General features: G+C 62.0%; 103 protein-coding genes, 2 tRNA genes and 1 pseudogene (2 of these 106 running past the window's edge). 55 read left to right on the top strand and 51 right to left on the bottom strand.

What is annotated here, in order from left to right:
* A protein-coding gene (locus tag I5S59_RS07230) for a DUF2333 family protein (protein ID WP_197876029.1) crosses the window boundary here: on the bottom strand, positions 1-68 show its start. 1,006 nt of this gene lie to the left of the window's left edge; only the first 68 of its 1,074 coding nucleotides appear in the window; it begins with the start codon at positions 66-68; its stop codon lies off the left edge, out of view.
* Positions 69-348: 280 nt separating this feature from the next.
* On the opposite strand from I5S59_RS07230, the gene I5S59_RS07235 reads away from it, so the two are divergent.
* The 14 genes from I5S59_RS07235 to I5S59_RS07300 all read left to right on the top strand — a co-directional run bounded on the left by I5S59_RS07235 (position 349) and on the right by I5S59_RS07300 (position 19,114).
* The gene (locus tag I5S59_RS07235; protein ID WP_197876030.1) at positions 349-1,962 is read left to right on the top strand and encodes a response regulator; all 1,614 of its coding nucleotides are present in this window, start codon (positions 349-351) and stop codon (positions 1,960-1,962) included.
* Positions 1,963-3,254: 1,292 nt separating this feature from the next.
* Positions 3,255-4,034: a methyl-accepting chemotaxis protein gene (locus tag I5S59_RS26700; RefSeq protein WP_420066445.1), complete on the top strand. Its 780-nt coding sequence runs from the start codon at positions 3,255-3,257 to the stop codon at positions 4,032-4,034.
* A gap of 140 nt (positions 4,035-4,174) precedes the next feature.
* Positions 4,175-5,986, top strand: coding sequence for a protein-disulfide reductase DsbD (locus I5S59_RS07245; RefSeq protein WP_197876032.1), 1,812 nt, complete (start codon positions 4,175-4,177; stop codon positions 5,984-5,986).
* 173 nt (positions 5,987-6,159) lie between these two features.
* A complete protein-coding gene (gene aroQ / locus I5S59_RS07250) occupies positions 6,160-6,612 on the top strand; it encodes a type II 3-dehydroquinate dehydratase (protein ID WP_028945755.1) in 453 nt (150 codons plus the stop codon).
* A 98-nt stretch (positions 6,613-6,710) separates the two neighbouring features.
* Positions 6,711-7,166: an acetyl-CoA carboxylase biotin carboxyl carrier protein gene (accB, locus tag I5S59_RS07255; protein WP_197876033.1), complete on the top strand. Its 456-nt coding sequence runs from the start codon at positions 6,711-6,713 to the stop codon at positions 7,164-7,166.
* A gap of 17 nt (positions 7,167-7,183) precedes the next feature.
* Positions 7,184-8,539 carry an acetyl-CoA carboxylase biotin carboxylase subunit gene (gene accC, locus I5S59_RS07260; RefSeq protein ID WP_197876034.1) on the top strand — a complete coding sequence of 452 codons (1,356 nt, stop codon included), beginning with the start codon at positions 7,184-7,186 and terminating at the stop codon, positions 8,537-8,539.
* Positions 8,540-8,713: 174 nt separating this feature from the next.
* Positions 8,714-9,592: a 50S ribosomal protein L11 methyltransferase gene (gene prmA / locus I5S59_RS07265; protein WP_197876035.1), complete on the top strand. Its 879-nt coding sequence runs from the start codon at positions 8,714-8,716 to the stop codon at positions 9,590-9,592.
* Positions 9,593-9,632: 40 nt separating this feature from the next.
* Entirely contained in the window at positions 9,633-10,907 is a 1,275-nt protein-coding gene (locus tag I5S59_RS07270; protein ID WP_197876036.1) for a DUF3426 domain-containing protein, read from the top strand.
* 212 nt (positions 10,908-11,119) lie between these two features.
* Positions 11,120-12,133: a tRNA dihydrouridine synthase DusB gene (dusB, locus tag I5S59_RS07275; RefSeq protein WP_197876037.1), complete on the top strand. Its 1,014-nt coding sequence runs from the start codon at positions 11,120-11,122 to the stop codon at positions 12,131-12,133.
* Entirely contained in the window at positions 12,130-12,450 is a 321-nt protein-coding gene (gene fis, locus I5S59_RS07280; protein ID WP_003186237.1) for a DNA-binding transcriptional regulator Fis, read from the top strand. Before dusB ends, fis begins: the two co-directional genes overlap by 4 nt.
* Before the next feature lie 82 nt (positions 12,451-12,532).
* Entirely contained in the window at positions 12,533-14,140 is a 1,608-nt protein-coding gene (purH, locus tag I5S59_RS07285) for a bifunctional phosphoribosylaminoimidazolecarboxamide formyltransferase/IMP cyclohydrolase (RefSeq protein WP_197876038.1), read from the top strand.
* Between the two features lie 120 nt (positions 14,141-14,260).
* Positions 14,261-15,556, top strand: coding sequence for a phosphoribosylamine--glycine ligase (purD, locus tag I5S59_RS07290; RefSeq protein WP_197876039.1), 1,296 nt, complete (start codon positions 14,261-14,263; stop codon positions 15,554-15,556).
* A gap of 135 nt (positions 15,557-15,691) precedes the next feature.
* Positions 15,692-18,463, top strand: a complete 2,772-nt coding sequence (locus tag I5S59_RS07295; RefSeq protein WP_197876040.1) for a hybrid sensor histidine kinase/response regulator — start codon at positions 15,692-15,694, stop codon at positions 18,461-18,463.
* A 54-nt stretch (positions 18,464-18,517) separates the two neighbouring features.
* Positions 18,518-19,114: a MarC family protein gene (locus tag I5S59_RS07300; protein ID WP_128321484.1), complete on the top strand. Its 597-nt coding sequence runs from the start codon at positions 18,518-18,520 to the stop codon at positions 19,112-19,114.
* On the opposite strand, the gene I5S59_RS07305 is transcribed toward I5S59_RS07300, so the two are convergent.
* The 7 genes from I5S59_RS07305 to cobG all read right to left on the bottom strand — a co-directional run bounded on the left by I5S59_RS07305 (position 19,092) and on the right by cobG (position 25,711).
* Entirely contained in the window at positions 19,092-19,763 is a 672-nt protein-coding gene (locus I5S59_RS07305; RefSeq protein WP_197876041.1) for a hypothetical protein, read from the bottom strand. The two genes, I5S59_RS07300 and I5S59_RS07305, sit on opposite strands and share 23 nt — an antisense overlap.
* Positions 19,760-20,404 (bottom strand): hypothetical protein, encoded by a 645-nt coding sequence (locus tag I5S59_RS07310; RefSeq protein ID WP_197876042.1) that lies wholly within the window; start codon positions 20,402-20,404, stop codon positions 19,760-19,762. Before I5S59_RS07310 ends, I5S59_RS07305 begins: the two co-directional genes overlap by 4 nt.
* 109 nt (positions 20,405-20,513) lie before the next feature.
* Positions 20,514-21,218 carry a hypothetical protein gene (locus tag I5S59_RS07315; RefSeq protein ID WP_197876043.1) on the bottom strand — a complete coding sequence of 235 codons (705 nt, stop codon included), beginning with the start codon at positions 21,216-21,218 and terminating at the stop codon, positions 20,514-20,516.
* 105 nt (positions 21,219-21,323) lie between these two features.
* A complete protein-coding gene (cobJ, locus tag I5S59_RS07320) occupies positions 21,324-23,024 on the bottom strand; it encodes a precorrin-3B C(17)-methyltransferase (RefSeq protein ID WP_197876044.1) in 1,701 nt (566 codons plus the stop codon).
* Entirely contained in the window at positions 23,024-23,758 is a 735-nt protein-coding gene (locus tag I5S59_RS07325; protein WP_420066443.1) for a precorrin-2 C(20)-methyltransferase, read from the bottom strand. The genes cobJ and I5S59_RS07325 overlap by 1 nt, the downstream gene beginning before the upstream one ends.
* Positions 23,755-24,381 carry a precorrin-8X methylmutase gene (locus I5S59_RS07330; protein WP_123565000.1) on the bottom strand — a complete coding sequence of 209 codons (627 nt, stop codon included), beginning with the start codon at positions 24,379-24,381 and terminating at the stop codon, positions 23,755-23,757. The genes I5S59_RS07325 and I5S59_RS07330 overlap by 4 nt, the downstream gene beginning before the upstream one ends.
* Positions 24,374-25,711, bottom strand: a complete 1,338-nt coding sequence (cobG, locus tag I5S59_RS07335) for a precorrin-3B synthase (RefSeq protein WP_269670190.1) — start codon at positions 25,709-25,711, stop codon at positions 24,374-24,376. The genes I5S59_RS07330 and cobG overlap by 8 nt, the downstream gene beginning before the upstream one ends.
* Before the next feature lie 117 nt (positions 25,712-25,828).
* Here cobG and cbiE point away from each other — a divergent pair, with 117 nt between their 5' ends.
* From cbiE to cycA, 14 genes are all read left to right on the top strand, one after another.
* Entirely contained in the window at positions 25,829-27,040 is a 1,212-nt protein-coding gene (cbiE, locus tag I5S59_RS07340; RefSeq protein WP_197876046.1) for a precorrin-6y C5,15-methyltransferase (decarboxylating) subunit CbiE, read from the top strand.
* On the top strand, positions 27,033-28,130 hold the full coding sequence (locus I5S59_RS07345) for a cobalt-precorrin-5B (C(1))-methyltransferase (protein ID WP_197876047.1): 1,098 nt from the start codon (positions 27,033-27,035) through the stop codon (positions 28,128-28,130). Before cbiE ends, I5S59_RS07345 begins: the two co-directional genes overlap by 8 nt.
* The gene (locus I5S59_RS07350) at positions 28,127-28,843 is read left to right on the top strand and encodes a cobalt-precorrin-6A reductase (RefSeq protein ID WP_197876048.1); all 717 of its coding nucleotides are present in this window, start codon (positions 28,127-28,129) and stop codon (positions 28,841-28,843) included. Before I5S59_RS07345 ends, I5S59_RS07350 begins: the two co-directional genes overlap by 4 nt.
* A 91-nt stretch (positions 28,844-28,934) precedes the next feature.
* A complete protein-coding gene (locus I5S59_RS07355) occupies positions 28,935-29,372 on the top strand; it encodes an NfeD family protein (protein WP_197876049.1) in 438 nt (145 codons plus the stop codon).
* Between the two features lie 22 nt (positions 29,373-29,394).
* On the top strand, positions 29,395-30,252 hold the full coding sequence (locus I5S59_RS07360; protein WP_197876050.1) for an SPFH domain-containing protein: 858 nt from the start codon (positions 29,395-29,397) through the stop codon (positions 30,250-30,252).
* 99 nt (positions 30,253-30,351) lie between these two features.
* Positions 30,352-30,744: a DUF2946 domain-containing protein gene (locus I5S59_RS07365; protein WP_197876051.1), complete on the top strand. Its 393-nt coding sequence runs from the start codon at positions 30,352-30,354 to the stop codon at positions 30,742-30,744.
* Between the two features lie 46 nt (positions 30,745-30,790).
* Positions 30,791-31,270 carry a copper chaperone PCu(A)C gene (locus I5S59_RS07370; protein WP_197876052.1) on the top strand — a complete coding sequence of 160 codons (480 nt, stop codon included), beginning with the start codon at positions 30,791-30,793 and terminating at the stop codon, positions 31,268-31,270.
* A 19-nt stretch (positions 31,271-31,289) separates the two neighbouring features.
* Positions 31,290-31,724 (top strand): DUF2946 domain-containing protein, encoded by a 435-nt coding sequence (locus tag I5S59_RS07375; RefSeq protein WP_197876053.1) that lies wholly within the window; start codon positions 31,290-31,292, stop codon positions 31,722-31,724.
* Positions 31,725-31,804: 80 nt separating this feature from the next.
* Positions 31,805-33,871, top strand: coding sequence for a TonB-dependent copper receptor (locus I5S59_RS07380; RefSeq protein ID WP_197876054.1), 2,067 nt, complete (start codon positions 31,805-31,807; stop codon positions 33,869-33,871).
* Between the two features lie 61 nt (positions 33,872-33,932).
* Positions 33,933-35,300, top strand: a complete 1,368-nt coding sequence (locus I5S59_RS07385) for a PepSY-associated TM helix domain-containing protein (protein WP_197876055.1) — start codon at positions 33,933-33,935, stop codon at positions 35,298-35,300.
* 58 nt (positions 35,301-35,358) lie between these two features.
* Positions 35,359-36,147 (top strand): ABC transporter ATP-binding protein, encoded by a 789-nt coding sequence (locus I5S59_RS07390; RefSeq protein WP_197876056.1) that lies wholly within the window; start codon positions 35,359-35,361, stop codon positions 36,145-36,147.
* Entirely contained in the window at positions 36,144-37,091 is a 948-nt protein-coding gene (locus tag I5S59_RS07395; protein ID WP_197876057.1) for an ABC transporter substrate-binding protein, read from the top strand. Before I5S59_RS07390 ends, I5S59_RS07395 begins: the two co-directional genes overlap by 4 nt.
* Positions 37,088-38,098 carry a FecCD family ABC transporter permease gene (locus I5S59_RS07400; protein ID WP_197876058.1) on the top strand — a complete coding sequence of 337 codons (1,011 nt, stop codon included), beginning with the start codon at positions 37,088-37,090 and terminating at the stop codon, positions 38,096-38,098. Before I5S59_RS07395 ends, I5S59_RS07400 begins: the two co-directional genes overlap by 4 nt.
* Positions 38,099-38,209: 111 nt before the next feature.
* Positions 38,210-39,637 carry a D-serine/D-alanine/glycine transporter gene (cycA, locus tag I5S59_RS07405; protein ID WP_197876059.1) on the top strand — a complete coding sequence of 476 codons (1,428 nt, stop codon included), beginning with the start codon at positions 38,210-38,212 and terminating at the stop codon, positions 39,635-39,637.
* A 54-nt stretch (positions 39,638-39,691) separates the two neighbouring features.
* Here cycA and I5S59_RS07410 read toward each other — a convergent pair whose 3' ends face one another.
* Entirely contained in the window at positions 39,692-41,128 is a 1,437-nt protein-coding gene (locus tag I5S59_RS07410) for a hypothetical protein (RefSeq protein ID WP_197876060.1), read from the bottom strand.
* 277 nt (positions 41,129-41,405) lie between these two features.
* Between I5S59_RS07410 and urtA the strand changes: the two genes are divergently transcribed.
* From urtA to I5S59_RS07445, 7 genes are all read left to right on the top strand, one after another.
* On the top strand, positions 41,406-42,671 hold the full coding sequence (gene urtA / locus I5S59_RS07415) for an urea ABC transporter substrate-binding protein (RefSeq protein ID WP_197876061.1): 1,266 nt from the start codon (positions 41,406-41,408) through the stop codon (positions 42,669-42,671).
* Positions 42,672-42,792: 121 nt separating this feature from the next.
* Positions 42,793-44,280 (top strand): urea ABC transporter permease subunit UrtB, encoded by a 1,488-nt coding sequence (urtB, locus tag I5S59_RS07420; RefSeq protein ID WP_197876062.1) that lies wholly within the window; start codon positions 42,793-42,795, stop codon positions 44,278-44,280.
* On the top strand, positions 44,280-45,359 hold the full coding sequence (gene urtC, locus I5S59_RS07425; protein ID WP_197876063.1) for an urea ABC transporter permease subunit UrtC: 1,080 nt from the start codon (positions 44,280-44,282) through the stop codon (positions 45,357-45,359). Before urtB ends, urtC begins: the two co-directional genes overlap by 1 nt.
* Positions 45,356-46,216, top strand: a complete 861-nt coding sequence (urtD, locus tag I5S59_RS07430; RefSeq protein ID WP_420066444.1) for an urea ABC transporter ATP-binding protein UrtD — start codon at positions 45,356-45,358, stop codon at positions 46,214-46,216. The genes urtC and urtD overlap by 4 nt, the downstream gene beginning before the upstream one ends.
* A gap of 31 nt (positions 46,217-46,247) precedes the next feature.
* Entirely contained in the window at positions 46,248-46,946 is a 699-nt protein-coding gene (gene urtE, locus I5S59_RS07435; protein WP_197876064.1) for an urea ABC transporter ATP-binding subunit UrtE, read from the top strand.
* Between the two features lie 36 nt (positions 46,947-46,982).
* Complete coding sequence (locus I5S59_RS07440; RefSeq protein WP_197876065.1) at positions 46,983-47,516, top strand: GNAT family N-acetyltransferase; 534 nt, start codon at positions 46,983-46,985, stop codon at positions 47,514-47,516.
* A 6-nt stretch (positions 47,517-47,522) separates the two neighbouring features.
* The gene (locus tag I5S59_RS07445; protein WP_197876066.1) at positions 47,523-48,044 is read left to right on the top strand and encodes a GNAT family N-acetyltransferase; all 522 of its coding nucleotides are present in this window, start codon (positions 47,523-47,525) and stop codon (positions 48,042-48,044) included.
* An 81-nt stretch (positions 48,045-48,125) separates the two neighbouring features.
* On the opposite strand, the gene I5S59_RS07450 is transcribed toward I5S59_RS07445, so the two are convergent.
* Together I5S59_RS07450 and cbpA are read right to left on the bottom strand one after the other, a co-directional pair.
* A complete protein-coding gene (locus I5S59_RS07450; protein ID WP_197876067.1) occupies positions 48,126-48,431 on the bottom strand; it encodes a chaperone modulator CbpM in 306 nt (101 codons plus the stop codon).
* Between the two features lie 2 nt (positions 48,432-48,433).
* Positions 48,434-49,384 carry a curved DNA-binding protein gene (gene cbpA / locus I5S59_RS07455; RefSeq protein WP_197876068.1) on the bottom strand — a complete coding sequence of 317 codons (951 nt, stop codon included), beginning with the start codon at positions 49,382-49,384 and terminating at the stop codon, positions 48,434-48,436.
* Between the two features lie 159 nt (positions 49,385-49,543).
* Between cbpA and I5S59_RS07460 the strand changes: the two genes are divergently transcribed.
* Positions 49,544-50,809, top strand: coding sequence for an Hsp70 family protein (locus tag I5S59_RS07460; protein WP_197876069.1), 1,266 nt, complete (start codon positions 49,544-49,546; stop codon positions 50,807-50,809).
* A 96-nt stretch (positions 50,810-50,905) separates the two neighbouring features.
* Here the strand turns inward: I5S59_RS07460 and I5S59_RS07465 are convergent, their stop codons facing one another.
* Together I5S59_RS07465 and I5S59_RS07470 are read right to left on the bottom strand one after the other, a co-directional pair.
* Positions 50,906-51,913, bottom strand: a complete 1,008-nt coding sequence (locus I5S59_RS07465; RefSeq protein WP_197876070.1) for an AI-2E family transporter — start codon at positions 51,911-51,913, stop codon at positions 50,906-50,908.
* 114 nt (positions 51,914-52,027) lie between these two features.
* Positions 52,028-52,312 (bottom strand): PsiF family protein, encoded by a 285-nt coding sequence (locus I5S59_RS07470; protein WP_197876071.1) that lies wholly within the window; start codon positions 52,310-52,312, stop codon positions 52,028-52,030.
* 198 nt (positions 52,313-52,510) lie between these two features.
* Between I5S59_RS07470 and I5S59_RS07475 the strand changes: the two genes are divergently transcribed.
* Positions 52,511-53,407: a DMT family transporter gene (locus I5S59_RS07475; RefSeq protein ID WP_197876072.1), complete on the top strand. Its 897-nt coding sequence runs from the start codon at positions 52,511-52,513 to the stop codon at positions 53,405-53,407.
* Here I5S59_RS07475 and I5S59_RS07480 read toward each other — a convergent pair.
* Positions 53,388-54,278 (bottom strand): esterase/lipase family protein, encoded by an 891-nt coding sequence (locus I5S59_RS07480; protein ID WP_197876073.1) that lies wholly within the window; start codon positions 54,276-54,278, stop codon positions 53,388-53,390. The two genes, I5S59_RS07475 and I5S59_RS07480, sit on opposite strands and share 20 nt — an antisense overlap.
* 124 nt (positions 54,279-54,402) lie before the next feature.
* Between I5S59_RS07480 and osmE the strand changes: the two genes are divergently transcribed.
* Complete coding sequence (gene osmE / locus I5S59_RS07485) at positions 54,403-54,756, top strand: osmotically-inducible lipoprotein OsmE (protein WP_197876074.1); 354 nt, start codon at positions 54,403-54,405, stop codon at positions 54,754-54,756.
* A 14-nt stretch (positions 54,757-54,770) separates the two neighbouring features.
* Complete coding sequence (locus tag I5S59_RS07490) at positions 54,771-55,301, top strand: ferritin-like domain-containing protein (RefSeq protein ID WP_197876075.1); 531 nt, start codon at positions 54,771-54,773, stop codon at positions 55,299-55,301.
* A 53-nt stretch (positions 55,302-55,354) separates the two neighbouring features.
* Here I5S59_RS07490 and I5S59_RS07495 read toward each other — a convergent pair whose 3' ends face one another.
* Positions 55,355-57,415, bottom strand: coding sequence for an AsmA family protein (locus tag I5S59_RS07495; RefSeq protein WP_197876076.1), 2,061 nt, complete (start codon positions 57,413-57,415; stop codon positions 55,355-55,357).
* A gap of 327 nt (positions 57,416-57,742) precedes the next feature.
* Here I5S59_RS07495 and I5S59_RS07500 point away from each other — a divergent pair, with 327 nt between their 5' ends.
* The 3 genes from I5S59_RS07500 (at position 57,743) to I5S59_RS07510 (ending at position 60,149) form a co-directional block, all read left to right on the top strand.
* Positions 57,743-58,198 carry a phage infection protein gene (locus tag I5S59_RS07500; protein WP_197876077.1) on the top strand — a complete coding sequence of 152 codons (456 nt, stop codon included), beginning with the start codon at positions 57,743-57,745 and terminating at the stop codon, positions 58,196-58,198.
* Positions 58,199-58,332: 134 nt separating this feature from the next.
* The gene (locus I5S59_RS07505; RefSeq protein WP_197876078.1) at positions 58,333-58,962 is read left to right on the top strand and encodes a TetR family transcriptional regulator; all 630 of its coding nucleotides are present in this window, start codon (positions 58,333-58,335) and stop codon (positions 58,960-58,962) included.
* Between the two features lie 77 nt (positions 58,963-59,039).
* Complete coding sequence (locus I5S59_RS07510; protein ID WP_197876079.1) at positions 59,040-60,149, top strand: AGE family epimerase/isomerase; 1,110 nt, start codon at positions 59,040-59,042, stop codon at positions 60,147-60,149.
* A gap of 30 nt (positions 60,150-60,179) precedes the next feature.
* On the opposite strand, the gene I5S59_RS07515 is transcribed toward I5S59_RS07510, so the two are convergent.
* The 6 genes from I5S59_RS07515 to I5S59_RS07540 all read right to left on the bottom strand — a co-directional run bounded on the left by I5S59_RS07515 (position 60,180) and on the right by I5S59_RS07540 (position 66,703).
* Positions 60,180-60,947, bottom strand: a complete 768-nt coding sequence (locus I5S59_RS07515; RefSeq protein WP_197876080.1) for an SDR family oxidoreductase — start codon at positions 60,945-60,947, stop codon at positions 60,180-60,182.
* Between the two features lie 674 nt (positions 60,948-61,621).
* Entirely contained in the window at positions 61,622-62,338 is a 717-nt protein-coding gene (locus tag I5S59_RS07520) for an ABC transporter ATP-binding protein (protein ID WP_128321525.1), read from the bottom strand.
* Positions 62,335-63,210 (bottom strand): ABC transporter ATP-binding protein, encoded by an 876-nt coding sequence (locus tag I5S59_RS07525; protein ID WP_128321526.1) that lies wholly within the window; start codon positions 63,208-63,210, stop codon positions 62,335-62,337. The genes I5S59_RS07520 and I5S59_RS07525 overlap by 4 nt, the downstream gene beginning before the upstream one ends.
* Positions 63,207-64,490 (bottom strand): high-affinity branched-chain amino acid ABC transporter permease LivM, encoded by a 1,284-nt coding sequence (gene livM / locus I5S59_RS07530; protein ID WP_197876081.1) that lies wholly within the window; start codon positions 64,488-64,490, stop codon positions 63,207-63,209. The genes I5S59_RS07525 and livM overlap by 4 nt, the downstream gene beginning before the upstream one ends.
* Positions 64,491-64,492: 2 nt before the next feature.
* Positions 64,493-65,407, bottom strand: coding sequence for an ABC transporter permease subunit (locus I5S59_RS07535; protein WP_128321528.1), 915 nt, complete (start codon positions 65,405-65,407; stop codon positions 64,493-64,495).
* Between the two features lie 159 nt (positions 65,408-65,566).
* Entirely contained in the window at positions 65,567-66,703 is a 1,137-nt protein-coding gene (locus I5S59_RS07540; RefSeq protein WP_197876082.1) for a branched-chain amino acid ABC transporter substrate-binding protein, read from the bottom strand.
* A 468-nt stretch (positions 66,704-67,171) separates the two neighbouring features.
* Between I5S59_RS07540 and pncB the strand changes: the two genes are divergently transcribed.
* Together pncB and nadE are read left to right on the top strand one after the other, a co-directional pair.
* Positions 67,172-68,374, top strand: coding sequence for a nicotinate phosphoribosyltransferase (pncB, locus tag I5S59_RS07545; protein WP_197876083.1), 1,203 nt, complete (start codon positions 67,172-67,174; stop codon positions 68,372-68,374).
* 3 nt (positions 68,375-68,377) lie between these two features.
* Positions 68,378-69,205 (top strand): ammonia-dependent NAD(+) synthetase, encoded by an 828-nt coding sequence (gene nadE / locus I5S59_RS07550; RefSeq protein WP_197876084.1) that lies wholly within the window; start codon positions 68,378-68,380, stop codon positions 69,203-69,205.
* 68 nt (positions 69,206-69,273) lie between these two features.
* Here nadE and azu read toward each other — a convergent pair whose 3' ends face one another.
* Positions 69,274-69,720 (bottom strand): azurin, encoded by a 447-nt coding sequence (gene azu / locus I5S59_RS07555; RefSeq protein ID WP_128321532.1) that lies wholly within the window; start codon positions 69,718-69,720, stop codon positions 69,274-69,276.
* 366 nt (positions 69,721-70,086) lie between these two features.
* Here azu and I5S59_RS07560 point away from each other — a divergent pair, with 366 nt between their 5' ends.
* Positions 70,087-70,674, top strand: coding sequence for a TIGR00730 family Rossman fold protein (locus I5S59_RS07560; protein ID WP_128321533.1), 588 nt, complete (start codon positions 70,087-70,089; stop codon positions 70,672-70,674).
* Here I5S59_RS07560 and I5S59_RS07565 read toward each other — a convergent pair.
* From I5S59_RS07565 to rnr, 11 genes are all read right to left on the bottom strand, one after another.
* The gene (locus tag I5S59_RS07565) at positions 70,671-71,573 is read right to left on the bottom strand and encodes a transglutaminase family protein (RefSeq protein WP_197876085.1); all 903 of its coding nucleotides are present in this window, start codon (positions 71,571-71,573) and stop codon (positions 70,671-70,673) included. The genes I5S59_RS07560 and I5S59_RS07565 overlap by 4 nt on opposite strands.
* The gene (locus tag I5S59_RS07570) at positions 71,573-74,059 is read right to left on the bottom strand and encodes a circularly permuted type 2 ATP-grasp protein (RefSeq protein WP_197876086.1); all 2,487 of its coding nucleotides are present in this window, start codon (positions 74,057-74,059) and stop codon (positions 71,573-71,575) included. Before I5S59_RS07570 ends, I5S59_RS07565 begins: the two co-directional genes overlap by 1 nt.
* Before the next feature lie 39 nt (positions 74,060-74,098).
* The gene (locus I5S59_RS07575) at positions 74,099-77,386 is read right to left on the bottom strand and encodes a DUF2126 domain-containing protein (RefSeq protein WP_197876087.1); all 3,288 of its coding nucleotides are present in this window, start codon (positions 77,384-77,386) and stop codon (positions 74,099-74,101) included.
* A gap of 226 nt (positions 77,387-77,612) precedes the next feature.
* On the bottom strand, positions 77,613-79,916 hold the full coding sequence (locus tag I5S59_RS07580; RefSeq protein WP_197876088.1) for a YgiQ family radical SAM protein: 2,304 nt from the start codon (positions 79,914-79,916) through the stop codon (positions 77,613-77,615).
* 101 nt (positions 79,917-80,017) lie between these two features.
* Entirely contained in the window at positions 80,018-81,415 is a 1,398-nt protein-coding gene (gene dnaB, locus I5S59_RS07585; RefSeq protein WP_045182180.1) for a replicative DNA helicase, read from the bottom strand.
* Between the two features lie 110 nt (positions 81,416-81,525).
* Positions 81,526-81,972 carry a 50S ribosomal protein L9 gene (rplI, locus tag I5S59_RS07590; RefSeq protein WP_128321538.1) on the bottom strand — a complete coding sequence of 149 codons (447 nt, stop codon included), beginning with the start codon at positions 81,970-81,972 and terminating at the stop codon, positions 81,526-81,528.
* Positions 81,973-81,993: 21 nt separating this feature from the next.
* Positions 81,994-82,893: a hypothetical protein gene (locus I5S59_RS07595; RefSeq protein ID WP_197876089.1), complete on the bottom strand. Its 900-nt coding sequence runs from the start codon at positions 82,891-82,893 to the stop codon at positions 81,994-81,996.
* A 36-nt stretch (positions 82,894-82,929) separates the two neighbouring features.
* Positions 82,930-83,160 (bottom strand): 30S ribosomal protein S18, encoded by a 231-nt coding sequence (gene rpsR / locus I5S59_RS07600; RefSeq protein WP_009403887.1) that lies wholly within the window; start codon positions 83,158-83,160, stop codon positions 82,930-82,932.
* Between the two features lie 28 nt (positions 83,161-83,188).
* Positions 83,189-83,614 carry a 30S ribosomal protein S6 gene (gene rpsF, locus I5S59_RS07605; RefSeq protein WP_010221605.1) on the bottom strand — a complete coding sequence of 142 codons (426 nt, stop codon included), beginning with the start codon at positions 83,612-83,614 and terminating at the stop codon, positions 83,189-83,191.
* 284 nt (positions 83,615-83,898) lie between these two features.
* Positions 83,899-84,651, bottom strand: coding sequence for a 23S rRNA (guanosine(2251)-2'-O)-methyltransferase RlmB (gene rlmB / locus I5S59_RS07610; protein ID WP_197876090.1), 753 nt, complete (start codon positions 84,649-84,651; stop codon positions 83,899-83,901).
* On the bottom strand, positions 84,648-87,236 hold the full coding sequence (gene rnr / locus I5S59_RS07615; RefSeq protein WP_197876091.1) for a ribonuclease R: 2,589 nt from the start codon (positions 87,234-87,236) through the stop codon (positions 84,648-84,650). The genes rlmB and rnr overlap by 4 nt, the downstream gene beginning before the upstream one ends.
* 268 nt (positions 87,237-87,504) lie before the next feature.
* On the opposite strand from rnr, the gene I5S59_RS07620 reads away from it, so the two are divergent.
* From I5S59_RS07620 to I5S59_RS07635, 4 genes are all read left to right on the top strand, one after another.
* A tRNA-Leu gene (locus tag I5S59_RS07620) sits at positions 87,505-87,591 on the top strand.
* 87 nt (positions 87,592-87,678) lie between these two features.
* Positions 87,679-87,765, top strand: a tRNA-Leu gene (locus tag I5S59_RS07625).
* 179 nt (positions 87,766-87,944) lie between these two features.
* The gene (locus tag I5S59_RS07630) at positions 87,945-88,958 is read left to right on the top strand and encodes an extracellular solute-binding protein (RefSeq protein ID WP_197876092.1); all 1,014 of its coding nucleotides are present in this window, start codon (positions 87,945-87,947) and stop codon (positions 88,956-88,958) included.
* Positions 88,958-90,520: an ABC transporter permease gene (locus I5S59_RS07635; RefSeq protein ID WP_197876093.1), complete on the top strand. Its 1,563-nt coding sequence runs from the start codon at positions 88,958-88,960 to the stop codon at positions 90,518-90,520. Before I5S59_RS07630 ends, I5S59_RS07635 begins: the two co-directional genes overlap by 1 nt.
* Before the next feature lie 74 nt (positions 90,521-90,594).
* Here I5S59_RS07635 and I5S59_RS26705 read toward each other — a convergent pair whose 3' ends face one another.
* The 13 genes and pseudogenes from I5S59_RS26705 to I5S59_RS07695 all read right to left on the bottom strand — a co-directional run bounded on the left by I5S59_RS26705 (position 90,595) and on the right by I5S59_RS07695 (position 104,897).
* Complete coding sequence (locus I5S59_RS26705; RefSeq protein ID WP_420066446.1) at positions 90,595-91,479, bottom strand: methyl-accepting chemotaxis protein; 885 nt, start codon at positions 91,477-91,479, stop codon at positions 90,595-90,597.
* 21 nt (positions 91,480-91,500) lie between these two features.
* A pseudogene (locus tag I5S59_RS26710) lies at positions 91,501-92,556 on the bottom strand (methyl-accepting chemotaxis protein); the annotation flags it as partial.
* Positions 92,557-92,667: 111 nt separating this feature from the next.
* Positions 92,668-93,957 carry an adenylosuccinate synthase gene (locus tag I5S59_RS07645; RefSeq protein ID WP_128321545.1) on the bottom strand — a complete coding sequence of 430 codons (1,290 nt, stop codon included), beginning with the start codon at positions 93,955-93,957 and terminating at the stop codon, positions 92,668-92,670.
* Between the two features lie 54 nt (positions 93,958-94,011).
* Positions 94,012-95,199 (bottom strand): ATP phosphoribosyltransferase regulatory subunit, encoded by a 1,188-nt coding sequence (locus tag I5S59_RS07650; RefSeq protein ID WP_197876095.1) that lies wholly within the window; start codon positions 95,197-95,199, stop codon positions 94,012-94,014.
* Positions 95,200-95,477: 278 nt separating this feature from the next.
* Complete coding sequence (gene hflC, locus I5S59_RS07655) at positions 95,478-96,344, bottom strand: protease modulator HflC (protein ID WP_128321547.1); 867 nt, start codon at positions 96,342-96,344, stop codon at positions 95,478-95,480.
* Positions 96,344-97,507, bottom strand: coding sequence for an FtsH protease activity modulator HflK (gene hflK, locus I5S59_RS07660; RefSeq protein ID WP_128321548.1), 1,164 nt, complete (start codon positions 97,505-97,507; stop codon positions 96,344-96,346). Before hflK ends, hflC begins: the two co-directional genes overlap by 1 nt.
* Positions 97,508-97,603: 96 nt before the next feature.
* The gene (gene hflX, locus I5S59_RS07665; protein WP_128321549.1) at positions 97,604-98,905 is read right to left on the bottom strand and encodes a ribosome rescue GTPase HflX; all 1,302 of its coding nucleotides are present in this window, start codon (positions 98,903-98,905) and stop codon (positions 97,604-97,606) included.
* 12 nt (positions 98,906-98,917) lie between these two features.
* Positions 98,918-99,178, bottom strand: coding sequence for an RNA chaperone Hfq (gene hfq, locus I5S59_RS07670; protein WP_028945676.1), 261 nt, complete (start codon positions 99,176-99,178; stop codon positions 98,918-98,920).
* A 95-nt stretch (positions 99,179-99,273) separates the two neighbouring features.
* Positions 99,274-100,245 carry a tRNA (adenosine(37)-N6)-dimethylallyltransferase MiaA gene (miaA, locus tag I5S59_RS07675; protein WP_197876096.1) on the bottom strand — a complete coding sequence of 324 codons (972 nt, stop codon included), beginning with the start codon at positions 100,243-100,245 and terminating at the stop codon, positions 99,274-99,276.
* 1 nt (position 100,246) lies between these two features.
* Positions 100,247-102,154, bottom strand: coding sequence for a DNA mismatch repair endonuclease MutL (gene mutL / locus I5S59_RS07680; RefSeq protein WP_197876097.1), 1,908 nt, complete (start codon positions 102,152-102,154; stop codon positions 100,247-100,249).
* Positions 102,151-103,575, bottom strand: coding sequence for an N-acetylmuramoyl-L-alanine amidase (locus tag I5S59_RS07685; protein ID WP_197876098.1), 1,425 nt, complete (start codon positions 103,573-103,575; stop codon positions 102,151-102,153). The genes mutL and I5S59_RS07685 overlap by 4 nt, the downstream gene beginning before the upstream one ends.
* Positions 103,576-103,578: 3 nt before the next feature.
* Complete coding sequence (gene tsaE / locus I5S59_RS07690; protein WP_197876099.1) at positions 103,579-104,049, bottom strand: tRNA (adenosine(37)-N6)-threonylcarbamoyltransferase complex ATPase subunit type 1 TsaE; 471 nt, start codon at positions 104,047-104,049, stop codon at positions 103,579-103,581.
* Complete coding sequence (locus I5S59_RS07695; RefSeq protein ID WP_197876100.1) at positions 104,037-104,897, bottom strand: NAD(P)H-hydrate dehydratase; 861 nt, start codon at positions 104,895-104,897, stop codon at positions 104,037-104,039. Before I5S59_RS07695 ends, tsaE begins: the two co-directional genes overlap by 13 nt.
* A 63-nt stretch (positions 104,898-104,960) precedes the next feature.
* On the opposite strand from I5S59_RS07695, the gene queG reads away from it, so the two are divergent.
* Positions 104,961-106,031, top strand: coding sequence for a tRNA epoxyqueuosine(34) reductase QueG (gene queG, locus I5S59_RS07700; protein ID WP_197876101.1), 1,071 nt, complete (start codon positions 104,961-104,963; stop codon positions 106,029-106,031).
* Positions 106,032-106,105: 74 nt separating this feature from the next.
* Here the strand turns inward: queG and I5S59_RS07705 are convergent, their stop codons facing one another.
* Both I5S59_RS07705 and orn read right to left on the bottom strand, forming a co-directional pair.
* Entirely contained in the window at positions 106,106-106,717 is a 612-nt protein-coding gene (locus tag I5S59_RS07705) for a trimeric intracellular cation channel family protein (protein ID WP_028945669.1), read from the bottom strand.
* 100 nt (positions 106,718-106,817) lie between these two features.
* Positions 106,818-107,360, bottom strand: coding sequence for an oligoribonuclease (orn, locus tag I5S59_RS07710; protein WP_197876102.1), 543 nt, complete (start codon positions 107,358-107,360; stop codon positions 106,818-106,820).
* A gap of 91 nt (positions 107,361-107,451) precedes the next feature.
* On the opposite strand from orn, the gene rsgA reads away from it, so the two are divergent.
* The gene (gene rsgA / locus I5S59_RS07715; RefSeq protein WP_128321557.1) at positions 107,452-108,483 is read left to right on the top strand and encodes a small ribosomal subunit biogenesis GTPase RsgA; all 1,032 of its coding nucleotides are present in this window, start codon (positions 107,452-107,454) and stop codon (positions 108,481-108,483) included.
* Between the two features lie 203 nt (positions 108,484-108,686).
* Positions 108,687-109,229, top strand: coding sequence for a toll/interleukin-1 receptor domain-containing protein (locus tag I5S59_RS07720; protein WP_232239627.1), 543 nt, complete (start codon positions 108,687-108,689; stop codon positions 109,227-109,229).
* Positions 109,230-109,295: 66 nt separating this feature from the next.
* Here the strand turns inward: I5S59_RS07720 and motB are convergent, their stop codons facing one another.
* Both motB and motA read right to left on the bottom strand, forming a co-directional pair.
* Positions 109,296-110,309 (bottom strand): flagellar motor protein MotB, encoded by a 1,014-nt coding sequence (motB, locus tag I5S59_RS07725; protein WP_197876103.1) that lies wholly within the window; start codon positions 110,307-110,309, stop codon positions 109,296-109,298.
* A 3-nt stretch (positions 110,310-110,312) separates the two neighbouring features.
* Positions 110,313-111,164, bottom strand: coding sequence for a flagellar motor stator protein MotA (motA, locus tag I5S59_RS07730; protein WP_128321559.1), 852 nt, complete (start codon positions 111,162-111,164; stop codon positions 110,313-110,315).
* 129 nt (positions 111,165-111,293) lie between these two features.
* On the opposite strand from motA, the gene I5S59_RS07735 reads away from it, so the two are divergent.
* Genes I5S59_RS07735 through asd form a run of 3 tightly spaced genes read left to right on the top strand, consistent with a single transcriptional unit; the run spans position 111,294 to position 114,566 of the window.
* Entirely contained in the window at positions 111,294-112,829 is a 1,536-nt protein-coding gene (locus tag I5S59_RS07735) for an HDOD domain-containing protein (protein ID WP_197876104.1), read from the top strand.
* Between the two features lie 46 nt (positions 112,830-112,875).
* The gene (locus tag I5S59_RS07740) at positions 112,876-113,685 is read left to right on the top strand and encodes a rhodanese-like domain-containing protein (protein WP_197876105.1); all 810 of its coding nucleotides are present in this window, start codon (positions 112,876-112,878) and stop codon (positions 113,683-113,685) included.
* Between the two features lie 17 nt (positions 113,686-113,702).
* Positions 113,703-114,566 carry an archaetidylserine decarboxylase gene (gene asd / locus I5S59_RS07745; protein WP_197876106.1) on the top strand — a complete coding sequence of 288 codons (864 nt, stop codon included), beginning with the start codon at positions 113,703-113,705 and terminating at the stop codon, positions 114,564-114,566.
* A gap of 60 nt (positions 114,567-114,626) precedes the next feature.
* Here asd and serB read toward each other — a convergent pair whose 3' ends face one another.
* Positions 114,627-114,650, bottom strand: partial view of a phosphoserine phosphatase SerB gene (gene serB, locus I5S59_RS07750; RefSeq protein ID WP_128321563.1) — the 3' portion only. Its footprint extends 1,191 nt past the window's final position; the window shows 24 of its 1,215 coding nt (coding positions 1,192-1,215); its start codon lies off the right edge, out of view; it ends in the stop codon at positions 114,627-114,629.

The following is a 114,650-nucleotide window of genomic DNA, read 5'->3' on the forward strand; positions in this document are numbered from 1 at the left end:
GCGGCACCGCGCGGTTCGACGCGCTCGCGCGCCTCGGCTTTGCCTGTACGGTTTTTCCAGTCCAGCATGGCGTTGTCCTTTCTGTCACGTCGGTTCAAGGGGTTCGACCGCAACCCCCGGGCTTCGTGCCAGCGCAGTGCGGTTTTTCCCGCCGCGCCGCTTGCCGGGGTCAGCAAGTATCGCAGCACTATAAATCAAGCACGCCCGTTCGCATAAGTGACTATAGAGTCAGTTAATGAATGGGAGGAGTTGTACAGTAAATTGATACAAGACACTCGATTGTCCAGAAAGTGGTGCTAGCATAGAGCCATTACTCGAACTGCCTCACCCTTAATAAGTAGTCAGGACATGACCGAGCCAGAAGACCCCAATCGTGAGCGCCTCAAGCAACACTTTGCCCAGCGGGTCATTCACCAGGCTCGGCAGATACTCGAGATCTGGCAGCGCTTGCAACGCAGCGAATGGTCCACCGGCGACCTTGGGGAACTGCGCGAAGCCACCCTGCGCCTGCAACGCTATGCAGAACGCTTCGAACAGCCTGAACACAGCGAACTGGCTGAAGCTATCGGTCAGACGCTGGGCGCCATCGAGGCCAACAGCGCGCGCCTGAGCAGCCCGCTGATCAGCGAGCTCAACCGCCTCATGCAGCGCCTGTCGCGCACTGGCTTGCGCCAGGGCGACCAGCTTGAACATGTACCGTTACCGCCATTGCGCAAACCGGTCTACATCATGCTCCAGGACCACGACCGGGCCGAGCGTCTGGCACAGCAGCTGGAGTTCTTCGGCCTGGGTGTACAAGCCTTGTACAGTGCCGAGGCGTTTCGCGCGTCGATGAGCGAACGGCTGCCCTCGGCCATCGTCATGGATGTCGACTTCACCGGCGCAGGCGTCGGCCTGCAGCTGGCCGCCCAAGCCCAGCAAGGTCTTGAGCAACCCGTCCCCCTGCTGTTCTTCAGCCTGCATGAAACCGACACGCCCACACGCCTGGCTGCGGTTCGCGCCGGTGGCCTGGAGTTCCTCACCGGTACGCTGGAAGCATCAAGCCTGCTGGAGAAAGTCGAACTGCTGACCAGCGTTACCCAGTACGAGCCCTTCAAGGTGCTGATCATCGACGACTCCCGGGCCCAGGCAATGCACACCGAGCGTCTGCTCAACAGTGCCGGCATCGTCACCCGTGCCCTCACCGACCCGATCCGCACCATGGCCGAGCTGGCCGATTTCCAGCCCGACCTGATCATCCTCGACATGTACATGCCCGACTGCACGGGCGTAGAGCTGGCCAAAGTGATTCGCCACAACGACCGTTACGTCAGCGTGCCGATCATCTACCTGTCGGCCGAAGATGACCTCGACAAGCAACTGGATGCCATGAGCGAAGGCGGCGATGACTTCCTGACCAAGCCGATCCGCTCGCGCCACCTGATCACTACGGTGCGCAACCGCGCAGCCCGCGCGCGCAACCTCAAGGCGCGGATGGTGCGCGACAGCCTGACCGGCCTGTACAACCACACCCACATCCTGCAACTGCTCGAAGACTGCAGCTTTCGCGCCCGCCGCGAAGACAAGCCGTTGAGCTTCGCCATGCTCGACATCGACCATTTCAAGAAGGTCAACGACAGCCATGGCCACCCCATGGGCGACCGTGTGATCAAGAGCCTGGCGCTGTTTCTCAAGCAGCGGCTGCGCAAGACCGATTTCATCGGCCGCTATGGCGGTGAAGAGTTCGCCATTGTCATGCCCAGCACCGACCTTGCCGCCGCCCACAAAGTGCTGGATGAAATTCGCTGCCGCTTCGCCGAGATCCATTACCCGGCCCAGCCCCGGGACCTGTCCTGCACGTTCAGTGCCGGCGTGGTGCAACTGAGCGACGGGCTGGATGCCCTGAGCATGGCCACCCATGCCGACGAGGCGCTGTATCGGGCCAAGGGCGCCGGGCGCAACCGGGTGCAGTGCGTCGACTGATCAAGGCAAAATGCCACTTTTTTGGCCAGATGCTCGACGTCGTCATAACCCGGTCATAAAAACGCAATAACTTCAGGGGCTTACCATTCGGCCGTTGGTAGATCCCGGACATGCGCCTGAAGCTGCTCACCAATTTCAACACCCTGTTGCTGGTCACCGTGTGTATCGCCCTGGGCGCCACTTTGTGGTGGTCGCAGCGTGCCCTGGAGCGCCCCTACCAGATCATGGAGCGTTACCTGTCGCTGTCGCAGCAATTCCAGAACCAGGCGGCGCGCAACATCGAGGACTACCTGAGCAGCGGCGACGCCCTGCGCCACGCCACGGCCGTGCAGGCAACCGCGGCACTGCAGGAATCGCTCAAACAACTGCCCGATACGCTGTCGGCCACCCTGACTCCGAGCCTGGACAGCCTGCAGCGCTTCACCGCCAATGAACTGTTGGCGGCGGGCAAACTGGCCGGTGACCCGCAAGCGCTGCTGCTGCAGGCCGAACGCGAACTGGGGGCAAACCTCGAGCAGCTGGCCAGCTACACCCAAGGCAGCAACAGCGCCGAGGCAGCAGGCTATACGCCGCTGCTGCTACGCGCCACATTGCACTTGTCGCGCCTGTCGCTGGCCCGCGACAAACTGGTCAGCAGCGGCCGCAGCGAGCTGGCCGCTGAAGTGGAGCGAGAGCTGGCACAGATCAGTGCCCAGGCCGAGGCCCTTGAAGCACTGCCTTTGCTCGGCGTTACCGCCGCCCGCGAATCCGGCGCCGACGACTTTGCCACGTTGATGGGGCTGGAGTCGCAAGGAAGCAGCGAGGCCGAAGACACCGGCATCGCCCTCAAGCGTGAATTGAACAGCCTGCTCAAACGCTACCCGGGCGAACTGCAACGCACCCGCGAGCAAATCCAGCGCCGCAGCGAACTGGCCACCAGCACCCATCAACAGATTGCCGCGGTACAACAGGCCATTGCCGCCCTGGAACCTCTGGTACGCAGCCAGCACGCCACCATCCAGAATGAAGTACGGGTGATCCAGGGCTTGATGATCGGCCTGATTCTGTTGATCGCCCTGCTTATCGATACTTTGCAGCGGCGCCTGGCCAGGGTCCTGACCAACCTTGCCCCGGCCTTGTCACGCTGGACCGAGGGCGACTTCAGCCAGCCGATTGCGCTGGGCAAGAGTAATCGCGAGATTCACGATATTCAGGATTCCCTGAACCGCCTGCGTCTTTACCTGGTGGAGCTCGTCGGCACCATCCGCAGCAACGCCGAACAGGTGGCGGGCAGTAGCCACGCCCTGGCCGGCATGAGCAGCGCCCTGCACGAAGGCGCCGAGCGCCAGGCCGGTGACACCGCGCAGATACGCGACGCTCTGGGTGAACTGGAAGCGACCATCGTCCAGGTAGCTGGCGACGCCAGCCAGGCTGCCGATGCCAGCCGCGACGCCGGTCGCGCCGTGGAACAAGGCCAGGCAGTGATCGGCCAGAGCCTTGCCGGGCTACGCGCGCTGGTGGATGAAGTGCAGGGAAATGCGCAGATGATCGAGCAACTGGCAGAAGAGTCGGGCACCATCGGCGGCGTGCTCACGGTGATTCGCTCGATTGCCGAGCAAACCAACCTGCTGGCCCTGAACGCCGCGATCGAGGCTGCACGTGCCGGAGAAATGGGCCGCGGCTTTGCCGTGGTCGCCGAAGAGGTGCGCTCTCTGGCCCAGCGCACCACAGGTGCCACTGGCGAGATTCAGACCTTGATCGGTCGCCTCCAGCAGGCTGCCCGCGAATCGGTCGAGGGCATGCGCGCCCAGCTTGAGCACGCCGAGGCGACTGCCAACCAGGCGCAGGCGGCCGACGGAGCGCTGGATGAAATCGTCGCGGCGATCCAGACCATTGCCGATACAGCCGTACGCATTGCTGACGTTACCGCCCAGCAAAGTGGTGCCGTGAGCGAGATACGCGATCACAGCGAGCGCATCCATGACCTGGGCGAAGACAACCTGCAGCGTATCGGCGAAGGCCGGGAGCAGGGCGAACAGCTGCTCAGGCTGGGCGGCGAGCTGAACACCGCAGTACGTACCTTTCGGGTCTGATCCAACCCCGAATGCTGTGGGCGCTGGCGAAGCCTGCGATCGAGCGCGCAGCGGTCGCCGTCGTTTACAGACACATCAGGTTGCGGCGGGGCGTGGCGCAGTCCGTTATCATGCAGGCACTTTTGTACTGCGAGACCGCCATGCGCCGCCTGCTTTTACTCCTGACTCTGCTCCTGGCCTTGCCCGCCGTCGGCGCCGGCCTGCTCGACAACCGCCCCAGCGCCACCCTGGGCGCCTCATCGCTGAACAACAGCGCCGACTTCCTGCCGGTACACGAAGCCTTCAAGCTCAGCCTGGTACAAAGCGATGCCCAAAGCATCAAGCTGCGCTTCGTCGCAACCGAAGGCTATTACCTGTATCGCCATCGCTTCCAGTTCCACACCGAACCCGCCGATATCGCCTTGGGCAAGGCGCAGATCCCCCCGGGCGAAGCCAAGCATGACGAGTTCTTCGGCAACGTCGAGGTCTACCACGGCATCGTCGATATCGACATCCCTCGCCCTGCCGGTGACAGCCGCGCCTTTACCCTGCTGGTTGGCTACCAGGGCTGCGCCGACAAGGGCCTGTGCTACCCGCCGGAAACCGCACGCCTGAACATCGACGGCAGCGGCGCCGCGCAGCCGGCCAGCGCCGGTGCCGGTGCCGGTGCCGGTGCCAGCACCAGCGTCAAGGCGTGGACCTGGAAAGAACTGCTGCTGTTCTTCCTCGCCGGTGTCGGCCTGACCTTCACGCCGTGCGTCCTGCCGATGCTGCCGATCCTGTCTGGCGTGGTACTGCGCGGCCAGGTCGGAGGCCTGCGCGGTTTCAGCCTGTCGCTGGCCTATGTGTTGCCGATGGCCGCCTGCTTTGCCTTGCTCGGCGCCCTGATGGGCTTGTTCGGCGCCAGCATGAACCTGCAGGCGCGCCTGCAATCGGCCTGGGTACTGGTGCCGTTCTCGCTGTTCTTTGTGCTGTTTGCGCTGGCCATGTTCGGCCTGTTTGAACTGAAGCTGCCCCATGCCATCAGCCATCGCCTGGAGCGTCTGGTTGGCCAGACCAAAGGCGGGTCGCTGCTCGGTGCCGCCATTCTCGGGGTGTTTTCCAGCCTGCTGGTGTCGCCTTGCGTATCCGCGCCCCTGGCCGGTGCGCTGCTGTATATCAGTGCCAGCGGTGATGCGCTGGGCGGCGCCCTGAAACTGTTTGCCCTCGGGCTGGGCATGGGCGCCCCGCTGCTGTTGGTGGCCACCGGCGGTGCCGCCTGGTTGCCGAAAAGCGGGCCTTGGCTGGTCACGGTAAAAAATGCCATTGCCGTACTGTTACTGGGCCTGGCCATCGCCCTGCTGAGCCGGGTATTGCCCGGTCAGATCACTTTGCTGCTGGTGGGCCTGTTGAGTGCCGGTGTCGCCCTGTTCCTCGGCACCCTGGAGTTCACGACGAAAACCACCCTGCAACGCCTGGCGCAATTGCTCGGCCTGGTGCTGCTGGCCTATGCCCTGGCCTGCTGGTACGGCGCCCTGAGTGGCCGGACCGATCCGCTGCGCCCGTTGCCCCAAGCCACCGCAATGCGCAGTGAAAGCAACGCGCCGGTGGCGACGCAGGCCGACTGGCAGACCATCACCACCCCTGCCGCCCTCGACAGTGCCCTGGCCCAGGCCAAGGCTGACGGAAAACCGGTGGTGCTGGACTGGTACGCCGACTGGTGCATCAGCTGCAAGGTCATCGAGCATGAGGTACTGACCGCACCGGCGGTCAAACAGCAGCTCCAGGGCTACACGCTGTTGCGCTTCGACATCACCGAAAGCAACGCCGAACAGCGCGCCCTGCTCGACCGCTACCAGCTGTTCGGGCCGCCAGCGCTGTTGTTCTTTGCTGCGAACGGCAGCGAAAAAAACGCTGATCGGGTAGTAGGTGAGACAAACGCCGTCGAATTTGCCGAGCATCTGACGCGCATTCGCAGCGATCTGGGTCTATAACTTCCTCTGGCCGTGCAAACGCCACCATCGATGACCGAAATTAATAAGCTAGTCACATATTTGCCGTGAATCTCGGTCATCGTGCTGGCTATTGCCGGCAACTGGACACTGCCCGGCGGTTTACGGCATAGTCGCCGCGCAACGTTTGTGCCTAACGACAAAAGGAAACACAGATGGCAACGCTACTGGTGCTGCACGGCCCCAACCTGAACCTGCTCGGTACCCGTGAACCGGGTGTCTACGGCGCCGTTACCCTGGCCCAGATCAACCAGGACCTGGAGCAGCGCGCCCGCGCCGCCGGCCATCACCTGCAGTACCTGCAAAGCAATGCCGAGTACGAACTGATCGACCGCATCCATGCTGCGCGCAGCGAAGGCGTCGACTTTATCCTGATCAATCCGGCGGCTTTCACACATACAAGTGTCGCATTACGTGACGCGTTGCTGGCGGTGAGCATCCCATTCATCGAAGTGCATCTGTCCAACGTGCACAAACGCGAACCTTTTCGCCATCACTCCTACTTTTCTGATGTCGCCGTAGGAGTGATTTGCGGCCTGGGCGCCAGCGGTTACCGGCTGGCCCTGGAGTCTGCCCTGGAACACCTGGCTGCTAACGCAAAGCCCTGATGACGAGAACCTGGCCACCAGGCTAGGGCTCACAAGAAACGTTTACTTACACGTTTTTGTATTTACGCCCCTGACCGAACCTTGGGAGTTGATGATTAATGGATATCCGTAAAGTCAAGAAACTGATCGAACTGCTGGAAGAGTCTGGCATCGACGAGCTGGAGATCAAGGAAGGCGAGGAATCCGTACGGATCAGCCGTCACAGCAAGACCCCGGCCCAACAGTACTACGCACCTGCGCCAGTTGCTGCTGCCCCGGTTGCCGCGCCTGCCGCCGCCGCACCAGCCGCCGCCGAAGCCCCGGCCACACCAAAACTGAACGGCACCGTTGCCCGTTCGCCAATGGTCGGTACTTTCTACCGCAAAGCTTCGCCTACCTCGCCAGCCTTCGTTGAAGTCGGCCAGACCGTGAAGAAAGGCGACACCCTGTGCATCGTCGAAGCCATGAAGATGATGAACCACATCGAAGCTGAAACCAGCGGTGTGATCGAATCCATCCTGGTAGAAGACGGTCAGCCGGTTGAGTTCGACCAGCCGCTGTTCACCATCGTTTGAACCGCGGAGAGCCAACGATGTCTGCGAAGCTGGAAAAAGTCCTGATTGCCAACCGCGGGGAAATTGCCCTGCGGATCCTGCGTGCCTGTAAAGAGCTGGGCATCAAGACCGTCGCCGTACACTCCACGGCTGACCGTGAACTGATGCACCTGGGCCTGGCCGACGAGTCGGTGTGCATTGGCCCCGCCTCCTCCAAGGACTCCTACCTGCACATTCCGGCGATCATCGCCGCCGCAGAAGTGACCGGTGCCACCGCTATCCACCCGGGCTACGGCTTCCTCGCCGAAAACGCCGACTTCGCCGAACAGGTGGAGAACTCCGGCTTCGCCTTCATCGGCCCGAAAGCCGACACCATTCGCCTGATGGGCGACAAGGTTTCGGCCAAGGACGCGATGATCAAGACCGGCGTTCCGACCGTTCCGGGTTCCGACGGCCCGCTGCCGGAAGACGAAGAAACCGCGCTGGCGATTGCCCGCGAGGTTGGCTACCCGGTGATCATCAAGGCCGCCGGTGGCGGTGGTGGTCGCGGCATGCGCGTCGTGCACAAGGAAGAGGACCTGATCTCCTCGGCCAAGCTGACCCGTACCGAAGCCGGTGCAGCGTTCGGCAACCCGATGGTGTACCTGGAGAAATTCCTGACCAACCCACGCCACGTGGAAGTGCAGGTACTCTCCGACGGTCAAGGCAACGCCGTGCACCTGGGTGACCGCGACTGCTCGCTGCAGCGCCGCCACCAGAAGGTTCTGGAAGAAGCGCCGGCACCGGGCATCGACGAAAAGGCCCGCCAGGAAGTGTTCAAGCGCTGTGTCGATGCCTGCATCGAGATCGGCTACCGTGGCGCCGGTACCTTCGAGTTCCTCTACGAGAACGGCCGTTTCTACTTCATCGAAATGAACACCCGTGTTCAGGTGGAGCACCCGGTTTCGGAGATGGTCACCGGTATCGACATCGTCAAGGAGATGCTCAGCATCGCCGCTGGCAACAAGCTGTCGTTCCGTCAGGAAGACGTGGTTATCCGTGGTCACTCGCTCGAGTGCCGGATCAACGCCGAAGACCCGCGCAAGTTCATCCCGAGCCCAGGCACGGTCAAGCACTTCCATGCCCCGGGCGGCAACGGCGTTCGCGTCGATTCGCACCTGTACAGCGGTTACTCGGTTCCGCCGAACTACGACTCGCTGATCGGCAAGCTGATCACCTACGGCAAAGACCGTGACGAAGCCATGGCACGCATGCGCAATGCCCTGGACGAAATCGTCGTCGACGGCATCAAGACCAACATCCCGCTGCACCGCGACCTGGTGCGCGATGAAGGTTTCTGCAAAGGTGGCGTCAACATTCACTATCTGGAACACAAACTGGCTAGCCAGGAGTGATCTTGACGTGATGTGAAAAAGACCCCGGCCCATTGGCCGGGGTCTTTTTTCATACGCGGGCCTTGTTGCCACCGCCGCTCATGCTCTTCATTACAAACCCTTCGCACTCAAGTAAACTGGCGGGCTTCTCGCAGCCTAGCGCTGCCCCTGTAGATTTTTCCAAAGGTGCCCGCCATGCCTTGGCTGCAAGTACGTCTGGCCATCAGCCCGGAACAAGCCGAAACCTATGAAGATGCCCTGCTCGAAGTAGGCGCGGTTTCGGTCACCTTCATGGACGCCGAAGACCAGCCCATCTTCGAACCGGACCTCAACACCACTCCGCTGTGGTCGCATACGCACCTGCTGGCCCTGTTCGAAGCCGATACCGATGCCAACGCAGTGTTCGCCCACCTGCAACTACTGACCGGCACTGAATTGCCGGAACACCAGGCCGAAGTGATCGAAGACCAGGACTGGGAGCGTAGCTGGATGGATAACTTCCAGCCCATGCGCTTCGGCCAGCGCCTGTGGATCGTGCCAAGCTGGCATGCCGCGCCAGAACCTGACGCCGTCAATCTGCTGCTCGATCCGGGCCTGGCGTTCGGTACCGGCACTCACCCGACCACCGCGCTGTGCCTGGAGTGGCTCGATGGCCAGGACCTGAACGGCACCCAGGTGCTCGACTTCGGTTGCGGTTCCGGGATTCTGGCCATCGCCGCCCTGCTGCTGGGTGCCCGTGAAGCCGTCGGCACCGACATCGACGTCCAGGCCCTGGAAGCCTCGCGCGACAATGCCGGGCGCAACGGTATCGCCGACGAGAAATTTGCCCTGTACCTGCCCGAGCACATGCCGGCAATGCAGGCCGATGTACTGGTCGCCAACATTCTCGCCGGTCCACTGGTTGCCCTCGCGCCGCAGCTCTCTGGCCTGGTACGCCCGGGCGGCCTGCTGGCCTTGTCCGGCATCCTTGCCGAGCAGGGCGACGAAGTGGCTGCTGCCTACGCCAAGGACTTCGATCTGGACCCGATCACCGTTCGCGACGGCTGGGTACGCATCAGTGGTCGCCGCCGCTAAGTGCGCCTAGAATAAACTTCTGCATAACCCGGACCGCCGCATGACCGACAGTTTCGTCACCCAGTGCCCGCATTGCCAGACCAGCTTTCGCGTCAGCCACAATCAGTTGAGTGTGGCCCGCGGCGTGGTGCGCTGCGGCGCCTGCATGCAGGTATTCAACGCGGCCAAGCAGCTGCTGGAGCAGAGCGCGGCGCAACAGCCCGCTGCCGACCCCGCCCCTGCCGAAGTGCAAGCCCCGCCGCCAGCACCTGCCCCGGAGCGGCACGACTGGAGCGCTGCCGAGCTTGATCTGGACCAGCTGGACCTGGATGAAGAACTGGCGCGCCTGGAGCAACGGGAAATCCAGCCGATTACCGAGCTCAAGGGCAACAGCCCTCGTGAAGAGAACCTCAGCGCCCATCGCGACGAGCCGGAAGGTGACGATCAGGTCTGGCCAGACAGCTTGTTCAGCACGCCCAACAATGAACGTGAAGAACCGCCAGAGGCACTCGATGAGCCGCAACCGCCGCTGATCGAACAGGAAACCCTCGATCTGGCACCCGCGCCAGGGGAGCGTACCGAACCCTCGCTGTCACTCGACCCGGATATCCTCAACGACGACCTCGAAACGGCGCCCAGGCACCCTCACGGGATCGCCGCCGAGCATCATGAGCCCGCGATCGAGCGCCTGTCGGCAAAAGAGCCGGATGACGACCTGGATTCACCTCAGGTCGATCCGCACGAGCGTCACGAACCCGGCCTGGGCCCAATCTCCAGCCGCCCTGCACGCAAGGAACCCCTGCTCGACCTGGTCGACGACCCGCTGCAGCTGGACTGGCAGAAGCCCAAGGCCCACTGGGGCAAGCGCCTGTTGTGGATCTTGCTGATTCTGGTGGCCGCTGCAGCCCTCGCCGGCCAGTACATCTGGTACCACTTCGACGAACTGGCCCGCCAGGACCAGTACCGCCCCTGGTTCCAGCAGATCTGCCCGCAGGTTGGTTGCCAGGTGCCTTCGCGAGTCGATATCGCCCGGATCAAAAGCAGCAACCTGGTGGTGCGTAGCCACCCGGACTTCAATGGCGCACTGATCGTCGATGCGATCATCTACAACCGCGCGCCCTTCACCCAGCCGTTTCCGCTGCTGGAGCTGCGTTTTGCCGACCTCAACGGCCAGTTGATCGCCAGCCGGCGCTTCAAACCCACCGAGTACCTCAGTGGCGAACTGGCCGGCAAAGGCGAAATGCCCAGCCAGGTGCCGATCCATATCGCCCTGGACATCCTCGACCCGGGCCCCAAGGCGGTCAATTACAGCCTGAGCTTCCGCTCACCGGAATAGGCGCAAAGCCGCAGGCAGCAAGGTTCAAGCCACAAGAATCAGCGGGCCGTGCGTCGGTCAGTTTTTACTTATGGCCTGAAGCTTGCCACTTGCAGCAGCACGCCAGTTGTTCAGATTTTATCCAAATCTATCTTTATCCGGTCACCGAGAGCGGGTATCATGCCAACCCTTTTTCGAACTCTAATGATCCGGCCCCACAACAGGGAACTCCTATGTCGGCGGTACGCATCGGCCCATACACACTGCAGAACAACCTGATTCTTGCCCCGATGGCCGGGGTCACGGACCAGCCATTCCGTCAGCTATGCCGACGAATGGGTGCAGGCCTGGTGGTGTCGGAGATGGTCAGCAGCGACATGAGCCTGTGGAACAGCCGCAAGTCGCGCCTGCGCATGATTCACGAAGGTGATCCCGAGCCACGCTCGGTACAGATCGCCGGTGGTGACGCGCAGATGCTCGCAGCCGCCGCCCTGGCCAACGTCGAGGCCGGCGCGCAGATCATCGACATCAACATGGGCTGTCCTGCAAAAAAAGTCTGCAACAAGGCTGCAGGCTCTGCTTTATTGAAAGATGAAGCCCTGGTCAGCGAGATCCTCCATGCGGTTGTTGCCGCCGTGGATGTACCGGTCACGCTGAAAATCCGCACGGGTTGGGACAGGGAGAACAAAAACGGGCTGACGGTAGCAAAAATTGCCGAGCAGGCCGGTATCCAGGCATTGGCGGTACACGGGCGAACCCGTGCCGACCTTTACACTGGCGACGCCGAGTACGACACCATCGCTGCGATCAAGCAGGCGGTGTCGATACCGGTGTTTGCCAACGGCGACATCACCTCGCCAGAAAAAGCCCAGGCCGTGCTACAGGCGACCGGGGCCGATGGTCTGCTGATCGGCAGGGCTGCCCAGGGGCGGCCATGGATCTTTCGCGAGATCGAGCATTACCTGCGCACCGGCGAGCAATTACCGGCGCCGCAGCTGGATGAAGTGGAACGTATTCTGCTGGAACACCTGGCCGCGCTACACGCCTTTTATGGCGATGTGATGGGCGTACGCATCGCCCGCAAGCATGTCGGCTGGTACCTGGCAACACTTCCGGGCGCCAAGGAGTTTCGCGCCCAGTTCAATCGTTTGGAAGATACGCAAGCGCAGTGCGCCGACGTTCGCGGTTTTTTCCGCGATCGTGAACAGAGCCTTGAGACAGAGGACGGACAAGGGGTGGCCGCATGACGATGATGACCGAGACTTTAGTGAGTGGAACAACGCCCGTGAGCGACAACGTCAACCTGAAACAGCACCTGAATACACCGAGCGAAGAAGGTCAGACCCTTCGCGGCAGTGTGGAAAAGGCGCTGCACAACTATTTCGCCCATCTCGAGGGCGCGGCCGTCACGGACGTGTACAACCTGGTGCTCTCGGAAGTCGAAGCGCCATTGCTCGAAAGCGTGATGAACTACGTCAAGGGCAACCAGACCAAAGCCAGCGAGCTGCTCGGGCTCAACCGCGGCACCTTGCGCAAAAAGCTCAAACAGTACGATTTGTTGTAAGCAAGCATCCAAACCAGAAAAGGCGGCTCCCATTCGATGAGGTCGCCTTTTTTGCTGACTCCACCGCGTTATGGAATCTGAAATGACCGACCAGACTACCCGCCTGCCGATCCGCCGCGCCTTGATCAGTGTTTCCGACAAGACCGGGATCCTTGAATTCGCCCGTGAGCTGCAACAGCTCGGCGTCGAGATCCTGTCCACCGGCGGCACCTTCAAGCTGCTCCAGGACAACGGCGTTGCCGCGGTGGAAGTTGCCGACTACACCGGTTTTGCCGAAATGATGGACGGCCGGGTCAAGACCCTGCACCCGAAAATCCACGGTGGCATCCTGGGCCGTCGCGGCACCGACGACGCCATCATGGCCGAGCACGGCATCAAGCCGATCGACCTGGTTGCCGTCAACCTCTACCCGTTCGAAGCCACCATCTCCAAGCCGGGTTGTGACCTGCCGACCGCGATCGAGAACATCGACATCGGCGGCCCGACCATGGTCCGCTCCGCGGCCAAGAACCACAAAGACGTCGCTATCGTGGTCAACGCCAGCGACTACGGTCAGGTTCTGGAAAGTCTCAAGGCTGGCGGTCTGACCTACGCCCAGCGCTTCGACCTGATGCTCAAGGCCTTTGAGCACACCGCCGCCTACGACGGCATGATCGCCAACTACATGGGCACTGTGAATCAGGCCGCCGAGACCCTGTCGACGTCCGGTCGCAGCGAGTTCCCGCGCACCTTCAACAGCCAATTCGTCAAAGCCCAGGAAATGCGTTACGGCGAGAACCCGCACCAGAGCGCGGCGTTCTATGTCGAAGCCAAGCCGACCGAAGCCGGTATCGCTACCGCAGTACAGCTGCAGGGCAAAGAGCTGTCGTACAACAACGTGGCTGACACCGACGCTGCCCTGGAGTGCGTGAAGAGCTTCGTCAAGCCAGCCTGCGTCATCGTCAAGCACGCCAACCCGTGCGGCGTGGCAGTCAGCCCGGACGCCGAAGGCGGCATCCGCCAGGCGTATGAGCTGGCCTATGCCACCGACACCGAGTCGGCATTCGGCGGCATCATCGCCTTCAACCGCGAACTGGACGCCGAAACGGCCAAGGCTATCGTCGAGCGCCAGTTCGTCGAAGTGATCATCGCCCCGAGCGTCAGCGAAGAAGCCCGCGCCGTGGTCGCAGCCAAAGCCAACGTTCGCCTGCTGGCCTGCGGCCAGTGGTCGGCTGAACGTGCTGCCGCCTGGGATTACAAGCGTGTAACCGGCGGCCTGCTGGTTCAGAGCCGTGACATCGGCATGATCACTGAAGGCGACCTGAAGGTTGTCACCAAACGTGCGCCGACCGAACAAGAAATCCACGACCTGATCTTTGCCTGGAAAGTGGCCAAGTACGTCAAGTCCAACGCTATCGTCTACGCCAAGAACCGTCAGACCATCGGTGTCGGCGCCGGCCAGATGAGCCGCGTCAACTCGGCACGTATTGCTGCAATCAAGGCTGAACACGCCGGCCTGCAGGTGCAGGGCGCGGTCATGGCCTCGGATGCGTTCTTCCCGTTCCGTGACGGCATCGATAACGCAGCTAAAGTGGGTATCACGGCAGTGATCCAGCCAGGTGGCTCGATGCGTGATGCCGAAGTGATTGCTGCCGCCGACGAAGCCGGCATTGCCATGGTCTTCACCGGCATGCGCCACTTCCGTCACTAATCGTCAAACGGCCGCACTGAAGCAGTCACCTGCTTCAGTGCGGCCTCGCAATGCATACACGGCAGAAGCGCAGAAAGCGTTGCTTTCTGATTGAAGAATTAGCGTCATCGAGGTTTTGACATGAATGTTTTGATTATCGGCAGCGGCGGTCGTGAACACGCCCTGGCCTGGAAAGTCGCTCAAGACCCACGGGTCGAGAAAGTCTTCGTTGCCCCGGGCAACGCCGGCACCGCCACCGAAGCCAAGTGCGAGAACGTCAACATCGACGTCACCGCCCTGGAACAGCTGGCCGACTTTGCCGAAAAGAACGTCGCCCTGACCATCGTCGGCCCCGAAGGCCCGCTGGTTGCCGGTGTTGTCGATCTGTTCCGCAGCCGCAACCTGGATTGCTTCGGCCCGACCGCCGGTGCGGCCCAGCTGGAAGGCTCCAAAGCCTTTACCAAGGACTTCCTGGCTCGCCACAAGATCCCGACTGCCGATTACCAGAACTTCACCGAGATCGAGCCGGCCCTGGCCTACCTGCGTGAAAAAGGCGCACCGATCGTGATCAAGGCCGACGGCCTGGCCGCCGGTAAAGGCGTGATCGTCGCCATGACCCTGGCCGAAGCCGAAGACGCCGTACGCGACATGCTCGCCGGCAACGCCTTCGGTGAAGCCGGTTCGCGCGTGGTGATCGAGGAGTTCCTTGATGGCGAGGAAGCCAGCTTCATCGTCATGGTCGATGGCAAGAATGTGCTGCCAATGGCCACCAGCCAGGACCACAAACGTGTCGGCGACGGCGATACCGGCCCGAACACCGGCGGCATGGGCGCTTACTCGCCAGCCCCGGTAGTAACTGCCGACGTCCACCAGCGCGTCATGGACCAGGTGATCTGGCCGACCGTGAACGGCATGGCCGAGGAAGGCAATGTCTACACCGGTTTCCTGTATGCCGGCCTGATGATCGACAAAGCCGGCAACCCGAAAGTCATCGAGTTCAACTGCCGCTTCGGCGACCCGGAAACCCAGCCAGTCATGCTGCGCCTGGAGTCGAGCCTGGTGCTGCTGATCGAAGCCGCCTTTGCCAAAGCCCTGGACAAGGTCGAGGCCCAATGGGACCCACGCCCGAGCCTGGGCGTGGTACTGGCCGCTGGCGGCTACCCGGGCGACTACGCCAAGGGTGCAGCCATCAACGGTCTGGACGCTGCCGCGAAAATCGAAGGCAAGGTGTTCCACGCCGGTACTGCACTCAAAGACGGCCAGGTTGTCTCGGCTGGCGGCCGCGTACTTTGCGCCACCGCCCTGGGCCACACGGTCGAGTCCGCTCAGCAGCAGGCCTACCGCCTGGCCGCCGAGATCAGCTGGGACGGCAGCTTCTACCGCAGCGACATTGGCTACCGTGCCATTGCCCGCGAACGCGGTGAGCATCAGGAGTAACGTAGCGCCCGCCAGCAGCGACGCCCCGGGCGTCCTGCTGACGGCTTGGCGGCGAGGCCCTCCCAGGGCCTTGCCTTCGCCTTGCTGCGCCGCGCATAGTTATCATCTGGCACGTTGCTAAAAAGGGATTTCATTGTGCGCTGGCTCAGGATCGCCATTCGCTTCACCGTCAGCTTGCTGACCCTGCTCTGCCTGATGCCGGCGTTTGCCGAGCAAGGCAGCGGGTGGTCCGTGCTGCTCGACGAACAGGCCAGCCTGCAGCTCAGCGACGTACGCTCCGAACGCTACCGCAATCAATTCAGCCCTATCCAGCTGAACCAGCTTGATGCCGCAACGCCCGACCAGGCGCTGTGGCTGCATTACCGCCTGGAACCCGGACAGCACGAACACTTGCTGCGGGTCTTTGCCCCCGATCTTTCTCGCCTTGATCTGTATGTGCTCGACGGCGACCAGTTGATCAAACAGCAACACAACGGCCAGCCAAGCGAAGAAGGCGAGCTGACCGTTCGCAGCAGCGATCACCAGCTGGCCCTGCCCAACAGCCCGCACACCCTGGATATCTACCTGCGGCTGGTCTCCGAGCATCAATTGCGCCCGACCATCAGCCTGGAACCGACCGCCCAGGTCGCTGCCGACCAGCGCCAGTCACTGCTGTTCGGCCTGCTGTTTGGCTGCCTGTTGATGCTGATGCTGCATAACCTGATCCGCTTTGCCTATTCGCGCTCCAGCACCAGCCTGAGCCTGGCCTTCTATCACGGGCTGATGCTTCTCAGCGCACTGATACTGCTCAACTACAGCGGCCCCTGGTGGAGCCTGTGGCATTCGGCACAAACCCCGGCGGCGTACCTGACCGGGCTGCTGGCCAGCCTCGCCGGCCTGACGTTCACCCTGCGTTTTTTCCGCCCGCAGGCCCGGCCTCCATTCAACCGGTTGCTGCAGGCCGAGATGATCCTGATCGGGCTGACGGGCCTGTTGCTGCTGTTCGTCGACACCCTGCCGCTGAACCTGATGACCTACGTGCTGTTTGCCCTGGGCAGCCTGAGCATGCTGCTGGTCGCCAGCTACCACTGGTACAAAGGCTATGCCCCTGCCCGCCTGTTCAGTGTGGCGATGCTGATTTTCAACATCGGCTGCCTGCTGGTGCTGCCGGCGTTGCTCGGTTTGACCCGCACCCCAACCCAATGGCTGCTGTTCATTCTTCTGGGCCTGGCCAGCGTCAGTGGCCTGCTGCTCAACCTGTCGGTCAGCGAACGCCTGCGCAGCATCAGTGAAGAGCGTTTCAGCGCCAGCCGCGCACTCGCCGCCAGCAACGCCGAAATCAACGCCAAGGCCGAATTCCTGGCGAAGATCAGCCACGAAATCCGCACCCCCATGAACGGTGTCCTGGGGATGACCGAACTGCTGCTGGGCACGCCGCTGTCGGTCAAGCAGCGCGACTACGTGCAAACCATCCACAGCGCCGGCAACGAACTGCTCACCTTGATCAACGAGATTCTCGACATTTCCAAACTTGAATCAGGGCAGATCGAGCTGGATGACGTGCAGTTCGACCTCAACGCCCTGATCGAAGACTGCCTGAGCATTTTTCGCGCCAAGGCCGAGCAACAGAACATCGAGTTGATCAGCTTCACCCAGCCACAAGTGCCACGGGTCATCAGCGGTGATCCGACGCGCCTGCGCCAGGCCTTGTTGAGCTTGCTGGAAAACGCCCTGAAAAAAACCGAGCAAGGCGAGATTCTCCTGGTAGTGGCCCTCGACCAACGCGGCGACACCCCGCGCCTGCGCATTGCCGTGCAGGACAGTGGCGAAGCCATGGCCCCGGGTGAGCGCGATGCGTTGTTGCAGGCCGAACTGCACAGCAAGCACTTCCTGTCCAGCAACAAGCTGGGCGGCCACCTTGGTCTGGTGATTGCCAAACAGCTGATCAACCTGATGCAGGGCGAATTTGGCATCAAGACCAGCCATGGCCTGGGCAATACCCTGTGGCTGACCTTGCCACTGGACCCTCAGCGCCTTGAGCAGCCGGCAGCCGACCTCGACGGCCCGTTGCGCGGCGCCCGCGTACTGGTGGTGGACGACAACGATACCTGCCGCAAGGTGCTGGTACAGCAGTGCAGCGCCTGGGGCATGAATGTCAGCGCGGTGCCTTCGGGCAAGGAAGCCCTGGCGTTGCTGCGCACCAAGGCGCACCTGCGTGATTATTTCGACGCGGTCCTGCTCGACCAGAACATGCCGGGCATGACCGGCATGCAACTGGCGGCCAAGATCAAGGAAGACCCGAGCCTGAACCACGACATTCTGCTGATCATGCTCACCGGGATCAGCAATGCCCCGAGCAAGGTCATTGCCCGCAATGCCGGGGTCAAACGGATCCTGGCCAAGCCGGTGGCAGGTTATACCCTCAAGACCACGCTCGCCGAAGAGCTGGCCCAGCGCAGCAAGGAACAGCCGGCTTTCAGCACCCCGGCCAACCTCGGTGCCCCGCTCAACCTGCCCAGCGATTTCCGCATCCTGGTTGCCGAAGACAACAGTATCTCGACCAAAGTGATTCGCGGCATGCTCGGCAAGCTCAGCCTCGAGCCCGATACCGCCAGCAACGGCGAAGAAGCCCTGCAGGCGATGAAAGCGCAGCACTACGACCTGGTACTGATGGACTGCGAAATGCCCGTTCTGGACGGTTTCTCGGCCACTCAGCAGCTGCGCATCTGGGAAGTCAGCAACCAGCGCAAGCGCACGCCGGTGGTTGCCCTGACCGCGCATATCCTCGCCGAACACAAAGAGCGCGCGCGCCTGGCCGGCATGGACGGTCACATGGCCAAGCCGGTCGAGCTGTCGCAACTGCGTGAATTGATTGAACACTGGGTGGCGCGCCGTGAAGCCGAACCCAACCAGGTATCCACCTCGTAAGCGCCGCAAGCGCTGATACACTTCTCTGACGCCTCCCTGCCGCGAGCTCCGATCATGCTCTATGCGTTGTTCAGCGTTTACCTGAAAATGCTCGTGCTCTACAGCCCGTTCTTCGTGCTCTCCTGCTTCATCAGCCTGACCCGCGGCCACTCCAGCAAAGAGCGCAAACAACTGGCCTGGCGCGTGGCCTTTGCCGCCTTCATCGCCAGCATCATCTTGTACCTGTTCGGCAAGCTGATTTTCGGTGTGTTCGGCATCACCGCCGACGCCTTTCGCATCGGCGCGGGCAGCGTGCTGTTCATCTCGGCGCTGAACATGGCCCAGGGCAAGTCGGCGGTGCAGACCGACAGCGTCCAGCAAGACGTGACCATCGTGCCGCTGACCATCCCCCTGACAGTCGGCCCGGGCACCATCGGCGCCCTGTTGGTCATGGGCGTCAGCCAGCCGGAGTGGGACGACAAACTGATGGTCATGGTCAGTATCGCGCTGGCCAGCTTCACCGTCGGCCTGGTGCTGTACCTGTCGCACCGGATTGAACGGATCCTCGGCGATCAGGGCCTGGAGATTGTCAGCCGGCTGATGGGCCTGTTCGTCTGCGCGCTGGCAGCACAGATTATCTTTACCGGGATCAAGGGTTACCTGACCTTGTAAGCGGAACATGGATGACATCGTTCTGGTGTTGCCGGCCCGTACTGATCAAGACTTTGCTGCGCCACTCCTGGCGGAACAGGCGAATATTGAAGCGCACCCGTTCCAGCGCCTGAGCCGCCACCTGCAGTTGGCTGTCACGCTGGGCGAACAGAAAGTGCGGGGCAAAGTGCCTGGCGTTGAGTTGCTGATGGTAGAGCACGATATCGATGTAGCTCCCTACCCTGTTGCAGAGCAACAACTGATAGATGGCGGTGTCCCGCTCCCGGCTCAACGCATGGGCGTCGAAGCATTCGAGGCCTTCATCATGTTCCGACAGCCCCTTCAGGGCCTGCTGACCCGCCAGGGTCATTTGCTGCGTCGCCAGCTGGGCAATATGCGCCACCGCCTCATCCGCCAATGGTCCGGGCCGCGGCCCAGGCACATAGCTGTCGGGAGCCGGCGTCGCATCCCAGCCCAAAAACTGCAGGCGTCGCTTGTAATTGGTCAACCAGTCCATGTTCAACCGGCTATCACGCTCGGCCCTGGCAATGCGCTGGGCAAACAGATTGGCCAGGATCACATCCTGCTGATCCTCCATGCTCATCGTCGGCAAAAATGCCGTCAAACTGCCAGACACCACCGATGCACCTGCAACCAACGGCTCGTTCATTGCGAATCCTCCCTGACATCCAAAGGCACGACATACATGGCTCGCAGAGCTTCAAGTCGTGTTTGAAGCAACGCCCTGACACCTGAAAACACCCCGGGAAACAACTCACCGGTAAAGCTTCTGGTCTCCTGGCGAATGACTGCCTCAATCGCCAACGGTTGCGTCAACCATTGCCGCTCAAGGCATTGCCGGGTTTCCAGAAAAATGCTGCTGGCCACTGCACGCAGGCCGGGTAGCACCACCCTGAGTTCAAACGCCAGACGGGTAACGGGCTTGACGTCTGGCGCCTTGACGCACTCCAGTGCCTCTGCGCTCAACAGTTGCAACGCCGGGTGCGTTTCCGGCAACGCTTGAAGCGCTCCCAGCGCCTCGTTCAGCGCCGGTAGCAGCGGCGCAGGTAACGTGCCCAATCCGTGCCAGACGCTTGCCAATGGCGTAAAGGGCACCGGCACCTGTTCGATCTTGATGGTTTCGCTGGAGGCACTGACAACCCACCCCAGCCCCGTGTGCCTGTCCCTGTAGGTGCCTTGCCATTGCTGGTGCTCACCCAGCAGCAAGAATTCGGACGACGCGTTGAGCCAGCAAAACAGTTGCGCATCGATCGCATCCTGCCGCTCGCCGTCATCAAGATCAGCGGACAAGAACAGCAGGCAGTTTCCGGACAGTACTAATGAAAAGCGCTTTGTTTGCACATCGAAGCTCCCTGTTCAAACCAGAAACACCGGCGGCCGTAGTCGCCGGTGCACGGGATCACGAACGCTTTTTTGGTTCGATGGACAGGGTGAGCACGTCCTTCTTGCTCTTGTCGCCAACGCGCTCGATCAAGGTGCTCTTGACCTGGTCATAAAGGCCACGATGGAAGGACAAGGCGGCAGAACCGGTATAGCTGTCGGAATGGCTGGAGCTCCACTCAAAGACCAGCAGGCTGGTTTTGCTCGGCGGGGATTCGGTGCTTTGCAGGCAGCCAACGCTGAGCATGACTTCACCGTTGGCGTGCTGGGTGCACACCGCCATACTCAGTGCCGTGCCCTCTTTATCGGCACTTACGCGGTCCAGGAGTGCGACAGCCTCCGGGCTTTGCGCCACGGTATCAACTGCGTCACTGGCGACGCTGACCAGCGAAGCGACCAGCGACGCACCGCCGGTGGCATACCCGAGACCCGCCTTGACCGCCTTGACCAGCAAGTTCTTGACCGACAGGTTCTGTGAGCTGGCAACTTCCTTCATGTACGAAAACTTGATCGGCAGCCAGCCACAGGTTTGCATGGTCTGCAGGTAAGCCTGGAACCATTGCTGGCCTTCAGTGGTGGCAAAGTACTGCGCCGAGGCGGCAAGCGAACTGAAAAGATGGCTGTACTTGAGTGCTTCGCTGTTTTCTTCAGACAGGCCGACAAACACCAGCAGGTCGCCGTTGTTCAACTGGACATTGTTTCCAGCGCTCTGAATTTCACTCATGGGTGCTCTTCCTTGATCATTGAGGGAGTGGCCTGTTACCAGGCCACGCCGCTACAGTGATCGGTCAGAGACACGATAGGCACCGTGAAAAAAAACCTCTCCAAATCAGGGTTTTTGACCGTACCAGCGCGGTGTATAGACCCATGGCTGCAGGCCTGGACGATCAAACGCCACCGTGGTCGAGGAGCCGATCAGCACCATGGTGCGCATGTCGACATCCTCCGGCGTCAGCGCCTGCAACTGAACAACGCGCAGTGTCTGCCCCGGCCGACCGATGTCGCGCCCGAGCACCACCGGCGTCGTACCGATACGATGCTGCCGGACAATTTCCAGCGCCCGCCCCAGTTGCCACGGACGTGATCGCGAAATCGGGTTGTAGAACGCCAGCGCCAGGTCGGCCTGGCATGCCAGTTCCAGGCGCGTCTCGATGATCGACCAGGGTTTGAGGTTGTCCGACAGCGACAACACGCAGAAGTCATGCCCCAGGGGTGCGCCCGCCTGAGCGGCTGTCGCCAGAGAGGCCGAAACGCCTGGCAGAATTTCAAGGTCGACGGCATGCCAGCACGGGTCGCTCGATTCGTGCAGGGCCTCAAGCACTGCTGCAGCCATGGCAAACACGCCCGGGTCACCGGAAGACACAACCACCACCGAACGGCCTTGCGCCGCCAGCTCGAAGGCATGCCGGGCACGCTGCATTTCTTCGCGGTTGTCGGTGCAATGCAGGACCTGGTCGGGGCGAAACGGGCCCGCCATCCGCACATAGGTTTCATATCCCAGCACATCATTGGCCCGCGCCAACTCGGCCTTGACCGCAGGCACCATCAGGTCGGCAGCGCCCGGCCCCAGGCCAATCACCGCCAGGCGGCCACGCGCCCGACCAATACCCTGCGGATCGATGGGCTGGTTCGACACCACCAGCGCCAGGCCGTCGGCCAGTGGCTGTGCCGGCAACAATTGCGGTAGCACCGAGGCAGCCAACGCACTGGCATCTTCAGCACCAGGGGCGAATCGCAAGGCAACGTTCAGCTCGTCCGCCGCCGCGCGCAAGGCCGGGTCGACCATGAGTTCGTCGGCTGCCACCAGGCAGGCCAGTGCCGGCTCGGCAATGCCAGCGCTGCGCAGCCCATCGCGGATAACCTGTGCCAACTGCGGCAGCACCTGGCTGACCGCAACCATGACGCAGCGTGGATAGATCACCAACTCGTTGGCCGACACCTCGCGGGCATCGCAGCCCACATGAATGGCCCGTTGCGCCTGTTCGCTCTGTGGCAGCTGCGCCTGTTCCAGCCAGGGTGCAGTGCCATTGATGCGTACACGTTCACCGGCCAGCAGATCGGAGACGAAGCGCTTGCCCAGTTCAAGATCCGCCAGGGCATAGCCGCTGGGTGGATTGAGCAGGCAGGTACCAAAGCGCAACTCGCCGCTGGTGGTGATGGCGGGCGCCACACCCAGCCCCGCGGCGATTTCACGGGCCATGACGTTGACCCCGCCCAGACCGCCAAGCAGCGGCACGACGGCGCTACCGTCCTCGGCCACGGCCAGCACTGGCGGCTCGGCGCCCTTCTCCAGCAGCTCGCTGGCCAGGGTGCGGATGACGATGCCGGCGGCGCACAGGGCAATGATCGGCGTGTCGTGCTGGTAAAGCTGGCGCAGGGTACTGCCAAACGACTGGTACAGGCTGTCGACGTCCTCGACCCGGCCCTCCAGGCCGTGGATCAAGGCATCCGGGTACAGCTGCTGGATCTTGCGGGCAGTGGCCAGGCTGCCTTTACCGAGAACGACGATGGCCGGTGCCTTGCGCATCATCAACCCTGCCACCTTTCACCCGGAACGATGATCAACGAGAAATACGGCGACGATTGAGGATCAACATCATCGAGGGCAACGATCTTCTGGTTGGCCATGGTTGCCCGCTCCACGTACAGGGCACGTTCAGCCAGGCCAAGCTCGGCCAGAACCTCGCGAACCTTGGGGAAGTTACGCCCCAGTTTCATGATCACCGCCGCATCGGCATCGGCCAGGCGCCGCTTGAGTTCGTCGTGCGGCAACACGCCGGAAAGCACCGACAGGCTCTGGTTGCGATAGACCAGCGGGGCGCCCAGTACCGACGCCCCCCCCAGCATCGAGCAGACACCCGGAATCACCTGGGCTTCGTAGCGATCGGCCAGGCGGTCATGCAGGTACATATAGGAGCCGTAGAAGAACGGATCGCCTTCGCAGATCACCGCCACATCGCGCCCGGCGTCCAGATGGGCGGCGACTTCCAGCGCGGCCTCATCGTAAAAGTCGCTGATCACCTGCTCGTACGACAGTGGTGCGGGCAGTGCCTCGGTGGTCACCGGATACACCAGCGGCAATAGCGTCTGGGCTTCCTGCAGGTGACCTTCGATGATGCCGAAGGCGTTGCCGCGCTTGCCCTTGGCAACGAAGTAAGCCACCACGGGCGACTCGCGCAGCAGGCGCAGGGCCTTGACGGTAATCAGTTCCGGATCGCCGGGGCCCACGCCCAGGCCAAGCAAACGTCCACGAGCCTGCATCATTCGACCTCCGTGGCCAGGGCATTGACCGCCGCAGCCGCCATGGCGCTACCGCCCAAGCGGCCCTGCATGATGACAAAAGGCACACCGCGACTGTCTGCAGCAAGCATCGCCTTGGATTCGGCGGCGCCGACAAAGCCCACCGGAAAACCGAGGATCAACGCGGGTTTCGGCGCGCCGGCATCAAGCATTTCCAGCAGGTAGAACAAGGCGGTCGGCGCATTGCCGATCACCACCACGCTGCCTTCCAGGTGCGGACGCCATAGCTCCAGGGCCACCGCCGAACGGGTGTTGCCCAGTTCACGGGCCAGCTCAGGCACTTGCTCGTCACGCAGCGTGCAGATCACCGGGTTGTTCGCCGGCAGGCGGGCACGGGTGATGCCCTCGGAGACCATGCGCGCATCGCAAAGGATCGGCGCACCTGCAGCCAAGGCATCGCGCCCGGCCTTGCCGGCGCCCGGCGAGAACTGCAGGCCATCAATGGCATCGACCATGCCGCAGGCATGGATCACCCGAACCGCGAGTTTTTCCAGATCGGCAGGAATACGATCGAGCCGCGCTTCCTCTCGAATGATCGCGAAGGAATTGCGATAGATCTCCTGACCATCGCGGATGTAATCAATCATCAAGGGTGCTCCGTGAGCGGGCGTCTAGCAGTGCGCCGGCTTCTTTCAGTGTGAGGTTGCGTGCGCGCAGGTTGCCCAAACCCGGTCGGGCTGCGTCACGCAGATACAAGTCATAGTGGCCCGGGCTTTGCGCCAGCAGGGTTGCCGGGGCGACGTGGGCCATGGCGCACGAGCGCGGGCAGCCGCTCAGGTGCACGCTTGCCGGAGCGCCGCAGGTGAGCAATGTGGCCAGCACCCGGGCGTCGCCCTTGGTCTCGGCCAGGGACTTGGCGCAACCGGCCGAGCCTGTGCAGGCCACCAGGCGGGTCAGCGCTTCATCGGCCGAACACAGCAAGCCCAGTTGCGTCAGACCGCTACTCACGGCCGACACATCGTGCCGGGCAATATTCGGCAATAGCAGGCCCTGCCACGGGGTCAGGCGCAGGCTGCCATCACCCAGTTCGCGGACCAGCCGCGCAGCGCCCCGCAACATCGAAGGGGTCAGGCGTCCTAACGGCGCCGCGGCACCGACAGCGCTCAAGCCCGGTTGCAGCTGTGGATAAGTCCCCAGGTAGCCGCTCCCTGCCGTTACCTGGCGACGCCATTGCTGTACGGTGCTGTCGCAACGGATCGACAGGCCCAACCCGGCGATGAAATCTTCCGGCGAACACTCCGCCAGCAACTGACGCATGCGCGTTTGCTCAGGCCGGGCCAGATCAAGAAAGCGATTGAGCACCGCCAGTACCAGCGCGTGTCCTTGCGCCAAGGGCACGGCGCCCAGCGGCGCATCGTGGGCCGGGCAACCTGCCAGGCCAAAAGCCAGCCACCGTTCACCGTCCAGCTGCAAGGCACTGAGCCACAGGTCGTGGGGGTGCTCGAGCATCGCCAGCCCTTCGCCGCCATCCACTTGCACGGCGAACTTGGCCGAGAGCTGATGCAAGCGTGGTGTGGTCTCCAGCGTCTTGAGCAGCTGCTCCGCCAGGGGGCGGGTATCGAACAGCATCTGTGGATCAACACCTGCCGTCGGGCTGAGCATCAGGTTGCGGACATCGTCACCTGCAGCATCGCGCGGGCCCAGCCCTGCGGCCAGCAACTGCTCGATCAACCCGGCCTGCTCGCTGCCAATGCCGCGGATCTGCAAGTTGCCCCGGTTGGTGGCCTCGATCTCGCCGCCGGCAAAACGCTCGGCGGCGGTGGCGACGGCGTCAGCCTGGTCAGCCGTGAGCGCACCACCGGCCAGCTTGATCCGGCAGATACCGCCGTCTTTGGCCTGGACAATACGCAGCAACCCCGGGCAAGCCGAGGGGCGTAGCGAAACCTGGGGCTGGCGGGCCGAAAGAGGCTCGTTCAAAAGGTCACCCGACAATCGTGAAAAGGCACTTCAGTGTAGAAGGCGCGGTATTATGCCTGCTTTGTCCGAAGGCATGAAAAGCCTGCCGGTCGGATTACCGGGTATTGAGGAAAACGCATGTCGCCGTGGCTGACGGTAGTAGGTATCGGTGAAGACGGTTTTAGTGGCCTGGGCAAGCAGGCCCGGCGCGCACTGCTGGGCGCATCGAAGGTGTTTGGCAGCCAGCGCCAGCTGGATCTGCTGCCGCATTGCATGCGGGGCGAACGCCTGTTGTGGCCCAGCCCGTTCTCCCTCGCGCCCGTGCTGGCCCTGCGTGGTGAACCCGTGTGCGTACTGGCCAGCGGTGATCCGATGTTCTTTGGCGTGGGTGCCAGCCTTGCCCGTCAGCTCGACACCGATGAGATGAACGTGTTGCCGATGCCGTCCTCCTGCACGCTGGCCGCCGCTCGCCTGGGCTGGCCGCTGCAGGAGGTGACGATTGTGTCGGTGGTGGCCCGCCCCCTCGCCGCGCTCAACGCCCATCTGTACAGCGGCGTACGCTTGCTGGTACTGAGTAACGATGGCAGCAGCCCTGCCGCCATTGCCGCCCTGTTGCGTGAGCGCGGCTTTGGCCCGAGCCGGGTGCAGGTCTTCGAGCGTCTTGGCGCAGCGGCCGAACGCTGCCTTGATGGCACGGCCGAGCACTGGCCGCACGAACACGTTGCCGACTTGAACCTGGTGGCCGTCGAGTGCCTGGCAGCCCCCGATGCGCCGCGCCTGTCGCCGCTGGCAGGCTTGCCGGACACCGCCTTCCGGCACGACGGCCAGCTGACCAAACGTGACGTTCGCGCCATCACCCTCGCCCGCCTCGCACCACAGCCGGGTGAGCTGCTTTGGGATGTCGGCGCCGGCAGCGGCTCGATCGGCAGCGAGTGGATGCGCGCACACCCCAGTTGCCGGGCACTGGCCATCGAGTCCGATGAAGGTCGCCAACAGCTGATCGAACACAACCGTGACGCCCTTGGCGTCCCCGGCCTGCAACTGGTCCGCGGCCGTGCACCGCAAGCGCTGGCTGGCCTGGAGCGCCCCGATGCAGTGTTCATCGGCGGTGGCGTCACCCGTGAAGGTGTACTGCATCACTGCTGGCAGCAACTGCGCCCGGGCGGGCGCCTGGTGGCCAATGCCGTGACCCTGCAGAGCGAGCTGGCGCTGGTCAGCTGGCGCGAGCAACATGGCGGCGAGCTGACCCGTATCCACATCGCCCACGCCCAACCACTGGGCGAGTTCGACACATGGCGTCAGGCCTTGCCGATCACCCTGTTAGAAGCGATCAAGCCCCTTGATGCGTGACGAGACCCAGGAACAACCGGCGCCGCGGCGCCGCGGCCTGACCACCGGCAGCTGTGCCACGGCCACCAGCCTTGCTGCGGCACGCCTGCTGCTGAGTGGTGTTGCCCATGACGCCGTGCAGATCACCCTGCCCAAGGGTAAGCACGTGCAGATGCGCCTGGAATTCTGCCGCCTGCATGAAGCCGGCGCCGAAGCCGGCACACTCAAAGATGCGGGCGACGACCCGGATGTCACTCACGGCGCGCTTATCTACAGCCGCGTACGCCTGCTCCCCGAACCCGGCCTGCGCTTTGTCGCCGGCCACGGCGTGGGCACCGTTACGCGGCCCGGTCTGGTCCTCGCCGTCGGCGAACCGGCAATTAATCCGGTACCACGACGGATGATGAGCGAACACCTGCAACAGCTGGCCAATGAGTCCGGTTACAGCGGCGGGTTTGAAGTGACAGTAAACGTGCAGGATGGCGAACAGCTCGCCCTGAAAACCATGAACCCGCGCCTGGGCATTCTTGGTGGCCTGTCGATTCTCGGCACCAGTGGCATCGTCCGGCCGTTCTCCTGCTCGGCCTACATAGCCTCGATCCACCAAGGCATCGATGTTGCCAAAACCAACGGCTACCTGCACATTGCGGCGTGCACCGGCAACGCCAGCGAAGACACCATGCGCCGGGTCTACAACCTGCCGGAGATCGCCCTGATCGAAATGGGCGACTTTGTCGGCGCGGTGCTCAAGCACCTGCGCAAAGTGCCGGTGGACAAGCTCAGCCTGTGCGGGGGCTTCGGCAAGATCAGCAAGCTCGCGGCCGGACACATGGACCTGCACAGTCGACACTCCAGCATCGACCTGCCGCAACTGGCCGAATGGGCCGCGGCAATCGGTGCCGACAATGACTTGCAAAGTGCGATCCGTCAGGCCAACACCAGCCAGCAAGCCCTGGCCCTGGCCAGTGCGGCAGGCATCGCCCTGGGTGATGCGGTATGTGGCCATGCACTGACGTTTGCCCGCAGTGTGGTGCCGCCGCAAGTGCAGGTAGAAGTCTTCGCCATCGACCGTCAGGGCGGCATCGTGGGCCATGCGGGAGCCTTTGAATGAAGCGTATCTTGTTGCTCGGTGGGGTCACCGAGGCACTGGCCATTGCCCGTACCCTGGGCCCTGAGCATGTCTACAGCCTGGCGGGCATCGGCCGGGTACCGAGTGACCTGAGCTGCCAGGTGCGGGTCGGCGGTTTTGGTGGCGCCGAGGGGTTGGCGACTTATCTGCATACCGAAAAAATCGACTTGCTGATCGACGCCACCCACCCCTATGCCGCCCAGATCAGCGCCAATGCTGCCCGCGCGGCACAGCTCAGCGGCCGTCCCTGCTGGGCCCTGCGGCGTCCGGCCTGGCAGGCACAACCCGGTGACGACTGGCGTGAAGTGGCCGGCTGGGCCGAACTGATCGAAGCCCTGCGCCCGTTCCGGCGCCCGCTGTTCACCCTCGGCCGTGAACCCTTGCAACACCTGGATGAAATCCCGCCCGAGCAGTTCTGGACCCTGCGCGCCCTGGAGGCCTGCCCCGGCAATGAGCGCTGCGAAGTGATCGGCGCGCGCGGGCCGTTTCACCTCGAAGACGAACGCGCCCTGTTCGAGCGTCGGCAGATCGACGTGTTGATCAGCAAGAACAGTGGCAGCACGGCGACCGAGCCCAAGCTCGACGTTGCACGAGAGCGGGGGGTGCCGGTACTGGTGCTGAAACGGCCTGAGTTGTCAGGGGTGGACAGGGAGTTCTTTGCGGTTGATGAGCTGGTTTCGGCACTCAACCTGTAACTTCAGGCCGTGTTTCAGAATATTCTGATTAGCTCACCCGCCACCCCTTGTCATAGACTGCCCGCTCCTCCCCCTGGAAGAATTCGCCCATATGGACATGCAATGGTGGATCTGGCTGGTGTTCGGGTTCGGCCTGATTGTGCTCGAGCTCGTGCTGCCGACCTTCTTCATCCTCTGGTTCGGCATTGGCGCCGTGCTGGTGTCGCTCATCGCCTTCCTGGCCCCGAGCCTGCAGCTCGACATGCAGGTGCTGCTGTGGGTAGCGCTCTCGTCTGTCACCACGTTCCTGTGGTTCAAGGTGTTTCGCAAGAAGAAGCCGGACACCCGCTGGACCGCCGATAACGTCATCGGCGAAGTCGGTCTGTTGACCGCCCCGGTCTCCGAATTCCAGAAAGGCCGCGTGCGCTTTCAAAAGCCCATCCTCGGCAACGAGGAGTGGGTGTGTGTGGCCGACAGTGCAATACCCTCCGGCGAGCGCGTGCGCATCGCTGCCATCGAAGGCAATACCGCCCGGGTCACCCGGGCCTGATCAGCAAAGGAAGCACTGACCCATGACCAGCCTCATCGTCGCCGCCACGATCGCCGCATTTGTCATCATCACCCTGTCCAAAGGGGTGCGCATCGTGCCCCAGGGCGAGGAGTGGATCGTCGAGCGCCTTGGCCGTTATCACAACACCCTCAAGCCCGGCCTGAACATCGTCATTCCGTACATGGACGTGGTGTCCTACCGCCTGCCGACCAAGGACATCATCCTCGACGTGCAGCAACAGGAAATCATCACCCGCGACAACGCCGTCATCGTCGCCAACGCCCTGTGCTTTGCCAAGGTCGTCGACCCGCAGAAAGCCGCCTACGGCGTACAGGACTTCTCGTTTGCGGTGACCAGCCTGACCATGACTTCGCTGCGCGCCATCGTCGGCGCCATGGACCTCGACGAAGCGCTCTCCAGCCGCGAGCAGATCAAGGCCCGTCTGCGTGAAGCCATGTCCGAACAAACCGAAGACTGGGGCGTGACGGTGCGTTCGGTAGAGATCCAGGACATCAAACCTTCGGAAAACATGCAGCGCGCCATGGAACGCCAGGCGGCCGCCGAGCGTGAACGAAAAGCCGACGTCACCCGCGCCGAAGGCAACAAGCAGGCGGCGATTCTCGAAGCTGAAGCACGCCTGCAATCGGCCCGGCTCGATGCCGAGGCACAAATCAGCCTGGCCGAGGCCTCGGCGCGCTCGATCACCCTGGTACGCGACGCTGTGGGCAGTGAAATCACCCCGGCGATGTACCTGCTGGGCGAGCGCTACATCGGCGCCATGGAAAACCTCGCCGGCAGCGACAACGCCAAGGTCGTGGTGCTCCCGGCCGACCTGCAGGAAACCGTGCGCGGGTTGATGGGCCGCAACAAGGCGAGCTGAAGTCTGCCAGTCGGGGTGTGGCACTTCACCGCACCCCCGATAATTTGTCCTACACTCAGCGTTACAATAACCACCACTTGATGCCTGACCGGATCCTCCATGCCCTCACATCGGCCCGCCATTGCCTGGATTGCCTGCTTCGCAGTGCTGTTCAACCTGCTGGCAATGCCATTGGCATCTGCGGCGGGGAAAGGGCCGGCCGACCAACGCTTGTGGGGCGCCTTCTGTTCGAGTGTCGGCACCAAGGCAACCCCCGCAGTCATGGCGCTGGGCAAGATCGATCTTGGCCAGCAGGGTGACGACCACGCCAGCATGCAACACTGCTGGTGCTGTTCCGGTACGACGCCGTTGCTGGCACTGCCCGGGCACCTGCCGCAACTGCTCCCGGCCCTGGCGTGGATGAGCGCACAGGCGCCACCGCTCACGGCTTACCAGCCTACGCCGCGCCAGCAATGGCCGGCGCTCAACCCGCGCGCCTCCCCTCTGGTCTGAGTTCACTCCGCTTACCGCTGCGAACTCAATCGACTGGAGTACACCCATGTTCAAGAACGCCCTGCTGCTGGCCGCCCTGTTGCTGCCCGCGACCTTTGCCAACGCCCACGAGTACACCAAAGGCGACCTGCACATCGCCCACCCGTGGTCGCAGGAGCTGCCGCCCAACGCCCCTAACGTGGCGGCCTACTTCATCATCCACAACAACGGCAGCACCGACGACACACTGACAGGTGTCGACAGCCCGATCAGCGCCGAGGCCCAGTTGCATGAACATGTGCACAAGGACGGTTTGATGAAAATGCAGCAGGTGCAGCGCGTTGACGTACCTGCCGGCAAAGACCTGGTGTTCGCCCCCAGCGCCTACCATGTGATGTTGTTGAACCCCACTGATCGCAGCCTGCTGACGGACGGCAAGCGTTTCCCGCTGACCCTGCACTTCGCCAAAGCCGGTGATGTCACCGTCGAAGTACTGGTGCAGAAGCAGGCCCCGGAAAACAACGATCACACTGAACACAGCCACTGATCGCTGAGCGCTGCTCACCATGAGCCTCGTGCAGAGCCGCCTCACCCGCCCCGCCCGCCCTGATCTGAAACGGGTGCGCGGCAGCTGGTTGAGCCTGTTCGCCATGTTGATGATCTTTATCGGCCCGCTGGTTTCCCAGTCGATGCCGATGGATCACCGTGCCATGCCGGCAGGCATGGACATGAACATGAGCATGCCCATGGAAAGCGGCGCTGATTGCCACAGCGACGGCCACCACGGCAGCAGTCCTTCACTGCAGGTGATCTGGGAGAAGTGTGGCTATTGCAGCCTGTTCTTCCACTGCCCTGCACTGCCCCAGGCCCTGAGCCTGCTCAATACCGAAGCCGCGCCAGCCTCCACCACACTGGCGGTACAGCCCCGTCAGGGTCACGCCCGGCAGACGGTGTTCCCCGGTGCCCGCACCCGCGCACCACCCGCCCTCATCGTCGTCTGAATTCACCTGTCGCGTTTTCCGGTCCGGCCTGTTGCCGACGACCGTGTGCGCCTTCATGACTGATCGATGTTGGAATCACTATGTCCAGCTGTACTGCTGTCTATCGTCCTGCCCTGCGTGGGACCTTTGCCGCGATTTGCGGCACCTTGCTCAGCCCCTTGGCCCTGGCCGCCAGCCAGGCTGCCGATGAGCAATTGCACGAGCACGCCGAACTGACCCCGACGGTGATCACCGCCGTGGCGCCCAGCTCGCCATTGACCATCGTTACCAACCCCAAAGACCCGCGCCAACCGGTACCGGCCAGCGACGGTGCCGACTACCTGAAGACCATCCCCGGCTTTTCCGCGATCCGCGCCGGCGGCACCAACGGTGACCCGGTGCTGCGCGGCATGTTCGGCTCGCGCCTGAACATCCTCACCAACGGCGGCGTTATGCTCGGCGCCTGCCCGAACCGCATGGACGCCCCCACGTCCTACATTTCACCGGAAACCTACGACCGCCTGACCGTGATCAAAGGCCCGCAAAGCGTGATCTGGGGCCCCGGCGCGTCCGCCGGCACCATTCTGTTTGACCGTGAACCCGAGCAGTTCGGCGCGCTGGGCAGCCGGGTCAATGCCAGCCTGCTCGCCGGTTCCAACGGCCGCTTCGACAAGGTGCTCGACACGGCGGCAGGCAATCAGTCTGGCTATGCACGCTTTGTCGGCAACCAGTCGCATTCGGACGATTACGACGATGGCAACGGCGACACCGTGCCGTCGCGCTGGGACAAATGGAACGGGGATGTCGCCCTCGGCTGGACCCCAGATGCCGACACGCTGGTGGAGCTCACCGCGGGCAAGGGCGACGGCGAAGCCCGATATGCCGGGCGCGGCATGGACGGCTCGCAGTTCAAGCGCGAAAGCCTTGGGCTGCGCTTCGAAAAGTCCAACCTCGGCGAGGTCTGGGACAAGCTCGAAGCCCAGGTGTATTACAACTATGCCGACCATGTGATGGACAACTACAGCCTGCGCACGCCGTCCGGCATGGGCATGATGGGCATGCCCATGGTCAGCAATGTCGACCGCCGCACGCTGGGCGGCCGGGTCAAAGGCACCTGGCGCTGGAGCGAATTGCAACTGGTCGCCGGTGTCGACGCGCAAACCAATGAGCATCGCCAGCGTGGCGGCATGGGCATCGATGTACACAAGCACATGCCGTGGACCAAGGACGCCGACTTTCACAATTACGGTATGTTCGGCGAACTGACCTGGTATGCCGCCGACCAGGACCGCCTGATCACCGGCGCACGCCTGGACCGCGCGTCAGCCAAGGACTACCGGGACACCAGCGCCACCCGCGACGACACCCGCGCAGACACTCTACCCAGCGGCTTCGTGCGCTACGAACACGACCTGGTGGAAATCCCCGCCACCACCTACGTAGGCCTGGGTCATGCCGAGCGTTTCCCCGACTACTGGGAGCTGTTCTCGCCCAAGTCCGGCCCGGCCGGCTCAGTGAATGCTTTCGACAGCATCAAGCCGGAAAAAACCACCCAGCTTGATTTCGGCATCCAGTACCAGACCGATGACCTGCAGGCCTGGGCATCGGGTTATGTCGGGCAGATCCGCGATTACATTCTGTTCGACTACCGCACCAACATGATGGGCATGAGCAGCAGCCGCGCGCAGAACGTGGATGCACGGATCATGGGCGGCGAACTCGGCGCCGCGTACCGGCTGACCTCCAACTGGAAAGCCGACGCGACCCTGGCCTACGCCTGGGGCAAGAACAGCAGCGACGGCAAGGCACTGCCACAAATGCCACCACTGGAGAGCCGCCTGGGCCTGACCTACAGCCGTGACGACTGGAGCGCCGGTGCCCTGTGGCGCGTCGTCGCCGCACAAAATCGCATTGCCGAGAACTACGGCAACGTGGTCGGCAAGGACTACGAGAAAAGCGCAGGTTTCGGCGTGTTCTCGTTCAACGGCAGCTACCGGGTCAGTCAAAACCTCAAGCTCAGTGCCGGCGTCGACAACCTGTTCGACAAGGCCTACGCCGAGCACCTCAACCTGGCCGGCAATGCCGGCTTCGGTTACCCGGCCACTGATCCACAGGCAATCAACGAACCGGGGCGCACGCTCTGGACCAAGGTCGACCTGAGTTTCTGATTCACCACCAAGGGCGCGATCAATGATCGCGCTTACCCCAGGCAACATGGGAGCGCTTCACATGAGCAAACCGTCGATGTCGTTTTACAACCTGGCCTGGCGCTGGCATTTCTATGCCGGGCTGTTCGTTGCGCCGTTCATGATCCTGCTGGCGGTTACCGGGATCATCTACCTGTTCAAGCCGCAGCTTGATCCCTTGCTGTACCGCGACTTGATGGTGGTCGAGGCCGGCCACCACGCGCAAAGTGCCGATACCTTGCTGCAACGTGTGCACGATACCTATCCCAAGGGCCAGGTCAGCCAGTACCTGCCGGCCATAGCCAGCGACCGCAGTGCACAGTTTGTGGTGAAGGATGCCGGACGTGAACTGAATGTGTTCATCAACCCGTATGACGGCACGCTGCTCGGCGAGCAGGACGCCACAAGCAACCTCCAGGCCGTGGCCCGCGCGCTGCATGGCGAACTGATGATCGGCACCGTCGGTGACCGATTGATCGAACTGGCCGCCGGCTGGGGCGTCGTGCTGGTGGTGTCCGGCCTTTATCTCTGGTGGCCCCGGGGCAAGCGCAGTGCCGGCGTGCTGTGGCCACGCCTGAATGCGCGCGGGCGTATCCTCTGGCGCGACCTGCACGCCGTGACCGGGTTCTGGGGATCGGCGCTGTTGCTGCTGATGCTGCTCAGCGGCATGACCTGGACCGGCTTCTGGGGCGCGAAATACGCCGATGTCTGGAACCGCTTTCCGGCAGCGATGTGGAACGACGTGCCGAAGTCCGACCAACAGGCCCGCGACCTCAATACTGCCTCCCGCCAGACCGTGCCGTGGGCGGTGGAAAATACACCGATGCCGCAGTCCGGCGCTCACGCCGGGCATCAAGGCCACGACATGGGTGCCATGGCACCGGCCGCTCCCCAGGTAAGCTTGCAGTACGTTCAGGACCTGGCCACTGCGCAGGCGGTTGCTCCCGGCTACAGTATCACCCTGCCCACCTCGGCCCAGGGCGTGTACACCATTGCCGTGTTTGCCGATGACCCGCGCAACGACGCCACACTGCATATCGACCAGTACACCGGCAAGGTGCTGGTGGATGTACGCTGGCAACACTACAACGGCGTTGCCCGTGCCACCGAACTCGGGGTGATGCTGCATGAAGGCAAGATGTTCGGCCCGCTCAACCAGGTCATCATTCTGCTGGTGTGCCTGATGATCCTGCTGGGCTCGGTCAGCGGCCTGGTGATGTGGTGGAAGCGGCGCCCCGAAGGTGGCCTGGGCGTACCGCCGATTCGCCACGACCTGCCGCGCTGGAAAACCGCGACCGTGATCATGCTGCTGTTGGGCGCTGCCTTTCCGCTGGTGGGCGGCTCGATGTTGCTGGTGTGGCTGCTTGACCGCTATGCGCCGCCGCTGCTGCGCACAAATCCGCTAACATAAGCGCCCGTTTTCGACACAGACCTGCCAGCAATGGCCCTGGCAGGTCTGCAGGACCTTCATGACTACCCTGAGTATCAGCGACCTGCACTGGTCGCCCCTGGGCCACGGCCATTGTCATCATCAGTTCCGGCTGCGCGAGATCAACCTGCAGGTCAGGGCCGGTGAATTCGTCGGCCTGATCGGCCCCAACGGCAGCGGCAAGACCAGCCTGCTGCGCTGTGCCTACCGGTTCAACAAGCCCGAGCGTGGCGTGGTGCGCCTGGATGAACAGGACCTGTGGCGCCAGTCACCGCGCTGGTGTGCCCAGCGCATCGCCGTGGTCTTGCAGGAGTTTCCCGATGCCTTCGGCCTGAATGTCGAGGAAGTGGTGGCGATGGGCCGCTCGCCACACAAAGGCCTGTTCGAGGGTGATACCGACGAAGACCGTCAACGGGTTGCTGCGGCGCTGCAGACTGTCGGCCTTGCCGGCTTCGACGACCATGCGTTCGCCAGCCTCTCGGGCGGCGAGAAGCAACGGGTGATCCTGGCCAGGGCGCTGGTGCAGCAACCGCACCTGCTGATTCTCGATGAGCCGACCAACCACCTTGACCCGCGCTACCAGCTGGAGCTGTTGCATCAGGTACGCCGCCTTGGCGTTGGCACCCTGGCCAGCATTCATGACCTGAACCTGGCGGCGGCATTCTGTGATCGTCTGTACGTGCTGGATCACGGGTGCATCGTCGCCAGCGGCACACCCACCGAGGTCCTCACCACCGACCTGCTGCACGACGTCTTCGGCGTGCAGGCACTGGTCGACCGCCATCCACTCGCCGACCACCCACGCCTTACCTGGATAACCCCGCAATGATCCGAACCACCCTGTTTGTGCTGCTGGGCCTGCTCGCCAGCAGCACTGCGTTTGCCCAGGCAACCCAGTACCCGTTGAGCGTGCAGAGCTGCAATCGCCAGGTGACGTTCAACAAAGCGCCCGAGCACGCCCTGAGCCATGACATCAACATGACCCAGATGATGCTCGCCCTCGGCTTGCGCCAGCGCATGGTCGGCTACAGCGGTGTCAGCGGCTGGAAGGCCGTCACTCCGGCACTACGCAAGGAGCTGGACGGCCTGCCGGAGCTGGCGGCCAAGTACCCTTCGGTCGAGACCCTGCTCAACGCCAACGTCGACTTTTTCTTTGCCGGCTGGGATTACGGCATGCGCGTCGGAGGCGACCTCACCCCGCAGACCCTGGCCCCGCTGGGCATCGCGGTGTACGAGCTCACCGAGTCGTGCGCCTTCGTCATGAAGCGCCCGCCTGCCAGCCTCGACGACACCTACACCGACCTGCGCAACCTGGGCAGGATTTTCGATGTGCAGGACCGCGCCGCAGCGTTGATCGGCCAGATGCAACAGCGCGTAGCCGCGGTGCAGCAACAACTGCCGGCCAAACGCCCACGGGTGTTTCTCTATGACAGCGGTGAAGACCGGGCCATGACCTCTGGCCGCCTGGGCATGCCGCAGGCCCTGATCGAAGCCGCCGGTGGGCGTAATGTGCTTGACGACATCGAGGCGAGCTGGACCCGGGTGAACTGGGAGAGCGTGGTCGAGCGCAACCCCGAAGTCATTGTCATTGTCGACTACGGCGAAGTCAGCGCCGCGCAGAAGCAAGCGTTCCTCGAACAGCACCCGGCGCTGCAATCGGTACAGGCCATCCGCAAAAAACGCTTCGTGGTGATTCCCTATGTGGCCGCCACACCGAGCCTGGAAAACGTCGACGCCATCGAAACCATCGCCGCGAGCCTGCACGGCGTATGAGTCGCTATCGCCTGTTGTTGCTCGGTTTGATCGGCCTGCTGTTGGTGTCCTGCGTGGTGTCTCTGGGTTTTGGCGCTGCGCCGGTGCCCGTCGAGGTGGTCTGGCGCGTGCTGCTGTTCAAGGTCGCCGGCATTGCCCCCGCGACACCCGCCTGGAGCACAGGCCAGGAACACATCGTCTGGCTCATCCGGGTGCCGCGCATGCTGCTGGCAGCGCTGGTCGGAGGCGGCCTGGCAATGATCGGGGCGGTGCTGCAGGCCGTGACCCGCAACCCGTTGGCCGACCCGCATCTGCTCGGCGTCACTTCTGGCGCGACCCTCGGTGCCGTGCTGGTAGTGCTGCACATCGGTGAGTTGCTCGGGGTACTGACCCTGCCGCTGGCCGCCTTTATCGGCGCGTTGTGCAGCATGCTGCTGGTGCTGGCCATTGCCAGTCGCCATGGCCGCCTGGACAGCGATCGCCTGCTGCTGTGCGGGGTGGCGGTGGCCTTTGTGATGATGGCGATCGCCAACCTGTTGCTGTTTCTTGGCGACCACCGTGCCAGCTCGGCGGTGATGTTCTGGATGCTCGGCGGCCTGGGCCTGGCGCGCTGGGAGTTACTGCCGATTCCGGCCATCAGCGTCCTGCTCGGGCTCGCCCTGTTGCTGGGCATGGCCCGCGCGCTGAATGCGCTGATGGCCGGCGAGCAGACGGCAGTCACCCTCGGTTTGAATGTGCGCTCGGTGCGCCTGCTGGCATTTTTGCTGTGTTCGCTGCTGACCGGCGTACTGGTAGCCATCAGCGGTTCGATCGGCTTCGTCGGCCTGATGGTGCCGCACATCGCCCGGCGTCTGGTCGGCGCCGAACACACCCGGCTGCTGCCGGTTTGCCTGCTGCTGGGCAGCCTGTTTCTGATCTGGGTCGACGTTGCCGCGCGGACCCTGATCTCCCCCGAGGACTTACCCATCGGAATTGCCACCGCCGCCATCGGTGGCTTGTTTTTTATCGGCCTGATGCGCAAACGCTGATGATGATCACGCCAGCTTCGGGCTTGAGACGTATTGTCACGTCTGCGCCGGGAACGCGCGTGTTAGCCTAGCCGCGCACTTGCGAACAGCACTAAACGGAATGCCACTCACATGACCGCGAATTCATCCCCGCAACACCCTTCGACGGACGAACACGATCACCTGCAACGCAGCCTGTCCAACCGTCATATCCAGTTGATTGCCATTGGTGGCGCCATCGGCACCGGCCTGTTCATGGGCTCGGGCAAAACCATCAGCCTGGCTGGCCCTTCGATCATCTTCGTCTACATGATCATCGGCTTCATGCTGTTCTTCGTCATGCGTGCCATGGGCGAACTGCTGCTGTCGAACCTCAACTACAAGTCGTTCATCGATTTCTCTGCCGACTTGCTCGGCCCCTGGGCCGGCTACTTCACCGGCTGGACGTACTGGTTCTGCTGGGTGGTCACCGGTATTGCCGACGTCGTAGCCATCGCCGCCTACACACAGTTCTGGTTCCCCGACCTGCCGCAGTGGATACCCGCGCTGACCTGCGTCGGCGTGCTGCTGTCGCTGAACCTGATCACTGTGAAGATGTTTGGCGAAGTCGAGTTCTGGTTTGCCATGATCAAGATCGTCGCCATCCTTGGCCTGGTCGTCACCGGCTTGTACATGGTCATCACCGGCTTCCAGTCGCCGTCCGGGCGTACTGCGGACCTGGCCAACCTGTGGAACGACGGCGGCATGTTCCCCAACGGAGTGCTGGGTTTCTTTGCCGGTTTCCAGATAGCCGTGTTCGCCTTCGTCGGCATCGAGCTGGTGGGTACTACCGCCGCTGAAGCGAAGAACCCGGAGCGCACCCTGCCCCGGGCGATCAACTCGATCCCGATCCGCATCATCGTGTTCTATGTGCTCGCTCTGATCGCGATCATGGCCGTGACCCCGTGGCGCGACGTGGTACCGGGCAAGAGCCCGTTCGTCGAGCTGTTCGTGCTGGCCGGCCTGCCGGCGGCGGCGAGCATCATCAACTTCGTAGTCCTCACCTCGGCAGCCTCGTCGGCCAACAGCGGGGTGTTTTCCACCAGCCGCATGCTGTTCGGCCTGTCGCAGGAAGGCGACGCGCCCAAAGCGTTCGAGAAACTCTCGTCGCGCAGCGTGCCGGCCAACGGTCTGTACTTCTCCTGCGCCTGCCTGCTGCTGGGTGCCGTGCTGATCTACCTGATCCCCGACGTGGTCGAGGCGTTCACCCTGGTCACCACGGTCTCCGCGGTGCTGTTCATGTTCGTCTGGACGCTGATCCTGCTGTCGTACCTGAGCTACCGCAAACAACGCGCTGCGCTGCACCAGGCGTCGAACTACAAAATGCCCGGCGGGCGCTTCATGTGCTACGTGTGCCTGGTGTTCTTCGCCGGCATCCTGGTGCTGCTGAGCCTGGAAGACGACACCCGTGCGGCGCTGCTGGTGACGCCCATCTGGTTCGTACTGCTGGCGGTGACCTACCAGTTCGTGCGCAGCAAGCGCCATCCGCGTAATGCCATAAACAGCACACAGAACGACTGAAAGCGCTAATGAACAGACAGGGGCGCACCCTATGGGCTCGCCCCTGCCGTCAACTTAACTGCGCACCGCCAGGCTTACCAGAATTGGAAGCGACCAGTTCTTATCATCGATATTCCGGGCCTCCAGCTCTACGGTACCGTTGTACCATCCAGATGGCAGCTCGGGATTATCGGATTTCTCGTAGCTCAGCATGAATTGCGCACCGCCATTAACGGGATGACAAACGACATAGCTGTTCATGGTCGTGGCCTGCCCCGGACAACCCGGTACTTGCCGCTGAGCCCTCAGTTTGACCGGACGCTCCACACCGCGGCTATCCGTCAGTTTGACAGTCAGGGTAGTAATGCCCGCTCCGCCGTATGTCAGTGACGTAGGCCCCACATCGCTTGAACGTGCCACCACCCCCACCCGCAGGCGCGCCTGGGCAGGCGCAACGGTCAGGCGCGCTTGATCCTGACTGGACACATAAATCAATCGGGCGCCTTCGAATGCAGGGCTGTACGAACTGAGTCGATGTGCTTGTTCACGCCACAGCCTGGCCATGTTGGCCGTCTTGGCGTTGCCGATGACGCTGCCATTGACCGTGACATCAGGTGTCGAATAGTAGGGTCTGCTATTGCCGCACAGATTGGTTGTGAAGCCACCACCCCCGTTGTAACCATGCTTGTAGTTATCACCTGCGTTCGGATAACAATGTCCACCTCCAACATTGTGTCCCATTTCATGCTTGAAAGGCGAAGTGCCATGGATGGAGTTGACGCTTGAATTCCCTGGCCTGTAAGCCCATCCGCCAGCATCGCCCCCCACCGAGAAGCCGACATTGATGTCATGCCGATAATGTGGACGCTGGGCATTCAATTGCCGCTGCCAGTTTGCTAACCCTGCTGTAGTCACCGGGATGTCTTCGTCGGTGATACGAATACCCGCGAGGCGTAACTCGATGTTGGCGACTTTGGAGTTGCGTAGGCTGAGATTGACCCACTCCATCTGCCCCAGGGCAAATGCCATCGGATCTACTTCTCTGGCTGCCAGTGCCTTGGCGGTGAAGCCGACAAGCGCATCAATGTAGTTCATGTTGTCAGGCGCATATGCGTCGACAGAGTTGCTGTTCTGGACTGGCTGATCGATTTCGTGGTTCCGTGGGAAAACCTGATCCACATCCTGGCTGAAAGTTCGTTTGCCTTCAGTATCGACCTGCAGGATTCCACGCCCGTCCTCCCGCTCGATAAACGCGGTAACAGCACCATCGGGCGACCTGACCACGACCATGCCGCCTGCGACGCCATCTTTCCCCATCAAGTTTCCACTCTCGACCGTATAGCCATTCGAGGTGGTTTCAAGGTGGCTTCCGGTGAATTGCAGACCACCCAGTGCTGTGCGGTACGTACCTGAAGGCGTTGCCTGGGACGGCGAAGACACATCGGCATGGGCATTGCCAATTAGAAGCATTGCGAGCGTCAGCGGCAACAGCCTGGAGTAAGCGCGATTCATAAGCGATCCCTCATGAGTAATTGAAGTAAGCGTGCAATTTCATACTCGGGGAATTCGCAATCTGGCTGCTACTCACGGAGCTACGAGGTCCTTGGCACCTTGCCTCAAGCACCAACATGAGGCATGTGCCGCACTGATCACACCCGACTCAGTGCAGTGCGCCCCTGCAAAATGTCGAGACGGCACCGAAACCGGGCTTCTTCGCCTGTCGGCACGACCTTTGCTGAAGCACTCCAGCAAGTCGCAAACAACAACGCCGACACAACGGAGAGAGCACATGAAGCGTCGCAGTCTGATCAAGGCTTTTACCCTCAGCGCATCGATCGCCGCGATGGGCCTGAGCTGGAGCATCCAGGCCGCCGAGACCATCAAGGTCGGCATCCTGCATTCGCTGTCGGGCACCATGGCGATCTCCGAGACGTCGCTCAAGGACATGGCCTTGATGACCATCGAGCAAATCAATGCCAAGGGCGGCGTGAACGGGAAGCTGCTCGAGCCGGTGGTGGTCGACCCGGCATCGAACTGGCCGCTGTTCGCCGAGAAGGGTCGCCAGTTGCTGACCCAGGACAAGGTTGCCGTGGTCTTCGGCTGCTGGACCTCGGTGTCGCGCAAGTCGGTCCTACCGGTATTCGAAGAGCTCAACGGCTTGCTGTTCTACCCCGTGCAGTACGAAGGCGAAGAAATGTCGCCCAACGTCTTCTACACCGGCGCCGCCCCCAACCAGCAAGCGATCCCGGCGGTGGAATACCTGATGAGCGAAGAAGGCGGCGGCGCCAAGCGCTACTTCCTGCTCGGCACCGACTACGTCTACCCGCGCACCACCAACAAGATCCTGCGCGCGTTCCTGCACAGCAAAGGCGTCGCCGACAAGGACATCGAAGAGGTCTACACACCGTTCGGGCATGCCGACTACCAGACCATCGTCGCCAACATCAAGAAGTTCTCTGCCGGGGGCAAGACGGCGGTGATCTCCACCGTCAACGGCGACTCCAACGTGCCGTTCTACAAAGAGCTGGCCAACCAGGGCCTGAAGGCCACCGACGTGCCCGTAGTGGCCTTCTCGGTGGGTGAAGAAGAACTGCGCGGGATCGACACCAAACCCCTGGTCGGCCACCTGGCCGCGTGGAACTACTTCGAGTCGGTCCAGAACCCGGTAAACACCCAGTTCGTCAACGACTGGAAGGCCTATGCCAAGGCCAAAAACCTGCCGGGCGCCGACAAGGCCGTGACCAACGACCCGATGGAGGCCACCTACGTCGGTATCCACATGTGGGCCCAGGCAGTGGAAAAAGCCGGCACCACCGATGTCGACAAGGTCCGTGAAGCGCTGGCCGGGCAATCCTTCAAGGCACCGTCGGGTTACACCCTGACCATGGACAAGACCAACCACCACCTGCACAAGCCGGTGATGATCGGCGAGATCCAGGATGACGGCCAGTTCAACGTGGTCTGGGAAACCGAACAGCCGCTGCGGGCACAGCCGTGGAGCCCGTTCATTCCCGGGAATGACAAGCGCCCGGATTATGCGGTGAAGGGTAACTGAGCCATTGGGGCCGCTGTGCGGCCCATTCGCGGGTGAACCCGCTCCCACAGTGAACCACACCGAATCTGTGGGAGCGGGTTCACCCGCGAAGCATCCACCGCCGACTTCCAGGATTGCCCGCATGCTCAGACTCCTGCTCACCCTCCTCCTGCTATTGCCGCTGGCAACCCAGGCCAGCGAAGGCGAATATTTCATCACGGCCAAGCCCGCCGAACAGGTCAGCCTGCTCGAAGGCTGGGCCGCACAACCCGACGCCGCGCGCCTGCCGTTGCTCGACAACCTGCGCCAGGGCCGCATTGCCGAAGGCGACACGCGCAAACTACGTCTTAATAACCGCCTTCGCGGGTTGCTGGAAAACGCTCTGGCCAGCCATCAACTGCTCAGCGATGTGGCCAAGGTGCGCCTGGCCGCCGCTCAACAGCTGCAGAAAAGTGCGCAACCGGCCCAGGTCGCGTTTCTCGACCGGCGCTACGCGATCGAAGCTGATGCCGCCGTGCGCGCGGCGCTCGGCCTGGCCCTGGCCAACCTGCAGCTGGCCGCCCCTGAGTCATCAGTACGTCTGGCAGCGGTGCGCTTGTTAGGCGAAACCGGCGACCCCATGGCGCGTACGCGCCTGGAAACCCTGCTCGAACCGGGCGTCGAAACCGATGCCAACGTGCGTACCGCCGCCGAAACCAGCCTGGCGCAGGTCAAACGCAAACTGCTGTTCGGCGAGTTGCTCGGCCAGGCCTTCAGCGGCCTGTCACTCGGCTCGATCCTGCTGCTGGCAGCCCTCGGCCTGGCGATCACCTTCGGCTTGCTCGGGGTCATCAACATGGCCCACGGCGAGATGCTGATGCTCGGGGCATACGCGACCTATGTCGTGCAGGTGCTGATAGCGCGCTATGCGCCAGGCGCCATCGAGTTCTATCCACTCATCGCCCTGCCGGTGGCATTCGCCGTCAGCGCCGGGGTCGGCATGCTCCTGGAGCGTACGGTGATTCGTCACCTGTACGGGCGCCCGCTGGAAACCCTGCTGGCAACCTGGGGTATCAGCCTGATCCTGATCCAGGCGATCCGCCTGCTGTTCGGCGCCCAGAACGTTGAAGTGGCCAACCCGGCCTGGCTCTCTGGCGGCCTGCAGGTGCTGCCCAACCTGGTGCTGCCTTACAGTCGCCTGGTGATCATTGGCTTTGCCCTGTTTGTGGTGCTGCTGACCTGGCTGCTGTTGAACCGCACACGCCTGGGCCTGAACGTACGGGCGGTCACCCAGAATCGCAACATGGCCGCCTGCTGCGGCGTGCCTACCGGGCGAGTGGACATGCTTGCCTTCGGCCTCGGTTCCGGCATCGCCGGGCTCGGTGGCGTGGCCTTGAGCCAGATTGGCAACGTCGGCCCGGACCTGGGCCAGAGCTACATCATCGACTCCTTCCTGGTGGTGGTGCTTGGCGGCGTCGGCCAGCTCGCCGGCAGCCTCTGGGCCGCCTTCGGTCTGGGCATTGCCAACAAGTTGCTGGAGCCGCAAATCGGTGCGGTGCTCGGCAAGATCCTCATCCTTGCACTGATCATTCTGTTCATACAGAAACGCCCGCAAGGCCTCTTCGCACTCAAGGGACGGGTAATCGACTGATGAACCAGCCACTGCTTGTTACCGCCAGCCAGAAAGCCGGCCCGCGCTGGACCCTGGCCACCGGCGCGGTCGTCCTGCTGGTGCTGCTGGCCCTGCCGCTGCTGTCGTTGCTGCCTGAAGGCCACAGCCTGCACGTCTCGGCCTACACCCTGACACTGGTCGGCAAGATCCTCTGCTACGCCATCGTCGCCCTGGCTCTGGACCTGGTCTGGGGCTATGCCGGGCTGCTGTCGCTGGGCCATGGGCTGTTCTTTGCGCTGGGCGGCTATGCCATGGGCATGTACCTGATGCGTGAAGCCGCCGGTGATGGCCTGCCCGCGTTCATGACCTTCCTGTCGTGGAGCGAGCTGCCCTGGTACTGGGCCGGCACCCAGCATTTCGCCTGGGCCCTGTGCCTGGTGGTACTGGCGCCGGGCCTGCTGGCCCTGGTGTTCGGCTTCTTCGCCTTCCGCTCGCGGATCAAGGGCGTGTATTTCTCGATCATGACCCAGGCGCTGACCTTCGCCGGCATGCTGCTGTTCTTTCGCAACGAGACCGGCTTTGGCGGCAACAACGGCTTCACCAACTTTCGCAGCATCCTCGGTTATGAGATCACCGCGCAAAGCACCCGGGCCGTGCTGTTCCTGCTCACGGTCAGTTTGCTGGTCGCCAGCCTGTACCTGGGCTGGCGCCTGGCCCGGAGCAAGTTCGGGCGGGTGCTGACTGCGCTGCGCGATGCCGAAAACCGCCTGATGTTCTGCGGCTACGACCCGCGGGGCTTCAAGCTCTTCGTCTGGGTGCTGAGCGCGGTGCTGTGTGGCCTGGCCGGTGCGCTGTATGTGCCGCAGGTGGGCATCATCAACCCCAGCGAAATGTCGCCGACCAACTCGATCGAAGCCGCCGTGTGGGTCGCTTTGGGCGGGCGCGGCACGCTGATCGGCCCGCTGCTGGGCGCCGGCCTGGTCAACGGCATGAAGAGCTGGTTCACCGTCGCCTTTCCCGAATACTGGCTGTTCTGCCTGGGTGCGCTGTTCATCCTGGTGACCTTGTACCTGCCCAAGGGCGTGGTCGGACTGCTGAAGAAGAGGGGTGAACAATGAGAGCCATTCCACTGCCACCGGCCCACCCCGAATTCATGCTCGAGCCGATCCTTGGCGCCGGCAGCGGCCGCGATGCCATCGGCCTCGGCCAGGCCCGCAGCCAGGGCCTGGATGCACGCCACGGCACGGTACTGACTCTGGAGGATATCAGCGTCAGCTTCGACGGCTTCAAAGCGCTCAACGCCCTGAACCTGTACATCGGTGTCGGCGAGCTGCGTTGCATCATCGGCCCCAACGGCGCCGGCAAAACCACGCTGATGGATGTGATCACCGGCAAGACCCGTCCTACCACAGGCAAGGCCTGGTTTGGCGACACCCTGGACCTGACCCGCATGAGCGAGGTGCAGATCGCCCAGGCCGGTATCGGGCGCAAGTTCCAGAAGCCCACGGTGTTCGAGGCCTTGAGTGTGTTCGAGAACCTGGAGCTTGCGCAAAAGGCCGACAAGTCGGTGCTGGCCAGCCTGGTTGCACACCTGAGCGGCGAGCAGCGCGACCGCATTGACGAGGTGCTGCAGACCATTCGCCTGAGCGCCTCGGCCCAACGCCCGGCCGGGCTGCTGTCTCACGGCCAGAAGCAGTTCCTGGAGATCGGCATGCTATTGATGCAAGACCCGCAACTGCTGCTGCTCGATGAGCCGGTGGCGGGTATGACCGATGCTGAAACCGAGTTCACCGCCGAATTGTTCAAGGGCCTGGCCGGCAAGCATTCGCTGATGGTGGTCGAGCATGACATGGGCTTTGTCGGCAGCATTGCCGACCATGTGACGGTATTGCACCAGGGCAGTGTGCTGGCCGAAGGGTCGCTTGAGCAGGTGCAGGCCGACGATCGGGTGATCGAGGTTTACCTCGGGCGATAAGGCCGGAACAGACAAACGACGGGTATCAGACATGCTGAAAATCGATGCACTTCATCAGTACTACGGCGGCAGTCACATATTGCGCGGCCTGTCATTCGAGGCAAAGGTCGGCGAGGTGACCTGCTTGCTGGGCCGCAACGGGGTAGGCAAAACCACCTTGCTGCGCTGTTTGATGGGCCTGTTGTCCACCCGCGAAGGCAGCGTGCAATGGGAAGGCCAGACCATCACCGGGTTCAAGCCCCACCAGCGGGTGCAGGCGGGAATCGCCTACGTTCCCCAGGGCCGTGAAATCTTCCCACGTCTGACAGTCGAGGAAAACCTGCTGATGGGCCTGTCACGGTTCAGTGCCAGCCAGGCGAAAAGCGTGCCGCCGTTCATTTACGAACTATTTCCGGTCCTGTTGCAAATGAAGCACCGCCGTGGCGGCGACCTCTCCGGGGGGCAGCAACAGCAACTGGCCATCGGCCGCGCCCTGGCCAGCCAGCCGCGACTGCTGATCCTCGATGAGCCTACTGAAGGCATCCAGCCCTCGGTCATCAAGGAAATCGGCTCAGTGATCAGCAAGCTGGCTGCCCGCGGCGACATGGCAATCCTTCTGGTCGAGCAGTTCTACGACTTTGCCGCCGAACTGGCCGACCAGTACCTGGTGATGTCACGGGGCGAGATTGTTCAGGCCGGGCGCGGCGAAAACATGGAGGCCGAAGGTGTGCGCGGGCTGGTAACCATTTAATCTGGGCGACAGTTCGTACACCTTCGAGAAAACGTCATGACTTACCTGATTCGTGATGCCGTACCTGCCGATCTGCCGGGTATTCGCGACATCTACAACGACGCCGTGCTCAACACCACGGCGATCTGGAACGAGCAACCTGTTGATCTGGCCAACCGCCAGGCCTGGTTCGACGCCCGCCAGGCCCAGCGCTACCCGATTCTGGTGGCCGTGGCGACTACGGACCCGGCGCAGGTGCTCGGCTATGCTTCATTCGGCGACTGGCGCCCCTTCGAAGGCTTTCGCCACACCGTCGAACACTCGGTGTATATCCGCAGCGACCAGCGCGGCAACGGTCTGGGGCCACTGCTGATGCAGGCACTTATCGAGCGTGCCCGCACCCGTGACAAGCACGTCATGGTTGCCGCCATCGAAAGCGGCAACGCCGCCTCGATCCGCCTGCACGAACGCCTGGGCTTTACCCTCAACGGGCAAATGCCGCAGGTGGGGGTGAAGTTTGGCCGCTGGCTGGACCTGACTTTCATGCAGTTGATCCTCAACCCAGGCGCGGACCCAAGCGCCAAGGAGTGATGCCGAATGAATGCTGCGCACCTTCATCGTGTCACCCATGAAAGCCTTGCCCACTTTCGCGACGGCCTGGTGACATTGTTGCTGGATGCGGTTCGCCACGGTGCATCGGTCGGTTTTCTGGAGGACATCGATGCGCAGCAGGCCAACAGCTACTTCGATGAAGTGAAACAGCGCCTGAGCAGCGGCGAATTGCTGCTGTGGGTGGTCAGCAAGGATCAGGAAGTGATTGGCAGTGTGCAGTTGGGGCTGTGCCAGAAACCCAATGGTCTGAACCGTGCCGAAGTGCAGAAGCTGTTGGTGCACAGCCAGGCGCAGCGCCACGGCCTGGGCCAGCAGTTGATGCAGGTGCTGGAAGCGACAGCCCGGCAGAAGCAGCGCGGCATGCTGTACCTGGACACCGAGGCCGGGTCCGGGGCCGAGGCGTTTTACCGGGCGCTGGGGTACACCAAGGCCGGTGAGATCCCGCAATATGCCTGCAGCCCCGAAGGCACCTACCGGGCGACGGCGCTGTACTACAAGCTTTTGTAAGGCCTTAAGGCGCCTATCGCCAGCAAGCCGGCTCCTACGGACCGTGTAGGAGCCGGCTTGCTGGCGATGAATCCCACGCAATCAACCCTGCAGAAACCGCCCCAGGCGCTGCTTGAGCATGCTGTTCTCGCTGCGCAGTTGCTGAACTTCCTCCAGCAACTCCAGGGCCAGCGCCACCCCTTCCCACTCCAGTTCAAGTTCGCGCTGCAGCTTCGCCGCGCGCTTGGCCAGCACCGGGGCCTGATCGTCAAACAGCCACTCTTCCGGCGTTCGCCCGGAAGGTTCGACAATGCCGTGCTCGACGATTTCGATCACGTAGGCAGCCGGCAGATCGGCTTCCTGACAAAGGGTCTGCATGTCCAGTTGAACGACCAGGGTACTGCTCATGCTCAGTTACTCCATTGTGTCCTCGGATTGAACGCCGCTTTTTCTGCCAGCTTGCCCCACAGTTCGCGGGTTGCGTCATCGCTCTGGCTCGGCATCACCACTTTCAGTTGCGCATACAGATCACCGCGCTGGCCCTGCTTGTTGGCCAGCCCCATGCCCTTGACCCGCAGACGCTGCCCGCTCTGGCTGTCCGGACGAATGGTCAGGTTGATCTTGCCGGTGAGGGTCGGCACCGCCACCTTGGTTCCCAGCGCCGCTTCCCACGGGGCCAGCGGGACGGTAATGATCAGGTCATGACCTTCGACATCGAACAGCGGATGCGGTGCCATCCGAATGGTCAGGAACAGGTCGCCATTGGCACCACCGCCAATACCTGCCGCGCCCTGGCCCTTGAGGCGAATTTTCTCGCCATCGGTAACGCCGGCCGGGATCTTCACGTTCAGGGTCTTGGTGGTGAAGCCGGTACGCTGGCCCGCAGCATTGTGTTGCGGCACCTGGAAGCTGATCTGCTTCGATTCCGCAGACAGGGTTTCTTCGAGGAAAATCGCCAGTTCCATTTCCACGTCCTGCCCTCGCCGACCGGCGCTGCGTTGTTGTTGGCCACGGCCAAATGGGCTGCCGTTGCCACCGCGCGAGCCGAAGATCGAGCTGAAAAAGTCGGAGAAGTCGCCACCTTCAAACCCGCCGGTGTTGCGGCTTTCCCACCCCGGAGGCCCCTGGAACGGCCGACCATGCTGACCGTACTTGCGCAACTCGTCGTATTCAGCGCGCTTTTCGGCGCTGCTGAGGACATCGTGGGCCTCGTTCACCTCTTTGAATTTTTCCTCGGCGTCACGCTCTTTGCTGACGTCAGGGTGATACTTGCGCGCGAGCTTGCGGTAGGCGGTCTTGATCGCCTTCTCGTCCGCAGTCGGCTCAACGCCAAGAATCTTGTAATAGTCTTTGAAGTCCATCTAAGGAATCACCATAAAGTTGTTCAATGCTTCTGAAGATTGGGGTCAAGCATAGCCTTTCAAGGTCGCCTTGGGTTTGCTGTAAAGCAGATAATCGGTCTTGATTCTGCTGGCCACTGGCATAAACTGCGCGGCCGTTTTTCCCCGGAAGTACATCCCATGAGTGACGCATCCCCGGCCCGTGCCTGTGGCATCGACTTCGGCACCTCCAACTCCACCGTCGGCTGGCATCGCCCGGGCGTGGAGTCGTTGATCGCCCTGGAGGACGGCAAGATCACCTTGCCGTCGGTCGTGTTCTTCAATATCGAAGAACGCCGCCCGGTCTACGGCCGCCTGGCCCTGCACGAATACCTCGAAGGGTACGAAGGCCGGCTGATGCGCTCGCTCAAGAGCCTGCTGGGCTCCAAGCTGATCAAGCACGACACCAGCGTGCTGGGCACCGCCCTGCCGTTCAAGGACCTGCTGGGCATGTTCATCGGCGAGCTCAAGGGCCGCGCCGAAACCAATGCCGGGCGCGCGTTCGATGAAGTGGTGCTGGGCCGCCCGGTGCATTTTGTCGATGACGACCAGGCCGCCGATCAGGAAGCCCAGGACACCCTGGAAGAAGTCGCGAAGAAAATCGGCTTCAAGGAAGTCTCCTTCCAGTTCGAACCGATCGCTGCCGCCTTCGACTACGAGTCAAACATCCAGCACGAAGAGCTGGTGCTGATCGTCGACATCGGCGGGGGTACCTCGGACTTCTCCCTGGTGCGCCTGGCGCCCGAGCGCCACATGCTCGACGACCGCCATGAAGACATCCTCGCCACCGGCGGTGTGCACATTGGCGGAACCGACTTCGACAAGCAATTGAGCCTGCAGGGCGTCATGCCGCTGTTCGGTTACGGCAGCCGGATGAAAAGCGGCGCCTTCATGCCGACCAGCCACCACATGAACCTGGCGACCTGGCACACCATCAACTCGGTGTACTCGCAAAAATCCCAGCTGGCGCTGGGCAGCATGCGCTATGACATCGAAGACACCAACGGCATCGACCGCCTGTTCAAGCTGATCGAACAGCGTGCCGGTCACTGGCTGGCGATGGAAGTGGAAGAAACCAAGATCGAGCTGACCCACGCCGACAGCCGCCTGGTCGACCTCAAGCGCGTCGAGCCGGGGCTCAATGTCGAGCTGAGCCGGGCCCTGTTCGAAGAGTCCATCGACAACCTGCTCGAACGCGTGCGCGGCAGCGTCAGCGAGCTGCTGGCCAAGGCGGGCGTGGGTGTCGAACAGGTTGATACGGTGTTCTTTACCGGGGGTTCCAGCGGTATCCCGGCCTTGCGCCAGAGTGTCGCGGCCATGTTGCCCAAGGCGCGTCATGTCGAAGGCAACATTTTCGGCAGCATCGGCAGCGGCCTGGCGATCGAGGCGCGCAAGCGTTACGGCTGATGGCCAAGGGGGCGCCTCGCGCCCCTATCGCAGGCTTCGCCAGCTCCCACAAGAACACAGCAAATCCTGTGGGAGCTGGCGAAGCCTGTGATTGCTTCACACCAACTCGGCCTGACGCAACTCGCTCTTCAAGTAAGCGTAATAAATCGGCCCCGCCACCACCCCCGGCAATCCAAACGCCGCCTCGCACACCAGCATCGCCAGCAGCAGCTCCCAAGATTTGGCGCTGATCTGCCCACCGACAATCCGCGCGTTGAGGAAGTACTCGACCTTGTGGATAACAATCAGATAGCCCAGCGCCGCCATGGCCACCCAGATCGACAGCGACAGGCCGACGATGGTGATCAGGGTGTTGGACATCAGGTTGCCGATCACCGGCAGCAGGCCGAGCAGGAAGGTCAGTACGATCAGCGTCTTGGTCAGCGGCAGGTGCACCCCGAACAGGGGTAACACCACTGCCAGGAAGATCCCGGTGAAGAAGGTGTTGAGCAGCGAAATCTTGATCTGCGCAAACACGATGTTGCGAAACGCCTGAACCAGCAGCGCCAGGCGGTTGAACAGCGCCGCAGCCAGCGGTTTGCGCCGGGAAATGTCAGGAATGCGCTGCAAGGCGACAATGGCCCCGAGAATCATGCCGATCAACAGGGTGACAAACATGTGCGCCGCGCCTTTGCCCACCAGTTGCAGCTCGCCCAGGTGCGTCTTCAGCCATTCACCGATGGCCACCTTGAACTCTGCGGCACTGGCCGGCAGGTAGGCGTCGACAAAGGGTGGCAGTTGCCCACGCGCCTGATCCACCAGCAGCATGAACTTGTCCAGCGAGGCACCGGGGTTTTCGGCCTCGTGCAGGAGGAAACTGATGGCGCCGGCAAACAGCAGCGTCAGGGTGCTGACCACCAGGGTGCCAAGCAATGCCACCGCCAGCCAGCGCGCGCGCTGCCCGGCAATCAGGTGCTGCAGCTTCGGGGTCAGCATGTTGACCAGTTCGAACACCAGGAGGCCCGCCAGCAGGCTCGGCAACAGCTTGAGCGGCAACGCCAGCAACAGGCCGGCGAAGACAATGATCCAACTGGCCAGCTTGATCTGGCGCGGAGTAAAGGTCATACAACCTCAAAGGGGCAACTGCAGGAAAAGGCGCAGTCTGCCAGCCTTCGCCGGGCAGGCATAGGGGCTCGGCCGCTGCATCGACAGCGGCTGCGCCAGGTCAGGTTCGGCGGGTCATTTTTTCTTCAGGCAATTGCTCATGAACGCGTTGCGCTCATCGCCCTTGAGCGCCTTGGTCGCGGCGTCGGCACTGCAGGTTTTCATTTTTTCCTGCTGGGGTGTCAACGGCTTGGCCTTCAGGCAATTGCTCATGAACGCATTGCGCTCATCGCCCTTGAGGGCTTTGGCGCTGGCATCGGCGTTGCAGGTTCGCATTTTTTCCTGCTGCGGGGTGTCGGCAACGCTGTACGAACACATCAACAACCCCACCAGCAGCAGCGGCAAACGCAGGTGCGTCATGGTCTTCTCTCCTCGTCGCCGCACTCAGTGCGCGGCATCGACAAAAGTGTAGACAAGATTTTCTGCAGGCCCTCGGCCGGGGCAAGTCTCAAGTACGGTCCTGAAATGTGCCCGCGAAGCCGAATTATCGCCGTACGGTACAACCAACACGAAAAACCAAGGGATAATGGCCGGCTGTACCTTCAGAGCTTGTGTTTGATGAATTATGCGTTCCCCTTGCTGGCCATCCTGATCTGGGCTGGCAATACAGTGATCACCAAGATGTCGGCCGGTGCGATCTTTCCGGCCGAAATCGGCTTCTATCGCTGGCTGCTGGCCGGCGTGCTGTTCACGCCGTTCCTGCTACGCCCGATGCTGCGCCGCTGGAGCGATATCCGCCCCAACCTGGGCAAGATTTTCATCCTCGGCGTACTGGGCATGGCGGTGTACCAGAGCCTGGCCTACTTCGCCGCCGCCATCACCAGCGCCACCAACATGGGCATCATTCTGTCGCTGATGCCCTTGATGTCACTGGCCATGGCCATCATCAGCCTGGGGCTGCGCCTGACCTACGGCGCGCTGATCGGCGCGCTGGTGTCGTTCTGCGGTGTAATGGTGGTGGTCTCGGCCGGCGATCCGGCGATGTTGCTGCAACACGGCGTCAACGGTGGCGACGCCCTGATGCTGATTGCCACCCTCGCCTACGCGCTCTACAGCACCTTGCTGAAGAAATGGCAGCTGCGCCTGCCACCCCTGCTGCTGCTTTACCTGCAAGTGCTGGTGGCAATCATCGTGCTGTTCCCATTGTTCGTGTTTTCAGAGAAAACCGGCCTGGGTAGCGGCAATATCGGCCTGGTGCTGTATGCCTGCGTGCTGGCCTCGATGGTTGCGCCGCTGGTGTGGATGCAGGCGGTCAGCCGCTTGGGGCCAAGCCGCACCACGCTGTTCTTCAACCTGTTGCCGGCAGTCACCGCGGTTATTGCCGCACTGGTGCTCGACGAGCAACTGGCCCTGTACCACCTGGGTGGCGGCCTGCTGACCCTGGCCGGGGTGATTCTCGCCGAACGCTGGAAAACGCCGGTACGCCCTGCCAGTGCTACAGCCCCGCAGCCTTGAGGCGGGCGGCATGCTCGGTGAACAGGCGCACCGGCTCGGCCCCCTTGCCTACCGCACCCAGTGACTGATTGACGATGTCCAGGTGATCGAGCGGATAGTCATCGCCGATCACCTGGCCCAAATGCGAGCTGTAGCGCCCGACCATGCCGTCGCAATGACCGGCTTCATGGACGAAGGTTTTGGCAAACAATCGGCAAAAGCGGTTACTGCCGTCCAGACGGTTCAGGCCTTGGTCGGTCAACCCCGGCTGCAAGGTGCCGGACCACGAGTAGTAGCGCACACCGCCCACTTCGGCCGGTCCCTCGCCGCCCCAGGTGTTGGGCAGCCCCTGCGGGTACGCTTGGTTGAACAGCGCAACCCCGGCACGGGTCAGCGAATGGTGCGAGGCATGCACGTCAATCGGCAGCCTGGGCCCACGCCAACCGGTCTCCAGCCAGCCCAGCAGCACCCCCAGGCCATGTAACAGGGCCTTGAGCAGACGCCCCCGCGCAGAGTCGGCCGGGTATTTTTCGTGCAGGTAATCCGCCAGCTCCGAGCCATGGTTAGGCCCGGCAATCGAAGTGACCGAGGCCACCCACTCCGGCCGCTTGCCGGCCGCATAGCGCGCCGTCAGCGCGCCCTGGCTGTGGCCCAGCAGGTTGACCTTGTCGGCACCGGTCTGCTGGCGAATGTCAGCGATGATCTGCAGTAACTGCTCGCCACGTACTTCGGTGGAGTTGATCGGCGACACCTGAATGGCAAACACCCTGGCCCCACCCCGGCGCAATGCCGAAACAATGCCGAACCAGTAGGGGTAAAGCACCAGGCGGACGAAGCCAAGCATACCGGGCACCAGCACCAGTGGATAACGCGTGGCAAGTTCTTGAGCCATGGCTGCATTTCCCGTTCCGTGGACTGTCGGCCCCACCCTACAGGCAGTTTGATTGCAATCGCAATCGAACTCCCGGCGCTTGCTGCGGTTCCAACCCTGTAGACCCTCAGCAAGGAGCGGGACCATGTACAAGCAGACCCTGGCAATCCTCCTGACCACCACCGCCCTGGCGGCTTGCGGTAGCCGTCCGGAAAACCCGGTCGACTACGTCACCTACCGCGACCAACCGCTGGTCAAGCAGGTCGAGAACGGCATGACCATGCAGCGGGTGATCGCCATCGGCGGCAGCCCCTCCAGCGTGATCGACCTGCCGCATGGCGGTACCTGCAACAACTACATCCTCAATCAGGAAGGCCATCAGCAAGCCTACTACGTGCGCTTCGACGCCACCGGGCATGTGGATGCCAAGGGTTTCAAGACCTGTGAACAGCGCCAGACCGATGACCAAGCCGTAGAGAAAGCCAAAGCCGACATCTAGCCCCGGAGAACACCATGAGCACCGTTGAACTGACCGATGTGAAAACCCTGCGCAAACGTGCCCGCCAGCATGTCGAGCAAGGCGCCGTGACTGAAGGCTACAACGCCGACCGCGAGCAGATCCTGCGGCTGCTCAACGAGTCGCTGGCAACCGAATGGGTCTGCGCCCTGCGCTACAAACGCCACTACTTCATGGCCAGCGGCATCAAGGCCAGCGTGGCGGCCGAGGAGTTTCTCGAACATGCCACCCAGGAACTGGAGCATGCCGACAAACTGGCCGAGCGCATTGTGCAGCTCGGGGGCGAGCCGGACCTGAACCCGGATAACCTGAGCAAGCATTCCCATGCGCAATACGTGGAAGGCAAGAACCTTGAAGAAATGGTCCTTGAAGACCTGGTTGCCGAGCGTATCGCCATCGACAGTTACCGCGAGATCATCCAGTACATCGGTGAATCCGACCCCACCACACGGCGCATCTTCGAAGAGATCCTGGCCCAGGAAGAAGAGCATGCCGATGACATGGCCGACCTGCTCAAAGGCCTTTGAGAAACTTCGCGGCGGTCCAGCGTCCCGGACCGCCGCGAACAGCCGCACTTAACTTAACCGGCCTTCACCGTCCTCGGTGCCTTCCCCGACTTCATCTGCTCAAGCAACGGCGTGCACTGATTGGGCACATCGCCGCCCGGTGCCACCAGCGCCAGCAGGCCTGCCGCCGGACCGACCAGCACCCCCAGCGCAACCATTCCCGCACCGCGCAAGGCCAGCGGCACTGCCTGCACGCCGGCACTGGGCTTGGCAAACGGGCCGCGCACATACAACGGTGAGCGCAGCGAGAACAGACGTACGCCCTTGGACTCGGGATTGATCTTCAGGTCCAGCTGCTCGCTGGCGAAGTTGGCCGTGCCATTGATGTAGATGATCGCGTTCTCGGTGTCGAAGACAAACAGGCGCGTGGTCGCCAGGCCAATCTTGATACCGAAGTCGGCAGCCGCGCAGTTGATTTTCACCTCCTTGTCGCCAAACAACTGGCCGATGACGTAGTTACCCACATTCAGCCCGGCGATCTCCATAAGCCCACGGCTGATGGCACCATCGTTGATCAGCATCTTCAGGTTGCCATTGGCGGTGCCCAGCAGGGCGGCCACCGAATTTCCCCGGCCTTTCAGATCGGCATCGCCATTGAGTTCGCCAAAGCTGGTTTTCATCGGCTCGAAGGTGGGGAACAGCTGTTTGAGTTTGAAGCCCCGCGCACTCAGCTGAGCCTGTCCTTGCAACGGCACCGCGCGCCCGTCGAGGCGAATCTGTGCATCCAGTTTGCCGCCGGCAATGCCAAAGCGCAGCGGCTCAAGGCGCAACACCCCGTCGTCGAGGACAACGTGACTGGACAGGTCGGTGAACGGCAGCGACTCGCTGTGCACGATGCGCTTGCCACTGAAGGTCACGTCGGCATCCATCGCCCGCCAACGCTCGGTACGGAACTCCTCGACCGGCAGCACCTTGCCGGCCGGCTGCTTGCTGGCGCCACCACGAGCTTTCTGTTCAGCGTTGGAGTCGGCACCAATCAGCGGTGCCAGGTCCTTGAACAGCAGCTGGTTGGACACCAGGTTACCGCTGAGCTTGGGTCGCGGCTGGCTGGCGGCAAACGTCAGGTCGCCATGGATATCGCTGTTACCGATCTTGCCGTTGAAGCCTTCGTAGCGAAACAGCGCGCCTCCCGGCTCATGCAGCTTGGCCACCAGATGACCGTCGGTGGCGTACGGCGGGGAGTCCGGCAGCGTTACACCGGTCAAGGGATAGAGGTTGCCCAGGCTAGCACCCGACAGCCGCAGGCGCAGGTCGAGGGCACCCAGGTTACGCGGGTCGGTCAGGGTGCCGGCAAGGACAATGCGCGTATCGGCGATCTGCAGGTCAGCCTGCAACGGAAAGGGCTGACTCGCGTCCTGAAGTGCCAGCAAGCCGCCAATCTTGCCTTCGCCGGCAAGCGCCTGGCCCTTGTAACGCCCTTTGACCTTCAGGCCAAAGGCATAGTCCTGAGCCCCACCAGCCTTTGCTGCCGAAGCCTTGCCAACGATATCGCCGAACGGCACCGGTTTGCCCAGCGGGTCGATCAGCACGTCCAGACGGGTTTTCAGGGTCTGGTCATCCAGGCTTACCTGGCCTTTGTCGAAGCCAATGGCGCCGATGTCGAGCACCCAGGCCGAAGGCTCGGCGTGTTCATCCTTGGGGCCGAAGTCGAATGTCCAGTTGGCACGGCCGTCGGCCAGGCGCTTGAGGCTGGCAGTAGGCTGGTTCAGGTCGATACGCGGGATGACAATCTGTTGAAACAGCAACGGCAAGGGCGCAAGGCGGAACTCGACCTGCTTGAGGCTGACCATCTGCGGCTCTTTGAGCCAGTCAGGATTGCCCAGGGTCAGGTCCTGGGCGATAAAACGCGGCCAGGGTACCCACGCCCGCCAGCCCCCCTGCTCCGGCTCGCGCTGCCAGCGGACCTGCAGATCGCCGTTGATGGCGAAGGGACGGTGCAACGCCTCGGAGACTTTGGCGTTAAGCATCGGCTTGACCCGGTTCCAGTCAAAGGTGGCAATCACCACGACCAGTATCGTCAGCAGCAACAGCAGGCTGGCAAAGGTCCAGGTGAGGATTCTGGCGGGACGCGTCATTGCGGATTCTCCTTGCGATCACCGGGCCAAGGTGGGCGATTTGATAGCACGTATTCTTCGGACTGATGAAACGCCCAAGGGTTTAACCGACGTTGCATGATAGCGGCTGATAGCGCGGTTTTTTCTTGATTGTTCCTCGATACGACCTTGGTCTACACGCCCCCAAGACGGTTTTGAGACCGCCTGGAACACCCGGGCTAGAGCACCTGCGGCAAAACATCAATTCCGTTGATTGTTACCATTATCTTTATGAACTTTTATCTCCCGCCCCCCGGCGTAGCATTGGCTCCGTACCCACTTTCCAGCACCACCACGGAGCACCGAACAATGAAACGCCAATTACTCCTGAGCTTGTCCCTGTCGATCCTGGCCGCCAATGCCTTCGCCATTCCTGCCGCCGACCAAAGCCTGACGGCTGAATCGCGCTCCAGCTCGGCGGTGATCTCACAGCCATTGAACACCCTGGCCGAAGGCGGTTCTGATCGCCTGAAAGAGCGCAACGTCCGCGTTGCCGAAGGCGGTTCCGATCGTCTGCTGGAGCGCACCAATCGCGTCGCCGAAGGCGGTTCCGATCGCCTGCTGGAGCGTACCAATCGCGTCGCCGAAGGCGGTTCCGATCGCCTGTTGGAGCGTACCAATCGCGTCGCCGAAGGCGGTTCCGATCGCTTGCTGGAACGCACCAACCGCGTCGCCGAAGGTGGCTCCGATCGCTTGAACGCACGCTTTCAGGTTGCCGAAGGTGGCGCTGACCGCCTGATCGAACAGAACCACCGTGTGAGCTGACGCCTATGCCACACAATAAGAGATCCCAGCCTTGCAACGGTTCCCCTCCAAGCCCGGTCAATTGACCGGGCTTTGTTTTTCCCGGCGCAGGCTATTAGAGTGCAGGGCTGTTTGACTGCCAACCGATACTCGCCATGCTGCCGCGCGCCGAACAAAAACAACAGACCCGCCAAGCTTTGCTGGATGCCGCCCGCCACCTGATGGAAAGTGGCCGGGGCTTTGGCAGCATCAGCCTGCGCGAAGTGAGTAAATTCGCGGGTATTGTGCCCACCGGTTTTTACCGGCATTTCTCCGACATGGACCAGCTTGGCCTGGCCCTGGTCAATGAAGTCGGCGAAACCTTTCGCCAGACCATTCGCCTGGTTCGCCACAACGAGCTCGAACTCGGTGGCATTACCGACGCCTCGGTGCGCATCTTCCTCGACGTGGTTGCCGCCAATCGTCCACAGTTCCTGTTCCTCGCCCGCGAGCAATACGGTGGTTCGCAGCCGGTACGCCAGGCGATCGCCACCCTGCGCCAGGGCATCAGTTCGGACCTGGCGACCGACCTTGAGCGCATGCCGCGCTGGCAGCACCTGGACAGCGCCGCCCTCTCGGTAATCGCCGACCTGGTGGTCAAAACCGTGTTTGCCACCTTGCCGGAACTGATCGACGAACCTGACGACGATGGCGCAAACGCCCTGAGTGCGCAGGACAAGATCACCCAGCAATTGCGCTTCATCTTTGTCGGCGCCAAGCACTGGCAGGGCCTGAGCAGTCTCTAGGCATCGTCACAGCGCCGTTCCCGTGGGGTTTCCTGCTACCATGCGCGCAAACGCACCAACCGCGACGACTCTTCTCCATGCCCGACCTTCGTACTGCCCAGCCTGAATTGCCTGCCCTGCTCGAACAGGTCAAGACGCACTTTACCCAGCGCATCGTGCCGCTCTGGCAAGGTCCGGGCTGGAATGCGGAACTGGCCCTGCCTTTCGAAGCACTCGATCCGCAGCATCAGCCGCTGCCGGTACAGCGTTATCGGGCCATGGCCTGTGCCCGCCAGCTCTACCTGTTCAGCAGCCGCATCGACGAACCCGGTGCCCGCGAACGCGCGGCGGCGCTGTTTCGTTCGCTGCAGCGGCATTTCCACGATGCCGAGCACGGTGGCTGGTTCTACAGCATCGACGCCCAGGGCAAACCGCTGGACCGGCGCAAAGACCTCTACACCCACGCGTTCATCATTTTTGCCTGCGCCCATTACTGGGGCCAGGTGCGCGAGTCACTGGTCGAATCCACGCTCAACGCGGCCTTGAGCGTGGTGGCCGAGCGTTTCGCCCGCGATGACGGGTTGTATGAGGCGAGTCTCGATGAAGACTGGTCGGACGTGGGCAGCGGCCCCCTGCAAAACCCGTTGATGCACCTGGCCGAAGCGTTCCTCGCCACCCTCGCGGTGCGCGACGATGAAGCGGTGCAACAGGCCCTGTTGGCGTTGGCCGACGCCATGCAACAGCACTTCATCGATGCCGAACACGGGGTGATGCTGGAAAAACCGCGTGGTGCTGTGGATAACTGGTTCGAGCCTGGCCATCAGTTCGAATGGTTCTACCTGCTGGAGTCTTCACCGCTGCTGCGCGGCAGCGCGCTGCACGCCTCCCTCGACCGGGCGTTCGCCTATGCCGAGCAGTGCGGGGTGAAAGACACTGCGGCATTGGCCATGCTCAGCGCTGACGGCGAAGTGCGCGATGCCACCCAGCGCATCTGGGCCCAGGCTGAATACCTGCGTGCCCTGGCCTTGCGCCCGGACAGCGCCGCCAAGGTGCTCGTCCAGCTACAGGCGCTGCAGCAGCGCTTCCTGCATGCCGGTGGCTGGTACGAGTGCCGTGATGCCGAAGGCGCGGTCAGCCGCAGCGATATGCCGTCGACCACGCCCTATCACCTGGCAACCTGCCTGGAAGGGTTGCAGCGCCAGATCTGACGCAATCGCCGGCACGCCGGCGATCAGGCCTCAGGCCTTGCCGGAACGGTCGATCGAAAACCCTGCCCACGCCTGACTTACCGGCATCAGCTCAAGGCTGTTGATGTTGATGTGCGCCGGCTGGTTCATGATCCAGAAAATGGTCTCGGCAATGTCCTGCGGCTGGATCGCCTCGGCACCGGCGTAAGTGGCGTCATAGCGCGCCTGGTCGCCACCGAAACGCACCAGCGAAAACTCGCTTTCGCACAAGCCCGGTTCAATGTTGCTCACCCGCACGCCAGTGCCTTGCAGGTCGCAGCGCAGGCTCAGGGAGAACTGGCCGACGAAGGCTTTGGTGCCGCCATACACATGGCTGCCTGGATACGGATAGTTACCCGCCACCGAACCCACGTTGAGAATGGTCGCGCCACGACCATGGGCGATCAGCCGTGGCAACAGCAGGCGGGTGCTGTACATCAGGCCCTTGATGTTGGTGTCGACCATGGTTTCCCAGTCGTCCAGGTCGCACTTGGGCGCCGGGTCGGCCCCCAGCGCCAGGCCCGCGTTGTTGATCAGGCCGCGCAGTTTGGCGAACGACGGCGGCAGGCCGGCAACCGCCGCCTCCATAGCCTTGCGGTCACGCACATCGAGCACCAGGCCATGAACTTCAGTCTTTTTCGACAGTTCTTCACACAGCGCGTCCAGGCGCTCCTGACGGCGACCGGTCAGCACCAGGGACCAGCCGGCCTCGGCAAATCGACGGGCACAAGCTTCGCCGAAGCCTGAGGTCGCGCCAGTGATGAAAACAGTGGAAGTCATCGGGTACTCCTTGCAAGGTCGAAATCACAGATCAGCAGCATGCCCGCCAGCAACCGTGCCAGCAAGTACACATGCGCTGTACAAAAAACAATCAATCCCACCAACACCTTGATCCATAAGGGCTGGAGAAAGCTTTGCTCACCTTATCCACAGGCTATTGCACACAGTCTGGGGGCAACTTGAAACCCGCTGAACAACTGCTAAACCCCGGATTGGCAAGTATTTTTCTTGACTGCGGGACTGTCGGCTGACCTCAGCCTGCCCCGACCTTCCAGGGCGATGATTTCAGTGATGGCCCAAGGCCCGTCAGCACGGCACTTTCAGCGTTCTTTCCAATGCTTGCCCACAGACTTATCCACAGCCTTTGCACCTACTTTGATGCCCGGTTGCACTGGCCATAAAAGACTTGACAACAGCCGCTGAAATTCTTTTATGAACGCTTGATCAAAAAACAACCACAAAGCTGAAAGCCTTGTAAACAAAGGCTCTCAGCAAGGTGCCACCAAGTTACCCACAGCCGGTTCCACACCCATGGTGGACAACTTGAACACTCAGGAAATCATCGGCTTGCAGCGACTTTGTGTCGCGTCTGGAAGGAGGTGCGCGCAAGGTTGTCCACAAAAGGCTGGACAAAAAAACGCCCTGCTGTGCAGGGCGCTTTCACTCAGGCCGGATCAATGCCCGCCCAGGTAGGCGTTACGTACTTCATCGTTGACCAGCAGCTCCTGCCCGGTACCGGTCAGGCGGATCTGGCCGTTGACCATTACATAGGCGCGATCCGAGAGCTTGAGCGCATGGTTGGCGTTCTGTTCCACCAGAAAGATGGTCATGCCGGTCTGGGCCAGTTCACGCAAGGTGGCGAAGATCTGCTTGACCACAATCGGCGCCAGGCCCAGTGACGGCTCGTCGAGCAGCAACAGCTTGGGCCGGCTCATCAACGCCCGGGCAATCGCCAGCATCTGCTGCTCCCCCCCCGACATGGTCATGGCTCGCTGATTGCGCCGTTCCTTGAGCCGCGGGAACAGGTCAAACATGCGCTGCATGTCTTCGCTGGCAAACTTGTCGCCAATGGGGATGGTGCCCATCATCAGGTTCTCTTCCACCGACATGTCCGGGAACACCCGACGCCCTTCGGGCGACTGGGCGATGCCGTTGGAGGCGATGTAATGGGACGACTTGTGGGTAATGTCGGTACCGCGATAGACAATCTGCCCGCTGGCCGCCCGCGGCTGACCGAAGATCGACATCAGCAGGGTCGACTTGCCGGCGCCGTTGGAGCCGATCAGGCTCACCGTTTCACCTTCATCGATGTGCAGCGAGACCTTCTTCAACGCCTGGATCGGCCCGTAGAACACGTCGATCTCTTTCATTTCGAGGATGGGTGCACTCATACCAGCTCCTCTTCGTCAGCACCCAGGTAGGCGGCGATCACGGTCGGGTTGTGACGGATGTCCTGCGGGGCGCCTTCGGCGATCACGTTGCCGTGGTCGAGCACCACAATATGGTCGGAAATACTCATCACCATGCCCATGTCATGTTCGATCAGCACGACGGTAATGTCGTGCTCGTCGCGAAGTACCCGGATCATCTTGCTCAGGGCTTCGGTTTCCTGCGGGTTGAGGCCGGCTGCCGGCTCGTCCAGGCAAATGATTTTGGGCCGTGTGCACATGGCCCGGGCAATCTCCAGACGACGCTGCTGGCCGTAGGACAGCTCGCCGGCCAGGCGGTTGGCGCAGTCCACCAGATCGACCACTTCCAGCCAGTAGAAGGCATGGTCGAGGGCATCGCTTTCGGCCTTGCGGTAGGCCTTGGTGTTGAGCACGCCGGCCAGCAGATTGCGGTTGACCCACATGTGCTGGGCCACCAGCAGGTTCTCCACCACCGACATTTCCCTGAACAGGCGAATGTTCTGGAACGTGCGCGCCAGACCGGCACGGTTGACCAGGTGGGTACCGCCGAACATTTTGTAGTGCATACGGTTGATAAAGCGCTTGGGTGAAACGAAGTCGCCCAGGCGGAAACGCTCGCCCAGCAACTGGATCACGTTGGTACGGGTACCGCGCATGTTCAGTTCGATCTTGCCGCCACTGGCCTTGTAGAAGCCGGTCAGGCAGTTGAACACCGTGGTCTTGCCGGCGCCGTTGGGGCCGATCAGGGCGAAGATGGAATTGCGTTTGACCTTGAGGCTGACATCGCTGAGCGCCTTGATCCCGCCAAAATGCATCATCAGGTTATCGACTGAAAGAATCACGTCATCGCTCATGGCGCCACTCCTTTACGCGGAACTACACCGGTACGGCTGATGCGAATCAGGCCGCGCGGTCTCCAGATCATCATCAACACCATCAGCACGCCGAACAGCAGCACCCGGTATTCGGAGAAACTGCGCAGCAGCTCCGGGGCCACGGTCAGCACGAATGCGGCGATCACCACCCCGACGGTCGATCCCATCCCGCCCAGCACCACGATCGCAAGGATCAGCGCCGATTCGAAGAAGGTGAACGAGGACGGGTTGACGAACCCCTGGTAGCTGGCAAAAAACACCCCGGCAAGGCCCGCAGTAGACGCCCCGAGGGTGAACGCCGAGAGTTTCACCAGCACGTGGTTGAGGCCCATCGAGCGGCAGGCGATCTCGTCTTCACGCAGCGCTTCCCAGGCGCGGCCGACCGGCATGCGGGTCAGCCGGTGCTTGATGTAGAGCACCGCCAACACCACGAGGAACAGCACGATGTAGATGAACAGGAACTTCACGTTAGGGTTGTAATCGATGCCGAAGAACTCGTGGAACGGTACGCCCCCGTCTTTGGCCCGGCGCCCGAACTCCAGGCCCATGAAGGTCGGCGAAGGGACCGGCATGCCGTTCGGGCCGCCGGTGAACGACAGCCAGTTGTTGAGCACCAGGCGGATGATTTCACCAAAGCCCAGGGTCACGATCGCCAGGTAGTCACCGTGCATCCTCAGCACCGGAAAGCCCAGTATGCAACCGGCCAGTGCCGCGGCGATGGCCGCCAGCGGCAACACCGTCCAGAACCCCAGCCCCAGGTACTGGTAACCCAGCGCCAGGCCGTAGGCACCAATGGCATAGAACGCCACGTAGCCAAGGTCGAGCAAACCGGCCAGGCCCACCACGATGTTCAGGCCCAGGCCCAGCAACACGTAGATCAGGCCGAGGATGACCACGGTCAGCAGGTATTTGTTGGCGAAGAACGGAAAGACAATGGCGATGACGATCAGCGCCGGGATGATCCAGCGCAGCCGCGACTTGTAGTCTGGTGCCAGCACATGCACGCCGGAACCGCTGCCCTCGAAGCCCTGGAGGATCGACTGCCCCTTGGGTGTCTGCAGGAACAGGCTGAGTAAAAAGCGCCCGGCCATGACCCCGGCGACCAGCCAGGACACACGGGTCGGTTCCATGTTGAAGCTGTACCCGTCGAGCACCACGCCGACGATAGGCCCGAAGACAATCAGGGAAATCAGCCCGGCGAGAATCGTGTCGATCAGGCTGCGTTTGAGATCGAATGAAGTGGATTTGGCAGCAGACATACTTACACCTTCGCCACGAGTGGGCGACCCAGCAGGCCTTGGGGACGGAAGATCAGAATCAGCACCAGCAGGGAGAAACTGAACACGTCTTTGTAGTCGGAGTTGATCAACCCGGAGAACAGCGATTCGGAGATGCCGAGGATGATCCCGCCGAGCATGGCGCCCGGCAACGAGCCGATGCCACCCAATACCGCTGCGGTGAAGGCTTTGATGCCGATGATGAAACCGGCATAGAAGTCGAACGTACCGTAGTTCATGGTGATCAACACGCCCGCCAACGCCGCCATGACGGCACCGATAACGAACACATAGGAAATCACCCGGTCGGTGTTGATACCGAGGATCGAGGCCATCTTGCGATCCTGCTGGGTTGCACGGCACATGCGCCCCAGTTTGGTGAACTTGATGATGTAGGTCAGCGCGGCCATGCCGACGAACGCGGCGACCAGAATGAAGATTTTGGTGTAGGTCAGCTGGACGAAACCGCTACCTACTTCGACGCGCCAGGCGCCTTCAAGCAGGGTCGGAATGCCTTGCTGGCGTGCACCCTGGCTGATCTGCGCATAGTTCTGCAGGATCAGCGAGATACCGATGGCACTGATCAGCGGTGCCAGGCGGGTGGAGTTACGCAGGGGTTTGTAGGCGATACGTTCGATGGTCCAGCCATAAACGCCTGTCACCACAACCGTGAAGATCAGCGTCCCGAGCATCAGCAGCGGGAAGGATTCGATACCGAAGTAAGCCAGCAATGCCAGACTGATCGCCGCCAGGTAAGCGGAAATCATATACACCTCGCCGTGCGCGAAGTTGATCATGCCGATAATGCCATAGACCATTGTGTAGCCGATGGCGATCAGGCCATAGACAGACCCAAGGGTCAGCCCGTTGACCAGTTGCTGCAGAAAAATACCATCCATAACGCAATCTCACGTATTTGAGATTGCACAAGCGCCGACTACGGTGAGCCCGGATGAAGCGGCCCTCGCAGCGCAGGTTTGTGCAGATCTACGAGAAAAGACAGGTACGGCGCAAAACCGGGTAGCGACCCGGGCCAAGGCCCGGGTCGGTTACCGTTGTTATTTTTGTTTTTCCAGTTGGTGGTACTTGCCGTCCTTGTCCCACTGGTAGACCACGTAGTCGGAGACCGTCAGGTCGCCCTTGCTGTCCCACTTCTTCTCGCCCATCACGGTTTTCACCGGATTGGCCTTGAGCCACTTGGCAGCGTCTTCGCCCTTGTTCGACTTGGAGCCATTGAAGGCGGCAGCCAGGGCCTCGACCGATGCGTAGGCATACAAGGTGTAGCCTTCCGGTTCGGTGCCTGCTTTGCGGAATTCCTCTACCACCGCCTTGCTGTCGGGCAGCAGGCGCGGGTCGGCTCCGAAGGTCATGTACACGCCATCAACGTACTGCGCACCACCGGCGGTGGTGACCAGTTCGTCGGTGACAACGCCGTCATCGGACATGAACTTGACGTCTTTCAGGCCCGCCTCACGCAGCTGCCGGACCAGTGGACCGGCTTCCGGGTGCAGACCACCGAAGTAGACGACGTCGGCACCGGCACCGCGAATCTTGGTCACCACGGCGCTGAAGTCCTTCTCGCCACGGGTCAGGCCTTCGTACAGCACCGGGGTCACGCCGCGCTTGGCCAGTTGCGCTTTGGTGGCATCGGCCAGGCCTTGGCCATAGGTGTCCTTGTCGTGCAGCACAACCACTTTTTTGCCTTTGAGCACGTCGACGATGTAGTCGCCGGCAACGATGCCCTGCTGGTCGTCACGCCCGCACATACGGAACATGGCACTCAGGCCGCGCTCGGTAACCTGCGGGTTGGTCGAACCCGGGGTGATGGCAATGACGCCCGCCTCGTCATACACCTCTGAGGCCGGGATGGTGTTGGACGAGCAGAAATGCCCGACCACACCGGCGACCTTGTCCTGGTCAACCAGTCGGTTGGCCACGGCTACGGCCTGCTTGGGCTCGCAGGCGTCGTCACCTTTGACCAGCACGATCTTCTCGCCGTTGATCCCGCCTGCGGCGTTGATCTTGTCTGCCGCCGCCTGGGCACCTTTCATGTACTGCTCGCCAAACGCTGCGTTGGCACCGGTCATCGGGCCTGCTACACCGATCTTGATGTCGGCCTGAACATACGAAGAAACACCCAGCGCCGTAGCTACGGCAAGGGCCAGAAAGCCTTTCTTGTAAAACGTCTGCGACATGAGGTGGTGCTCCTTGGTGTTTTTTTGGTTGGCACTACAACTTTCAGCAATAGCTCTGAGCAAGGGGCGTGCCATTGGATTTTTATTCTTGAAAAACACCTGAAGAAGTTGCCAGGGCCCTGGCCGCGTCCTTTTTTTACTGGCTGTGCAACCGTCTGCCGCAAGGCAAGCGCCACCCAATCGAGAAAAAAGAGCAACCATAAAGTGCCATCATTGCAACCTCGCCAAGTGGTTACGTGCAACCCGCCTGTAACAGGATGCGTAACCGAACTGCACATCGTTGGTGCGCGACTGCTACAGCGAGCACCAATACAGGCTAGCCGCTGACCGACGAAAGCGCCGCCCCCGCACGCTGCTACGGATGTACCCGCAGCTCGCCCGCCCACCTGCGGGAAAAGGCTGGCACAATGGCAATGTCTGTGCGTCGTTGCTGGCAATTAATGGCGCGCGCCCCCTACGGAGCCCCTTATGAGCGAGAGCGCCTTCGCCGATCGCATCGTGCAAAACCTGCTCGACACTGACTTCTACAAGCTGAGCATGATGCAGGCGGTGCTGCACAACTACCCCAACGTCGATGTCGAATGGGAGTTTCGCTGCCGCAATGGCGAAGACCTGCGCCCCTATCTGGCGCAGATTCGCGAACAGATCGACAACCTCTGCGAACTGAGCCTGGCTAATGGCCAATTGGGCTTTCTGGAACAGATCAATTTCATCAAGCCAGACTTTCTGCGTTTTCTCGGCCTGTTCCGCTTCAACCTGCGCTACCTGCACCTGGGCATCGAAAACGATCAGCTGTACCTGCGCATACGCGGCCCCTGGCTGCACGTGATCCTCTTTGAAGTACCGCTGCTGGCGATCATCAGCGAAGTGCGCAACCGCCATCGCTATCCACAGGTCAAACTCAGCGAAGCCCGCGACCAGCTCTACCGCAAGTTCGACTGGCTCAAAGCCCATGCCAGCAGTGATGAACTGGCAGAGTTGCAGGTGGCCGACTTCGGCACACGCCGACGCTTTTCCTACAAAGTGCAGGAAGAAGTGGTGCGGGTGCTCAAAGACGATTTCCCGGCGCGTTTCGTCGGCACCAGCAACGTGCACCTGGCACGAAAACTGGATATCAAGCCTTTGGGCACCATGGCCCATGAATGGATCATGGCCCACCAGCAACTCGGCCCACGGCTGATCGACAGCCAGATTGCCGCGCTCGACTGCTGGGTCCGCGAGTACCGCGGGCTGCTCGGTATCGCCTTGACCGACTGCATCACCATGGATGCGTTTCTCGGCGACTTCGACCTGTTCTTCGCCAAGCTGTTTGATGGCTTGCGCCATGACTCGGGTGACCCGGTGCAGTGGGCAGAAAAGGCCATCGCTCATTACCGCAAGCTGGGAATCGACCCGATGACCAAGACGCTGGTGTTCTCCGATGGCCTGAACCTGACCAAGTCACTGGAGATCTTCCGTGCCTTGCGCGGGCGCATCAACGTCAGCTTCGGCATCGGTACCAACCTGACCTGCGACATACCCGGGGTGGCGCCGATGAGCATCGTGCTTAAAATGACCGACTGCAACGGCCAGCCTGTCGCCAAGATTTCCGACGAGGCGGCCAAGACCCAATGCCGTGACGAAAACTTCGTTGCGTACCTGCGCCACGTCTTCAAAGTGTCCAAGGAGTAATTCATGCAAGCCGCCCAGCGAGAAATTGCGCAAGCACTCAAGGTCCAGCCGCCGTTCGCCGACCGTGCCGCGCTCGATGCCGAAGTGAACCGGCGCGTGGCGTTCATCAAGCAGTGCCTGAACAACGCCCGGCTAAAAACCCTGGTGCTGGGCATCAGTGGTGGCGTCGACTCGTTGACCGCGGCGCTGATGGCGCAGCGGGCGATCAACGAGTTGCGCAGCGAAACCGGCGATCCGGCTTACTGCTTTATCGCCGTGCGCCTGCCCTACCAGGTTCAACAGGATGAGCACGACGCCCAGGCCTGCCTGGACGTGATCAAGGCTGACGAAGTCCATACGGTGGATATCGCCCCGGCCGTACGCGCCCTGGCCGCCGAGGTCAAGGCGCTGGAAGGCGGTTCACCGACGATGGTCGACTTCGTGGTGGGCAATACCAAGGCACGCATGCGCATGGTCGCGCAGTACACCATCGCCGGCGCCCGTCAGGGCCTGGTGATCGGTACTGACCATGCCGCCGAAGCAGTGATGGGGTTCTTTACCAAATTTGGTGACGGTTCCTGCGACCTGGCGCCCCTGAGCGGCCTGGTGAAAAACCAGGTACGCGCCATCGCGCGCAGCTTTGGCGCACCGGAGTCACTGGTAGAGAAAGTGCCGACCGCGGACCTGGAGGACCTGGCACCGGGCAAGCCTGACGAAGCATCCCATGGCGTGAGCTACGCGCAGATCGATGCCTTCCTGCACGGCGAGCCGGTCAGCGAGGAGGCGTTCGAGATCATCAAGCGGACTTACGAGAAGACCCAGCACAAACGCGAGATGCCGTTCGCGCCTTGAAGCCGAAATCGCCGGCAAGCCGGCTCCTACTGTAGGAGCCGGCTTGCTGGCGATGGCCAGCTACACCATTACTTCAGGGTAACAGTGCCTTTCATCATCGAGATGTGGCCTGGGAACGAGCAGAAGAAGCCGTATTTCTCGTTGGCATCCAGCTTGGAAACATCGAAAGTCACCGAAGCGGTTTCCTTGGCGCCGATCACTTTGGTGTGAGCAATCACGCGCGCGTCACCTTCCTTCAGGTAATCCTTCTCGATACCGGCGCTCAGGCCATCGGTCGCGATCGGCTGCATGTCCGCTTCCTTGCTGATCACCAGGTTGTGGCCCATGACGTTCTTCGGCAACGAACCGGAGTGGGTCAGCTCAACAGTGAACGTCTTGCAGCTCTTGTCGATTTCGATGGCCTTGGTGTTGAAGGACATCTGGTCGGTGGAATCGACGGTAACCTTACACTCGGCAGCAAATACCTGAGTGGTGGCGAGAGTCAGCAAGGATACTGCTACAACTTTGGCAAACATCGTGAATCTCCATGACAGGGTTTTTATCAGTTTGCAGACTGCCTGAAACCGTGAAGCACACCCATGATGTGGGTCAAACGCCGGATACGAGGCCAGGCAGTAAATTTGTTCTATGGATTGTATACACAAATCCTAAGTGAACATCATGCGCCATTGTTAGACGATGAGACAACCTCTCATTCAGGAGTCATTGATCATGTCCTTCGGTAGCTTGATGAACAGCTTGCTCGCCGCCTACGCCTGCGGTGCCAGCGGCGCGATTTGCGAATTCGCCCGACCAGAATAGTAGTGTTTACAAAACAGTGCCGTCTTGGAAGTGACTGGCCAGCACCTTACTCTGTGTACGTTTGTAACCGGAGAAAAGTGATGCCAGTACGTTCAGTGTGTGTATTTTGCGGCGCCAGCACCGGCGTCAACCCGGCCTACCGCGAGGCGGCCATCGCCCTCGGCCAGGCCATCGCCCAGCGCGGCCTGACCCTGGTCTATGGCGGCGGTGCAGTCGGCCTGATGGGCATCGTTGCCGACGCCGCCATGGCGGCCGGTGGTGAAGTGATCGGGATCATCCCCGAAGCGCTGAAAAATGCCGAAATCGGCCACACCGGCCTGACTCGCCTGGAAGTCGTCGACGGTATGCACGCACGCAAAGCACGCATGGCAGAGCTGAGCGACGCCTTCGTCGCCCTGCCTGGCGGCCTGGGTACCCTGGAAGAGCTGTTCGAGGTATGGACCTGGGGCCAGCTCGGCTACCACGCCAAGCCGTTGGGCCTGCTCGACGTGAACGGCTTCTACAGCAAACTCGGCGACTTCCTCGACCATGTGGTGGAAGAAGGCTTCGTGCGTCCGCAGCACCGCGCCATGCTGGCGCTGGCCACCACCCCCGACGAATTGCTCGACGCCATGGACAGCTTCGAAGCCCCGGTGCTGCCCAAGTGGGTCGACAAAAAGCCTGACTAAACCTGGCATTCATCCAGCGGCATCACCGTGACCTGCACCTCCGGGTCATGGCTGCCGCCACCGAGGATCACCCCGCGCAGCGGCGATACATCGGAGAAGTCCCGGCCCCAGGCCAAGGTGATGTGCTCCAGTGCCGGGCGCAGGTTGTTGGTGGGGTCGAAATCGACCCAGCCTTGGGTCGGGCAAAACACCGAGATCCAGGCATGCGAGGCATCAGCCCCCACCAACCGCGGCTGACCCGGTGGCGGCCGGGTCAGCAAATAGCCACTGACGTAGCGAGCTGCCAGCCCACGCGAGCGCAGGCAGGCGAGCATCAGGTGGGCAAAGTCCTGGCACACACCACGGCGGCGCTCCAGCACCTCCACCAAGGGCGTTGCAACCTGGGTCGCCGTGGCATCGAAAGTGAATTCCCTGAAGATCTTTTCCATCAGCGCCTGCACCCCGAGCAGCATCGGCTGCCCCGCTGCAAAGCACGACTCGCTGAAGGCCACGAAGCGCTGTTTCAGGTGCACATAGGGCGATTCGAATCGGTAGCGACAAGCCTGCAAAAGCTCACCGCTCAGGGGCTGGCTGGCATATGTCAGGGCATCGCGCACCTGCTCCCAGGGGGGAGAAGCGCTGAATTGCGGCTCGGCGCGGGGCAGCACTTCAATCTGCAAACGTGCCACCACCTGCAACTGCTCATGCTGGCGCTCGAAGGCAAGACGCGTCAGCGGGTTGCCGAACACATCCCACTCATCACGCCGTTGGGTAGGTGTCGGGCTGATCTGCAGGACCTGCTCACTGCAGCGCTGCCAGGCACAGGGCCGCGGCCACAGGTGCGCCAGTTGCTGGGCCAGCGACACCGGGCTGTCGTAGCGATAGTGGGTGTCGTGAATAACCTGGTAATGCGCGCTCATCACACGGACACCGTTTGTTGGCTGACATCGTCGACATGAGCGAAATGACGCAGCGCCAGACGCTCGGAAATCTCGCCGCTGGCCGTGGCAATGGACTGCAACAGATCCGCCAGCCCGGTCAGTACCGCGCGAACACTGGCGCTGCCGAACAGCGAGTCTTCCAGGCTGCGCAAGTCGAAGTGCTTGAGCCGATCGGCCAAGAGCGCCAGTGCAGGCTCCGGGCTGCTGGCAAATTCTTTGCTGAGGCGCCGGTAAGCACGCACCAGCAGATTGAGCTGGAATAGCACGGCATGCGGGTTTTGTTCGTCCAGCAGGAGCAAATCCAGCACCGGTATCAACTGCGCAACCGCCAGGTAGCGCGAGCGGTAGGTGATGCTGCTGTTACCCAGCTCCAGCAGCCATTCCAGCCCGGCCTGATCGGACACCGTTGGCCCCCTCAGGTAGACCGCGAGGCTGCTGCACAAGGACTGCAAGCGCTCGATACGGCGGCCGATCATCAAGAAGCGCCAGCCATCGTCGCGGGTCATGTCGTCCAGGGCAAAGCCGGACAGTGCGGCCATGGACATCACCAGGCGATTGAGCACATCGACCTGCTCGCCAAAGTCCGCCGTTTGATTTTCCAGGCTCCGCGACTCGTTCTGCAACTCCACCAGCGCCTGCCAGTTTTCTCGCGAAAGCTTGCCACGAACCTGTGATGCCGCCCATTGCAGACGCTGCAGGTTGGCCCGCAGGCTGAAGGCCCAGTCGCTGTCCGCCAGCGCCGCGCGCACGCGCTCGGGCAGCGTACCCTCCTCTGGCAGCAACGACAGTTCATCGGCCAGAGTCACTGCCGCCTGCAAGGCCAAGGGGTCATCACCATCGAGGTAACGGGTGAGGATGATCCGCAGCAAACGCGCGCTGGCATCACAGCGTTCGCAATAGCGCCCGAACCAGAACAGGTTTTCCACCACCCGCGACGGCAGGTAGGGGTCCTTGCGGATCAGGTCCGCCACCCCGAGCGTATGCTGGGTGCGCCATTGCTCACCACTGGGCGCCGTGTCGGCCAACACCCAGGTGTCTTTGCTGGCACCGCCGCGCTGCATCGACACCACCTCGGCGTCGGCGAGGGCGGCGACCCGTGTCAGGCCGCCCGGGAGCACCCGGTAGCCCGCGGCCGAGGCTACGGCATACACACGCATGCCAATGGCCCGCGATTGCAACTGACCCTGCTCCTGCTGCCATACCGGCGCCTGGGATAACTGCGCCAGCTCCTGCGCGACGTAGGCATACGGCCGTGCCTGAATCCGCTCCGCCAGAGCCTGGCGCCCGGCGCTGTCCAGATCGCGGCCGAACACCGCGCTGAAGCTCTGCGAAGGAAACGCCGGCTTGACCAGAAGCTGAGGCAATTGCGCCAGCGCCCGCGCCATGACCGCAGGCTCACCGCACCACCAGGTGGCGATCGACGGCAGACTCAGCTCTTCACCGAACAGGCGCTGGTTGATGGCCGGCAGAAAGCCCAGCAATCCAGGCGATTCCAGCACACCAGTGCCTAGCGCGTTGGCCACCAGCACCCGGCCCTGACGGACGGCATCCAGCAGGCCTGGCACTCCCAGGGCCGAATCGGTACGCAGCTCCAGCGGGTCGCAAAAATCGTCATCCAGACGCCGCATGATCGCGTGGACACGACGCAGACCACTGAGGGTCTTCAGGTACACCGTGGCATCACGCACTGTCAGGTCACAGCCCTCTACCAGCGGATAGCCCAGCTGGCGTGCCAGGTACAAGTGCTCAAAATAGCTCTCATTGAATCGCCCCGGGGTCAGCACTACCACCAGCGGCGAATCGCTTTCACCGGGTGCCAGGCGCACCAGCGTCTGCTGCAAGGTACGAAAAAAACCCGCCAGGTGCTGCACCTTCAGGTCGCGGTACAACTCGGGCAGCGCCCGCGAAGCGATGGTGCGGTTCTCCAGTGCATAGCCTGCGCCGGAAGGTGCCTGGGTACGATCTGCCGTCACCCACCAGCGCCCGTCTGGCGCACGCGCCAGGTCCACCGCATACACATGCAGAAAGGTGCCATCGGGCGGGCTGATGCCCTGGCACGGCCACAGGAAGTTGTTATGCCCATAGACCAGTTCGGCTGGCAGCAGCCCCTCGCTGATCAATTGTTGTGGCCCGTAGATGTCGGCCAGCACGGCATTGAGCAAGCGCGCCCGCTGGGCAATGCCAGCGGCGAGTTGCTGCCATTCGCAGGCAGGTAACAGGTGCGGCAGCAGGTCCAGTTCCCAGGGCCGGTCAGCCCCCTTGGGGTCGGCGTAGACGTTGTATGTCACACCGTTTTCCTGCAGTTGGCGGGTCAGCGACGCCTGTCGCTGGGCCAGTTGCGCCCGGCCGCTGCGTTGCAGGTATGCGTACACCTGCTGCCAATGCTCGCGTACCTGCCCCTGGCCCTCGAACATTTCATGATAGGTCCCCGGGCTCACCGGGCAGGCATCAAACAGATCGGGCATGGCAAGGCTCAAGGGCTGCAAGTAATTTCAGCGTAGCGTTCAATGGCGGCGCAGATCCAGGGTAAAGGGCATGTCCGGATTGATCTGCGGCGCAGGTACCGGCAGCGTGCCCGGGCTGTGTCCGAGGCGAAAGAACCGCGCCTGACGCCGGCTCTGCGCTTCGTTGGCGTTCACCGGCTGGGTCTCATAGTTGCGCCCCCCGGGATGCGCCACGTGATACTGGCAACCGCCAAGCGAACGCCCCATCCAGGTGTCGAGCACATCAAAGACCAGCGGCGCATGCACTGGAATCGTCGGTTGCAGGCAGTTGGCCGGCTGCCAGGCGCGATAGCGCACCGCAGCCACGAATTCGCCAACCCGTCCGGTAGCCTGCAGCGGCACCGCGACACCGTTGCAGGTCAGCCTGTAACGCTCGGCACTCATGCCACTGATCTTGACCTGCAACCTTTCAAGTGACGAATCCACATAACGGACATTGCCGCCGGCACTGCCCTCCTCGCCCAGCACATGCCAGGGCTCAAGGGCCTGACGCAGCTCCAGCTCGATACCGTTGACCGCGTAATCGCCGACCTTGGGAAAACGGAATTCCAGGTGCGCAGCAAACCATTCGGCACGTAACGGGTACCCCGCCGCGTTGAGCTCGACCAACACGTCGGCAAAGTCTTGCTCGATGAAATGCGGCAGCATGAAGCGGTCATGCAACTCGGTGCCCCAGCGCACCAGGCGGTCTGGGGCATAGGGCTCACGCCAGAAGCGCACCACCAGGGCACGCAATAACAACTGCTGAACCAGGCTCATGCGCGCATGGGGGGGCATTTCAAAGGCGCGCAGCTCGAGCAGGCCAAGGCGCCCGGCCGGGCCATCAGGTGAATAGAGTTTATCGATGCAGAATTCTGCGCGATGGGTATTGCCGGTGACATCGATCAACAGGTTGCGCAACAACCGGTCCACCAGCCACGGTGCGCAGGCCTCACCTGGTGCGGGCATCTGCGCAAAGGCAATTTCCAGCTCGTAGAGTGAATCGTTACGCGCTTCATCGACCCGCGGCGCCTGGGACGTCGGCCCGATAAACAGCCCGGAGAACAGGTAAGACAACGATGGGTGGTTGTGCCAGTAACTGATCAGGCTGCGCAACAGGTCCGGGCGGCGCAAGAACGGCGAGTCCGCAGGTGTCGCCCCACCGAGCACAAAGTGATTGCCGCCACCGGTACCGGTGTGGCGCCCGTCGATCATGAATTTTTCGCTGATCAGGCGCGTCTGGCGGGCCTGTTCGTAGAGAAATTCGGTACGTTCGACCAGCTCGTCCCAACTGCTCGACGGCTGCACATTGACCTCGATGACACCGGGGTCCGGCGTCACCTTGAAATTGACCAGCCGGGGATCGGCAGGCGGTTCATAGCCTTCGAGCACGACCGGGCAGTGCAGCTCTGCGGCTGTTGCTTCGATCACCGCGACCAGCTCAAGGTAGTCTTCCAGCCGTGATAGCGGCGGCATGAACAGGTACAGCCGTCCGTCTCGGGGCTCGGCGCACAGTGCCGTGCGGGTCAGCCAGTCGGCCGACACGTCCACCGCGGGTGCAGGTCGATCCTCCTGATCGTCCAGCGTATTGCCGATGCTGGCAGCTGCCAGGGCATCGAGACCGGGCAGGTCGCCCAGAGGCTGGTTGGGGTCGGTGGGATGGACATAGGGATACTCCGCCGCACTGACCCACGGCTGCGCCGCCAGCGGCAAGCGATACCCCAGCGGTGAGTCGCCCGGCACCAAACGGCAGTGCTGGTCGCGCAGGTACCAGCGCCCGCTTTGCCAGCGTTGTTCATCGGCGCTGCGGGCCAAGGGCAGCACCTGGCCAATGACCTGGTCCAGCCCGCGGGTGAATATCCGGCGTAAACGCGCACGCTCCATCTCGTCATCCAGCCGCGCCTCCTCGGCACGCACGTTCGCAGGCAGCCCGCCCTCCCGCCCCAGGTAGTACAGGGCATCCTCATAGGCCGGAAACACATAGCGTGGTGGCAACTTTAACCGCTCGGCAACACTGGCCAGAAAGCGCGCGCCCAGTTCGCTGTCGGCGCCGTAGTCGTGCTGCTCATCGGCAACCAGCGCCGGATTGCGCCATACAGGCTCACCGTCACGGCGCCAGAAGCAGTTCAGCGACCAACGTGGCAGCTGCTCGCCCGGGTACCACTTGCCCTGGCCGAAGTGCACCAGCCCCTTGGGTGCATAGTGCGTACGCAAGCGCTGGAACAGTTCGCCGGCCAGGCGGCGTTTGTTCGGGCCCAGAGCCGTGGTGTTCCATTCGGCACCATCAGGATCGTCAATTGCCACGAACGTCGGCTCACCGCCCATGGTCAGGCGTACATCGTCGGCCTTGAGGTCGCTATCGACCTGACGGCCCAAGGCGACAATCGCCTGCCATTGCTCATCGCTGTAAGGCAAGGTTACCCGTGGCGCCTCCCATAGCCGCTCGACACGCATCTCGTGCTCGAAGGTGCAGTCGCAAGGCTCGACCAGGCCACTGATCGGAGCTGCCGACGTAGGATCCGGGCTGCACGCCAGGGGAATGTGGCCTTCACCGGCAAACAGCCCGGAAGTGGCGTCCAGGCCGATCCAGCCGGCACCCGGCAAGTACACTTCACACCATGCATGCAGGTCGGTGAAATCCACCTCGGTGCCGCTCGGCCCGTCGAGCGCCTTGATGTCGGCGGTCAACTGAATCAGGTAGCCGGAAACGAAGCGTGCGGCCAAACCCAGGTGGCGCAGCAGCTGCACCAGCAGCCAGGCCGAGTCGCGGCACGAGCCAGAAGCCAGCTCCAGCGTCTGCTCCGGTGTTTGCACGCCCGGCTCCAGGCGAATCAGGTAGCTGATGTCCTGGCTCAGGCGCTGGTTCAGCGCGACGAGGAAATCGACACTGGGCCTGGGGCTGCGCTCGATGCCCTGCAGGTAAGCCGCGAATGCCGGTGTCAGGGGCAATTGCTCCAGGTACGGCATCAACTCATGGCGCTCATCCTTGGCATAGCTGAACGGAATCTGCTCGGCGTAGGGCTCAAGAAAGAAATCAAACGGGTTGAACACCGCCATCTCGGCAACCAGGTCTACTTCCACACGCAGGTGGTCGGTTTTGTCCGGGAACACCAGGCGCGCGAGGTAGTTGCCTTGAGGGTCCTGCTGCCAATTGATGAAATGCCCGTCCGGCTGCACTTTCAATGCATAGGAAAGAATCCGCGTGCGGCTGTGTGGCGCCGGGCGCAACCGCACGATCTGTGGCCCCAGTTCGACGGCACGGTCGTAGCGGTAGTCAGTGACATGGTGCAAGGCGACATGAATCGACACGGCGGGCCTCCTGCGAGCCTGGACGGTACTAGAACCGCGCAAGACTTGTGCCATGGGGCCAGAGCCGCGATTCCCTGCGCACAGCCACTACCCGCGCACCAAAAGCGCACCGGCACAAGGCTGCCGTGCAAGCCTTGCACAGATTTGAGGCTTTGCCAGGAAACCCGAGCGAGTCGTCTGAAAATAGGCAGGAACAAAAACGCCAGCCCGAAGGCTGGCGTTTGTCTTAGCGCGGCAGAACCGGCTGGCGGGCGGGCTTCTTCTTGCCCTTGCCGCCTTTGCTCGCTTCCTTGCGGTCTTTGGCGGCCTGCTGATTGCGGGCGAATGCTGCGGCCTTGGCCTGCTCGCGCTTGTCCCAGGGGTTGGAGCCATCGCTGCCCCGCGGCGGCAAACCGGTGTGCTGGGTGAGGATCTTCTGCTCCTTCGCCACCTTGTGGCTGCCCGCCGGCGTGGAGTTCTTGCGTCGGGCGCTCTGGTAGCTGTCCGTGGCCGGCTGGTGCAGCGGGATCAGCTGGTGCTTGCCCGGGCCGATCAGGTCGGCACGGCCCATGCGTTCAAGGGCCTCACGCAGCATCGGCCAGCCCTTCGGATCGTGGTAGCGCAGGAACGCCTTGTGCAGGCGGCGCTGCTGCTCGCTCTTGACGATGGTCACCGGGTCGCTCTTGTAGGTGACCTTGCGCAGCGGGTTCTTGCCCGAGTGGTACATGGCCGTTGCCGAGGCCATTGGCGACGGGTAGAACGCCTGCACCTGGTCGGCGCGAAAGCCGTTGCCCTTGAGCCACAGGGCCAGGTTCATCATGTCTTCATCGGTGGTGCCCGGGTGCGCGGCGATGAAGTACGGGATCAGGTACTGCTCCTTGCCCGCCTCTTTCGAGTACTTCTCGAACATGCGCTTGAAGCGGTCGTAGCTGCCGATACCCGGCTTCATCATCTGATTCAGCGGGCCTTCTTCGGTGTGCTCCGGGGCAATCTTCAGGTAGCCGCCAACGTGGTGCGTCACCAGTTCCTTGACGTACTCCGGCGATTCCACTGCCAGGTCATAGCGCAGACCCGAGGCGATCAGGATCTTCTTCACCCCCGGCAAGGCGCGGGCACTGCGGTACAGCTTGATCAGCGACGAGTGATCGGTATTCAGGTTCGGGCAAATGCCCGGGAACACGCAGGACGGCTTGCGGCACGCCGACTCGATCTCGGGGCTCTTGCAGGCAATCCGGTACATGTTCGCGGTCGGGCCGCCGAGGTCGGAGATGACGCCGGTAAAACCAGGAACCTTGTCGCGAATTTCTTCGATTTCGCGAATGATCGACTCGTGGGAACGGTTCTGGATGATGCGCCCTTCGTGCTCGGTGATCGAGCAGAAGGTGCAGCCGCCAAAACAGCCACGCATGATGTTCACCGAGAAACGGATCATGTCGTAGGCCGGGATTTTCTCCTTGCCATACGCCGGGTGCGGGATGCGCGCATAGGGCATGCCGAACACGTAGTCCATTTCTTCGGTGGTCATCGGGATGGGCGGCGGGTTGAACCACACGTCCACGTCAGCATGCTTTTGCACCAGCGCACGGGCGTTGCCCGGGTTGGTCTCCAGGTGCAGTACGCGGTTGGCGTGGGCGTAGAGGACCGGGTCGTTACGGACTTTCTCGAACGATGGCAAGCGGATGACCGTCTTGTCGCGGGTCATGCGCGGGCTGGCCAGGATCTGCACGACCTTGGCTTCGTTCGGGTCTTCCACCGGCCCCTTCTCCTGCTCGATGGCGCAGGCCTGGGTGTCCTGGGTATTCACGTACGGGTTGATGATCTTGTCGACCTTTCCCGGACGGTCGATACGCGTGGAGTCGACTTCGTACCAGCCTTGCGGCGTGTCGCGACGCACGAAGGCAGTACCACGGATGTCGGTGATGTTCTCGATCTTCTCACCAAACGCCAGGCGTTGGGCCACTTCGACGATGGCCCGCTCGGCGTTGCCGTACAGCAGGATATCGGCGCAGGCGTCGATCAGGATCGAATGACGGACTTTGTCCTGCCAGTAGTCGTAGTGCGCAATCCGGCGCAGCGACGCCTCGATGCCGCCGAGCACGATCGGCACATGCTTGTAGGCTTCCTTGCAGCGCTGGCTGTAGACCAGGCTGGCACGATCCGGGCGCTTGCCCGCCAGGCCGCCCGGAGTATAGGCGTCGTCGGAACGGATCTTCTTGTCGGCGGTGTAGCGGTTGATCATCGAGTCCATGTTGCCGGCCGCGACGCCGAAGAACAGGTTCGGCTCGCCAAGCTTCATGAAGTCGTCTTTGGACTGCCAGTTCGGCTGGGCAATGATGCCCACACGGAAGCCCTGGGCTTCCAGCAGACGGCCGATGATCGCCATGCCGAACGACGGATGGTCGACGTAGGCGTCACCGGTCACGATGATGATGTCGCAGGAATCCCAGCCGAGCTGATCCATCTCCTCCCTGCTCATTGGCAGGAAAGGCGCTGGTCCGAAGCATTCGGCCCAGTACTTGGGATAGTCGAAAAGTGGTTTGGCTGCTTGCATGTCAGTGACCGGTGGCTAATCGATGAAAAATCGCGGGCGCGGAATATAGCACAAAAATTGACCAATTCCGACGTTAAAGGTCGGAATAGGTTGAATTGGCGTTATTCGTCGTCGTCGAAGTTGTAACTACCCGGCGCAAGGTTCTCGAAGCGCGTGTACTTGCCGATGAAGGCCAGGCGGATAAAGCCGATCGGGCCGTTCCGCTGCTTGCCGATGATGATTTCGGCAATGCCTTTGTGCTCGGTCTCCGGGTGATACACCTCGTCCCGGTACACGAACATGATCACGTCGGCGTCCTGCTCGATTGCACCGGATTCACGCAAGTCGGAGTTCACCGGGCGCTTGTTCGGCCGCTGTTCGAGGGAGCGGTTGAGCTGCGACAAGGCGACCACTGGGCAGTTGAACTCTTTGGCCAGGGCTTTGAGCGAGCGGGAGATCTCGGAAATCTCGTTGGTACGGTTGTCACCGCTGGAGCCCGGGATCTGCATCAACTGCAGGTAGTCGATCATGATCAGGCCGATTTCGCCATGCTCACGCACCAGGCGGCGGGTTCGCGCGCGCATTTCCGACGGACTGATACCGGCCGTATCGTCAATGAACAGCTTGCGGTCGTTGAGCAGGTTGACCGCCGAGGTCAGGCGTGGCCAGTCGTCATCTTCCAGCTGACCGGACCGCACCTTGGTCTGGTCGATGCGGCCCAGCGACGACAACATACGCATGATCAACGATTCACCTGGCATCTCCAGGGAGTAGACCAATACCGCCTTGTCGCTACGCAACACGGCGTTCTCCACCAGGTTCATGGCGAAGGTGGTCTTACCCATGGACGGACGACCGGCGACGATGATCAGGTCGGCCGGCTGCAGGCCACTGGTCTTCTCGTCGAGGTCGGTGTAGCCGGTGGACAGGCCGGTGATCGCGCTGTCGGTGTTGAACAAGGTGTCGATGCGGTCGATGGCCTTGGTCAGCAGGTCGTTGACGCCCACCGGGCCGCCGGTTTTTGGCCGTGCTTCGGCGATCTGGAAGATCTGCCGTTCGGCCTCATCGAGAATCTCGGCGGCGTTGCGGCCCTGGGGGTTGAAAGCACTGTCGGCAATCTCGTTGCTGATGCTGATCAGCTGACGCAGCGTCGCCCGCTCGCGAATGATCGCGGCATAGGCCTTGATGTTGGCGACCGACGGGGTGTTCTTGGCCAGCTCACCCAGGTAACCCAGGCCGCCGACTTGCGAACTCAAGCCTTCCTTGTCCAGCTGCTCGTGCAGGGTCACCACGTCGAACGGGGCGTTCTGGTCAGCGAGCTTGTGGATGGCGCGGAAGATCAGGCGGTGGTCATGACGATAGAAGTCGCCATCGGAGACTTGATCGAGCACCCGCTCCCAGGCGTTGTTATCCAGCATCAAACCACCGAGCACGGCCTGTTCGGCCTCGATGGAATGCGGCGGCACCTTCAGGGCAGAGGTTTGCAGATCATATTGCTCGGGAGCGGTTATCTCGTTCATGGCCACGCAGGAATCAGGGTGTTGAAAAAGACAAAGGGCACGACCTGCAAAGCAGGATCGTGCCCGATGTTAACCGGCTGGCACCCAAGGTGCCAGTCGATTGGTACAGCTTAGGCTGCGACAACAACCACGCGAACGGTGGCTTCAACGTCGCTGTGCAGGTGCACGGCAACGTCGTATTCGCCGACGTTACGGATGGTGCCGTTTGGCAGACGAACTTCAGCTTTGGCCACTTCAACGCCGGAGGCGGTCAGGGCGTCAGCGATGTCGTGGGTGCCGATCGAACCGAACAGCTTGCCTTCGTCACCGGCGGTGGCAGTGATGGTCACTTCCAGCTCAGCCAGTTGGGCAGCGCGAGTTTCAGCCGAAGCTTTTTTCTCTGCAGCCAGTTTTTCCAGCTCAGCACGACGCTCTTCGAACGCAGCCAGGTTGGCAGCGGTAGCAGCGGTGGCTTTGCCGAATGGCAGCAGGTAGTTACGGCCGTAACCAGCCTTAACATTTACCTTATCGCCCAGGTTGCCCAGGTTGGCGATTTTTTCCAGCAGGATCAGTTCCATTTGGTAATAACCTCTTAACTTTTAACCTTCACCGTTCGCGGAATCGTTGTCGGCACCTTTTGGGGGCGCCTTGCGACCGCGAAAATCAATCAGGCTGTCGACAATGGCCAAAACCACGAGCAACGGATAAGTCAGCTGCATGAACAGCAGCAGTGTCACGTACATCCCGACCAACCAGAACTTGCCCAGTCGGCCTTGTGCCACCAGCCCATGCATCAGGGCGAGCCCTGCAAACATGAGTGGAACGCTGCACAGGGGCGTCAACATCGCCAGCTCAGGGCCGAAATTCGGCCCCACCAGCATGAGCACCACCAGCACCAGCGCCGGCACCAGAGGCAGCCTGACCGCTTGAAACTCACGGCCAAAACCACCCGGGTTATACAACACTGCCTGCCAGTAACGGCCCAACATCAGGGCCAGCACACTGACGGCTTGCAACAATGCCGCTATCAGGCCGTTGAGCACAGGTACGATCAGGCTCCCCAGGCGGGCCCGCTCCTCTACCGATAACTGTTGGTAGAGACCGTCGAGCATCTGCGGCAGGGCTTTTTCAAGCGCTCCAGCCAGAGCTTCGATCGGTTCGCGGAACACCGAACCCAGAATGACGCCATACACCAGGCCCATGGCGATGCTGAACAACAGCACCCGGCTCCAGGATTGTCCGGCGCGCAATAACGCAGCCAGACCCAGCGTCCCCAGCAACACCATCAAGGTGCGCGGCTCGCCGAAGAACCACCAGGCCAACGCCGGCAATAACGCCCAGGCGAGGACCCCGGAGGCATCCTTGAAACCGCGCCGCAGGAACACCAGGCTCCCGGCGGCGGCACTCAACCAGAACAACAGCGGCAACGCCGCACAACCCACCACCACGAGGGTGGCTTGCACACGACCACGCATGATGAAATCAGCCAAGGCGCGCATGCATTTTATCCTTTGCTACTTGTCGACGACCCGGTCTCAGCGGCCGTGGCTGTCGGTGTAGGGCAGCAGGGCCAGGAAGCGGGCGCGCTTGATAGCGGTAGCCAGCTGACGCTGATAACGAGCTTTGGTACCGGTGATACGGCTTGGAACGATCTTGCCGGTTTCGGATACGTAAGCTTTCAGGGTGTTGAGATCTTTGTAATCGATCTCTTTCACGTCTTCAGCAGTGAAGCGGCAGAATTTACGACGACGGAAGAAACGTGCCATGTAATAGGCTCCTCAAAAGGTCCGTGGATTACTCGTCAGCGTTATCGCTGTTGTCGCTGTCATTGCTGTCGTCGCCATCGGCGCTGTCAGCATGCTCAGGACGGTCGCGACGCTCACGGCGCTCACTGCGGTTTTCTTCAGCCTTGAGCATCTCGGACTGGCCGGTAACGGCTTCGTCGCGACGGATGACCAGGTTACGGATCACGGCATCGTTGTAGCGGAAGTTGTCTTCCAGCTCGGCCAGGGCCTTGCCGGTGCACTCAACGTTCAGCATCACGTAGTGAGCCTTGTGAACATTGTTGATTGCATAGGCCAGTTGACGACGGCCCCAGTCTTCCAGACGGTGGATTTTGCCGCCGTCTTCTTCGATCAGCTTGGTGTAACGCTCAACCATGCCGCCGACTTGCTCGCTCTGGTCAGGGTGGACCAGAAAGATGATTTCGTAATGACGCATGAATGCTCCTTACGGGTTGTAGTCTGCCACCAGAGTGGTCAGACAAGGAGTGAATGACACTTATAGGTCTTGCCCTGGGAAAAGGCGCGTGAGCGCCTGCCAACACGGCAAGGGGCGCAATTGTAGAGAAGCGCCGATGCACAAGCAAGGGAATTGGTGAATTATTGAACAGTGGCGCATTGAAGCCATCGCCGGCTTTGCCGGCTCCCAAAGGGCATGGCCTACCACCCGCCCGCGGGCGCCCGCCGCGCCGGCGATGGGCCGCACAGCGGCCCCAAAACGCATCAAGCCTTGGCTTTGAGCTGCCGCTGACGAACGGCTTCGAACAGGCAGATGCCTGTCGCCACCGACACGTTCAGGCTGCTGACGCTGCCTGCCATCGGCAGCTTGACCAGAAAATCACAGTGCTCGCGGGTCAGGCGGCGCATGCCCTTGCCTTCGGCGCCCATGATCAGGATCGTCGGCCCGGTCAGGTCTTGCTGATACAGTTCCTGCTCGGCCTCACCGGCAGTACCGACCACCCACAAGCCACGCTGCTGGAGTTTTTCCAGCGTACGCGCAAGGTTGGTCACGGCCACCAGCGGGATCACCTCGGCAGCACCACAGGCTACCTTGCGCACCGCCGGGGTCAGGGTCGCCGACTTGTCCTTGGGTACGACCACGGCCAGGGCGCCGGCCGCATCGGCAGTGCGCAGGCAGGCGCCTAGGTTGTGCGGGTCGGTCACACCGTCGAGCACCAGGATCAACGGTGCGCCTTCGGTACGATCAAGCAGCTCTTCGAGCATCGCTTCGCCCCAGACCTGGCTCGGGCTGACTTCCGCCACCACGCCCTGGTGCACACCTTCAACCCAGGCGTCCATCTCACGGCGCTCGGCCTGGCCGACCGCCACGCGATTTTGCGCGGCCAGTTCAAGCAGCGCTTGCAAGCGCGGCTCGCTACGCCCCTCGGACAACCAGATCTGCTTGACCCGCTTGGGGTGATGCCGCAACAGGGCTTCTACGGCGTGAACACCGTAGATCTTTTCCAACTGACTCATGACTTGGCCTTGGGTTTACGTGACGCAGAGCCGGCTTTGGGCGGCCCTTTACGATGCTTGCTGGGTTTTTCCGACTTGCCCGACTTCGATGCAGGCTTGCCACCGGCATGCTTGGCATCGGACATCAGCGCCTTTTTCATTTCCCGGCTCTTGCGCACCTCGGCGTTTTTCGCCGCGGCATGGGAAGGGAAATAAGCTTCGGCGGTTTCGTTCTTTTTGCTGCGGCGCGCAGGCTCAGCCTTGGTCACCTCAGCCTTGTCGAGCACCGGAACGGCCTTGCCGTCTTGCGGACGCACGCCTTCGGAACGCTGCTTGCGACCAATCGGCGCCTTCAGGGTGTTCTCGGCCATTTCGAAGTCGATCTTGCGCTGCTCGAGGTCGACGCGCATCACCCGCACTTCGACAGTGTCGCCCAGACGGAAGCTGCGCCCGGTGCGCTCGCCCGCCAGGCGGTGGTGCACAGGATCGAAGTGGTAGTAATCACCCGGCAAGGCACTGACATGCACCATGCCTTCGACATAGATGTCGGTCAGCTCGACGAACAGGCCAAAACCGGTCACCGCAGTGATCACACCCGGGAAGCTCTCGCCGACGCGGTCTTTCATGTACTCGCACTTGAGCCAGTTGACCACGTCGCGGGTGGCCTCGTCGGCACGCCGCTCGCTCATCGAACACTGCTCGCCCAACTGCTCCAGGGTCGCTTCGTCGTACGGGTAGATGCGCGCCTTGGGAATGCTCATGGCGCCAGCGCGTTTGACGTGCGGTGTTTCCTGGCGCGAACGGATCACGCTACGGATGGCCCGATGGGTCAGCAGGTCGGGGTAACGACGGATCGGCGAGGTAAAGTGCGTATACGCCTCGTAATTCAGACCGAAGTGGCCGTTGTTGTCGGCGCTGTACACCGCCTGGCTCAGCGAGCGCAGCATCACGGTCTGGATCAGGTGGAAATCCGGGCGGTCGGCGATACTCGCCAGCAACGCCTGGTAATCCTTGGGCGACGGACCGTCCTTGCCCTTGTGCAGCGACAGCCCCAGCTCGCCGAGGAAGGCGCGCAGCTTTTCCAGACGCTCCGGCGGCGGACCGTCGTGGACACGGTACAGTGCTGGAATTTCATGCTTCTTGAGGAACTCGGCGGTGGCAACGTTAGCCGCCAGCATGCACTCCTCGATCAGCTTGTGCGCATCGTTGCGCACGGTCGGGCGAATTTCCGCGATCTTGCGCTCGGAGCCGAAAATGATCCGGGTTTCCTGGGTTTCGAAATCGATAGCGCCCCGGGTATGACGTGCCGCCAACAGCACCTTGTACAGCGCGTAAAGCTGCTTGAGGTCCGGCAGCACTTCGCTGTACTGCTCGCGCAAGGCCTTGCCTTCACGCGTGCGGGCATGCTCGAGCATGCTGCTGACCTTGTTATAGGTCAGGCGCGCATGGGAGTGGATCACTGCTTCATAGAACTGGTAATCGACCATCTGCCCGGATTTGTTGATGGTCATCTCGCAGACCATCGCCAGCCGGTCGACGTGCGGGTTCAGCGAGCACAGACCGTTGGACAGCTCCTCTGGCAGCATCGGCACGACGCGCTCAGGGAAATACACCGAGTTGCCCCGTACCTGCGCTTCGGCATCCAGGGCAGAGCCCAGGCGCACATAGCTGGATACGTCGGCAATGGCGACATACAAACGCCAGCCGCCGGAGAACACGCGCAGTTTGCCCAGGCTCTCGCAGTACACCGCATCGTCGAAGTCGCGGGCGTCTTCGCCGTCAATGGTGACGAACGGCAGATGGCGCAGGTCAATGCGGTGCTCTTTGTCTTTCTCTTCGACTTCCGGCTTGAGCTTGCGCGCTTCCTTGATCACGGCCTCGGGCCAGACGTGAGGAATGTCGTAGCTGCGCAGGGCCACGTCGATTTCCATGCCCGGCGCCATGTAGTTACCGATCACTTCAGTAACATCGCCCTGGGGCTGGAAACGCGGGGTTGGCCAGTGAGTGATCTTCACCTCGACAAACTGACCGATCCGGGCACCACCATTGCGCCCCGGGGTTACCAGCACTTCTTGCTGGACCTTCGGGTTGTCCGGGGTAACGAAGCCGATGCCGCCTTCTTCGAAGTAGCGGCCGACGATGCTTTCGTGGGCACGGGAGATGACTTCGACAATCACCCCCTCGCGACGACCGCGGCGATCAAGGCCCGACACCCGCGCCAGGGCGCGGTCACCGTCGAATACCAGGCGCATTTGCGCCGGGCTCAGGAACAGGTCGTCGCTGCCGTCATCGGGAATCAGGAAGCCGAAGCCGTCGCGGTGGCCGGCGATACGGCCGAGGATCAGGTCCAGCTTGTCTACCGGGGCATAGGTGCCGCGCCGGGTATAGATCAACTGGCCGTCACGCTCCATCGCACGCAGGCGGCGGCGCAGGGCTTCGATCTGGTCTTCTGTGGTCAGGCCGAACTCTTCGACCAGCTGCTCGCGAGCAGCCGGCGAGCCGCGCTCGTCCAGACGCTGCAGGATCAGCTCACGACTAGGAATAGGGTTTTCGTATTTTTCCGCTTCACGAGCGGCCTCGGGATCGAGGGACTGCCAATCGGCCATTAGGAGGGGTTCACCTTGTCTATATAAGGGTTAGTTTGGCATAGGCGTATTGAAACCGGAAATTTCAGGCTTGGACAGCCCTCTCAAAGCCCCCTCGCGACCGCCAAAACCATCATAAGGAACAACAACTTGAAAATTTTAAGATTTTTTCTGAACGGGGCTTTACAGCTCTCAGAGGCATCCGTATAGTGCGCACCACAACGACGGACAGCGTCGTTTATAGTTGAGATGCCGCTTGATGTGAAGCATCATGTGACCTCAGCGAAATGCCCAGATGGTGAAATTGGTAGACACGCCAGCTTCAGGTGCTGGTGACCTTACGGTCGTGGAAGTTCGAGTCTTCTTCTGGGCACCAATTTCAAATCTTAGAACCGCCAGGCGATTCTGAGATTTACTGCAACACGCTACACTGTTTTCGTTACAAGCTACACCGCTTCATTTTGCCCAGATGGTGAAATTGGTAGACACGCCAGCTTCAGGTGCTGGTGACCTTACGGTCGTGGAAGTTCGAGTCTTCTTCTGGGCACCAATTCAGATCAAACCCGCGAAAGCGGGTTTTTTCGTTTCTACCCCCTCCTCCGCATCCCTCCTTGCCGCATCAGACTAACGGATAGCCTGCTCATGAAATTCCCCTCATGAGGCCATTTGAGAAGCTATATCGTTTATCATTGTTTCCAGATATGTAGCCGCAAGCGAGGAAGTACCCGCATGACGTTTCGCAATAACCCCCTGTTGCGCGCCCTGGCCGTTTCCCTGTTCACCATGGTCCTGGGTACTCCTGCCGTCATGGCCGCCGACCCTGTTTCGCTGACCCTGTACAACGGCCAGCACAAGGAAATCGGTGAAGCCATCGCCAAAGCCTACGAGGCCAAGACCGGCATTCACATCAATATCCGTAAAGGTAGCAGCAATCAGCTGGCCAGCCAGATCATTGAAGAGGGCGAGCGCTCGCCAGCCGACGTCATTTACACCGAAGAGTCGCCGCCGCTCAACAACCTGGGCGAACTGGGCCTGCTGGCCAAGATCGACGATGCGACCCTGCAAGTGCTGCCCAAGGAGTACGTGGCTGCCAACGGCACCTGGATGGGCGTGACAGCGCGCACCCGCGTTGTAGCGTTCAACCCCAAGGTGATCGACGAAAAGGACCTGCCTCCTTCGGTCATGGACTTTGCCGACCCCGAGTGGGAAGGCAAGATCGGTTTCGTCCCGACCAGCGGCGCGTTCCAGGAACAAGCCGTGGCGATCCTCAAGCTTCACGGCCGTGACGCCGCCGAAGAATGGCTGACCGGCCTGAAAGCATTCGGCAAAACCTACACCAACAACATGGTTGCACTCAAAGCCGTGGAAAACGGTGAAGTGGCTGCCGTGCTGGTCAACAACTACTACTGGTACGCCCTGAAGAAAGAGCGCGGCCAGCTGGACTCGAAACTTTACTACCTGGCCGATGGTGATGCCGGTGGCTTGGTGACGATTTCCAGTGCCGCCGCCGTCAAGGCCAGCAAACACCCCAAGGAAGCCCAGGCGCTGCTGGCCTGGATGGCCAGCGAGGAAGGCCAGCGCGTGATTACCCAGACCACCGCCGAGTACCCGCTGCACAAAGGCATGGTCTCGGATCAGGGCCTGAAGCCGTTCGAAGACTTGCGCCCACCGAAAATCACCCCTGCAGACCTGGGTAACGCCGAAGAAGCCCTGGAGCTCGAACGCGAAGTCGGCCTGCTCTGATGAGTGCAGCCGCCCCCGCTTTGGCCAGCCGATATGTACCACGGCGCAAACGCCCCTCTGTCTGGGTCGTGGTCCCAGTCCTGCTGCTGGTCGGCCTGAGCCTGCTGCCACTGCTGTACGTCGCCCTGAAAACCTGGGAGGCGGGCTGGCGAGAGGCACTGCACCTGTTGTGGCGCCCCTTTGTTTGGGGCCTGATGCGCAATACGCTGATGCTGATGGCCGGCGTCACCCTCGCCTGCATGGCCCTGGGGGTATCGCTGGCCTGGCTGCTGGAGCGCAGCGACCTGCCGGGGCGACGCCTGTGGGGGGTGATTTTGTGCCTGCCCTTTGCCGTGCCTGCATTCGTCAGCGGTTTTACCTGGGTATCCCTGAGCCCGCGCTTCGAAGGGCTGGGCGGCGCCATCCTGGTCATGACCCTGTCCAAGTACCCGCTGGTGTTTCTGCCAGTGGCCGCAACCCTGCGCAACCTCGACACCTCGCTTGAAGAGTCGGCACGCACCTTGGGGCAAACGCGCTGGGGGGTATTCTTCAGAATCACCCTGCCACTGCTCTGGCCCTCGATCCTGGGCGGCAGCCTGCTGATTGCCCTGCACATGCTGGTGGAGTTCGGCGCCCTGTCGATCCTCGGTCTGCAGACCTTCACCACGGCGATCTACCAACAGTTCGAACTGGAGTTCAGCAACGCCAACGCGGCGATGCTCTCTGCCGTGCTGCTGTTCATGTGCCTGCTGATGCTGTGGTTCGAGTTGCGCGTACGCGGCAAAGCCCGCCACGTGCGGATCGGCCAAGGGGTGGCACGGCGCGGCGCACCGATTCGCCTGCGCGCCTGGATGCCGCTGGGGCAACTGTACTGCCTGACCCTGGCACTGCTGGGTAGCGGCATTCCGCTGGGCATGCTCGGTTACTGGCTGAGCGTCGGCTCTTCTGCCGCCTTCCCGGTCGCCGATATCAGCCGCGCGTTGTTCTCATCGCTGTCGCTGTCGCTGGGCGGCGCCGGGTTGAGCTTGCTGCTGGCGCTGCCGGTCAGCTTCCTGGTGGTGCGCTACAAGGGACGCCTGGCAATCTGGGCCGAGCGCTTGCCGTATTTGCTGCATGCCCTGCCCGGCCTGGTCATTGCCCTGACACTGGTGTATTTCGCCCTGCACTATGTGCCGGTCATGTACCAGACCACCGGCCTTTTGCTGCTGGCCTATGCCCTGCTGTTCTTGCCGCTGGCCCAGGCGCCGGTACGCACCACCCTGAACAAGGCCGCTCCGCAACTGGAAGAGGCGGCACGGACACTGGGCGCAACCCAGTTCACCGCGTTCTGCCGGGTTACCCTGCCGATCATCTTCCCGGCCTTGGCCGCCGCCTTCGCCCTGGTATTCCTGGATGCCATGAAGGAGCTGACCGCCACTCTGCTGCTCAGCCCTACCGGCATGACCACATTGGCTACCGAGGTCTGGGCACACACCGCCAACGTCGAGTTTGCGGCGGCGGCACCGTATGCGGCGCTGCTGATTCTGGTTTCCGGTTTGCCGGTGTATCTGCTGACAACCCGGATGTACCTGAACCGCGCCTGAGCGGCGCACCCAATCGCTGGCAAGCCAGCTCCCACATGCGTAGGAGCCGGCTTGCTGGCGATGACAGTAGAAGATCAAGCCCGGAACTGCCCCAGACTGGCCTTGAGCTGGCCGGCCAGATCATCCAGCACCTTGCTGCTGGCGGTGGTCTGCAATACGACTTCAGCCGCACGCTCAGCCTGAGCGTGAATCGTCTGCACCCGTCCGCGTACTGCCTGGGCGCCTTGTGCCTGCTGTTCGGCCGCGCGCGTCGCCAGACCAATCGCCGCGTGCACCTGTTCTACCGAAGCCTGTACCGACTGCTGCAGACGGGCATTGTCACGCAGTACCAGCAGCCCCTCACTGGCCTGGCGCCCCGCCTGACTGATCGCAGCCACGGCTTCTTTTGCGCCCTGCTGCAACGCGCCGATATGCGCCTGGATATCACCCGTCGAACGCTGTGTCTTGCTCGCCAGCGCCCTGACCTCATCGGCAACCACCGCAAAGCCACGCCCGGTTTCGCCTGCGCGCGCCGCTTCAATGGCCGCGTTCAGCGCCAGCAGGTTGGTCTGCTCGGCTATGCCGTGAATGACCGTCAGCACCACTTCGATCTGCTCGCTCTGCTGAGCCAGGCGCTCGATGACTTTCGACCCCGTCTGCACCTGGCCGGCCAGGTCTTCGATCAACTTGGCCACCTGCGTTGAGGTGCGGCTGTTTTCATCCGTCGCCTGACGAATGTCCACCACTTGCTGAAGTGCCGACTGCATGGCCTGGCTTTCGGCCTGAGCCTCATCCGCCATCGTCGACAGGTCGCGCAGGCTCGCCGCCACCGCATCACGCTGCAGTTCGGCGGCGGCATCGGCACCGGCATTGCGCTGGGCCATCACGCCAATTTCCACCCCGGTACGCTGGGCCACCTCACCGGCCTCGCGGACAATGGGCTGCAGCTTGTCGACAAACTGATTGACCGCCGCCGCCATGTCACCGATCTCGTCGCGGCTGTCGATGGGCACCCGCCTGGTCAGATCACCCTCGCCCGCCGCCAGGTCATTGAGGGCAGCAATCAGCAGGCGCAACTTGTTGAGCACCCGCCGCCCCAGCACCACGGCGACCACCAGCAGTACACCAAGCCCTACAACGGCCAGGCCCACACCAATGTTCCAGCGCAGCGTCGCCGCAGCCTCCTGCACGCTTTGCGAGGTATTGGCCTGCATGGCTGAGGCGCTGCTTTGCGCAGTCTGCAAGCGTGCGCGCAAGGCCTTGTTGCTGTCTGCCGCAGCGCCCACCAGGCTTTCGCCCACCAACTGGTCACCGCTGGCAATCAACGCCGAGAAGCGCTGGTCGAGAGCCACCAGCTCATGATCCACCGCTGCCGTGGAAACACCCATCAGCACCTTGCCGATCTCGACACCGTTCGGGCTGATCGAGGCCTCGACGAAGTACACCGAAGGATCGTTGCGCGCAGCATCCAGCACCTTGTCCAGCGCCCGCTCGCCCCGGCCTTTTTCCAACAGGGCCTGGTTGATCGGGTTTTGCCGGTTCAGGTAGCGCGTCAGGTGCTGCCCCTGAGCGTCGTCATACACCACGAACAGCACGTTGGGGTTGCGCTGGGCGCGCCGGGAGAACTCGGACAATGCCGGTATGTCGTTGTCCCACATCGCCTTGGGCGCAACCGAGGCGAGCAGCTCGGCCATGTCGTTGGCCGAGTCCTTGAGGTTCTTCTCAAGCGTCGCTCGCAACTGCACCTGCTCGCCCTGCAGGCGTGACGACAGGCCGGCGGTCAGGCGCTGACGCGTACTCGCAGACAGGCTGTCGAGCCCGGCACTGACTTCCTGGCCGGCCTGTTCAAGCTCGGCAGACAACTTCTGGCTGTCAGCCCCCAATCGTTTGCCCAGATCCGCTTCAAGGGTGGTCACTGTGCTTCGGGTCAGCGCGAACGCCACCAGCATTTGCACCAAAAGAGCGATACCAAGCGCAACAAAAACAGGCCGCAGCAGGCGGCTTCGTAACAGTGAGAGAACGGCAGACACGTAAGAACCCTCTACAACTGGGGCCATTAAAGTGATGGCAACCCTGAAGCGATTCTTACAGCAAAGGTTGTGCCGAACAGCGGGCAGAAACGACAAAGGCCCCTATAAAGGGGCCTTTGCATTTACATCAATCGCGGATCAGGCGAACGGGTGACGCAGAACGATAGTCTCGTTGCGGTCCGGGCCGGTGGAGATGATGTCGATCGGCGCGCCGATCAGCGCTTCAATGCGCTTGATGTAATCACGAGCGTTAGCTGGCAGCTCTTCCAGGGTCTTGGCACCCACGGTCGATTCACTCCAACCTGGCACTTCTTCGTACACAGGCTGCAGACCCACGTAGCTGTCAGCGTCAGTCGGGGCAACGTCATTACCCTCTGCATCTTTGTAGCCGACGCAGATGTTGATGGTTTCCAGACCGTCGAGCACGTCCAGCTTGGTCAGGCAGATGCCCGAGATGCTGTTCACATCGATAGCACGACGCAGGATAACAGCATCAAACCAGCCGCAACGACGGGCACGGCCGGTAGTAGCACCAAACTCGTGACCCTGTTTGGCCAGGTGTGCGCCTACTTCGTCGAACAGCTCAGTCGGGAATGGACCCGAGCCTACGCGCGTGGTGTAAGCCTTGGTGATGCCCAGGATGTAGTCCAGGAACATAGGACCCACACCCGAACCGGTAGCGACGCCACCAGCGGTGGTGTTCGAACTGGTCACGTAGGGGTAGGTACCGTGGTCGATGTCCAGCAGCGAACCTTGGGCGCCTTCGAACATGATGTCTTTGCCAGCGCGACGCAGGTCATGCAGCTCGGCAGTAACATCCAGCATGAGCGGCTTGAGCAGCTCAGCGTATTCTTTGCACTCAGCCAGGGTTTTGTCGAAATCAATGGCTGGCTCTTTGTAATAACCAACCAGCATGAAGTTGTGGTAATCCACCAGCTCACGCAGCTTGTCTTCAAAGCGCGGCATGTTGAGCAGGTCGCCAACACGCAGGCCACGACGCGCAACCTTGTCTTCGTAGGCCGGGCCGATGCCGCGACCGGTAGTACCGATCTTCAGCTCGCCACGCGCCTTTTCACGGGCCTGGTCCAGTGCAACGTGGAAGGACAGAATCAGCGGGCAGGACGGGCTGATGCGCAGACGCTCACGCACCGGCACACCTTTCTCTTCCAGCTTGGTGATCTCACGCAGCAGCGCGTCCGGTGCAACCACCACGCCGTTGCCGATCAGGCACTGTACGCCTTCGCGCAGCACGCCAGACGGGATCAGGTGCAGCACGGTCTTTTCACCGTCGATCACCAGGGTGTGGCCCGCGTTGTGGCCACCTTGGTAGCGCACTACGGCGGCAGCATGTTCGGTCAGCAGATCAACGATCTTGCCTTTGCCCTCATCACCCCACTGGGTGCCCAGGACTACGACATTCTTACCCATAACACTTGTCCTCATTCGCGCAAACTTGGCGCCGGCTCGTACCGGCGGGGAATCTCAAATGGCCAGCGGCAGTACCTGCCAAAGCCCGTTTTGCTGAATCAATTGCCGATCGCAATCCGCCTCGACGGCGGCAGTCAGAGGCTGCCCAGGCAAGGCCTGAACCACCCGCTGACCGTCACTGCGCAATTGGCAGACCAACTGCCAGAGTGCTGCATCTCCGTTGTCGGGCATCCAGATCCCGCCAGACGGCAACACAACCTCGGCTCGCCCCAGTGTGACCAGGGTCTTCAAATCCGTGGAGAAACCTGTGGCAGGGCGCGCCCGGCCAAAGTCCGCTCCGATGTCGTCGTAACGACCGCCCTGGGCGATCGACTGACCGACGCCCGGGACAAACACGGCAAACACCACACCGGTGTGGTAGTGGTAGCCACGCAGTTCACCCAGATCGAAATACAGCGGCAGCTCCGGGTAACGCGCTGCCAACCGCTCGGCGATCGACATCAGGTCATCCAGCGCCGCCAGCACTGCAGCCGGTGCACGCCCCAGGCGCACACGCGCCTCGGCCAGTACTTCACGGCCACCGCACAGCTCGGTCAGCGAGCGCAGCATGCCGGCCAGGTCGGCAGGCAGATTGGCGGTCAGCTCGATGACTTCGTCGATGGCCTTGCGCTGCAGGGCATCGAACAATTGTTGTTCAACCGCACCAGACAGACCGGCCGCACGGGCCAGACCGCGGTAGATACCGACATGACCGAGGTCCATGTGCACGTCCGGCACCTCGGCCAGTTGCAGCATGGCCAGCATCAGGCTGATGACCTCTACGTCACTGACCGGGCTGGCGTCGCCGTACAGCTCGGCACCGAGCTGGATCGGGCTGCGCGAGGTCGACAGCGCACGCGGCAAGGCGTGCAGCACGCTACCGGCATAGCACAGGCGGCTCGGGCCTTCACGGCGCAGGGTGTGCGCATCGATGCGCGCGACCTGCGGCGTGATGTCGGCGCGAAAGCCCATCAGCCGGCCCGATTGCGGGTCGATGACCTTGAAGGTGCGCAGATCCAGGTCCTGACCGGCACCGGTGAGCAGCGATTCCAGGTACTCGATATGCGGGGTCACGACGAACTCGTAACCCCAGCTCTGGAACAGATCCAACACCTGACGACGCGCGATCTCGATACGCGTCGCCTCAGGTGGCAGTACTTCTTCGATGCCATCTGGCAGCAGCCAGCGGTCTACCGTTGCCATTACGCCATTTCCCCTTTGGTCCGGGCGGCCTGCCCGCGGGCTAGCCTTGAGTGAAGCAGGTACCGGCAAACACTTACGCGCAGCACTGATTCCAGCGCAACCGCCGTGCCGATACCCTCAAATACCTTGGGCTGCTCTGAAGACCGATGCCGGGTTAGGGCCGTTCGATCTCGCAGACGCAAAAAAGCCGGGAATTTCCCGGCTGCCGCATCATACACCCGTTTTCTCGCAGGATCACCCCGCCAGGCGTTTTAGCCGCCCGGCGGGGTGCAACCTGATTACTTCGCCTTGTCCATGAAGCGGAAGAACTCGTTGCTCGGATCGAGCACCAGTACATCGCTCTTGTTGGCGAAGCTCTCGCGGTAGGCCTTGAGGCTACGGTAGAACGCGTAGAAGTCCTGGTCCTGACCATAGGCCTTGGCGTAGATCGACGCCGCCTGGGCATCACCGTCACCGCGAGTCTCTTCAGACTCACGATAGGCTTCTGCGAGCAGAACACGGCGCTGACGGTCGGCGTCGGCGCGAATACCTTCGGCCAACTCGTTACCCTTGGCGCGGTGCTCGCGGGCTTCACGTTCACGCTCGGTGCTCATACGCTCGAACACGCTGCGGTTTACTTCCTTGGGCAGGTCGATGGCCTTGACGCGAACGTCGACCACTTCGATGCCCAGCTCCTTGCTGGCCATGCGGTTCAGCGACGCCGTGATGTCTGCCATCAGCGCATCGCGCTCACCGGAGACCACTTCGTGCAGGGTACGCTTACCAAACTGGTCACGCAGGCCGCTTTCCAGACGACGCGACAGACGTTCGTCGGCAATCTGCTTGAGGCCCGAGGTCGCCGTGTAGAAACGCTCGGCATCCTTGACCCGCCACTTGGCGTAGGCGTCAACCATCACCGCTTTCTTTTCCAGGGTCAGGAAGCGCTGGGTCGGGGCATCCAGGGTCATCAGGCGGGCGTCAAACTTGCGCACCTGGTTGACGTAAGGAACCTTCACATGCAGGCCAGGCTGAACATCGGCCTGAACCACACGACCAAATTGCAGCAGTACCGCACGCTCGGTCTGGGCCACGATGTAGAAGCTGTTCCAGGCCACGATCGCCAGCACGACGCCAACGATCAGGGCGATCAGCGATTTATTGCTCATCAGCGGCTCTCCCTAGAACGCAACTGTGATTGCTGCTGTTGCAGCTCCGCCGCCGCGCGATTGGCCGCGTCGTTGGCCGAGGCCGGGACGCTGACAGGAGCACTGCTGGTACGGCTGCCTTCAACCATCTTGTCCAACGGCAGGTACAGCAGGTTGCTCTGGCCATCCTTGCCGGAAACCAGGACCTTGCTGGTGTTGCTGTAGACTTCCTGCATGGTGTCCAGGTACAGACGTTGACGGGTAACCTCCGGCGCCTTGCGGTACTCGGCAACCAGCTTGGTAAAGCGGTCAGCCTCACCCTTGGCACGCGAGACGACTTCGTCGCGGTAACCGTTGGCGTCCTCGATGATCCGCTGGGCCTGACCGCGGGCTTCAGGTACCACGCCATTGGCGTAGGACTCGGCCTGGTTACGGGCACGCTGCTCGTCTTCACGGGCACGGATCACGTCGTCGAAGGCTTCCTGCACTTCACGCGGGGCTGCCGCGCTCTGTACGTTGACCTGGGTGACGGTGATACCGGTACGGTAGGTATCGAGGAAACGCTGCAGGCGCTCCTTGATATCAACGGCCATTTGCTCACGGCCTTCAGTCAGCACCTTGTCCATCGCGGTGGAACCCACCACATGGCGCAGCGCACTGTCGGTCGCATGCTGCAGGCTGACTTCTGGCTGATCCACGTTCAGCACGAAGTCCTGCAGGTTGCTGATCTTGTACTGCACGGTCAGTGGTACTTCGACGATGTTCTCGTCTTCAGTGAGCATCTGGCCCTGCTTGGTGTAGGCACGCTCACGCGTGACGTTCTCCATGTACTTGCGATCGATCGGCGGGAAGTAGATGTTCAGGCCCGGCCCTACGGTTTCGTAGTATTTACCGAAACGCAGCACGACTGCCTGCTCCTGCTCGTCGACCACATACACGGCGCTGTACAGCCAAATGGCCGCAAGCACGGCGAGACCGACACCGAGCAGGCCGAAACCACCGCCCTTGCTGATGCCGCTGTCACCGCCGCGTTTCTTGCCACTGCCAAACATGCCGTTCAGGCTGTCCTGCAGCTTGCGGAAGGCCTCGTCGAGATCCGGCGGTCCTTTTTTGTCGCCGCCACCGCGGCGCCCGCCCCAAGGATCCTGATTGTTCGAGTTGCCACCCGGCTCATTCCAAGCCATAGCGCTCTCCATCTGATAAAGCAAAGACGCACCCACGGCGCGCCGTCCAATGCTACAGAATGCCTGTCACGGCTGCCCGGCCGCGTCGCCGGGCTTTTATTGCAAAGTGTGTTGCTCAATGAACTCGGCGGGCTTCAAACCTTCACGACTGACCAGGCGATTGAACTCGACCCTGGACACTCGCACAGCCAAAAGACTGCTGCCTTCATCGTCGTGCTCTTCGCCCTGCACCGCACCCAACGCAAAGAATTGCGCGCGCAACCGGGCAAAACGCTGCCCAAGGCGCAAGGTTCCGATAAACAGGTCATCCCCCAGTAGCTCGGCGATTGCCTGCCCCACCAGTTCCAGGCCACGCCCATCACGCGCCGAGACCCAGACCCGCTGCGGCTTGCCATCGGCATCGCGCTGAATCTGCGGCTCGACAGCCTCAAGCAGGTCGAGTTTGTTATAGACCTCAAGGATCGGCAAGCCTTCTGCACCAATCTCCCCCAGCACCGCCATGACCTGCTCGATCTGTTCCATCCGATCGGGCTCGTGTGCATCGATCACATGCAGCAGCAAGTCAGAGTTGCTCGACTCTTCGAGCGTAGCTCGAAAAGCTTCGACCAGCTTGTGCGGCAGGTGACGAATGAAGCCCACGGTGTCTGCCAGCACGATCGGCCCGACGTCGTCGAGCTCAAGGCGGCGCAGGGTCGGGTCGAGGGTGGCGAACAACTGGTCTGCCGCGTAGACCTCGGACTGGGTCAGGGCATTGAACAGGGTGGACTTGCCGGCGTTGGTATAGCCGACCAGGGAAACGGACGGAATATCAGCCCGCTTGCGGCCACGGCGAGCCTGCTCACGCTGGCTGCGGACCTTTTCCAGGCGCGACTTGATCTGACGCAGGCGTACCCGCAACAGGCGCCGGTCGGTTTCCAGCTGGGTTTCACCCGGACCACGCAGGCCGATACCACCTTTTTGCCGCTCAAGGTGCGTCCAGCCGCGCACCAGCCGCGTACTCATGTATTCGAGCTGGGCCAGTTCGACCTGCAGCTTGCCTTCATGGGTTCGCGCCCGTTGGGCGAAGATGTCGAGAATCAAACCGGTGCGGTCAAGCACGCGACACTCGAAAACGCGCTCGAGGTTTCGTTCCTGACTGGGCGTGAGGGTGTGATTGAAAATCACCAAATCTACCTGTTCGGCTTTGACCAGGTCGCGTAATTCTTCGACCTTGCCGCTGCCAATCAGGTATTTGGCGGTGGGTTGATGTCGCGCCACATTGGCGAACGCGACAATATCGGCCCCAGCCGACAGTGCCAGCTCCCGAAACTCCTGCGGATCTTCGCGCGCCTCAGGGTTCTGACCTTCCAAGTGAACAAGGACCGCTCGTTCACCACCACCGTGGCGCTCAAAGAACAAAGCAGACTCCTATCAGGCGTTACCTGGCTCAGCGTCGCCATGCTCGGATTCGGATGCGCTTGGCAGGCGGATCGGACGCACAGGAACAACTGTCGAGATAGCGTGCTTGTAAACCATCTGGCTGACGGTGTTTTTCAGCAGAATCACGAATTGGTCGAAGGATTCGATCGTGCCCTGCAGCTTGATGCCGTTAACCAGATAGATCGAAACCCCAACTTTTTCTTTTCTCAAAGTATTCAAGTAAGGGTCTTGTAGCGAATGCCCTTTTGACATATGCCGCACTCCTGTAAGGATCAATAGTAAAAAAATCAAAAAAACTGATGGCTCAAGCCGCCCCACCCCCAAGGATAGACGGCAATTGCAAGGACTCAGCCCAATATGGAGACCGATCCCAGGTATTTCAAGGTGCGAGACAGATTGTCGCAGTCCAGGCTGTCCAGCCAGTGCAGGTCAGCCCAACTACGCAACCAGGTGAATTGCCGTTTCGCCAATTGGCGAGTGGCAATAATGCCGCGTTCCCGCATTTCAACCGATGTTAACTTGCCATCAAGATGATCCCAGACCTGGCGATAACCAACCGCCCGTATAGACGGCAGTCCCGCGTGCAAGTCACTTCTGGCTCGCAGCAATCGGACCTCGTCAACGAAGCCCTGTTCCAACATTTGCCCAAATCGTAGCGCAATCCGCTCGTGCAACAGCTGACGATCGTTCGGCGCAATGGCCAGGCTGGCGACAGTATAGGGCAAATGGCCCGCGCCCGAGGGGCCTGCCGCGCTACTTTCCGCGGATTGACGCAGACGGTGCGCTGTCATAGTCATGCCGCTGACGCGGTAGACTTCCAGCGCACGGATCAGCCGCTGGGGGTCATTGGGGTGAATTCTCGCCGCCGATTCCGGATCAACCGCCGCCAATTGCTGGTGCAACCCTTGCAATCCCAGGCGGGTGACCTCTTCTTCGAGCTCGGCACGCACCTGCGGGTCGGCCGCCGGCATGTCGGCCAGGCCCTCGAGCAACGCCTTGTAATACAACATGGTGCCGCCAACCAGCAGCGGAATCTTGCCGCGCGCGGTGATCTCGGCCATCGCCTGCAATGCATCACGACGAAAATCGGCCGCCGAGTAGCTTTCGGCAGGATCGAGGATGTCGATCAGGCGGTGCGGGTGTGCTGCCAGTATCTCTTTGGAGGGCTTGGCAGTGCCGATGTCCATGCCCCGATAAACCAGCGCCGAATCGACGCTGATCAGCTCGCAGGGCAGCACTTTGGTCAGTTCTATGGCCAGGTCGGTCTTGCCCGCCGCGGTCGGGCCCATGAGAAATATCGCGGGTGGTTTGCCACTCATTTTATCGACCGCGCAGGAACAGTTTGTCCAGATCGTCCAGACCCAGTTGGGTCCAGGTCGGTCGGCCATGGTTGCATTGACCGCTGCGCTCGGTATTTTCCATATCGCGCAGCAGGCCGTTCATTTCTGCCACCGCCAGGCGCCGGTTGGCACGGATCGCGCCATGGCAGGCCATGGTGCCGAGCAGTTCGTTCAAGTGCGCCTGGATGCGGTCACTGGTGCCGTATTCCATGAGGTCGGCCAGCACGTCCTGAACCAGGCGGTTGGCCTCGGCCTGCTTGAGCAGTGCCGGAATCTGCCGGATCGCCAGGCTTTCCGGCCCCAGGCGCTGAAGCTCAAAGCCCAGGCGCTGGAACCATTCGGCGTGCTCTTCGGCGCAATCGGCTTCACGCTGGCTCAGCGCCAGGGACTCAGGCACCAGCAGCGGCTGGCCGCTGAGCCCTTCACTGGCCATGGCGACTTTCAAGCGCTCGTACATGATGCGCTCATGGGCGGCGTGCATGTCCACCAGCACCAGACCCACGGCATTCTCGGCAAGGATATAAATGCCCTTGAGTTGCGCCAGGGCATAGCCCAGCGGCGGGATATCGCCCTGGGACTCGGGCAGCGTCGTCGGCGCAGCGTCGTTCAGCGGCGCAAAGAACTCACGGTAAACACTCTGGGCCTCGGCCGCAGGCACAGCCTGAGCCGGGCGCGGGGTGTACTGGTACTGGAATCCACCGCCAGCACCGCTACCGCTGCTGGCACCGGCGGGACGCATGCCGGGCTCGGCCATCGGCTGCTCAAGCAGGTTGGCTGCCAGGCGCATTTCGCCTTGAGGGCCAAACTCGCCTGCCTGGATGCCGCTGGGCCGGATGATCTCGCTGGTCGCAGCAGGAGCAGCCAGCTGATCTTCCGGGCGCACGTCGGCCAGGGCCCGGTGCAGCGTGCCATACAAAAAGTCGTGAACCATGCGGCCATCACGAAAACGTACTTCATGCTTGGTCGGATGCACGTTGACGTCGACACCCGTGGGATCGACCTCAAAGAACAGCACGAACGTCGGGTGCCGGCCATTGAACAGCACATCGCGATACGCCTGGCGCACCGCGTGGGCCACCAGCTTGTCGCGCACCGCACGACCGTTGACGAAGAAATACTGCAAGTCGGCCTGGCTGCGCGAGAACGTCGGCAAGCCGACCCACCCCCACAGGTGCAGGCCATTGCGTTCGATTTCAATCGGCAACGCCTGCTCAAGAAAGCCTGACCCGCAGATCGCTGCCACACGCCGGGCTCGCGCCGTATCGTCGTGGGCTTCGTGCAGGCTGAGAATGCTCTTGCCGTTGTGGCGCAGGTGAAAACCGACATCGAAGCGTGCCAGCGCCAGGCGCCGGATCACTTCCTGCAGGTGATCGAATTCGGTTTTTTCGGTCTTGAGGAACTTGCGACGTGCCGGCGTGTTGAAAAACAGGTCGCGCACTTCCACCGAGGTACCCACCGGGTGTGCCGCAGGCTGAACCCGCGGGGCCATGTCGCGGCCTTCGGTTTCCACTTGCCAGGCCTGCTCGGCATCACGCGTGCGCGAGGTCAGGGTCAACCGGGCAACAGAGCTGATCGAGGCCAGCGCTTCCCCGCGAAAGCCCAGGCTCATCACCCGTTCCAGGTCTTCGAGGTCGCGGATCTTGCTGGTAGCGTGGCGGGCCAGGGCCAAAGGCAGGTCGTCGGCGGCAATACCGCTGCCGTCATCACGCACCCGCAACAGCTTGACGCCACCCTGCTCGACTTCCACATCGATGCGCCGCGCACCGGAGTCCAGGCTGTTTTCCAGCAACTCCTTGATCACCGACGCCGGGCGCTCGACCACCTCGCCTGCGGCGATCTGGTTCGCCAGCCGCGGGCTGAGCAGTTCGATCCGTGCACTGTCGGTCATTGCTGGGACGCCAGGGCAGTGGTGGGAATGTTAAGGCTTTGCCCGACCTTCAGCTCATCGGTCTTGAGGCTGTTGGCACTGCGCAGGCTGGCCACGCTGACCTGGTAGCGCACGGCGATCATGGCCAGGGTTTCACCCGGGCGAACGCTGTGTTCCCGCGGTCCCTGGGCGATCTTTCCACTATCCCGCAGGAACGCGATGTAGGTACCGGGTGGCGGATTCTGCTGGAAGAACTGACGTACACCGCTATGGATCGAGCGGGCCAGCGACTGCTGATGGCTCGGCGTGGCCAGCTTGGCCGCCTCGTTGGCGTTGGAAATAAACCCGGTTTCGACGAGGATCGACGGGATGTCCGGCGACTTGAGCACCATGAAGCCGGCCTGCTCGACGCGACGCTTGTGCAGCGGCGTAACCCGGCCCATGTTGCCCAGCACTTTCTGCCCGACGTTCAGGCTCGAACTCAACGATGCGGTCATCGACAGGTCGAGCAGCACACCGGCAAGCATGCGGTCCTTGTCATCGAGGCTGACGTTACCGGCCCCACCGATCAGGTCGGAGCGGTTTTCACTGTCTGCCAGCCAGCGGGCAGTTTCCGAGGTCGCGCCGCGATCGGACAAGGCAAACACCGACGCACCGAATGCCGCTTTGGACGGTGCGGCGTCGGCGTGAATCGAGATAAACAGGTCGGCGCCCTTCTTGCGGGCGATTTCAGTGCGTTTGCGCAACGGAATGAAGTAGTCACCGGTACGCGTCAGTTCGGCACGAAAGCCCTTCTCGCTGTTGATCTGGCGCTGCAGCTCTTTGGCGATCGACAGTACGATATCTTTTTCATGCTGCCCTTTGGAACCCGATGCACCCGGGTCTTCACCACCATGACCGGCGTCGATGGCGATCACGATGTCGCGCTTGCCGTTCGGCACCGGGGTCAACTTGATTGCCGGCTGCGCAGGCGTCACCGGCACGGCTGGCGTGGTAGCGACCGGCGGTGTTGGCGGCGGGGCGACGGCATCGGACGCCTGGTCATAGAGGTCGACCACCAGGCGATTGCCGTATTGGGCGTTCGGCGCCAGGGTAAAGCTCTTGGGCGTGACGGACTTGCTCAGGTCGACGACGACACGCAGGTCGGTCGGCGTGCGCTGGGCCGAGCGTACACTGGTAATGGGGGTATTGGCGGTCGACACCGACAACGGCGCAGCCAGGGTTGCACCATTGATATCGATAACCAGGCGATCCGGGGCGGTCAGGGTAAACACGCTGTGCTGCACGGGCCCGGAAAGGTCGAACACCAGCCGTGTGTTATCCGGTGCTCGCCACAAACGCACACTCTTGACTTGCGTGACGGCCAGAGCGTCAACAGTTACCGCCGTAAGCAGCAATCCTACGACTGCAACCAGTGCGCGAAAGCGCATACCTATCCCCATTTTCTATTTGAATTCCAAGGCCAGAGCGGCACACCAGGCTTCGCCACGTGCCCCCTGCGGCGACAGGTTGAGCGAACGACCGCCCGCCTGGGGGCTTATGGTAATGGTCAGGTCGGGCTTTGGCAAAACACCCGCCCCCTTTTGGGGCCATTCGAACAAACACAGGGCGTCATCTTCGAAGTAGTCGCGGATGCCGAGGAACTCCAGCTCTTCCGGATCAACGAGGCGATAAAGGTCAAAGTGAAAGGCGCGGATGTCACCGATCTCGTAGGGCTCTACCACGGTAAATGTAGGACTCTTAACCGCACCAACATGCCCCAGGCCACGAATTATGCCGCGCGACAAGGTGGTTTTGCCTGCGCCCAGGTCGCCTTCAAGAAATATCACGCCGTGACCTTTGGTCACCTCGGCGATACGGTTGCCGAAACGGACCATGGCCTCTTCGTCGGCCAAAAACAGGGTTACACCTGACACGCTGAATGCTCCTCCAATAATTGACGAATCACCGGGACCAGGTCGCTGGCCGCCAGTCCCCGACCCTCGAGCCCCAGCCGCTCGCCGGCGCAGGCATGCAGCCACACCCCCAGGCAGGCGGCATCCCAGTTCGACATGCCTTGGGCCAGCAGTGCCCCGAGCACCCCACTGAGCACATCGCCCAGACCGGCACCAGCCATCGCCGGATGCCCACGCGTGCAGCGCGCCAGCTGCCCCGACGGGTCGGCCACCAGGGTTCCGGCGCCCTTGAGCACACATACGACCGCGTATTTGCGTGCCAGTTTGCGCGCAGCACCAGGGCGATCGGCCTGCACGGCTTCGGTGGAAATCCCCAGCAGCCGGGCAGCCTCGCCGGGGTGTGGGGTCAGAATACTGGTTGCCGGCAGTGCCAGCGGCTCACGCGCCAGCAGGTTCAACGCGTCGGCGTCCCATACCTGCGGCACCTTGGCACTGGCCACCGCCGATAGCAGGCTGCGCCCCCAGGCGGCCTGGCCCAGGCCCGGACCGACCACGATCACCGAGGCACGCTCGATCGGTGTCATCAACTGATTGGCCGAGTGCACGCCCAGGGTCATGACTTCCGGCAAGCGTGCAAGGCTAGCCGGAACATGCTCACTGCGGGTGGCCAACGACACCAGACCGGCGCCACAACGCAACGCCGCCTGCGCACTGAGCAGCACTGCGCCGCCAGTACCGTGGTCGCCACCGATCACCAGCACATGACCGAAATCACCTTTCTGGGCGGAAAATGCGCGGGGTGCCAGCGTTGCCAGGTTGATACTGGAGAGCGTAATCGCCGGGTTTAGCGGGTGTTTGGTCTGCGGCATGGGTCAAAGGCTCCGATGTCTGGCAGAATTATACGCACCTGAGTCTGTGTTGCCTTAATTCCCATGCCTGCCATTCCCGATCTTCCCGCACTGGCCCATTCCATCAAGGCGTGGGGCAATGAACTCGGCTTTGCCCATGTCGGCATCGCCGGTGTGGATCTGGCCGAGCATGAACAGCACCTCGAGCGCTGGCTGCAAGCCGGCTATCACGGTGAAATGGACTACATGGGGGCGCATGGCAGTAAACGTTCGCACCCCGACCAGCTGGTACCCGGCACCTTGCGTGTGGTGTCGCTGCGCATGGACTACCTGCCGGGCGACACGCGCATGGCCCAGCAACTGGCCCAGCCGGAAAAAGCCTATATCTCGCGCTATGCGCTGGGTCGTGACTATCACAAGCTGGTGCGCAAGCGCGTCCAGCACCTGGCCGAGCGCATCCAGAAAGAAATCGGTCCGTTTGGCTTTCGCGCCTTCGTCGACAGCGCACCGGTGCTTGAAAAAGCCATCGCCGAACAGGCAGGACTCGGCTGGATCGGCAAGAACACCCTGCTGCTCAACCGCAAAGCTGGCAGCTACTTCTTTCTAGCCGAGTTGTTCGTTGACCTGCCGCTGCCGGTCGACCCTCCCCAGGTCAGCGAGCATTGCGGTCGTTGCAGCGCCTGCCTGGACATTTGCCCGACCCAGGCCTTTGTCGGTCCTTATGTGCTCGACGCCCGGCGCTGCATTTCGTACCTGACGATCGAGCTTAAAAGCGCGATTCCCGAAGAACTGCGCGCCCTGATCGGCAACCGGGTGTTCGGCTGCGACGATTGCCAGATCGTCTGCCCGTGGAACCGGTTCGCCAAACCCACGGCCGAAAATGACTTCAAACCTCGCCATGCGCTGGACAGCGCGGGCCTGGCGGAGCTGTTCATGTGGGACGAGAAGACCTTTCTCGACCGTACCGAAGGCTCACCGCTGCGCCGTGCGGGGTATGAACGCTGGCTACGCAACCTGGCGGTCGGCCTGGGCAATGCGCCTTCGACCATCCCGGTGCTCGAGGCCCTCAAAGCGCGCGTGGACTATCCGTCGGAGCTGGTACGCGAGCACGTGGAATGGGCGCTGAAGCAGCATGCCCTGCGCAGTGGCCGCTGATTCTCGGCGCGCCCATCGCTGGCTAGCCAGTTCCTGCAACAAAGGTGCAACAGCCGGCCAGCAGTGGTGCTCAATCAATGCTCATCGTTGTAATGGAACTTCGGCATTTCCCAGTGAAACCGAATGGCCAGCAAACGCAGCAGAAAACCACCAAACAAGGTCAGCAGGATGGCCTGTTCACCCGGTACCTTGAAGTACACACACCCCAGATAGAACCAGGCGGCCGCAAAGGAAACGCTGGCATACAGCTCGCGACGGAAGATCAGCGGAATATCGTTACAGAAAATGTCCCGCAAGATGCCGCCAAACACACCGGTGATCACCCCGCTGATAGAGGCCACCAGCATACCCTGACCCATTTCCAGCGCGGTCATGCAGCCAATCAGGGTAAAGGCGACGAGACCCAATGCATCGAGCACCAGAAACAGTGAGCGCAGGTGGCGCATCAAGGGTGCAATGAAGATGGTCATCAGCGCGGCAAAGCTGGTCAACACCAGGTATTCCGGGTGTTTGACCCAGGTCAGCGGGTAGTGGCCTAGCAGCACGTCACGCACCGACCCGCCCCCCAGCGCGGTGATGCAGGCAATCAGCACCACGCCAAACCAGTCCATGCCGCGCCGGCCAGCCGACAGCGCGCCCGTCATGGCTTCAGCAGTGATTGCAATCAGGTAGAGCATCAACAACATGGCGCAGATCCGTGCAAAAGGGCGCGCAGTCTACCCAGTTGCCAAAGGCACCAAAAGGGGGCGCCGCACGGCGTGTTGCGCTTACCGTGCGGTGACGTCATCAGAACTTGATGAAATGCTCGCGGTAGTGACGCAACTCGTTGATCGATTCACGAATGTCGTCCAGCGCCAGGTGGGTACCGCCTTTCTTGAAACTGTCACGCACTTCAGGTGCCCAGCGTGCCGCCAGCTCTTTCAGGGTCGAGACATCCAGGTTGCGGTAGTGGAAGTAGTTTTCCAGGCCACGCATGTGACGGTAGAGGAACCGGCGATCCTGGCAGATGCTGTTGCCACAGATCGGCGACTTACCTTTGGGTACCCATTGCTCAAGGAAGGCGATGGTCTGGGCCTCGGCTTCAGCCATGCTGACCGTGCTGTCCTTGACCCGCTGGGTCAGGCCGGAGGCTCCGTGGGTGCGGGTATTCCACTCATCCATGCGCGCCAGCACCTCGTCACTGTGGTGGATAGCGATCACCGGGCCTTCGGCCAGGGTATTGAGGTCGCTGTCGGTGACAATGGTGGCCATTTCGATGATGACGTCGTGATCCGGATCCAGACCGGTCATTTCCAGGTCGATCCAGATCAGGTTTTGTGGGTTCTGCATGATTCTGCTCCTCGGTAGGTGCGCAGTTTAGCCTAGTGGAGCGTGCTAAACTCCTCGCCGTTTAATAATGCTTGCCGCACACGGAACTTTCATGGCCAAACGCCAGCTCAATCGCCGCCAAAACTGGCGGATCGAAAAAATCCAGGGTGAACGCGCTGCCCGCGCCGCCAAACGCGAACAACAGACCCTGAAGGAGCTCGAAGGCGGTGACCTGGGCCCGGAACAACTCGGCCTGGTGATCGCCCACTTTGGCGTGCAGGTCGAAGTCGAAGCCCAGGACGGCGATGTGGCCGGCCAAGTGTTCCGCTGCCACCTGCGTGCCAACCTGCCCGCACTGGTCACCGGTGACAAGGTCGTCTGGCGTGCCGGCAACCAGGGCATCGGCGTGATCGTTGCGCAAATGCCGCGCAGCACCGAGCTGTGCCGGCCGGACAGCCGCGGCCAGCTCAAGCCGGTGGCCGCCAACGTCGACCTGATCGTGATTGTCTTCGCGCCAGCTCCCGAGCCCCATGCCAACCTGATCGACCGCTACCTGGTCGCTGCCGAGCACGCCGGTATTCGTCCCCTGCTGCTGTTGAACAAGGCCGACCTGATCAACGAGCAGAACGCACCGGCGCTCAACGCCCTGCTGGCGGTATACCGGCAGCTGGGTTACCCGTTGCTGGAAGTCTCGGCGCACCATGGTGACGGCATGCAGCAACTGCAGGCACGCCTGGATGGCCATATCAGTGTGTTTGTCGGCCAGTCCGGTGTCGGTAAATCGTCGCTGGTCAACAGCCTGCTGCCCGAGGTCCAGACGCGGGTTGGCGACCTGTCCGAGTGGTCTGGCCAAGGCACTCACACCACCACGACCGCACGGCTGTATCACTTCCCCGGCGGCGGCGAGCTGATCGACTCCCCCGGTATTCGTGAATTCGGCCTCGGCCATGTCAGCCGTGCCGATGTCGAGGCGGGCTTCATCGAGTTCAGCGACCTGCTCGGCACCTGCCGCTTCCGTGACTGCAAGCATGACCGCGAACCGGGCTGCGCCCTGCTCAAGGCGCTGGAAGACGGTCGCGTCCAGCAGCAGCGGATGAACAGCTACCGCTCGATCATCGCCAGCTTGCCGCAGGACAGTTACTGAAGGTTGCCAGTGAGGCCCGCAACGGGCCTCACGCATTCGCTCTGTAGGACCTGTCTGCAGGAAACATTACCCTGCCATGCAGGGCGATTCCTTATTTCAAGTGGTCCCTTGTTACCCCTACAGGTTTAACGGATTGTCACCTTTCAGGTTCGCCACTACGGAAACGAACCACCTCAATGCCACGAGTATGAAAGGAATCAACAATGACAACGCACACCTTACGTACCAATCGCATAAACGTTGCCGCAGCGAGCGCACCCGCGATACCCGTTGTGATCAGCTACCGCCACCAGGACCGCCTGGATGCCTTCATCATCAACGAGCGCCTCAAGCTCGAAGGCATCACCACCCGCCTGGACCTGTTCGATGGCAATGCCGAGCAAAGCACCGACACAATCAGTGAACTGTTGTGCCACAGCATCAGCAATTGCACGCACCTGATCGCCGTCCTCTCCCAGGAAAATGCAGACAACTGGTGGATACCGTTTCAGATCGGCGCCGCCACCCAGCACAACCGCCGGGTGTCGCTGCTGCAATGCGGGGAAAGCCCGCTTCCTGATTACCTGGAGAAGTGGCCGATCATGCGTGCCCGTGAACATATCGACCTGTTCGTGCTCGCCTACCACGATGAACAAACCTTCAGGCGCTCAATCACCCTGACGGGGACTGACGCAGACGCCACCAACCGCATCAATGCAAACTTCTTCCATGCCGACCTGAAGGCAAAAATCCGCCGCGGTTTCTGAGGCTCACGCATAAAGCACAACGCCCGCCGGGATCACTCCGGGCGGGCGTTGTTATTACTGCCGCGTTTACTGCTTGGGCTCATCCATCTTCAATACACCGTCTTCGAAGATGTTCAGCTTCTGGCGCAGCTCACGCGGCTGCATCGGCTCTGGTTCAGTCGGCGGCGCTGCCGGCGCAGGAGCTGGCGCAGCGCTACCGGCCGGCGCACCCTCGGGCGCGGTTGGCTGGGGTTGCTCGCCTTCGATGCTGCGCTGGGCCTTTTTGGTCAGCACAATGATATCGATACGCCGGTTGACCGGGTTCAACGGGTTGGCCCGGTCAAACAGCGACGACGAGGCATATCCCACTACACGTGCCACCTGGGAATCCGGGTAGCCACCGGCAACCAGTGCGCGCCGCGCTGCGTTGGCGCGGTTCGCCGACAGCTCCCAGTTACCGAAGTCACCGGTACCGGCGTAAGGCTTGGCATCGGTATGACCGCTGATACTGATCTTGTTCGGTACCGCCTTGATGGTATCGGCCATGGCCAGCAGGATGTCTTCGAAGTAAGGCTGCAGACGCGCGCTGCCCAGGTCGAACATTGGCCGGTTCTCGGCATCCATGATCTGGATACGCAGGCCATCCTGGGTAATCTCGAAGAGGATCTGGTCCTTGAACTTCTGCAATTGCGGGTTTTCTTCGACCTTGTTCTGCAGCTCTTGCAGGAGCAGTTCGAGGCGCTCGCGCTCGACTTGTTCGGCCATGCTTTCAACCTTGTCCTGATCCAGCTGGATGCTGGTATCCGGCGTCGGCTCGGACTTTACTTCCGGGTTGATGGTCTTTTCCGGCGCCAACTGCGGCGAACCGCCCAGGTCAATGATGTAGGGCGTACCGCTCTCGGAAAAGCCGATCGGGTCTTTGAAGTAACCGGCAATGGCAATCTTCTGCTCAGGCGTTGCCGTCGACAGCAGCCACAGCACCAGAAAGAACGCCATCATCGCCGTGGCAAAGTCGGCGAAGGCGATCTTCCAGGCACCACCGTGGTGGCCGTCGCCAAAGCGCTTGACGCGTTTGACGATAATGGGCTGATTGTTTTCCATGACTTAGCGTCCGCGAACTGCTTGTTCCAGCTCGGCAAAGCTTGGACGGTGGGCCGGGAACAGCACCTTGCGACCAAATTCCACAGCCAGCGACGGCGGCATGCCGGAGGCCGAAGCCACCAGCGAAGCCTTGATGGCTTCGTAGACGTTGAGTTCTTCCCTGGCGTCCTGACGCAGGGCTGTGGCCAGCGGGCCGAAGAAGCCGTAGGCCGCGAGAATACCGAAGAAGGTACCGACCAGCGCCGCACCCACATGCAAGCCGATGGACTTCTGGTCGCCATCGCCCAGCGACGCCATGGTCACCACGATACCCAGTACCGCCGCGACGATACCGAAGCCTGGCATGCCGTCGGCAATGCCGGTGACCGCATGGGAAGGGTGCTCGAGCTCTTCTTTCATGCTCAGCAATTCCATGTCGAACAGCCCTTCGAGCTCATGCGGCGCCATGTTGCCGGTGGACATGATGCGCAGGTAGTCACAGATAAATGCGGTCATGCGCTCATCGCCCAGCACGGCGGGGTATTTGGCAAAGATCGGGCTGGCAGCGGCGTCTTCGATATCGGCTTCGATCGCCATCATGCCTTCGCGCCGGCTCTTGTTGAGGATCTCGTAGACCAGCCCCAGCACCTCGATATAGAAGGTGTGGGTAAAGCGCGTGCCAAACATTTTCAGCGACTTCTTGATTACATGCATGGTCATGTAACCAGGGTTCGCCTGCAGGAACGCACCGAAGGCCGCACCACCGATAATCAGCACCTCAAAGGGCTGGATCAGTGCTGCAATTTTACCGTGGGACAAAACATATCCGCCGAGCACACTCGCGAATACGACGATGATGCCGATAATTTTAGCCATAGATAGAAAGCACTTACTGTCGTGGTCAGGGTCGTGAGCGGAAGTTAATAAAACTCTTCTTCTACTTATCGGCAGAACTGCGCCAGACTATAGTCAGTCAAGGCGAAAAGCCAGTTCGGCCCCTCCAGCATGCCTATTGAAACCATCGTGCCAGACAAAACTCCGAAAACACTCGATGCCTGGGTCAAGCTGCTCGATAGCGCTCGCCTGCCCGTTCCGCTGGCCAGTTACGAACGCGTGAAGGCCGCCATTGGTGATAGCCGCCGTTCGTTGCGCGACATTGCCGAACTGATGCAAGGCAGCCCGGCACTGGTGCTCAGCGTGATCCGCGAGGCCAACCATCACACCAACACCACCCTCAGCGAGCCTGCCGAAAGCCTGGAAATTGCCCTGAACCGTCTGGGATTGGCACGAACGGCAGAATTGCTTGAACGTCTGCCGACACTGCCTGAGGCCGAGATTCCGGCCACCCTGCGCCAGTTGCAACTGGTCAGCCAGCATGCCAGCCAGCAAGCCAACGGGCTGTTCGCCAGCCGGCTGGCGCGGCTCTGGCAGGAGATTCACTGGGGTAGCCTGCTGTTTCTGTCACCGCTGTGGCCCCTGGCCCTGACACACCCCAAACTGCTCGAAGACTGGGAGCTGCGGGTCGTGCACAAGGGTGAGTCGGCACAGCAGGTCGAACGCGAACTGTTCGGTGTGCGCGTGCTGAGTCTGTGCAAGGCCATGGCCGAGCACTGGCGCCTGCCGGAGTGGGTCACCCGCGGTTATCACCTGCTGCAGGACGAGCGCCGCCTGCTCGCTCAGGCACTGCACATTGCCCGCGAGCAAAACAGCCTGCGCCAGCAACAGCGCCTGGATGAACGCCCGGAGTTGCGCCGCTGGTTCAACCAGCCGGCCAATACCGTATTACTGGCCAACGGCCTGGCACTGGCAGCGCAGGTCGGCTGGACCACCGCGCATGTGCGACGCTGGCAGTTGCTCACCAGCCTGTACCTGCAAGCCCCCCTGGACGATGTGCAGCAGTTGGTGCACCAACAAGCGGCCACCAGCGCCCGACACCATGCAGCGCGCGACCTGTTCCACCCGGCCCAGGCTCTGCTCTGGCCCTGGCATCAGCAGCGCTTGCACCCCGGGCTGCTCCCCCCGCCGCCGCCCTCGGCCCAGGCCTTGAATACCTGGCGTGCGCGCTGCGCCGAGCTGTTGGTCGAGCCCAGCCCGTTCAGTAATGCTATTCACCTGACCAGTCAGGCCAAAGACGCACTGGTTGCCTGCGGGATGCAGCGGGTGATGCTGTTGATGACCGACAAGACTCAAAGCCAGCTGCGGGTGCATCAGCTGGCCGGGGTGCCGGCAGAGGCCGCCGGGCTTGTGCTGCCTATTGAGCAAAACAGCCTGCTTCAGCGCTTGTTGAGCAAGTCTGCACAACTGCGACTGACCCCGGAAAACCATGCACAGTTCTCCGCGCTGTTGCCTGCCGGCTTACGCACGCTGTTTCGCAGTGAACATGTGTTGTTACGCTCGCTCTCGAGCAATGGTCGCGTGGTCATGCTGTTGATTGCTGACCAGGGCGGTAAACCACTGGCCGACGTCAGCGTGCAGGCCTTTGGCAAAACCGCGCAATGCATCGAACGCGCACTGACCGCCTTCAGCAACCGCAGCGCCTGAACCTTGCGCTACAATCGCCGCCTCTGCCCCGATCTGGAGACTCTGGATGACTGACTTTTCTGGCTTGCCCCTGGTAATCGAGCCGGCTGACCTGCAAGCACGGCTGGATGTGCCAGAGTTGATCCTGGTAGACCTGACCAGCGCCAACCGCTATGCCAGCGGGCATGTGCCAGGTGCACGCTTTGTCGATCCGAAGCGCACCCAATTGGGCCAGCCACCGGCCCCCGGGCTGCTGCCGGCCAAAGCCGAACTGGAAAAACTGTTTGCCGAGCTCGGGCACAATCCCGATGCGGTCTACGTGGTCTATGACGACGAAGGCGGCGGCTGGGCTGGCCGCTTCATCTGGCTGCTGGATGTGATCGGCCACAGCCGTTATCACTACCTCAACGGCGGCGCCCATGCCTGGCCGGCGAGCAACCTCAGCACCGACGTCCCGCCCGCGGCTACCGGTACGGTCAATCTGGTCCTGCACGAAGGGCCAACGGCCACGCGCGAATACCTGCAAAGCCGCCTCGGCGCCGACGACCTGGCTATCTGGGACGCCCGCAGCCCGGCCGAGTACCGTGGCGAAAAAGTGCTGGCCGCCAAGGGCGGGCACATTCCTGGTGCGGTCAACTTCGAATGGACCGCCGGCATGGACCTGAACAATCAGCAGCGCATCCGCAAAGACATGCCCGAGATCCTCGAACAACTGGGCATCAGCAAAGACAAGGAAGTGGTCACTCACTGCCAGACCCACCACCGTTCAGGCTTTACCTACCTGGTAGCCAAGGCCCTGGGTTACCCGCGGGTGAAGGCCTACGCCGGCTCCTGGGGCGAATGGGGCAACCACCCGGACACGCCTGTAGAAATTTGAAGAATCAAGGAAACTCAATGAAATCCCGCTTGTTCATCATCAGTCAGTACCTGCTGCCTCACCACCTGCTGTCGCGCCTGGCCGGCTGTGTCGCCGAATGCCGCGTACGCTGGTTCAAGAATGCCTTCACCAGCTGGTTCGCCAAGCGCTACCAGGTCGATATGTCCCAGGCCCTGGTCGAAGACCTCAGCGCTTACGAGCACTTCAACGCTTTCTTCACCCGTGCCTTGAAGCCCGGCGCCCGCCCGCTCGACGAAACCCCGGGGGCGATCCTCTGCCCGGCCGATGGTGCGGTCAGCCAGCTGGGCCCGATTGAACACGGGCGTATCTTCCAGGCCAAGGGCCACAGCTTCAGCGCCCTGGAACTGCTGGGAGGTGATCCGGCCAACGCGGCGCCGTTCATGGGTGGTGAGTTTGCCACTATCTACCTGTCGCCCAAGGACTACCACCGCGTGCACATGCCCCTGGCAGGTACGCTGCGCGAGATGATCTACGTGCCGGGTCGCCTGTTCTCGGTCAACCAGACCACCGCCGAAAACGTACCGGAGCTTTTTGCCCGTAACGAACGCGTCGTGTGCATTTTCGACACCGAACGCGGGCCAATGGCCGTTGTGCTGGTCGGCGCGATGATCGTCGCCTCGATCGAAACGGTCTGGGCCGGGCTGGTAACGCCACCCAAACGTGAACTCAAGACTTTCCGTTACGATGAAGCCAGCCGCGCGCCTATCCACCTGGAAAAAGGTGCAGAACTGGGCCGCTTCAAGCTGGGTTCGACCGCCGTCGTGCTGTTCGGGCCCGACCAGGTCAAATGGGCCGAAGAACTCGGCGCCGGCTCGAGCGTCAGCATGGGTCAACGCCTGGCGCAGCCTGCCAACGCCTGAATTGCAACGCCATAAACAAAAACGCCGCCTGTCAGGGCGGCGTTTTTGTTTGGGTGCCAATCAGCTACGGCCGTCGCGATCACG

The sequence above is a fragment of the Pseudomonas alkylphenolica genome, assembly GCF_016009175.1.
Taxonomy (GTDB): Bacteria; Pseudomonadota; Gammaproteobacteria; order Pseudomonadales; family Pseudomonadaceae; genus Aquipseudomonas; species Aquipseudomonas alkylphenolica_B.

What these genes read in the sequence shown, in the direction of transcription:
- I5S59_RS07235 (WP_197876030.1), top strand. Translation starts at nt 349, where the DNA reads ATGACCGAGCCAGAAGACCCCAATCGTGAGCGCCTCAAGCAACACTTT.
- I5S59_RS26700 (WP_420066445.1), top strand. Translation starts at nt 3,255, where the DNA reads ATGAGCAGCGCCCTGCACGAAGGCGCCGAGCGCCAGGCCGGTGACACC.
- I5S59_RS07245 (WP_197876032.1), top strand. Translation starts at nt 4,175, where the DNA reads ATGCGCCGCCTGCTTTTACTCCTGACTCTGCTCCTGGCCTTGCCCGCC.
- aroQ (WP_028945755.1), top strand. Translation starts at nt 6,160, where the DNA reads ATGGCAACGCTACTGGTGCTGCACGGCCCCAACCTGAACCTGCTCGGT.
- accB (WP_197876033.1), top strand. Translation starts at nt 6,711, where the DNA reads ATGGATATCCGTAAAGTCAAGAAACTGATCGAACTGCTGGAAGAGTCT.
- accC (WP_197876034.1), top strand. Translation starts at nt 7,184, where the DNA reads ATGTCTGCGAAGCTGGAAAAAGTCCTGATTGCCAACCGCGGGGAAATT.
- prmA (WP_197876035.1), top strand. Translation starts at nt 8,714, where the DNA reads ATGCCTTGGCTGCAAGTACGTCTGGCCATCAGCCCGGAACAAGCCGAA.
- I5S59_RS07270 (WP_197876036.1), top strand. Translation starts at nt 9,633, where the DNA reads ATGACCGACAGTTTCGTCACCCAGTGCCCGCATTGCCAGACCAGCTTT.
- dusB (WP_197876037.1), top strand. Translation starts at nt 11,120, where the DNA reads ATGTCGGCGGTACGCATCGGCCCATACACACTGCAGAACAACCTGATT.
- fis (WP_003186237.1), top strand. Translation starts at nt 12,130, where the DNA reads ATGACGATGATGACCGAGACTTTAGTGAGTGGAACAACGCCCGTGAGC.
- purH (WP_197876038.1), top strand. Translation starts at nt 12,533, where the DNA reads ATGACCGACCAGACTACCCGCCTGCCGATCCGCCGCGCCTTGATCAGT.
- purD (WP_197876039.1), top strand. Translation starts at nt 14,261, where the DNA reads ATGAATGTTTTGATTATCGGCAGCGGCGGTCGTGAACACGCCCTGGCC.
- I5S59_RS07300 (WP_128321484.1), top strand. Translation starts at nt 18,518, where the DNA reads ATGCTCTATGCGTTGTTCAGCGTTTACCTGAAAATGCTCGTGCTCTAC.
- I5S59_RS07305 (WP_197876041.1), bottom strand. Translation starts at nt 19,763, where the DNA reads ATGAACGAGCCGTTGGTTGCAGGTGCATCGGTGGTGTCTGGCAGTTTG.
- I5S59_RS07315 (WP_197876043.1), bottom strand. Translation starts at nt 21,218, where the DNA reads ATGAGTGAAATTCAGAGCGCTGGAAACAATGTCCAGTTGAACAACGGC.
- cobJ (WP_197876044.1), bottom strand. Translation starts at nt 23,024, where the DNA reads ATGATGCGCAAGGCACCGGCCATCGTCGTTCTCGGTAAAGGCAGCCTG.
- I5S59_RS07325 (WP_420066443.1), bottom strand. Translation starts at nt 23,758, where the DNA reads ATGATGCAGGCTCGTGGACGTTTGCTTGGCCTGGGCGTGGGCCCCGGC.
- I5S59_RS07330 (WP_123565000.1), bottom strand. Translation starts at nt 24,381, where the DNA reads ATGATTGATTACATCCGCGATGGTCAGGAGATCTATCGCAATTCCTTC.
- cbiE (WP_197876046.1), top strand. Translation starts at nt 25,829, where the DNA reads ATGTCGCCGTGGCTGACGGTAGTAGGTATCGGTGAAGACGGTTTTAGT.
- I5S59_RS07345 (WP_197876047.1), top strand. Translation starts at nt 27,033, where the DNA reads ATGCGTGACGAGACCCAGGAACAACCGGCGCCGCGGCGCCGCGGCCTG.
- I5S59_RS07350 (WP_197876048.1), top strand. Translation starts at nt 28,127, where the DNA reads ATGAAGCGTATCTTGTTGCTCGGTGGGGTCACCGAGGCACTGGCCATT.
- I5S59_RS07355 (WP_197876049.1), top strand. Translation starts at nt 28,935, where the DNA reads ATGGACATGCAATGGTGGATCTGGCTGGTGTTCGGGTTCGGCCTGATT.
- I5S59_RS07360 (WP_197876050.1), top strand. Translation starts at nt 29,395, where the DNA reads ATGACCAGCCTCATCGTCGCCGCCACGATCGCCGCATTTGTCATCATC.
- I5S59_RS07365 (WP_197876051.1), top strand. Translation starts at nt 30,352, where the DNA reads ATGCCCTCACATCGGCCCGCCATTGCCTGGATTGCCTGCTTCGCAGTG.
- I5S59_RS07370 (WP_197876052.1), top strand. Translation starts at nt 30,791, where the DNA reads ATGTTCAAGAACGCCCTGCTGCTGGCCGCCCTGTTGCTGCCCGCGACC.
- I5S59_RS07375 (WP_197876053.1), top strand. Translation starts at nt 31,290, where the DNA reads ATGAGCCTCGTGCAGAGCCGCCTCACCCGCCCCGCCCGCCCTGATCTG.
- I5S59_RS07380 (WP_197876054.1), top strand. Translation starts at nt 31,805, where the DNA reads ATGTCCAGCTGTACTGCTGTCTATCGTCCTGCCCTGCGTGGGACCTTT.
- I5S59_RS07385 (WP_197876055.1), top strand. Translation starts at nt 33,933, where the DNA reads ATGAGCAAACCGTCGATGTCGTTTTACAACCTGGCCTGGCGCTGGCAT.
- I5S59_RS07390 (WP_197876056.1), top strand. Translation starts at nt 35,359, where the DNA reads ATGACTACCCTGAGTATCAGCGACCTGCACTGGTCGCCCCTGGGCCAC.
- I5S59_RS07395 (WP_197876057.1), top strand. Translation starts at nt 36,144, where the DNA reads ATGATCCGAACCACCCTGTTTGTGCTGCTGGGCCTGCTCGCCAGCAGC.
- I5S59_RS07400 (WP_197876058.1), top strand. Translation starts at nt 37,088, where the DNA reads ATGAGTCGCTATCGCCTGTTGTTGCTCGGTTTGATCGGCCTGCTGTTG.
- cycA (WP_197876059.1), top strand. Translation starts at nt 38,210, where the DNA reads ATGACCGCGAATTCATCCCCGCAACACCCTTCGACGGACGAACACGAT.
- I5S59_RS07410 (WP_197876060.1), bottom strand. Translation starts at nt 41,128, where the DNA reads ATGAATCGCGCTTACTCCAGGCTGTTGCCGCTGACGCTCGCAATGCTT.
- urtA (WP_197876061.1), top strand. Translation starts at nt 41,406, where the DNA reads ATGAAGCGTCGCAGTCTGATCAAGGCTTTTACCCTCAGCGCATCGATC.
- urtB (WP_197876062.1), top strand. Translation starts at nt 42,793, where the DNA reads ATGCTCAGACTCCTGCTCACCCTCCTCCTGCTATTGCCGCTGGCAACC.
- urtC (WP_197876063.1), top strand. Translation starts at nt 44,280, where the DNA reads ATGAACCAGCCACTGCTTGTTACCGCCAGCCAGAAAGCCGGCCCGCGC.
- urtD (WP_420066444.1), top strand. Translation starts at nt 45,356, where the DNA reads ATGAGAGCCATTCCACTGCCACCGGCCCACCCCGAATTCATGCTCGAG.
- urtE (WP_197876064.1), top strand. Translation starts at nt 46,248, where the DNA reads ATGCTGAAAATCGATGCACTTCATCAGTACTACGGCGGCAGTCACATA.
- I5S59_RS07440 (WP_197876065.1), top strand. Translation starts at nt 46,983, where the DNA reads ATGACTTACCTGATTCGTGATGCCGTACCTGCCGATCTGCCGGGTATT.
- I5S59_RS07445 (WP_197876066.1), top strand. Translation starts at nt 47,523, where the DNA reads ATGAATGCTGCGCACCTTCATCGTGTCACCCATGAAAGCCTTGCCCAC.
- I5S59_RS07450 (WP_197876067.1), bottom strand. Translation starts at nt 48,431, where the DNA reads ATGAGCAGTACCCTGGTCGTTCAACTGGACATGCAGACCCTTTGTCAG.
- cbpA (WP_197876068.1), bottom strand. Translation starts at nt 49,384, where the DNA reads ATGGACTTCAAAGACTATTACAAGATTCTTGGCGTTGAGCCGACTGCG.
- I5S59_RS07460 (WP_197876069.1), top strand. Translation starts at nt 49,544, where the DNA reads ATGAGTGACGCATCCCCGGCCCGTGCCTGTGGCATCGACTTCGGCACC.
- I5S59_RS07465 (WP_197876070.1), bottom strand. Translation starts at nt 51,913, where the DNA reads ATGACCTTTACTCCGCGCCAGATCAAGCTGGCCAGTTGGATCATTGTC.
- I5S59_RS07470 (WP_197876071.1), bottom strand. Translation starts at nt 52,312, where the DNA reads ATGACGCACCTGCGTTTGCCGCTGCTGCTGGTGGGGTTGTTGATGTGT.
- I5S59_RS07475 (WP_197876072.1), top strand. Translation starts at nt 52,511, where the DNA reads ATGAATTATGCGTTCCCCTTGCTGGCCATCCTGATCTGGGCTGGCAAT.
- I5S59_RS07480 (WP_197876073.1), bottom strand. Translation starts at nt 54,278, where the DNA reads ATGGCTCAAGAACTTGCCACGCGTTATCCACTGGTGCTGGTGCCCGGT.
- osmE (WP_197876074.1), top strand. Translation starts at nt 54,403, where the DNA reads ATGTACAAGCAGACCCTGGCAATCCTCCTGACCACCACCGCCCTGGCG.
- I5S59_RS07490 (WP_197876075.1), top strand. Translation starts at nt 54,771, where the DNA reads ATGAGCACCGTTGAACTGACCGATGTGAAAACCCTGCGCAAACGTGCC.
- I5S59_RS07495 (WP_197876076.1), bottom strand. Translation starts at nt 57,415, where the DNA reads ATGACGCGTCCCGCCAGAATCCTCACCTGGACCTTTGCCAGCCTGCTG.
- I5S59_RS07500 (WP_197876077.1), top strand. Translation starts at nt 57,743, where the DNA reads ATGAAACGCCAATTACTCCTGAGCTTGTCCCTGTCGATCCTGGCCGCC.
- I5S59_RS07505 (WP_197876078.1), top strand. Translation starts at nt 58,333, where the DNA reads ATGCTGCCGCGCGCCGAACAAAAACAACAGACCCGCCAAGCTTTGCTG.
- I5S59_RS07510 (WP_197876079.1), top strand. Translation starts at nt 59,040, where the DNA reads ATGCCCGACCTTCGTACTGCCCAGCCTGAATTGCCTGCCCTGCTCGAA.
- I5S59_RS07515 (WP_197876080.1), bottom strand. Translation starts at nt 60,947, where the DNA reads ATGACTTCCACTGTTTTCATCACTGGCGCGACCTCAGGCTTCGGCGAA.
- I5S59_RS07520 (WP_128321525.1), bottom strand. Translation starts at nt 62,338, where the DNA reads ATGAGTGCACCCATCCTCGAAATGAAAGAGATCGACGTGTTCTACGGG.
- I5S59_RS07525 (WP_128321526.1), bottom strand. Translation starts at nt 63,210, where the DNA reads ATGAGCGATGACGTGATTCTTTCAGTCGATAACCTGATGATGCATTTT.
- livM (WP_197876081.1), bottom strand. Translation starts at nt 64,490, where the DNA reads ATGTCTGCTGCCAAATCCACTTCATTCGATCTCAAACGCAGCCTGATC.
- I5S59_RS07535 (WP_128321528.1), bottom strand. Translation starts at nt 65,407, where the DNA reads ATGGATGGTATTTTTCTGCAGCAACTGGTCAACGGGCTGACCCTTGGG.
- I5S59_RS07540 (WP_197876082.1), bottom strand. Translation starts at nt 66,703, where the DNA reads ATGTCGCAGACGTTTTACAAGAAAGGCTTTCTGGCCCTTGCCGTAGCT.
- pncB (WP_197876083.1), top strand. Translation starts at nt 67,172, where the DNA reads ATGAGCGAGAGCGCCTTCGCCGATCGCATCGTGCAAAACCTGCTCGAC.
- nadE (WP_197876084.1), top strand. Translation starts at nt 68,378, where the DNA reads ATGCAAGCCGCCCAGCGAGAAATTGCGCAAGCACTCAAGGTCCAGCCG.
- azu (WP_128321532.1), bottom strand. Translation starts at nt 69,720, where the DNA reads ATGTTTGCCAAAGTTGTAGCAGTATCCTTGCTGACTCTCGCCACCACT.
- I5S59_RS07560 (WP_128321533.1), top strand. Translation starts at nt 70,087, where the DNA reads ATGCCAGTACGTTCAGTGTGTGTATTTTGCGGCGCCAGCACCGGCGTC.
- I5S59_RS07565 (WP_197876085.1), bottom strand. Translation starts at nt 71,573, where the DNA reads ATGAGCGCGCATTACCAGGTTATTCACGACACCCACTATCGCTACGAC.
- I5S59_RS07570 (WP_197876086.1), bottom strand. Translation starts at nt 74,059, where the DNA reads ATGCCCGATCTGTTTGATGCCTGCCCGGTGAGCCCGGGGACCTATCAT.
- I5S59_RS07580 (WP_197876088.1), bottom strand. Translation starts at nt 79,916, where the DNA reads ATGCAAGCAGCCAAACCACTTTTCGACTATCCCAAGTACTGGGCCGAA.
- dnaB (WP_045182180.1), bottom strand. Translation starts at nt 81,415, where the DNA reads ATGAACGAGATAACCGCTCCCGAGCAATATGATCTGCAAACCTCTGCC.
- rplI (WP_128321538.1), bottom strand. Translation starts at nt 81,972, where the DNA reads ATGGAACTGATCCTGCTGGAAAAAATCGCCAACCTGGGCAACCTGGGC.
- I5S59_RS07595 (WP_197876089.1), bottom strand. Translation starts at nt 82,893, where the DNA reads ATGCGCGCCTTGGCTGATTTCATCATGCGTGGTCGTGTGCAAGCCACC.
- rpsR (WP_009403887.1), bottom strand. Translation starts at nt 83,160, where the DNA reads ATGGCACGTTTCTTCCGTCGTCGTAAATTCTGCCGCTTCACTGCTGAA.
- rpsF (WP_010221605.1), bottom strand. Translation starts at nt 83,614, where the DNA reads ATGCGTCATTACGAAATCATCTTTCTGGTCCACCCTGACCAGAGCGAG.
- rlmB (WP_197876090.1), bottom strand. Translation starts at nt 84,651, where the DNA reads ATGAGTCAGTTGGAAAAGATCTACGGTGTTCACGCCGTAGAAGCCCTG.
- rnr (WP_197876091.1), bottom strand. Translation starts at nt 87,236, where the DNA reads ATGGCCGATTGGCAGTCCCTCGATCCCGAGGCCGCTCGTGAAGCGGAA.
- I5S59_RS07630 (WP_197876092.1), top strand. Translation starts at nt 87,945, where the DNA reads ATGACGTTTCGCAATAACCCCCTGTTGCGCGCCCTGGCCGTTTCCCTG.
- I5S59_RS07635 (WP_197876093.1), top strand. Translation starts at nt 88,958, where the DNA reads ATGAGTGCAGCCGCCCCCGCTTTGGCCAGCCGATATGTACCACGGCGC.
- I5S59_RS26705 (WP_420066446.1), bottom strand. Translation starts at nt 91,479, where the DNA reads ATGGCGGCGGCGGTCAATCAGTTTGTCGACAAGCTGCAGCCCATTGTC.
- I5S59_RS07645 (WP_128321545.1), bottom strand. Translation starts at nt 93,957, where the DNA reads ATGGGTAAGAATGTCGTAGTCCTGGGCACCCAGTGGGGTGATGAGGGC.
- I5S59_RS07650 (WP_197876095.1), bottom strand. Translation starts at nt 95,199, where the DNA reads ATGGCAACGGTAGACCGCTGGCTGCTGCCAGATGGCATCGAAGAAGTA.
- hflC (WP_128321547.1), bottom strand. Translation starts at nt 96,344, where the DNA reads ATGAGCAATAAATCGCTGATCGCCCTGATCGTTGGCGTCGTGCTGGCG.
- hflK (WP_128321548.1), bottom strand. Translation starts at nt 97,507, where the DNA reads ATGGCTTGGAATGAGCCGGGTGGCAACTCGAACAATCAGGATCCTTGG.
- hfq (WP_028945676.1), bottom strand. Translation starts at nt 99,178, where the DNA reads ATGTCAAAAGGGCATTCGCTACAAGACCCTTACTTGAATACTTTGAGA.
- miaA (WP_197876096.1), bottom strand. Translation starts at nt 100,245, where the DNA reads ATGAGTGGCAAACCACCCGCGATATTTCTCATGGGCCCGACCGCGGCG.
- mutL (WP_197876097.1), bottom strand. Translation starts at nt 102,154, where the DNA reads ATGACCGACAGTGCACGGATCGAACTGCTCAGCCCGCGGCTGGCGAAC.
- I5S59_RS07685 (WP_197876098.1), bottom strand. Translation starts at nt 103,575, where the DNA reads ATGGGGATAGGTATGCGCTTTCGCGCACTGGTTGCAGTCGTAGGATTG.
- I5S59_RS07695 (WP_197876100.1), bottom strand. Translation starts at nt 104,897, where the DNA reads ATGCCGCAGACCAAACACCCGCTAAACCCGGCGATTACGCTCTCCAGT.
- queG (WP_197876101.1), top strand. Translation starts at nt 104,961, where the DNA reads ATGCCTGCCATTCCCGATCTTCCCGCACTGGCCCATTCCATCAAGGCG.
- I5S59_RS07705 (WP_028945669.1), bottom strand. Translation starts at nt 106,717, where the DNA reads ATGTTGTTGATGCTCTACCTGATTGCAATCACTGCTGAAGCCATGACG.
- orn (WP_197876102.1), bottom strand. Translation starts at nt 107,360, where the DNA reads ATGCAGAACCCACAAAACCTGATCTGGATCGACCTGGAAATGACCGGT.
- rsgA (WP_128321557.1), top strand. Translation starts at nt 107,452, where the DNA reads ATGGCCAAACGCCAGCTCAATCGCCGCCAAAACTGGCGGATCGAAAAA.
- I5S59_RS07720 (WP_232239627.1), top strand. Translation starts at nt 108,687, where the DNA reads ATGACAACGCACACCTTACGTACCAATCGCATAAACGTTGCCGCAGCG.
- motB (WP_197876103.1), bottom strand. Translation starts at nt 110,309, where the DNA reads ATGGAAAACAATCAGCCCATTATCGTCAAACGCGTCAAGCGCTTTGGC.
- motA (WP_128321559.1), bottom strand. Translation starts at nt 111,164, where the DNA reads ATGGCTAAAATTATCGGCATCATCGTCGTATTCGCGAGTGTGCTCGGC.
- I5S59_RS07735 (WP_197876104.1), top strand. Translation starts at nt 111,294, where the DNA reads ATGCCTATTGAAACCATCGTGCCAGACAAAACTCCGAAAACACTCGAT.
- I5S59_RS07740 (WP_197876105.1), top strand. Translation starts at nt 112,876, where the DNA reads ATGACTGACTTTTCTGGCTTGCCCCTGGTAATCGAGCCGGCTGACCTG.
- asd (WP_197876106.1), top strand. Translation starts at nt 113,703, where the DNA reads ATGAAATCCCGCTTGTTCATCATCAGTCAGTACCTGCTGCCTCACCAC.